The 111964-nt window shown below is 68.7% G+C and carries 112 protein-coding genes and 15 pseudogenes (2 of these 127 running past the window's edge); 63 read left to right on the top strand and 64 right to left on the bottom strand.

Features of this window, described 5'->3' with window-relative positions:
* On the bottom strand, positions 1–680 hold the beginning of the coding sequence (locus tag OG448_RS30390) for a M1 family metallopeptidase (protein WP_405558578.1). It extends 754 nt beyond the left edge of the window; 680 of the gene's 1434 nt are visible here — the first part of the coding sequence; its start codon is at positions 678–680; its stop codon lies off the left edge, out of view.
* A gap of 288 nt (positions 681–968) precedes the next feature.
* Between OG448_RS30390 and OG448_RS30385 the strand changes: the two are divergent.
* Positions 969–1337: pseudogene (locus OG448_RS30385) on the top strand (IS5/IS1182 family transposase); the annotation flags it as partial.
* Positions 1338–1546: 209 nt separating this feature from the next.
* Here the strand turns inward: OG448_RS30385 and OG448_RS30380 are convergent.
* The 4 genes and pseudogenes from OG448_RS30380 to OG448_RS30365 all read right to left on the bottom strand — a co-directional run bounded on the left by OG448_RS30380 (position 1547) and on the right by OG448_RS30365 (position 2975).
* Positions 1547–1945 (bottom strand): hypothetical protein, encoded by a 399-nt coding sequence (locus OG448_RS30380; protein WP_405559053.1) that lies wholly within the window; start codon positions 1943–1945, stop codon positions 1547–1549.
* A complete protein-coding gene (locus OG448_RS30375; RefSeq protein WP_405559074.1) occupies positions 1945–2121 on the bottom strand; it encodes a hypothetical protein in 177 nt (58 codons plus the stop codon). The genes OG448_RS30380 and OG448_RS30375 overlap by 1 nt, the downstream gene beginning before the upstream one ends.
* A 255-nt stretch (positions 2122–2376) precedes the next feature.
* Positions 2377–2469: pseudogene (locus OG448_RS30370) on the bottom strand (NIPSNAP family protein); the annotation flags it as partial.
* Between the two features lie 119 nt (positions 2470–2588).
* A complete protein-coding gene (locus tag OG448_RS30365) occupies positions 2589–2975 on the bottom strand; it encodes a VOC family protein (RefSeq protein ID WP_329019339.1) in 387 nt (128 codons plus the stop codon).
* Between the two features lie 333 nt (positions 2976–3308).
* On the opposite strand from OG448_RS30365, the gene OG448_RS30360 reads away from it, so the two are divergent.
* From OG448_RS30360 to OG448_RS30350, 3 genes are all read left to right on the top strand, one after another.
* Positions 3309–5810 (top strand): tetratricopeptide repeat protein, encoded by a 2502-nt coding sequence (locus OG448_RS30360; RefSeq protein ID WP_405558576.1) that lies wholly within the window; start codon positions 3309–3311, stop codon positions 5808–5810.
* Between the two features lie 384 nt (positions 5811–6194).
* Complete coding sequence (locus tag OG448_RS30355) at positions 6195–6485, top strand: DUF6510 family protein (protein ID WP_405558574.1); 291 nt, start codon at positions 6195–6197, stop codon at positions 6483–6485.
* A 286-nt stretch (positions 6486–6771) separates the two neighbouring features.
* The gene (locus OG448_RS30350) at positions 6772–7191 is read left to right on the top strand and encodes a hypothetical protein (RefSeq protein WP_405558572.1); all 420 of its coding nucleotides are present in this window, start codon (positions 6772–6774) and stop codon (positions 7189–7191) included.
* A gap of 76 nt (positions 7192–7267) precedes the next feature.
* Here OG448_RS30350 and OG448_RS30345 read toward each other — a convergent pair whose 3' ends face one another.
* Both OG448_RS30345 and nhaA read right to left on the bottom strand, forming a co-directional pair.
* On the bottom strand, positions 7268–7417 hold the full coding sequence (locus tag OG448_RS30345) for a hypothetical protein (protein WP_405558570.1): 150 nt from the start codon (positions 7415–7417) through the stop codon (positions 7268–7270).
* Positions 7418–7454: 37 nt separating this feature from the next.
* On the bottom strand, positions 7455–9335 hold the full coding sequence (gene nhaA, locus OG448_RS30340) for a Na+/H+ antiporter NhaA (protein ID WP_405558569.1): 1881 nt from the start codon (positions 9333–9335) through the stop codon (positions 7455–7457).
* A gap of 263 nt (positions 9336–9598) precedes the next feature.
* Here nhaA and OG448_RS30335 point away from each other — a divergent pair, with 263 nt between their 5' ends.
* The 3 genes from OG448_RS30335 (at position 9599) to OG448_RS30325 (ending at position 12586) form a co-directional block, all read left to right on the top strand.
* The gene (locus OG448_RS30335; RefSeq protein WP_405558567.1) at positions 9599–10018 is read left to right on the top strand and encodes a zinc-binding dehydrogenase; all 420 of its coding nucleotides are present in this window, start codon (positions 9599–9601) and stop codon (positions 10016–10018) included.
* Positions 10019–10148: 130 nt separating this feature from the next.
* Positions 10149–10541 carry an MmcQ/YjbR family DNA-binding protein gene (locus OG448_RS30330; protein ID WP_405558565.1) on the top strand — a complete coding sequence of 131 codons (393 nt, stop codon included), beginning with the start codon at positions 10149–10151 and terminating at the stop codon, positions 10539–10541.
* Between the two features lie 314 nt (positions 10542–10855).
* Positions 10856–12586 (top strand): SpoIIE family protein phosphatase, encoded by a 1731-nt coding sequence (locus OG448_RS30325; RefSeq protein WP_405558563.1) that lies wholly within the window; start codon positions 10856–10858, stop codon positions 12584–12586.
* A gap of 391 nt (positions 12587–12977) precedes the next feature.
* Here the strand turns inward: OG448_RS30325 and OG448_RS30320 are convergent, their stop codons facing one another.
* The gene (locus OG448_RS30320; RefSeq protein WP_405558562.1) at positions 12978–13415 is read right to left on the bottom strand and encodes a hypothetical protein; all 438 of its coding nucleotides are present in this window, start codon (positions 13413–13415) and stop codon (positions 12978–12980) included.
* 209 nt (positions 13416–13624) lie between these two features.
* On the opposite strand from OG448_RS30320, the pseudogene OG448_RS30315 reads away from it, so the two are divergent.
* Positions 13625–13813, top strand: a pseudogene (locus OG448_RS30315) (transposase family protein); the annotation flags it as partial.
* Between the two features lie 201 nt (positions 13814–14014).
* Here the strand turns inward: OG448_RS30315 and OG448_RS30310 are convergent.
* The 5 genes from OG448_RS30310 to OG448_RS30290 all read right to left on the bottom strand — a co-directional run bounded on the left by OG448_RS30310 (position 14015) and on the right by OG448_RS30290 (position 17010).
* Complete coding sequence (locus OG448_RS30310) at positions 14015–14416, bottom strand: hypothetical protein (RefSeq protein WP_405558561.1); 402 nt, start codon at positions 14414–14416, stop codon at positions 14015–14017.
* A 92-nt stretch (positions 14417–14508) separates the two neighbouring features.
* Positions 14509–14649, bottom strand: coding sequence for a hypothetical protein (locus tag OG448_RS30305; RefSeq protein ID WP_405558559.1), 141 nt, complete (start codon positions 14647–14649; stop codon positions 14509–14511).
* A 254-nt stretch (positions 14650–14903) separates the two neighbouring features.
* The gene (locus tag OG448_RS30300; protein ID WP_405559051.1) at positions 14904–15671 is read right to left on the bottom strand and encodes a transposase; all 768 of its coding nucleotides are present in this window, start codon (positions 15669–15671) and stop codon (positions 14904–14906) included.
* A gap of 54 nt (positions 15672–15725) precedes the next feature.
* Positions 15726–16337 carry a hypothetical protein gene (locus tag OG448_RS30295; protein WP_405558558.1) on the bottom strand — a complete coding sequence of 204 codons (612 nt, stop codon included), beginning with the start codon at positions 16335–16337 and terminating at the stop codon, positions 15726–15728.
* A 277-nt stretch (positions 16338–16614) separates the two neighbouring features.
* Positions 16615–17010, bottom strand: a complete 396-nt coding sequence (locus tag OG448_RS30290; RefSeq protein ID WP_405558556.1) for a hypothetical protein — start codon at positions 17008–17010, stop codon at positions 16615–16617.
* A 650-nt stretch (positions 17011–17660) separates the two neighbouring features.
* Here OG448_RS30290 and OG448_RS30285 point away from each other — a divergent pair.
* Positions 17661–18032 carry a hypothetical protein gene (locus OG448_RS30285; RefSeq protein WP_405558555.1) on the top strand — a complete coding sequence of 124 codons (372 nt, stop codon included), beginning with the start codon at positions 17661–17663 and terminating at the stop codon, positions 18030–18032.
* A 93-nt stretch (positions 18033–18125) separates the two neighbouring features.
* Positions 18126–18248: pseudogene (locus tag OG448_RS30280) on the top strand (IS5/IS1182 family transposase); the annotation flags it as partial.
* Between the two features lie 15 nt (positions 18249–18263).
* Here the strand turns inward: OG448_RS30280 and OG448_RS30275 are convergent.
* The gene (locus tag OG448_RS30275; RefSeq protein ID WP_405558554.1) at positions 18264–19127 is read right to left on the bottom strand and encodes a hypothetical protein; all 864 of its coding nucleotides are present in this window, start codon (positions 19125–19127) and stop codon (positions 18264–18266) included.
* Between the two features lie 215 nt (positions 19128–19342).
* On the opposite strand from OG448_RS30275, the gene OG448_RS30270 reads away from it, so the two are divergent.
* Positions 19343–19603, top strand: coding sequence for a hypothetical protein (locus OG448_RS30270; protein ID WP_405558552.1), 261 nt, complete (start codon positions 19343–19345; stop codon positions 19601–19603).
* A gap of 26 nt (positions 19604–19629) precedes the next feature.
* Here the strand turns inward: OG448_RS30270 and OG448_RS30265 are convergent.
* Positions 19630–19893: pseudogene (locus tag OG448_RS30265) on the bottom strand (IS630 family transposase); the annotation flags it as partial.
* A gap of 148 nt (positions 19894–20041) precedes the next feature.
* Complete coding sequence (locus OG448_RS30260; RefSeq protein ID WP_405558550.1) at positions 20042–20530, bottom strand: GNAT family N-acetyltransferase; 489 nt, start codon at positions 20528–20530, stop codon at positions 20042–20044.
* Positions 20531–20673: 143 nt separating this feature from the next.
* On the opposite strand from OG448_RS30260, the gene OG448_RS30255 reads away from it, so the two are divergent.
* Together OG448_RS30255 and OG448_RS30250 are read left to right on the top strand one after the other, a co-directional pair.
* Positions 20674–21198 carry a GNAT family N-acetyltransferase gene (locus OG448_RS30255; RefSeq protein WP_405558548.1) on the top strand — a complete coding sequence of 175 codons (525 nt, stop codon included), beginning with the start codon at positions 20674–20676 and terminating at the stop codon, positions 21196–21198.
* 87 nt (positions 21199–21285) lie between these two features.
* Positions 21286–22407: a GNAT family N-acetyltransferase gene (locus tag OG448_RS30250; RefSeq protein ID WP_405558546.1), complete on the top strand. Its 1122-nt coding sequence runs from the start codon at positions 21286–21288 to the stop codon at positions 22405–22407.
* A gap of 401 nt (positions 22408–22808) precedes the next feature.
* Here OG448_RS30250 and OG448_RS30245 read toward each other — a convergent pair whose 3' ends face one another.
* The gene (locus OG448_RS30245) at positions 22809–23009 is read right to left on the bottom strand and encodes a hypothetical protein (RefSeq protein ID WP_405558545.1); all 201 of its coding nucleotides are present in this window, start codon (positions 23007–23009) and stop codon (positions 22809–22811) included.
* 724 nt (positions 23010–23733) lie between these two features.
* Here OG448_RS30245 and OG448_RS30240 point away from each other — a divergent pair.
* From OG448_RS30240 to OG448_RS30215, 6 genes and pseudogenes are all read left to right on the top strand, one after another.
* Positions 23734–24363 carry an RNA polymerase sigma factor gene (locus OG448_RS30240; RefSeq protein WP_405558543.1) on the top strand — a complete coding sequence of 210 codons (630 nt, stop codon included), beginning with the start codon at positions 23734–23736 and terminating at the stop codon, positions 24361–24363.
* A complete protein-coding gene (locus tag OG448_RS30235) occupies positions 24360–25382 on the top strand; it encodes a CU044_5270 family protein (RefSeq protein ID WP_405558541.1) in 1023 nt (340 codons plus the stop codon). Before OG448_RS30240 ends, OG448_RS30235 begins: the two co-directional genes overlap by 4 nt.
* Positions 25383–25583: 201 nt before the next feature.
* Positions 25584–26069, top strand: a complete 486-nt coding sequence (locus OG448_RS30230; protein ID WP_405558539.1) for a TetR/AcrR family transcriptional regulator — start codon at positions 25584–25586, stop codon at positions 26067–26069.
* A gap of 1 nt (position 26070) precedes the next feature.
* Entirely contained in the window at positions 26071–26436 is a 366-nt protein-coding gene (locus OG448_RS30225) for a hypothetical protein (RefSeq protein ID WP_405558537.1), read from the top strand.
* Positions 26433–26953: pseudogene (locus OG448_RS30220) on the top strand (IS982 family transposase); the annotation flags it as partial. The gene OG448_RS30225 and the pseudogene OG448_RS30220, both read left to right, overlap by 4 nt.
* A gap of 654 nt (positions 26954–27607) precedes the next feature.
* Positions 27608–27874 carry a hypothetical protein gene (locus tag OG448_RS30215; RefSeq protein ID WP_405559072.1) on the top strand — a complete coding sequence of 89 codons (267 nt, stop codon included), beginning with the start codon at positions 27608–27610 and terminating at the stop codon, positions 27872–27874.
* Positions 27875–27980: 106 nt separating this feature from the next.
* On the opposite strand, the gene OG448_RS30210 is transcribed toward OG448_RS30215, so the two are convergent.
* A complete protein-coding gene (locus OG448_RS30210; protein ID WP_405558535.1) occupies positions 27981–28877 on the bottom strand; it encodes an SDR family oxidoreductase in 897 nt (298 codons plus the stop codon).
* A 46-nt stretch (positions 28878–28923) separates the two neighbouring features.
* Positions 28924–29664, bottom strand: a complete 741-nt coding sequence (locus OG448_RS30205; RefSeq protein ID WP_405558533.1) for an SDR family oxidoreductase — start codon at positions 29662–29664, stop codon at positions 28924–28926.
* A 207-nt stretch (positions 29665–29871) separates the two neighbouring features.
* On the opposite strand from OG448_RS30205, the pseudogene OG448_RS30200 reads away from it, so the two are divergent.
* From OG448_RS30200 to OG448_RS30190, 3 pseudogenes are all read left to right on the top strand, one after another.
* Positions 29872–30096 (top strand): annotated as a pseudogene (locus OG448_RS30200) (hypothetical protein); the annotation flags it as partial.
* Between the two features lie 82 nt (positions 30097–30178).
* A pseudogene (locus OG448_RS30195) lies at positions 30179–30316 on the top strand (hypothetical protein); the annotation flags it as partial.
* Positions 30313–30780, top strand: a pseudogene (locus tag OG448_RS30190) (hypothetical protein); the annotation flags it as partial. The pseudogenes OG448_RS30195 and OG448_RS30190, both read left to right, overlap by 4 nt.
* A gap of 65 nt (positions 30781–30845) precedes the next feature.
* Here the strand turns inward: OG448_RS30190 and OG448_RS30185 are convergent.
* The 4 genes and pseudogenes from OG448_RS30185 to OG448_RS30170 form a co-directional block, all read right to left on the bottom strand.
* Positions 30846–32183: an APC family permease gene (locus OG448_RS30185; protein ID WP_405559049.1), complete on the bottom strand. Its 1338-nt coding sequence runs from the start codon at positions 32181–32183 to the stop codon at positions 30846–30848.
* 465 nt (positions 32184–32648) lie between these two features.
* Positions 32649–32702 (bottom strand): annotated as a pseudogene (locus OG448_RS30180) (hypothetical protein); the annotation flags it as partial.
* Positions 32703–32887: 185 nt separating this feature from the next.
* Positions 32888–33817 (bottom strand): amidohydrolase family protein, encoded by a 930-nt coding sequence (locus OG448_RS30175; RefSeq protein ID WP_405558531.1) that lies wholly within the window; start codon positions 33815–33817, stop codon positions 32888–32890.
* 145 nt (positions 33818–33962) lie between these two features.
* Positions 33963–34403: an OsmC family protein gene (locus OG448_RS30170; protein ID WP_391292920.1), complete on the bottom strand. Its 441-nt coding sequence runs from the start codon at positions 34401–34403 to the stop codon at positions 33963–33965.
* Positions 34404–34557: 154 nt separating this feature from the next.
* Between OG448_RS30170 and OG448_RS30165 the strand changes: the two genes are divergently transcribed.
* On the top strand, positions 34558–35547 hold the full coding sequence (locus OG448_RS30165; protein WP_405558529.1) for a GlxA family transcriptional regulator: 990 nt from the start codon (positions 34558–34560) through the stop codon (positions 35545–35547).
* Between the two features lie 159 nt (positions 35548–35706).
* Positions 35707–36345, top strand: a complete 639-nt coding sequence (locus tag OG448_RS30160; RefSeq protein WP_405558527.1) for an HD domain-containing protein — start codon at positions 35707–35709, stop codon at positions 36343–36345.
* Positions 36346–36600: 255 nt separating this feature from the next.
* Here the strand turns inward: OG448_RS30160 and OG448_RS30155 are convergent, their stop codons facing one another.
* From OG448_RS30155 to OG448_RS30120, 8 genes are all read right to left on the bottom strand, one after another.
* Complete coding sequence (locus OG448_RS30155) at positions 36601–36990, bottom strand: tautomerase family protein (protein WP_405558525.1); 390 nt, start codon at positions 36988–36990, stop codon at positions 36601–36603.
* Positions 36987–37550 carry a TetR family transcriptional regulator C-terminal domain-containing protein gene (locus tag OG448_RS30150; protein WP_405558523.1) on the bottom strand — a complete coding sequence of 188 codons (564 nt, stop codon included), beginning with the start codon at positions 37548–37550 and terminating at the stop codon, positions 36987–36989. The genes OG448_RS30155 and OG448_RS30150 overlap by 4 nt, the downstream gene beginning before the upstream one ends.
* Positions 37551–37698: 148 nt before the next feature.
* Entirely contained in the window at positions 37699–38979 is a 1281-nt protein-coding gene (locus tag OG448_RS30145) for a helix-turn-helix domain-containing protein (RefSeq protein WP_405558522.1), read from the bottom strand.
* Positions 38980–39425: 446 nt separating this feature from the next.
* Positions 39426–39878 (bottom strand): hypothetical protein, encoded by a 453-nt coding sequence (locus OG448_RS30140; RefSeq protein WP_405558520.1) that lies wholly within the window; start codon positions 39876–39878, stop codon positions 39426–39428.
* Positions 39879–39895: 17 nt separating this feature from the next.
* Positions 39896–40978 (bottom strand): hypothetical protein, encoded by a 1083-nt coding sequence (locus tag OG448_RS30135; RefSeq protein WP_405558519.1) that lies wholly within the window; start codon positions 40976–40978, stop codon positions 39896–39898.
* Positions 40975–42963 carry a hypothetical protein gene (locus OG448_RS30130; RefSeq protein WP_405558517.1) on the bottom strand — a complete coding sequence of 663 codons (1989 nt, stop codon included), beginning with the start codon at positions 42961–42963 and terminating at the stop codon, positions 40975–40977. Before OG448_RS30130 ends, OG448_RS30135 begins: the two co-directional genes overlap by 4 nt.
* The gene (locus tag OG448_RS30125) at positions 42960–43715 is read right to left on the bottom strand and encodes a toll/interleukin-1 receptor domain-containing protein (protein WP_405558516.1); all 756 of its coding nucleotides are present in this window, start codon (positions 43713–43715) and stop codon (positions 42960–42962) included. Before OG448_RS30125 ends, OG448_RS30130 begins: the two co-directional genes overlap by 4 nt.
* Before the next feature lie 27 nt (positions 43716–43742).
* Positions 43743–45035, bottom strand: coding sequence for a helix-turn-helix domain-containing protein (locus tag OG448_RS30120; protein ID WP_405558514.1), 1293 nt, complete (start codon positions 45033–45035; stop codon positions 43743–43745).
* A gap of 231 nt (positions 45036–45266) precedes the next feature.
* Between OG448_RS30120 and OG448_RS30115 the strand changes: the two are divergent.
* The 3 genes and pseudogenes from OG448_RS30115 to OG448_RS30105 form a co-directional block, all read left to right on the top strand.
* Positions 45267–45353 (top strand): annotated as a pseudogene (locus OG448_RS30115) (IS5/IS1182 family transposase); the annotation flags it as partial.
* A gap of 503 nt (positions 45354–45856) precedes the next feature.
* Positions 45857–45937 (top strand): tryptorubin family RiPP precursor, encoded by an 81-nt coding sequence (locus tag OG448_RS30110; protein WP_405559047.1) that lies wholly within the window; start codon positions 45857–45859, stop codon positions 45935–45937.
* A gap of 134 nt (positions 45938–46071) precedes the next feature.
* A complete protein-coding gene (locus OG448_RS30105; protein ID WP_405558513.1) occupies positions 46072–47133 on the top strand; it encodes a cytochrome P450 in 1062 nt (353 codons plus the stop codon).
* 441 nt (positions 47134–47574) lie between these two features.
* Here OG448_RS30105 and OG448_RS30100 read toward each other — a convergent pair whose 3' ends face one another.
* Both OG448_RS30100 and OG448_RS30095 read right to left on the bottom strand, forming a co-directional pair.
* Positions 47575–48336, bottom strand: coding sequence for a maleylpyruvate isomerase family mycothiol-dependent enzyme (locus tag OG448_RS30100; protein ID WP_405558511.1), 762 nt, complete (start codon positions 48334–48336; stop codon positions 47575–47577).
* Between the two features lie 850 nt (positions 48337–49186).
* Positions 49187–49381: a hypothetical protein gene (locus tag OG448_RS30095; protein ID WP_405558509.1), complete on the bottom strand. Its 195-nt coding sequence runs from the start codon at positions 49379–49381 to the stop codon at positions 49187–49189.
* 188 nt (positions 49382–49569) lie between these two features.
* On the opposite strand from OG448_RS30095, the gene OG448_RS30090 reads away from it, so the two are divergent.
* Positions 49570–49872 carry a hypothetical protein gene (locus OG448_RS30090; protein ID WP_405558507.1) on the top strand — a complete coding sequence of 101 codons (303 nt, stop codon included), beginning with the start codon at positions 49570–49572 and terminating at the stop codon, positions 49870–49872.
* A 322-nt stretch (positions 49873–50194) separates the two neighbouring features.
* Here OG448_RS30090 and OG448_RS30085 read toward each other — a convergent pair whose 3' ends face one another.
* A complete protein-coding gene (locus tag OG448_RS30085; protein WP_405558505.1) occupies positions 50195–51430 on the bottom strand; it encodes a PP2C family protein-serine/threonine phosphatase in 1236 nt (411 codons plus the stop codon).
* A gap of 422 nt (positions 51431–51852) precedes the next feature.
* On the opposite strand from OG448_RS30085, the gene OG448_RS30080 reads away from it, so the two are divergent.
* Positions 51853–52053 carry a hypothetical protein gene (locus tag OG448_RS30080; RefSeq protein ID WP_405559070.1) on the top strand — a complete coding sequence of 67 codons (201 nt, stop codon included), beginning with the start codon at positions 51853–51855 and terminating at the stop codon, positions 52051–52053.
* On the opposite strand, the pseudogene OG448_RS30075 reads toward OG448_RS30080, so the two are convergent.
* Positions 52030–52257 (bottom strand): annotated as a pseudogene (locus OG448_RS30075) (transposase); the annotation flags it as partial. The gene OG448_RS30080 and the pseudogene OG448_RS30075 sit on opposite strands and share 24 nt — an antisense overlap.
* Positions 52258–52874: 617 nt before the next feature.
* Here OG448_RS30075 and OG448_RS30070 point away from each other — a divergent pair.
* From OG448_RS30070 to OG448_RS30045, 6 genes are all read left to right on the top strand, one after another.
* Positions 52875–54077, top strand: a complete 1203-nt coding sequence (locus tag OG448_RS30070) for an ATP-binding protein (protein WP_405558503.1) — start codon at positions 52875–52877, stop codon at positions 54075–54077.
* Positions 54074–54475, top strand: a complete 402-nt coding sequence (locus OG448_RS30065; RefSeq protein WP_384538709.1) for a roadblock/LC7 domain-containing protein — start codon at positions 54074–54076, stop codon at positions 54473–54475. Before OG448_RS30070 ends, OG448_RS30065 begins: the two co-directional genes overlap by 4 nt.
* Entirely contained in the window at positions 54472–54846 is a 375-nt protein-coding gene (locus OG448_RS30060; protein ID WP_405558501.1) for a DUF742 domain-containing protein, read from the top strand. The genes OG448_RS30065 and OG448_RS30060 overlap by 4 nt, the downstream gene beginning before the upstream one ends.
* On the top strand, positions 54821–55408 hold the full coding sequence (locus tag OG448_RS30055) for a GTP-binding protein (protein ID WP_405558499.1): 588 nt from the start codon (positions 54821–54823) through the stop codon (positions 55406–55408). The genes OG448_RS30060 and OG448_RS30055 overlap by 26 nt, the downstream gene beginning before the upstream one ends.
* Before the next feature lie 121 nt (positions 55409–55529).
* Positions 55530–56840, top strand: a complete 1311-nt coding sequence (locus tag OG448_RS30050; RefSeq protein WP_405559045.1) for a cytochrome P450 — start codon at positions 55530–55532, stop codon at positions 56838–56840.
* A gap of 488 nt (positions 56841–57328) precedes the next feature.
* Positions 57329–59140, top strand: a complete 1812-nt coding sequence (locus tag OG448_RS30045) for an acyl-CoA dehydrogenase (protein ID WP_405559043.1) — start codon at positions 57329–57331, stop codon at positions 59138–59140.
* Positions 59141–59195: 55 nt separating this feature from the next.
* On the opposite strand, the gene OG448_RS30040 is transcribed toward OG448_RS30045, so the two are convergent.
* The 4 genes from OG448_RS30040 to OG448_RS30025 all read right to left on the bottom strand — a co-directional run bounded on the left by OG448_RS30040 (position 59196) and on the right by OG448_RS30025 (position 62525).
* Positions 59196–59402 carry a DUF6193 family natural product biosynthesis protein gene (locus OG448_RS30040; protein ID WP_405558498.1) on the bottom strand — a complete coding sequence of 69 codons (207 nt, stop codon included), beginning with the start codon at positions 59400–59402 and terminating at the stop codon, positions 59196–59198.
* A 541-nt stretch (positions 59403–59943) separates the two neighbouring features.
* Positions 59944–60168: a hypothetical protein gene (locus tag OG448_RS30035; RefSeq protein WP_405558496.1), complete on the bottom strand. Its 225-nt coding sequence runs from the start codon at positions 60166–60168 to the stop codon at positions 59944–59946.
* A 447-nt stretch (positions 60169–60615) separates the two neighbouring features.
* Positions 60616–61548, bottom strand: coding sequence for a hypothetical protein (locus OG448_RS30030; protein WP_405558494.1), 933 nt, complete (start codon positions 61546–61548; stop codon positions 60616–60618).
* Between the two features lie 284 nt (positions 61549–61832).
* Positions 61833–62525, bottom strand: a complete 693-nt coding sequence (locus OG448_RS30025) for an SDR family oxidoreductase (RefSeq protein WP_405558492.1) — start codon at positions 62523–62525, stop codon at positions 61833–61835.
* Positions 62526–63326: 801 nt separating this feature from the next.
* Between OG448_RS30025 and OG448_RS30020 the strand changes: the two genes are divergently transcribed.
* The 3 genes from OG448_RS30020 (at position 63327) to OG448_RS30010 (ending at position 64961) form a co-directional block, all read left to right on the top strand.
* Positions 63327–63566: a hypothetical protein gene (locus tag OG448_RS30020; protein ID WP_405559068.1), complete on the top strand. Its 240-nt coding sequence runs from the start codon at positions 63327–63329 to the stop codon at positions 63564–63566.
* Between the two features lie 584 nt (positions 63567–64150).
* On the top strand, positions 64151–64420 hold the full coding sequence (locus OG448_RS30015; protein WP_135794726.1) for a GlsB/YeaQ/YmgE family stress response membrane protein: 270 nt from the start codon (positions 64151–64153) through the stop codon (positions 64418–64420).
* A 295-nt stretch (positions 64421–64715) separates the two neighbouring features.
* A complete protein-coding gene (locus OG448_RS30010; protein ID WP_405558491.1) occupies positions 64716–64961 on the top strand; it encodes a DUF5133 domain-containing protein in 246 nt (81 codons plus the stop codon).
* A 125-nt stretch (positions 64962–65086) separates the two neighbouring features.
* Here the strand turns inward: OG448_RS30010 and OG448_RS30005 are convergent, their stop codons facing one another.
* Both OG448_RS30005 and OG448_RS30000 read right to left on the bottom strand, forming a co-directional pair.
* On the bottom strand, positions 65087–66025 hold the full coding sequence (locus OG448_RS30005; RefSeq protein WP_405558489.1) for a MerR family transcriptional regulator: 939 nt from the start codon (positions 66023–66025) through the stop codon (positions 65087–65089).
* A gap of 23 nt (positions 66026–66048) precedes the next feature.
* Positions 66049–66258 carry a hypothetical protein gene (locus OG448_RS30000; protein WP_405558488.1) on the bottom strand — a complete coding sequence of 70 codons (210 nt, stop codon included), beginning with the start codon at positions 66256–66258 and terminating at the stop codon, positions 66049–66051.
* Positions 66259–66919: 661 nt separating this feature from the next.
* Here OG448_RS30000 and OG448_RS29995 point away from each other — a divergent pair.
* On the top strand, positions 66920–68245 hold the full coding sequence (locus tag OG448_RS29995) for an NAD(P)/FAD-dependent oxidoreductase (RefSeq protein ID WP_405558487.1): 1326 nt from the start codon (positions 66920–66922) through the stop codon (positions 68243–68245).
* A gap of 173 nt (positions 68246–68418) precedes the next feature.
* On the opposite strand, the gene OG448_RS29990 is transcribed toward OG448_RS29995, so the two are convergent.
* The 3 genes from OG448_RS29990 to OG448_RS29980 all read right to left on the bottom strand — a co-directional run bounded on the left by OG448_RS29990 (position 68419) and on the right by OG448_RS29980 (position 70870).
* Positions 68419–70179 (bottom strand): phosphatidylglycerol lysyltransferase domain-containing protein, encoded by a 1761-nt coding sequence (locus OG448_RS29990; protein ID WP_405558486.1) that lies wholly within the window; start codon positions 70177–70179, stop codon positions 68419–68421.
* Positions 70180–70283: 104 nt separating this feature from the next.
* Positions 70284–70586 (bottom strand): hypothetical protein, encoded by a 303-nt coding sequence (locus tag OG448_RS29985; protein ID WP_405558484.1) that lies wholly within the window; start codon positions 70584–70586, stop codon positions 70284–70286.
* Positions 70587–70627: 41 nt separating this feature from the next.
* Positions 70628–70870, bottom strand: a complete 243-nt coding sequence (locus OG448_RS29980; protein WP_405558483.1) for a hypothetical protein — start codon at positions 70868–70870, stop codon at positions 70628–70630.
* 414 nt (positions 70871–71284) lie between these two features.
* Here OG448_RS29980 and OG448_RS29975 point away from each other — a divergent pair, with 414 nt between their 5' ends.
* Entirely contained in the window at positions 71285–72223 is a 939-nt protein-coding gene (locus OG448_RS29975; protein ID WP_405558481.1) for a M56 family metallopeptidase, read from the top strand.
* Positions 72224–72429: 206 nt separating this feature from the next.
* The gene (locus tag OG448_RS29970) at positions 72430–72819 is read left to right on the top strand and encodes a hypothetical protein (protein ID WP_405558479.1); all 390 of its coding nucleotides are present in this window, start codon (positions 72430–72432) and stop codon (positions 72817–72819) included.
* A gap of 63 nt (positions 72820–72882) precedes the next feature.
* Here OG448_RS29970 and OG448_RS29965 read toward each other — a convergent pair whose 3' ends face one another.
* Together OG448_RS29965 and OG448_RS29960 are read right to left on the bottom strand one after the other, a co-directional pair.
* Positions 72883–74100, bottom strand: coding sequence for a cation:proton antiporter (locus OG448_RS29965; protein ID WP_405558478.1), 1218 nt, complete (start codon positions 74098–74100; stop codon positions 72883–72885).
* Between the two features lie 105 nt (positions 74101–74205).
* Positions 74206–74829 (bottom strand): TetR/AcrR family transcriptional regulator, encoded by a 624-nt coding sequence (locus tag OG448_RS29960; RefSeq protein ID WP_405558476.1) that lies wholly within the window; start codon positions 74827–74829, stop codon positions 74206–74208.
* A 123-nt stretch (positions 74830–74952) separates the two neighbouring features.
* On the opposite strand from OG448_RS29960, the gene OG448_RS29955 reads away from it, so the two are divergent.
* Positions 74953–75399 carry an ATP-binding protein gene (locus OG448_RS29955; protein ID WP_405558475.1) on the top strand — a complete coding sequence of 149 codons (447 nt, stop codon included), beginning with the start codon at positions 74953–74955 and terminating at the stop codon, positions 75397–75399.
* 72 nt (positions 75400–75471) lie between these two features.
* A pseudogene (locus OG448_RS29950) lies at positions 75472–75778 on the top strand (TetR/AcrR family transcriptional regulator); the annotation flags it as partial.
* Between the two features lie 721 nt (positions 75779–76499).
* Here OG448_RS29950 and OG448_RS29945 read toward each other — a convergent pair.
* Positions 76500–77531, bottom strand: coding sequence for a zinc-binding dehydrogenase (locus tag OG448_RS29945; protein ID WP_405559041.1), 1032 nt, complete (start codon positions 77529–77531; stop codon positions 76500–76502).
* A gap of 109 nt (positions 77532–77640) precedes the next feature.
* Here OG448_RS29945 and OG448_RS29940 point away from each other — a divergent pair, with 109 nt between their 5' ends.
* Both OG448_RS29940 and OG448_RS29935 read left to right on the top strand, forming a co-directional pair.
* A complete protein-coding gene (locus tag OG448_RS29940) occupies positions 77641–78198 on the top strand; it encodes a TetR/AcrR family transcriptional regulator (protein ID WP_405559039.1) in 558 nt (185 codons plus the stop codon).
* Positions 78199–78755: 557 nt separating this feature from the next.
* The gene (locus OG448_RS29935; protein WP_405558474.1) at positions 78756–79406 is read left to right on the top strand and encodes a hypothetical protein; all 651 of its coding nucleotides are present in this window, start codon (positions 78756–78758) and stop codon (positions 79404–79406) included.
* Between the two features lie 632 nt (positions 79407–80038).
* On the opposite strand, the gene OG448_RS29930 is transcribed toward OG448_RS29935, so the two are convergent.
* The gene (locus OG448_RS29930) at positions 80039–80680 is read right to left on the bottom strand and encodes a hypothetical protein (RefSeq protein WP_405558472.1); all 642 of its coding nucleotides are present in this window, start codon (positions 80678–80680) and stop codon (positions 80039–80041) included.
* A gap of 1003 nt (positions 80681–81683) precedes the next feature.
* Between OG448_RS29930 and OG448_RS29925 the strand changes: the two genes are divergently transcribed.
* Positions 81684–82235 carry a hypothetical protein gene (locus OG448_RS29925; protein WP_405558470.1) on the top strand — a complete coding sequence of 184 codons (552 nt, stop codon included), beginning with the start codon at positions 81684–81686 and terminating at the stop codon, positions 82233–82235.
* A 158-nt stretch (positions 82236–82393) separates the two neighbouring features.
* Here the strand turns inward: OG448_RS29925 and OG448_RS29920 are convergent, their stop codons facing one another.
* Positions 82394–82528: a hypothetical protein gene (locus OG448_RS29920; RefSeq protein ID WP_405558468.1), complete on the bottom strand. Its 135-nt coding sequence runs from the start codon at positions 82526–82528 to the stop codon at positions 82394–82396.
* Positions 82522–82767, bottom strand: coding sequence for an alpha/beta fold hydrolase (locus OG448_RS29915; protein ID WP_405558467.1), 246 nt, complete (start codon positions 82765–82767; stop codon positions 82522–82524). Before OG448_RS29915 ends, OG448_RS29920 begins: the two co-directional genes overlap by 7 nt.
* A gap of 55 nt (positions 82768–82822) precedes the next feature.
* Here OG448_RS29915 and OG448_RS29910 point away from each other — a divergent pair, with 55 nt between their 5' ends.
* A complete protein-coding gene (locus tag OG448_RS29910) occupies positions 82823–83527 on the top strand; it encodes a hypothetical protein (RefSeq protein WP_405558465.1) in 705 nt (234 codons plus the stop codon).
* 4 nt (positions 83528–83531) lie between these two features.
* Positions 83532–85034 (top strand): MFS transporter, encoded by a 1503-nt coding sequence (locus OG448_RS29905; RefSeq protein ID WP_405558463.1) that lies wholly within the window; start codon positions 83532–83534, stop codon positions 85032–85034.
* 210 nt (positions 85035–85244) lie between these two features.
* Here OG448_RS29905 and OG448_RS29900 read toward each other — a convergent pair whose 3' ends face one another.
* A complete protein-coding gene (locus OG448_RS29900; RefSeq protein ID WP_405558462.1) occupies positions 85245–85502 on the bottom strand; it encodes a hypothetical protein in 258 nt (85 codons plus the stop codon).
* Positions 85503–85684: 182 nt separating this feature from the next.
* On the opposite strand from OG448_RS29900, the gene OG448_RS29895 reads away from it, so the two are divergent.
* Complete coding sequence (locus OG448_RS29895) at positions 85685–86764, top strand: nitrous oxide reductase family maturation protein NosD (protein WP_405558460.1); 1080 nt, start codon at positions 85685–85687, stop codon at positions 86762–86764.
* Between the two features lie 134 nt (positions 86765–86898).
* Here OG448_RS29895 and OG448_RS29890 read toward each other — a convergent pair whose 3' ends face one another.
* Both OG448_RS29890 and OG448_RS29885 read right to left on the bottom strand, forming a co-directional pair.
* On the bottom strand, positions 86899–87927 hold the full coding sequence (locus OG448_RS29890) for an amidohydrolase family protein (protein ID WP_405558459.1): 1029 nt from the start codon (positions 87925–87927) through the stop codon (positions 86899–86901).
* Between the two features lie 50 nt (positions 87928–87977).
* Positions 87978–89666 (bottom strand): FAD-dependent oxidoreductase, encoded by a 1689-nt coding sequence (locus tag OG448_RS29885; protein ID WP_405559037.1) that lies wholly within the window; start codon positions 89664–89666, stop codon positions 87978–87980.
* 216 nt (positions 89667–89882) lie between these two features.
* Between OG448_RS29885 and OG448_RS29880 the strand changes: the two genes are divergently transcribed.
* Complete coding sequence (locus OG448_RS29880; protein WP_405558457.1) at positions 89883–91184, top strand: cytochrome P450; 1302 nt, start codon at positions 89883–89885, stop codon at positions 91182–91184.
* A 97-nt stretch (positions 91185–91281) separates the two neighbouring features.
* Here OG448_RS29880 and OG448_RS29875 read toward each other — a convergent pair whose 3' ends face one another.
* From OG448_RS29875 to OG448_RS29865, 3 genes and pseudogenes are all read right to left on the bottom strand, one after another.
* Positions 91282–91584: an ISAzo13-like element transposase-related protein gene (locus OG448_RS29875; RefSeq protein WP_405558455.1), complete on the bottom strand. Its 303-nt coding sequence runs from the start codon at positions 91582–91584 to the stop codon at positions 91282–91284.
* A pseudogene (locus OG448_RS29870) lies at positions 91478–91912 on the bottom strand (ISAzo13-like element transposase-related protein); the annotation flags it as partial. The pseudogene OG448_RS29870 and the gene OG448_RS29875, both read right to left, overlap by 107 nt.
* Positions 91913–92333: 421 nt before the next feature.
* The gene (locus tag OG448_RS29865) at positions 92334–93179 is read right to left on the bottom strand and encodes an alpha/beta hydrolase (protein ID WP_405558454.1); all 846 of its coding nucleotides are present in this window, start codon (positions 93177–93179) and stop codon (positions 92334–92336) included.
* Positions 93180–93290: 111 nt separating this feature from the next.
* Between OG448_RS29865 and OG448_RS29860 the strand changes: the two genes are divergently transcribed.
* Positions 93291–94223 (top strand): LysR family transcriptional regulator, encoded by a 933-nt coding sequence (locus OG448_RS29860; RefSeq protein WP_405558452.1) that lies wholly within the window; start codon positions 93291–93293, stop codon positions 94221–94223.
* Positions 94224–94385: 162 nt separating this feature from the next.
* On the opposite strand, the pseudogene OG448_RS29855 reads toward OG448_RS29860, so the two are convergent.
* Positions 94386–94539 (bottom strand): annotated as a pseudogene (locus OG448_RS29855) (IS5/IS1182 family transposase); the annotation flags it as partial.
* Positions 94540–95266: 727 nt separating this feature from the next.
* Here OG448_RS29855 and OG448_RS29850 point away from each other — a divergent pair.
* The 4 genes from OG448_RS29850 (at position 95267) to OG448_RS29835 (ending at position 98102) form a co-directional block, all read left to right on the top strand.
* Positions 95267–95470, top strand: coding sequence for a cold-shock protein (locus OG448_RS29850; RefSeq protein WP_030817331.1), 204 nt, complete (start codon positions 95267–95269; stop codon positions 95468–95470).
* Between the two features lie 334 nt (positions 95471–95804).
* The gene (locus OG448_RS29845; protein ID WP_405558450.1) at positions 95805–97301 is read left to right on the top strand and encodes a DEAD/DEAH box helicase; all 1497 of its coding nucleotides are present in this window, start codon (positions 95805–95807) and stop codon (positions 97299–97301) included.
* Positions 97302–97349: 48 nt separating this feature from the next.
* Positions 97350–97751 (top strand): CBS domain-containing protein, encoded by a 402-nt coding sequence (locus tag OG448_RS29840; protein ID WP_405558449.1) that lies wholly within the window; start codon positions 97350–97352, stop codon positions 97749–97751.
* A gap of 42 nt (positions 97752–97793) precedes the next feature.
* Positions 97794–98102, top strand: coding sequence for an SCO5918 family protein (locus tag OG448_RS29835; RefSeq protein ID WP_405558447.1), 309 nt, complete (start codon positions 97794–97796; stop codon positions 98100–98102).
* A 144-nt stretch (positions 98103–98246) separates the two neighbouring features.
* On the opposite strand, the gene OG448_RS29830 is transcribed toward OG448_RS29835, so the two are convergent.
* Positions 98247–99026, bottom strand: coding sequence for a hemolysin III family protein (locus OG448_RS29830; RefSeq protein WP_405558445.1), 780 nt, complete (start codon positions 99024–99026; stop codon positions 98247–98249).
* Positions 99027–99436: 410 nt separating this feature from the next.
* Positions 99437–99592, bottom strand: a complete 156-nt coding sequence (locus OG448_RS29825) for a hypothetical protein (RefSeq protein WP_171987478.1) — start codon at positions 99590–99592, stop codon at positions 99437–99439.
* A 373-nt stretch (positions 99593–99965) separates the two neighbouring features.
* Here OG448_RS29825 and OG448_RS29820 point away from each other — a divergent pair, with 373 nt between their 5' ends.
* The 5 genes from OG448_RS29820 (at position 99966) to OG448_RS29800 (ending at position 105092) form a co-directional block, all read left to right on the top strand.
* Positions 99966–100571 (top strand): ABC transporter ATP-binding protein, encoded by a 606-nt coding sequence (locus tag OG448_RS29820; RefSeq protein WP_405558443.1) that lies wholly within the window; start codon positions 99966–99968, stop codon positions 100569–100571.
* Complete coding sequence (locus OG448_RS29815) at positions 100568–101392, top strand: ABC transporter permease (protein ID WP_405558441.1); 825 nt, start codon at positions 100568–100570, stop codon at positions 101390–101392. The genes OG448_RS29820 and OG448_RS29815 overlap by 4 nt, the downstream gene beginning before the upstream one ends.
* A 141-nt stretch (positions 101393–101533) precedes the next feature.
* Positions 101534–103294, top strand: coding sequence for a polyprenyl diphosphate synthase (gene uppS, locus OG448_RS29810; protein ID WP_405558439.1), 1761 nt, complete (start codon positions 101534–101536; stop codon positions 103292–103294).
* 296 nt (positions 103295–103590) lie between these two features.
* The gene (locus OG448_RS29805) at positions 103591–104904 is read left to right on the top strand and encodes a cytochrome P450 (protein ID WP_405558437.1); all 1314 of its coding nucleotides are present in this window, start codon (positions 103591–103593) and stop codon (positions 104902–104904) included.
* Positions 104901–105092, top strand: coding sequence for a hypothetical protein (locus OG448_RS29800; RefSeq protein ID WP_405558436.1), 192 nt, complete (start codon positions 104901–104903; stop codon positions 105090–105092). Before OG448_RS29805 ends, OG448_RS29800 begins: the two co-directional genes overlap by 4 nt.
* 461 nt (positions 105093–105553) lie before the next feature.
* Here OG448_RS29800 and OG448_RS29795 read toward each other — a convergent pair whose 3' ends face one another.
* Positions 105554–105826: a hypothetical protein gene (locus OG448_RS29795; protein WP_405558434.1), complete on the bottom strand. Its 273-nt coding sequence runs from the start codon at positions 105824–105826 to the stop codon at positions 105554–105556.
* 605 nt (positions 105827–106431) lie between these two features.
* Between OG448_RS29795 and OG448_RS29790 the strand changes: the two genes are divergently transcribed.
* A complete protein-coding gene (locus OG448_RS29790) occupies positions 106432–106638 on the top strand; it encodes a hypothetical protein (RefSeq protein ID WP_405558432.1) in 207 nt (68 codons plus the stop codon).
* 125 nt (positions 106639–106763) lie between these two features.
* On the opposite strand, the gene OG448_RS29785 is transcribed toward OG448_RS29790, so the two are convergent.
* The 3 genes from OG448_RS29785 to OG448_RS29775 form a co-directional block, all read right to left on the bottom strand.
* Complete coding sequence (locus OG448_RS29785; protein ID WP_405558430.1) at positions 106764–107327, bottom strand: EF-hand domain-containing protein; 564 nt, start codon at positions 107325–107327, stop codon at positions 106764–106766.
* 838 nt (positions 107328–108165) lie between these two features.
* Entirely contained in the window at positions 108166–108507 is a 342-nt protein-coding gene (locus tag OG448_RS29780) for a hypothetical protein (RefSeq protein ID WP_405558428.1), read from the bottom strand.
* A gap of 370 nt (positions 108508–108877) precedes the next feature.
* Positions 108878–109471, bottom strand: a complete 594-nt coding sequence (locus OG448_RS29775; protein WP_405558426.1) for an isochorismatase family protein — start codon at positions 109469–109471, stop codon at positions 108878–108880.
* A 757-nt stretch (positions 109472–110228) separates the two neighbouring features.
* On the opposite strand from OG448_RS29775, the gene OG448_RS29770 reads away from it, so the two are divergent.
* Together OG448_RS29770 and OG448_RS29765 are read left to right on the top strand one after the other, a co-directional pair.
* Positions 110229–110729 carry a hypothetical protein gene (locus OG448_RS29770; RefSeq protein ID WP_405558424.1) on the top strand — a complete coding sequence of 167 codons (501 nt, stop codon included), beginning with the start codon at positions 110229–110231 and terminating at the stop codon, positions 110727–110729.
* 93 nt (positions 110730–110822) lie between these two features.
* Positions 110823–111272, top strand: coding sequence for a spore-associated protein (locus tag OG448_RS29765; RefSeq protein ID WP_399569277.1), 450 nt, complete (start codon positions 110823–110825; stop codon positions 111270–111272).
* A gap of 86 nt (positions 111273–111358) precedes the next feature.
* Here the strand turns inward: OG448_RS29765 and OG448_RS29760 are convergent, their stop codons facing one another.
* Positions 111359–111964 carry the 3' portion of a sugar phosphate isomerase/epimerase family protein gene (locus OG448_RS29760; RefSeq protein WP_405558423.1) on the bottom strand. 432 nt of this gene lie beyond the right edge of the window, so the window shows 606 of its 1038 coding nt (coding positions 433–1038); its start codon lies off the right edge, out of view; its stop codon occupies positions 111359–111361.

Below are 111964 nucleotides of genomic sequence, written 5' to 3'. Positions count from 1 at the left end.
GTCGCCGGGACCTTGAGGGCGGACGGGTGGTCGAGGCGCACCCGGAAGTCGCTCGCCAGGGTGTAGAAGCTCTCGCCGTAGGACACATACGGATCGAGGTGCCACCCCCTCGCGTCGTGCACGGCGAGGACCGGCAGCGCGTTGCCCAGGAAGCGGAACGCGCCTTCGCGGCCGAAGCGGTTGTTGCGTGCGGGCACGGTGAGGGCCACGTCGAAGGAGACGGCCGTCCGCTCACCGCGTGCGAGCGGCCTCGGCAGAGCGATGGGCAGCGCCGTGCACTTCACGCCGGGGCGGCCCGGAGTGCCGCCGCGCACGTGGGAGACGCGGACGGGGGACGGTCTTCCGGATGTCCCGCAGCCGTCTTCGCCATTGCCCCACAGGCGTATGTACACCTCGCGCAGGGGCCGGCTGGAGGCGTTGCGGAAGGACACCGTCTGCCGGCCCGCCCAGTGGGAGCCGTCGGCGTCGGCGCGCAGGTTCACGTCGTAGCTGGGGCGGTCGGGCGTCGCGGGTTCGGCCGCGCTCACCGCGGAGCCGGGCGCCGGGCCGGACGGCGTGCCGGCCTCGGCCACGGTGGTGCCTGCTGTCGCGAGCAGCGCGAGCAGGGCGACCAGCAGACGGCGACCGGTTCTTGAGGGGCCCGTGGGCGACGAAGGTAACGAAGGCGCGGCAGACGACATGACAGGTAACATGCCAGCGGATCTTGTCACAGGGTTCCCACGGCCGACACAGGCCCGCGCGAAGAGGGGAGGTCGGCTCCGCTTGGGCGGCGAAAATGCCAGGGTACGCAGGGGATGTTCTCTGTACGTTGGCGCACAGTGAGGTCTTCTCAGCAACGTGACGGTTGCGCTACGCGACGAGCCGTCAGTGTCCCCGGCGGAGACTGACCTGACATCAGAAACACGAGAAGCCCCTGGTAGGAACAGGTCTGCGAAGATCACGTTCCCGGCAAGAGGCTTCACGCGTTGATGAGTATCACCTACACCGCCGTGCTCGACGTCAGCAGGGCCCCCGCCGAGCACCTCGCGAAGCTGCTCGCCTAACACCGCGAGCGACTCGGCACCCGCAAGGGCACCCGGGCGCTGGGCCCGTTCAAACAGGCAGTGCTGGTGCTGCGCTGGTTCGTCGACGGCAGCCGTCTGGTCCAACTCGCCCGGGACAACGGCATCGCGACCCCGACCGCGTACCGCTACCTGCACGAAGGGCTGACCGGGCTCGCCGACCACGCGCCCGACCTGTCCACCGCTCTGGAGCGGGCGGCAGCGGCGGGCTACACCCGCCTCAACCTGGACGGCACCGTCATCCGCACCGACCGCGTGGCCGCCGCCGGCCCCAACATCGATCGGCGCTCTCCGATTCGCCAACCAGACGAACATCGCCGCTGGACTCCGCCACCACACCCGCGACGCCAACCGTCCCACTGATCACTCTCGGCATCATGTGATCAACCAGGACACATCACCTGAACGACGCGGCCCTGCACCCAGTCCGCCACGTCATGCGTCGAGAGGGAAGGCTGGATAGCTCTCCGCGAGTCCGGCGTATGTCACCGATCGGGGTGGACTGCTTGGACGCCGGTGCCCGCGTACACCTCGGGGGTCAGGGTCAGCAGGAAGCGGCCGGAGGGGAAGGCAGCGGATGGGCGGGCCGCGTGGATGGCGTGGACGGCCGCCCAGGAGCGCCCGGCGTGGAGCAGTTCCGTGGCGGTCAGCGCGGCCTCGGTGTCGAAGGGTTCGATCTGGATGAACCGCAGTCCGTTGATGTAGGCGAGCAGGCCGGCCCGTTCGGTGTTGCCGACGGTGAGTGAGAGCACCGGGGCGTAGAGGGTGCCCAGGCCGCCAGAGGCCTGCACGTAGAACGCAGCGACGGCCTCGTTGAACGGGTCCTTGGGGTCGTGGAGGGCAGTGGCGGTCGTGTGATCCAAGACGACCGCGATGGCCCCCACTACGCGGCCGCCGAGTCCTGGCTGGCGCCGAGGCGCTCCAGGAGGCCACGGGCCTTTGCCTCGGCCTCCGCGCTGGGTGCGGCTCCGAGGACCGAGGCGAGTTCCGCGCGGGCCTGCGCGGCGCGCTCTTCGTACTCTGCGCGGGTGGGCTGGCCCTCGGCGAGCTCCTCTGGCATCTCCCGCCATGACCCCGCTCTCCGTGCACCCGTGCCATGCAGCCAGAGCGGAGACAGGGATGACGATCAAAGGTCCGCCCATCGACTCCACCCAGACAGCAGAGGTGTGGGACGCGTCGGCCGCTGTGGACGAAGAGGCGCTCATGCCGTCAGTGTGCCCTCGCCGCCCACTGACAACGCCCGCCGCCGCTCAGAAGCGCCCGGCATAGGGAAACAGCACAGCGCCTGCCGCAATCAGCGGTTACGGGACAGCCTTTAGGACGATTCGGGGAGGAGCGGGCGCATGAAGGTCCGCTCGTAACGCAGTACACAGCCGCTTTCATCCCTGATGCGGTCCGCGTCGATGAATATGTCGACCACAAGCAGAACCGATCACCTCACATGATCGGCCCGCTTGGGCTCGCAGGCGTTCGGTAGTACGACTGCGCCGCGCCGACCCCACCCGACGATCAGCGGCACGGTCACACTCAGACCAGGGTGGATACGCAGAATGGGTGGCCTGCGGGATCCAGCAGGACCCGCCACCGGTCGGGGTCCGGCTGGAAGTCGGGCTTTACGGCTCCCAGAGCGAGGAGGCGAGCCTCAGCGGCGTCCAAGTCGTCGACGCCGATTTCCATGTGGGCCTGCTTCTCCTGGGAGGGGTCCGGCCAGGTGGGGCGGCGGTAGTCGGCGAGCCGGTTGAATCCCAGTCCGGCAGCTCCCTCTTGGCCGAGCAGGATGAAATCCTCGGTGGAGAAGACCACAGGCAGACCGAGGGCCTTTCCGTAGAAGTGGGCCAGCTCGGCGGGGTCAGGGCAGTCGAAGGTCACAGCCGAGTAGCGGAACGTGGGTGCTGACATGTCTTCATGGCTCATGCATGGGACGGTATTCGGGATCTAGGACAGGCTGGGTCCTATTTGCGACGCGGTCGCCACGTTCGTTTACATGCTGTGGCTGTCGCCTCGTCAGCAGTGATGTCGCGTCTCGATGGGTTTGCGAGGCGTCCCGTTCCATGGGCACGTGGTGCTGATGAGTCTGGGGCACCAGACCACCTCTCGGAGCACTTGGAAGCTAGTGAACCCAACCAGGCGCTACGGGGACTGTGTCGGAGCACTAGTTGATCTGAGGAGGTCCTGAGTAACAAAAGGTGGGGGTGGCCCCTGACCTGCATCGTCACGGTCCCGATACTCCCGTCGGCGCTGATGCCGATGTCGCAGACCGCGGTACCGAACCTGCGTTCGGCGCCGGACTCAACGGCTCGGCCGACCAGGCGGCGGACGAGATGCCGTCCATGCGCCCATGCCTCGTCGGGGTTCTATGTCGCGCCGCCGAGAACAATTGCTACGTCGCCGCCGCGTTTCCTGATCACCAGCCGGCTCGGCGACGGATGGGGCGCCCACGTCGCGCTGGTCCGACTCGATGTCCTGGACCCCGACGAGTCCCTTGACCTGCTCACCTCGTCCATCAGCCGCAAAGGCCCCCGCGACCTCGAGAGCGCCGCAGAACTCTGCGAGGAACTCGGGCACCTGCCCCTCGCTGTTGAGCAGGCCGCCGCCTACATCGCCCAGACCCCGTTCACCACGCCCCGCACCTACCTCCAACTCCTCGCCGAACACCCCGAAGAGATGTACAAGCAGGCAGGCGCCCTGACCGACGCGGAACGAACCGTCGCCCGCGTCTGGAACATCACCCTCGACCACATCACCACCCGCCAACCCTCAGCCGTCGACCTGCTGCGCACCCTGGCCTGGTACGCCCCCGACGCCATCCCCGCCGCTCTGGCCATCCTCCCCGACGGCCAAAGCATCCAGACGAATCAGGCACTCGGCCTGCTCACCGCCTACAGCATGATCACCCCCGACCCCGCCACCAACACGCTCGCCGTCCACCGCCTCGTCCAGGCCCTCGCCCGCACCCCCGACCCCACCAACCCCCACCGCGCCCCCGACCTCGTCAACCAAGCCCGCGACCGCGCCACTACCCGCCTGCGGGGGTGTCTCCCCGAGAGCAGCCAGGACCCTCAGACCTGGGACACCTGGCGCCAGCTCCTCCCCCACATCGACACCCTCACTCACCACGCCGGCGAAGACACCGACACCCCCACCACCGCCTACGTCCACAGCCAGACCGGGCTGTTCCTCCGGCAGCAGGGCCTCACTTACCGCGCCATCCGCTACCTCCAACGCGCGCAAACCCAATCCGAACGGACACTAGGCAACGATCATCCGCACACCCTCGCCACCCGCGGCAGCCTCGCCCTCGCCTTTCACGACGCGAGCGACCACACACGCGCCATCGCACTCCTCCAACAGACCCTCGACGACTGCACCCGCACCCTCGGCCCCGACCACCCGAGCACCCTGAGCACCCGCAACAACCTCGGCACCACCTACCGAGCCGCCGGCGACCACACGCGCGCCATCGCACTCCTGCAACAGACCCTCGAAGACTTCACCCGCGTTTCCGGCCCCGACCACCCGCACACCCTCAGCACCCGCGGCAACCTCGCCGCCGCCTACCAGGAAGCAGGTGACCCTGTCCGCGCCATCCCTCTCCACCAGCAGACCCTCGACGACCGCACCCGCGTCCTCAGACCCGACCACCCCGACACCCTCACAGCCCGCAACAACCTCGCCACCGCTTATCGGGAAGCAGGTGACCCTCTCCGGGCCATCATGCTCCACGAGCAGAACCTTGATGACCGCACCCGCATCCTCGGCCCCGACCACCCCGACACCTTCGCCACCCGGGGCAACCTCGCCCGCGCATACCAAGACTCCGGCGACCACATCCGCGCCATCACTCTCCACGAGCAGACCGTCAACGACTGCAATCGGATCCTCGGCCCCGACCACCCTCACACCCTCACCACTCGCGGCAACCTCGCCCGCGCATACCAAGACTCCGGCGACCACATCCGCGCCATCACACATCACCAACAGGCCCTCGACGACTTCACCCGAATCCTCGGCCCCGACCACCCGAACACCGTCGCCACCCGCGGCTACCTCGCCCTGGCGTACCAGGCTGCCGGCGACCACACACACGCCATCGCACTCCTCCAGCAGACCCTCGACGGCTTCACCCGTGTTTCCGGCCCCGACCACCCGAACACGCTCACCAGCCGCAACAACCTCGCCGTCGCCAACCAGGCCGTCGGCGACCACACACGCGCCATCGCACTCATGCAACAGACCCTCGACGGCTTCACCCGTGTTTCCGGCCCCGAACACCCGAACACGCTCACTGCCCGCGGCAACCTCGCCGTCGCCTACCAGGAAGCAGGTGACCCTGTCCGCGCCATCCCCCTTCACCAGCAGACCCTCGACGGCCGCACCCGCGTCCTCGGCCCCGGCCACCCCGACACCGTCGCCACCCGCAACAACCTTGCTCTCGCATACAAGGCCGTCGGTGACCACACACGAGCCCTCCCTCTTCTCCTACAGACTCTCGACGACCACACCCGGATCCTCGGCCCCGGCCACCCGAACACCGTCGCCACCCGCAACAACCTCGCCCACACCTACCGCGTGACGGGCAATCTGGATAAGGCCATCGTCCTGTTCCGGGAGAGCCGTGATCTATGCGTGGAGCGGTTCGACGCCGTTCACCTGCTGGCCAGGCGGACTCAGCGGGCCTACACGTTGGCGTGGCAAAAGCGGGCTGTGACCGGTTCGAAGCTCAAGTTCGGGCCGGCATCACGGGACTGAAGCCGTTCGCACCGAGGGAGCACCGCTCTTCGCCTTCCTTGACCCCTTCGGCCTTGGCGTCAGCTTCGAAGCACTGACCGAACTCGTCTTCGGAAGCCGCACCCGACAGGGGACAAGCGGCCGACCCGCCACCGAGGTCCTCCTCAACTTCAACGCCAATGCCGTCCGCCGCATCGGTGGTCTCCTGGCAAGCACGAGGCACACCCCGGGAAACCGGCGACCCTCAGCGCCATGGACGCCGCTTGCGGCGGGGACTGGTGGCGCCAGGAGTTCCTCGACTCCGCCGACAACGCCGAGGCCGTAGACCGGACATCGACGTCCTGGCCGCCTACCGCCCCACCGGAAAAGGCCGCGTCGAGCGAAAAGTCCGATAGGAGGCCCGCAGTGAACGCAGAGGAAGACCTCCTCTCCGTGCCCCCGGAGGACGGATGTGTGGATGGCAACGCCGTCGCCGGGGCGATGTCCCTGGCTCTGGGCCGGGACGCAACCATGATCGTCCTGGAGTGTGCCGAGTGCGGGGATCGGCACCGCGTCGTCGAGACCAGGGTCTATCTACGCTGCCCCGGAATGGTGGTGCGCTGTCCGGCGTGCTCGGCGTGCGAGGTGCAGCTCGTCGACCGGCCACGCCGGCTCCAGCTCACCCTCATGTCGATCCGGATGCTGGAGCTGCCGTGACCATCGCCTCGCCGAGCGGCGACGGAGAGGCGGCGGCCGAGCGGCGTGCTCGGGCGGCCCGGTCGCTGGCGTGTGCGGACATCGTGGACGCCCTGGGACGGATCCATCGACACGGCGCGCACATTCACGACCTCGTCACTCCGACACCGGGCCGGGTCCTGTTCGGCCCGGCGGTCACGATCTCCTTCTTCCCCTCCTGTTCGGTGATGATGGACCCCGAGACGCATACGTTCGGCGCTCTGCTACGGCAGGCGGTGGGCGTCGAACCCGACGGTGGCCGGGGAAGGTGCTGGTGCTGGCCAGCAACGGCCACCGCGAGGTCTCCATCGGCGGCGGCACCAAGCTTTCCCTGCTGGCGCGCTACGGCCTGGCCGGTGTGCTCACTGACGCACGGCTGCGAGACTTCGCCCAGCTGCAGTTCTACCCCTTCGCGGCCTACTGTTCCGCGGAAGCCGTGCGATGGGGCGGCGATGTGATCACGCCGTACCAGGCGAACGTGCCGATCGTGGTCGCGGGGGTGGGTGTACACCCGGGGCAGTACGTCTTCGTCGACGACTCCGGCGCGGTGGTGATCCCCGAACCCGACATCGACGCCGTGCTCGACGGAGCCGTGACGGTGGGCAAGGAGGAGGCCGCGTTCCGTGCCCAGGTCGAGCAGGAGCGCACGACCGGCGGAGCCGGCACCGAAGGACAGCAGGAACGCTGACACACCAGGGCAACGAGGGACGTCACTCCGGACGAGGCGGGCTCTGCGGGTCAAGCTCGCTCGGGGCACCATGACCTCACGTCGCCGACATGGTCGGATCGCGCGGTTCCCTGCGTTCCTGCCCGACCCGGGGAATGTGGCAGTCGGAGGTCTGCAGATGGTCGATGGCTGCCTGCAATGCGTCTTTCAGCGGAGTGATGTCCCGAGCGACCTGGGCGAGGAGCATGCCGCCCTGGAAGGCAGCAAGGAACAGACTGGCCCCGTCACGTGGCAACGGCGGCACGGTCGCGAGCCGCGCGGACGGCGGCGGTGAGGCTGGCGAGGTCATAGGCGCCGTGGTGTCTGCGGCCGTTGATGAAGAAGGTGGGGGTGCCGGCCACGCTGCTGAGGTCGGCTGACTCGACGTGCTCGGCGATGCGCGCTGCGCCGGCATGAGCGTGCATGTCTCGTTCGAAGCGCTCGGTGTCCAGCCCGATAGCGGCCGCGTGGGCGTGCAGGTCTTCGATGCGCAGGGCTCGTTGATGGCTGAGCAGCAGGTCGTGCATCTCCCAGAAGCGGCCCTGGCGTGCTGCTGCTTCGGCGGCTTCGGCGGCGAGTTGGGCGTGGATGTGCACGTCGGTGAGGGGGAGGTGGCGCCATACGTAGCGCAGGTCTCCGAAGTCGGCGAGGAGTTCACGGACGACGGGCTCGGCCTGCCCGCAGTAGGGGCATTCGTAGTCGCCGTACTCCACGACGGTGACAACGGCGTGGTGTGGCCCTCGGATGTGATCGTGGTCGGGGTCCACGGGCACGGCCAGGTCGATGATCGTCTCCGCCTTCCCCAGCAGAGCCCTAAGGCGCAGCGCAGGCGGCAGAAGGCCGATCGCTGCGGTGACCAGCCGTGCTGTCAGGAAGGAGCAGATCAGTGTGGCGAGGATGCCGAGCTTGGCCTCGTCGAGGCGTGCACCGTGGAAGGCGAGGGTCGCGATGAGCAGGGAAACGGTGAACCCGACCCCGCACAGCGCGCCGCCGGTGGTTGCCGCGCCCCAGCCGACCGGGAGGCGCAGCCGCCCGCGGGAGGCGAGCGTGGTGAGCGCACAGGCCCCGACGATGCCCAGCGGCTTGCCCAGGACGTAGGCGATGAGGATGCCCAGGGTGACGGGCGAGGTGAAGGCTCGTGCCAGTTGCTCGCCGCTGATCTCGATGCCGGCGTTGGCGAGGGCGAACAGCGGGACCACCGCGTAGCTGGTCCAGGGGTGGTAGATGCGTTGCAGGCGGTCGTTGGGGGAGATCGCCGAGGCGATTCCGGTGCGGACGGACCGCTCCAGTTCCGGGGTGGGCTGCTCGCGGAACAGCCGGAACAGGCCACTGGCGTGTTCTAGGTGGGCGCGCGAGGCAGGGTAGGCGTAGGTGAGCAGCCCCAGGGCGAGACCGATCACGACCGGGTCCACACCCGACTTGAGCAGGGCGATCCACGCGACGACGCCCAGCAGCGCGTACACGCCGCCGTGGCGTACGCCGAGTCGCCGGGTGAGCAGGACGAGTGCGAGGGTTGCGATGGCCACGACGAGTGCGGGCACGGTGATGCGGTCGCTGTAGGCGAAGGCGATGACGCCGAGGGAGAGGAAGTCATCGACCACGCTCAGCAGGAGAATGAAGACCCGCAGTCCGGGCGGCATGCCGCGGCCGGCGACGGCCAGGACGCCCAGGGCGAACGCGGTGTCGGTGGACATCGCCGCGCCCCAGCCCTGCTCGCTGCCGTGGCCGGCGTTGATGGCGAGGTAGAGGGCGATGGGCACGATCATGCCGCTGAGTCCCGCAACGAGCGGCAGGGTGAGCCGCTTGCGCTCGCGCAGTTCTCCCATGTCGAACTCGCGGCGTGCCTCCAGACCGACGACGAAGAAGAAGAGCGTCATCAGTCCGCTGTTGACCCACTCCCGCAGGGCGAGCGAGATCCCGTACGTGCCGAAGCGGACGGCCAGACGGGTGTCCCAGAACGACGTGTAGGCCGAGGGTGTCGCGTTGGCCCAGACGAGTGCGGCGAGCGCGGCGGCGACCAGGACGGCGGCGCCGCCGGTCTCGGTACGCAAGAAGGCACGCAGCGGAGAACCCAATCCGCTGCCGCACAGCGTCTGACCGGTGTAAGTCTCTGGTTCACGGGACATGGGTCAGATTCTCGTTCGAGGCGTGGCTGACCGGCGTGCTGGCGGAACGCCGGTGCGTCGACAGTGGGTCGTTTCGCAGGCTGGCGGGCTCGCGGGCGTGGCAGCGGCAACGGCCAGGTTCACGGGGGCCTCGTCAGCTGGGTCCAGGCGCTGGAGCACGCGGCCTCGCATGCTGTTCCAGCACGGCCGCCTCCAGGCCGGCCAGACTGTCCTCGCCCACGGCGCAGCCGGGGCAGTCGGCACGATGGTCACCCAGCTGGCACGTGAAGTCGGCGCCTACGTCATCGGCACCGGACGGGTCGCCGACCGCGAGAAGGCACTCGACTTCGGCGCGCACGAGTTCGTCGACCTCGAGAACCGACACGCTCAGAGACATCGGCGGCGTCGACCTGGTCTTCGACGTCATCGGCGGCGACGTTCAACAGCAGTCCGCTGCCCTGATCAAGCCGGGAGGAACCCTGGTGTCCGTCGTCGGCCCGGTCGAAGCACGGCCCGCTGACGGCCTGGCCATCGACTTCGTCGTCGAAACCGACCGCGCCCAGCTCAGTGAGATCGTGCAGCGGGTGCGCGACGGACGGCTGCGGACCAACATCGGTGACGTTGCCAGCCTCGACGACGCTGTCAGCGCCCTCAACCCGACCACGCGACGCCGCGGCAAAACGATCATCCGCGTCCTGCCGTAGACGGCCGAGTCGGGATCAGGACCATGACCTGCCCGTGGGTCGGTGGCCGTCCAGTGCCGGCCACCGACCGGCGCCAAGGACCCGAAACGACACACGCCAGGCACTCGAACCGACCCAGGAGTTGATCACCTTGGACGGGCAGGAACTGCAGAAGACCGCGCGCGACCACACCGCGGAACTGCCCGGCACCGACCAGGAGCATCGTTTCGACCCCGACTGGGAGCTCCACAAGGTGGGCGGCAAGGTCTTCATGCTCATGACCGACATGCCGGGACGCCTCGTCGTGATCCTCAAAGCCGACCCGGACGACGCCACAGCCCTGCGCAAGCAGTACTGCCCGAGGCCCCGTTTGAGGCGGGTTTCGTGTTCACGCCCGTGTCGACCGCTACTGCCAGATCGCAGAGTGGCCGCGATGATGTCCATGGTCAGCACGGAGGTGTCCAGCAACGCGCGGCGCAGCGGCCCACGCTGGTACAGGGTGCGCCGTGGAGCTGGCGGCAGCTTGCTCATCCGCGCATCGTAGTGCGGGTGTTGACCGGCGGGCGTGGGATTTTTCCGGTCTGCGCGCTCACCGCCCTCCCCCGGGGCCTGGGCCCTACCGCTGCAAAGCTGACCTGGGCGGCCAGGTCGCGCACGCCGAGCCCGTCACGGACCCGGGAGGCGAGGGCGACGGCCTCCTCGGCCTCGACGGTGACTGTCAGGCCCGGCGCGCGCCGGGGGCAAGGGCGGCATGCCTGCACCAGGGGGTGAGCGGGAAAAGAACGCAGGACAGGACGGAACGCAGCGTCCGGGTGCGCAGCGGGCGGCACGACCGGCGATCATGAAGGAGGCACACGCGTGGCGGAGCCAGAGCACACCGAGAGCACGGATCAGCACTCCCGTGGGGCGGCTGACACCCCTGTGGGCGGGGCGCTGGCCGCCATCGGCGCGGGGGCGTACGTGGTGGACGAGAAGGGGTGCATCATCGCGGTCAACGCCCGAGCCGAGCAGCTGCTGGCGCGGCCCGCGGAGGACCTCGTCGGTCATGACGCGCACGATCTGCTGCATCGTGATGCCCGCGGCCAGCCGATGCCGGCCAGCCGATGCAGCATGCGGGAGGCCTTCCACGCCGGAAGCACCGCCCAGGCCGAAGGAGAGTGGTTCGCCTGCGGTGACGGCTCCCTGCTGCCCGTCAACTGGGTGATGACGCCCTACGACACCGGTGGCCGGGAGGCCGCCACGCTCGTTGTCTTCCACTGCGCCCAGCAACCGCAGGAAGGGGGCCGGCGGCCGGAGCCGGTGGCTGAGGCGCTGACGGAGCTCGAGCGGCTGGCGCTGCTGGCGCAGACCACGACCCAGCTGAACTCCACCCTGGATACCAACGAGGCGCTGCGCCGGCTCGTGGCGCTGCTCGTGCCCCGGCTGGCGGACTGGGTGGTCATTGACTTGATCATGGAGCGGGACGAGGTGTGGCGCGCCGCCGTGGTCCATGCCGAAGACGGCGGGCTGGTGGACCACGAAGAGTTGCAAGGTCCGATGCCCCCGGTGCCGGAAGAATCCCCGATGCCGCTGTCCAGAGCGCTGCGCGGGGTTGCTTCCACCCTTGCCGGTCCGAAGACCTACCAGCAGCCGCCCGATTCCGGCATCGCGGTCGAACAGCGCCGCCTGTTCGAGGCCACCGGCATCCGCTCCGCGGCCATCGTCCCCATCCGCAGCACCCGGGAGGTCCTGGGGGCCTTGACCCTGGGCCGCGCCGCGAAGGCGGGGGACTTCACCACCGCCGACCTGCCGCTGATCGAGGACATCGCGCGCCGAGCCGCGATCGCTCTGGACAACGCCCGCCTCTACCAGCGTCAGCGCAAGGTCGCCGAGACCATGCAGAACCATCTGCTGCCCCAGTTGCCGCGCGTTCCCGGCCTGGAGATGATCGCCCGCTATCTGCCGGCACCCCACGCCTCACAGGTCGGCGGTGACTGGTACGACGCCTTCTGCCTGCCCGACGGCGCCACCGCTCTGGCCGTCGGGGACGTCGTCGGCCACGACCTGGAGGCAGCGGCCGGCATGGCGCAGGTGCGCAACGTGCTCCGTGCCTACGCATGGTCCCAGCAGGAACCCCCCAGCCAGATCGTCGAGCGGCTCGACGAGGCGATCACGCACATCACCAACGTGCCCATGGCCACTATGATCTTCGCCCGCCTCGATCAGGCGGACCACGGCCACTGGGAACTGTCCTGGACCAACGCCGGCCACCCGCCACCCCTGCTGGTCAGTCGGGACGGCCTCACTCGCTACCTCACCGACGGCCACGGCATCCTCCTGGGCACCTGGACCCGCACGCTCCGCCCCGACGCCACCGCCGTACTGCCCCCCGGATCCACCCTCCTCCTCTATACCGACGGTCTCATCGAAGCAGCCGGACACTCCCTGGACGAGGGCCTGGGCCGGCTGCGCCAGCACGCGGCCGCCCTCGCCCACCGCCCCCTCACTTCTTTCACCGACCAGCTCCTGCGCCGGGTCCGCCCCGCCGACAACGACGACGACGTCGCTCTCCTCGCTCTGCGGACCCCCGTGGAAACACGCGCGAGATAGGCGCAGCCGGCCAGCGCGGCGCACGCGGCGGCGACCGCGCCGCAGGAATCGCGGCCCAGGACCAGCACCAGCGGGCAATCCAGAATGTTCCGCCCCCGTACTCGATGCTGCCGCGCACCCCGGTCCCCACAGATCTCAGTAGTCAGCCGAGACCCTATGGCTCGTCACGGCTGGGCTCCCTGGTTCGGCACCCTCACCGGTTCCTCGAAGCATCCTCCATGCGGGCACTATTCCCGTCCGCGTACCCGGTGAGCCCCTCCAGGTCATAGGCGGCAAGCGTCTCGCCTCTGCCGGAGCCAATCAGGTTTATGCGCTTGATGAGTCGCACTTCAGCGGTCAGGATCAGGGCCCAGATGAGAACTTCCGTCCCTCTGCTGATCGCGGAAAAGTCCTAGCGGCGCACCGACATCGGCACAGCCACGACGGTGCTGAGCAGCGCCTGCACTACGCCGGGCTGCTGCCCGGGATCCGCGCTCAGCCGCAGATGTTCCCAGTCGGCTATGTCATCGATGTGCCCCACGATGTACAGCAGCAGCAGCAGCCACCGGATGATCTTGAACGGCCCTGCCAGAGGCCGGGCACGCCACCACCGCACGACATACCCAGGGGCCAACCCATGGCCGCCGATACGATCTTCTATGCGCGGCGGCACCAGCAGCATCTGCGTCAGAAGCGGAGCAGCTCGACGTACCCCCGAGTCGGCACGCCATCGCTCGAAGCGCTCCAAGGACGCCGATCCCCAGCGCTGAACTGTCCCAGGAAAGAGGAACAGAGCCATTGCGACCAAGACCGACCACGGAGTGACCGCGAAGAGGAGACCGTTCAGCACCTTGACAGTCTCACGCATCCCACCGCCAACAACCCGGGGAGCGTGAGGAATCGACGACGGCGCATCGGCGGACGTGCAACGCCTCGCATTAGTGAGCCTTTTCAGCGTGGCCACCGATCGGGTGATTACCTCGGTGTCCGCAACGGACAGGGCTCCCGTGCCGTTGGGTGAGGTGTTCGAAGTCTCAACCTGCCGGTCCAGGAGCCCTGTTGGTTCCCTGTCCTGCCGTCCTCGACCTGCCTCATACGGTGGTCGACTGGGTCACGATGCTTATCGTCACCCGTGAGGGTGACCGCCGCTGCAAGCTCCCGCCGCACAAGCGCGCCCTCGTCGCTCTCGCCTACCTGCGCCAGCACGACACTCTCGCGCAGATCGCCGCCGGGTTCGGCATATCAGTGGTGGCGGGCGGCGGGATCGATGATCTTGACGACGCAGTCGGGGTGGTGGGTCCTTCGCTGGAGGGGACGGCCGCCGGGCGGGGCAGATGGACAAGGTGACGGTCGGCTGACGGTCGCGCTGACGCCGCGAGATACGTGAGAGGGGAGGGAGCCGGGTACCGGGCTCCCTCCCCTCTCACGTTGTACGGTGTCGCGGCCTGATCATCCGCCGAACCGGATCCCGAGCCAGATCCCCAGGCAGGTCATGAGCGGCAGAGTAACGACGATCCTGATCTTCAATGACACAGGAAGAGACGGCAGATCGTCGTTCGGCACACCCGCCTCCCGAGCGACGACCCGCGGGACCAGGCTCTTGTGCTGACCGGCGATAGCCAGCGGCAGACCGATCATCGCCCCTGTGAACGCCCCCAGGTACGCCGGGGCGTCGCGGCAGTCCCTGGCGTAGAAGACCGCCACCAGCACACCGATCATCAAAGGCCCCACCAGGACCGACCGTGTCGTCTTCTGCGTCGGCATCAACCGCGGGTACACGGCCAGATAGACGATCGCCGCCACCGCGGCGGCAGCCCCCCACACCACCACCGGCAGCACATCTGAATCCACAGCGAGCACTCCTTGGACGAACCGTCTGGCTGCGCGGCACGACCGGATCCGCGCAGCCAGACACTCTCACACCCGCAGGGCAACCGGACTCGTCAGTCCTCGAACCACTCGACGATCGGCGTGACCAGCTTGGTGCCGACGGCGGACGCGATCACCTGACGCCGGGTAAGCATGGCCGCGAAGGACCGCACAGGCCGGGTGAGCGCATCGAGTTCGGGGCAGTGCGTCCCCACATTCTTGCGCTGTATAGCTGCTCGGAACCGGTGAGGGTGTCCGGGTGCCGGAGGATCCATCCGGCGACGGCTCGGGGTGAGGGCGGCCGTGCTGTCACCGGCCGCAGCGAGGTGCGCTTCTTGTGCAGGTAGGCGCGGGAGCCGACGCCTCCATTATTTTTGCCACGTTGATCATCTTTTGCCGACTAAGGGCTGTCCCGTAAGTGCTCTCTAAGCGGGTGAGGACGCGGCTGTTTGCTGTACGACCCGCTCGCCTATCCGGCGAGGGCGAGGTTGTGCAGGCGCGCGATGCCGAGCATGGCGTGGTGGACGCCGTCACCCTTGAGTCGGCAGTCGCGGAGGATCTTCCAGGTCTTCATACGGGCGAAGACGTGCTCGACGCGGGCCCGGACCTGCTTGTGGGATGTGTTGTGTGCCTCCTTCCAGTCGGGAAGTTGTTCGCCCTTGCGGCGGCGGTGGGGCATGACGAGTCCGGTGCCGGGATAGCCGCCATCAGCGATCGTGGTGGTCTTGCCGACGGCAGCTTTGGCACCAGATTCCTCCCACGCCTTGCAGTCGTTGCGGTTTCCGGGCAAGGGCCGGCCGACCAACACCACGAGCTGGGTGTCGGCGTCGATGACGACCTGGTGGTTCGTGGAGTACCTGTAGTTCTTCGACTGCGCAGCGATGGCGTGGTCGCGGGTTGGCGCCAAGGTGCCGTCCACGATGAGCACGGTGTCCTTGGCGAACCGTTTGCGGGGCTGGAGCGCGAGCATCGGCCCGAGGTCATCGATGATCCGGTGGGCTGCAGACTTCGAAACGCCGAACAGCGGAGCGATCTGTCGCATCGTCAAGTTCGTCCGCCAGTACGCCGCGACCAGCAGCGCCCGGTCCTCCAGCGGAAGGCTCCACGGCCGGCCCTTGCAGACAACGTCCGCACCCTTGCGTCGCAGCACGGTCACCAGCTTGCTGAACTGGCGCGGGCTCAGTCCAGTGAACGGGGCTATCCAGGAAGGCTCCGCCACCGCAATCACACCAGCCATATCAAGATCGTCCATTGGGTGACCAGCGGCTTTGACCAGTCCTTCAGCTGCCGCTCAGAGGCGATCCCAGGTGGGATCGTGTCGCGATCTTCTCGTCAGGTGGGTAAGCAGATGCTCCGCCGTACTGGAGACGGTGTCTTGCGGCGCTCCAGCCGAAGTCAGGGCGGCGCCGAGCCTTGCCGGCGCTACCTCTGGCACGTCCGGGTCGGTAAGGAGGGGAAGGACCAGCAGGAGGCGGGCGGCCGTGTCCTCGATACCTTCGGCCGCGGGGGACGGGCTGTCGGCGATGCGGACCAGTTCATGCCACGCCAGCCCAGTCCCCGAAAGGTCTCCTTCCCAGTTGGCGATCTGCTGGGCGTGGCTCTGGCCTGGATGGGTGAGGAGGTAGTCGATGCCGTAGTCGCCGACCAGGTTGCGGTAGATCATCACAACTCCGGGACCTTCTTCAGCCGGTACCCGGAACACCGGCCAGTGTTCGGGATCGAAGAGGACCTCGGACAAGGCATCGGTATCGGCGCCGTCATCGCCGAACCACTCCGGAACAGGACGCGCAGCACTTGACCCGTTGCCGCACATCGCCATGAGGTAGTTCGACCAGAAGCCCGGGCGGGCCAGCAGTGACTCGCCCGCAACCAGCGGGCCGTCGTCGTATCCCTTGATCAGCACCCCGGGATCCTGTCACCAGCCACTGACACGCCCCGATCCGGGATCGGTGTGGAGGCTGCGCCCAGTTACGGGACAGCCCTTAGGGGGAAGGCCAGGCGGGGGTCTACGTCGGCTGATGTCAGCGGTGTATTCGGCGCCGAGGCCTCCGCGTTCGCGGTCCCAGTTGTCCGCGGTGCTCTGGTGGAAGCCGAGCAGGCGGGAGCGGTGCCGTCCCGCCTGAGAGCCGGGGACCATCCCCGCGGGCGCGGGGGCGGCTGGTGAGGGCCCGGGCGGGTCGTCACGCGGGGCCGGACTCGCTCCTGTGTCTCAGGGCGGCGGCCACGGTGCTGGTCGCGGCGAGGCTGCCCAGCAGGACCAGCGTCACGCCGACCCCGAACAGCCCGGTGGAATCGTCCGACCAGTCGTAGAAGGCGGCGACGGTCAGGCCCGCCGAGGTGCCAGCCACCACGCTCCGGGCGTCGCACCGCAGCGCGCCCAAGCACACCGGCACGAGCAGGGTGAGTACCAGTCCGATCACCTGCCACGGCTGGTACGGGCCGGTCGTGGAACCGTCGGGGTGCACGTCACGGTGCTGGTCCCAGCCGAGCCAGGCGGCCCAAAGCGCGGCGGAGGCGACGGCGGGGAGCAGGAAGGACAGGGGCCGGGCGGCAGACTTCTTCAGGTGCGGGCTCATGGCCCCAGCGTTCCCGGCCGCCCGTCTGCCAGGTAGAGCGTGTGTGCTCAGCTTCGGCTGAGTACCTGAGTGCCCGCCGGCATGAGTACGTGATCACCGGTCCATGGGGTCCGGCCGATGCTGCGAGGGAGGAGAATGTCGCGGCGGCGCGCGCCTACGCACGTACGCCAGTGGGCAGGGCGGCCGAGGCGGGGCCGGTGCCGAGCTGGCGGCGCGTGGTACTCATCCCCGGATCATGCCGCCCGGCAGAGCGCCGCAACGGCTGGGGGCTCGCCGGGGCAGGCCGCATCCCGCGAAGCCCGACGGGACTGATCGTTTTCAGGCTGGAGGGTTCATACACAGGTGCTTATGAGGGTGGCCGTGTGTTTCCCCGGCCGCCACCGGCAGCCTCAGCCCTACCGGCAGCGGCCGGATCTCATGCGAGCGCGAGGCGCTTGCGCACAGCATATCCCCGAAAGGGGCAAATTATCCCTATCACGGCAGGTCAGCCGCCTGTGGTTCGCGGGTGTGCCGAAGCACGTTAGTTGTCATCGGTGGAGCCAAATAGGCTGGCCAGGAGAGCCGGGCCGAGGCAGCCTGGTTGTCACCTGGGAGGCAGGCCACTTGTCACAGACACTCAATCAGCAGCCGTCCTGTCACCAGGTCGAGGCGTGACGCGCGATGAGCTCGCCGAGATGCTCGGTGAGCAGACAACGGCATGTGGACCTGCGCGTGACGCGTTGATCGCCGACGGGACCTTCGTCGTCTGGGACGGCCTGGTTCCTGCCGACCGCCTGGCACATACCTACCGGACGCGGCTCCGCATCACCCAAAAGCGCGGCCAGCCGACGCTGGCCCTCGCCGCCACCGTCGACATCCTTTCCCATGCAGCAGAAGAGCCTCTCCGCCTCGGGCGCATCGACGCAACCGACACGTCCTGGACGTTCATGCTCTTCCTCAACGCCACCGCCACCGCAGTACTGGCCTGCACCGGCGTCGCGAGAAGCGAGCCCCCGGCAGAGCCAGCCACTCACGCGAAGTGACAACGTGCCTGCCTTGGTGACAACTATCGTGCCCACCACCAGAACTTGGCAGCGATGTAGTCGATACCGGTCAGCTCCATGTCCAGGCGCTGGCGCAACGTCCGCGACTACGAACGCCTGCCCCAGCACTCCGAAGCCCACCTGACCTGGGCACTCATCACCCTCATGACCCGCAGGCTCACCCGCAAAGGACCTCACACCGACTGGTCGAAGAAGTCCTAACCCAACAGATCACCCGCGGTTCGACTCGCCCGGCTCGCCGCGAGTCTGATGGGGTGCTCGTGCTCGCGTCGCGGAGGCGTTCACCTGAGCCGACAGTCGGTCGATCGTCGGGCGCAGCAGTTGATGGCTGTCTCCTGGCGCCCATACTTCGATGGCGACGGGCAGGTCCAGCTCGCGCAGGACCTGGTCGGCCAACACGGGGAGGTCTCCTTCGTCGCGGGCGCAGGTGATCCAGATCAGGGCGTCGCAGCCGGAATGGCGCAGTCGGCGCAGGAACTGGTCGCTCAATGCCTGGGGAACGTCGACGGTGTCGGTGGTGACGAACATCGCGAAGATCCCGATCCGGGCGTCCCCGGACCGGGATACCCAATCGATCAGTGGTTCTCCGACATCTGCCGCCGGGTGACTCTCAATCCGCTCTCCCTGCTCTGCAGAGGCGATGACCGCGTCCTTCACCCGTCCTTCGAAGAGCAGCGATTCGATCAGCGTCAGGAAGGGATCGGCGGTGGAACCGGGATGGACCTCGTTGATGATCTCCAGCAGCCGTCGGCTCTCCTCGGTCGGGAGACGGGCGGCGGTTTGCAGGGCCGATTGCCGGCGACGCCAGGCCAGGCGCACCTCGAACTCCTGGAAACGCGCGCCCAGCAGGGGCATGCCGCTGACAGCGACAAGCAGGAAGACGGCCCCGGCGAGCAGCAGGATGCCGCTGCCGGCCTGGTTCTTGCTGATGAAGACTGCGACACCCCCGGCACCCGCGAGTAAGGCACCGATCGCCACGGCGGCAGCACGCTGGCGCACAGTCAGCGGTTCGGGATCCCACATGCGGAGGTCCGACGCACCATCACCGGGTGGGCTGGAATCAGGCTCTGGCATGAACCTGACTTTAGCCAACCGGTCAGCCTAAGGGCAGCAGTTGACTGCTTCCATGCCCTCCTCGCCGACCCGGTTTTCAAACACTCACTGACACTCCCCTTTTGTGGAACGCACGGTCGACGGTGCGCGGTATGCCCTGGTCACGGTCGACCCAGGGCTGAGCGCGCTCGCCCTACGGCGTGATGACGGCTCGCTGTGGTGTCTGCCGGAGGGCGGTGTTCCTCAACTCCAGCGTTGAGGCGTTCGTTGCCTTCAACCGCGCTTATGAGGAAGCCGCTGGTGAGGCCGCTGCATACGAGGGGCCCGGTGACGGTCAGAGCGAAGACGAGACCGTGGACCTGGCCGAGCAGGCCGCCGACGCGCTCGCTGAAGCGCTGCTGGAACAATTTGGGGTGCCTGACGCCAAGGCCGTTGCCGACGAGAACTCCTGCTGGCACATCGGGGCTGAGGAGCTTGGCTACGGCATGAGTGTGTGACCCCGCAGATCATCGGGGCAGCCTGCTCAAGCTGCGATTACAAGGGGGCGTCCGCCCCAGCGGATGCCCTTTTCGCTGCGGATGCGGGCGCGTTCCTTGCGTTCGGCGGCTAGGACGTCGCGGGGGCGGGCGTTGGCGTTGCGCCAGCGGAGGCAGGCGTGCAGGGCCCGGGTCTGGACCGCGTGGTTGTAGTGGTGGGAGTTGGCGATGGTGAACTGCCGCAGTGGTCCGAAGTGTGCCTCGATCGGGTTCGCCCACGAGGCGTAGGTCGGGGTGAAGCACAGCTCGAGCGGGATGCCGTATGCGAAGCTCTCGGACACCTGCGGCCTCTCGGGGATCTCCAAAGCACCCCAGTAGCCTCTCTGCCTATCGGTTCCGTCGGAAGCCCGGTTCTGTACCCGGAGGTGGTGGCATGGCTCGCCCCGAAAAGACGACGTCTTACGACAGATCCTTGCGCATCATGGTGCACATCGTCTCGTGGCGGCGCAGTGTTCCGTCGGGAGCCTGTTCGTCCCATGCGTCCGGTTGGCGGTCATAGGCACGGTAGCCCAACCTCTCGTAGAGGGCACGGGCACGTGGGTTGCCGTCCTCCACACCCAGCTCCGCCTGACGCAGCCCTCGGTTCTTGATCCGCTGTTCCGCAGCCTCGATGAGAACAGTGCCCACGCCGCAGGACTGCAGTGCGGGGTGCACGGCGAGTTGCCACAGCGTTCCCACGCCGCTCTTGGCCCGGTAGTCGACACCGCCCTTGGCGATCGGGATGTCCGCGCGGGCGCAGACAGCCAGATAGTCGACATCACCGCGCCCTCTACGGTCCAACTGCTCGGCAACGCAGTCGAGGTGGCGGGCGGAGCCTGCCCAGCCGCACGACGCCAGATCTGCGTGCACCAGATCCCGCACAGTCAGTCCCAACACAACACTGATCACTTGGAGCACCTCCGACAGGGCAGCATCCTCCCCCGCCCAAAATCGGTGCAACACAAATTTCCTCGCTCCGCACCGTCTCCTCGCCGCACCGCCCTCGTGCTGGAAGGATGGAGGGACATGCGTACGAAAGGGGTCGGCATTCCGTGAAGGACACCCCAGAGGGCGGCATCGTGGGCGAGGTAACCTCGCTCATCCCCGCCACGGAGGAGCACCTGTCGTTGCTTGCCAAGTGGTTCGCCGACCCCGAGTTCGTCCGCAACTGGGGCGGACGGCCTCTCACCCGCGAGGAAGTGGCCGCCAAGTACACGGGAAGGCGGCGTCCCGCGGTGGTCTCGTTGCTGGTCCTCAAGGGCGCCGAGCCCTTGGGTTACGCTCAGTACGTCACTGCCGGCCCTCACGAAGGCGGCATCGACATGGTGCTGTTGCCTCACGCACAGGGCCAGGGGTACGGCCCGGACGCCGCCCGCGCCCTCGTCCGGCACCTTCATACCGTCGCGGGATGGGACCGGGTGACCGTCGATCCTGAAGCGTCCAACCGCTGGGCCATCAGGGCGTGGAGCAAGGCGGGCTTTCGCCCCGTCGGCCCGTGGGGGAGCCAGTTGCTGATGGAGTGCAGGTCTGCACACAACGGTCCACCACGAGCGGCCCCGACGCACGCCTCCCTCTGAAGACGGACGAACCTACCGGCTGCCGAGATTCCGTGAGAACGACATATTCGATTGCATGACGAGCGTCGAAGCGCGGAAAGTCGTGGCGTGTGTGATCTGACGTTGGCCGACGGCAATCTCTTCCTGTCGTCGCTGAGCCCGGCTGATGTCCGGGCCCACTTGGCGGGCGAGGACGACCTCTTGGTGCGCTGGTTGAACGGCGGACCGGGTACTCAGGCCGGCACCGTGAGGTACGTCCACCACTGCATGGAGCAGTGGGCCATCGATGGACCACTGCGCACCTTCGGAATCCGTGTCGGCGCAGAGCAGGCACTCGCGGGAACGATCGACCTCCGGTTCGAGATGCCCGGCCTCACCGCTGGGCAGGTGAACGTCGCTTGCGGGCTCTACCCCGCCTGGCGTGGTCGGGGCCTGGCGACACGCGCAGTTCTCCTGGTATGCCGCTATGCGGCAGCCGAAGGAGCGGATCAGGCCGTGATCCAGGTGGCTCCGGACAACACGGGCTCGGCAGCGGTCGCCCACAGGGCGGGCTTCACCTACGTCGGGCAAGCCCTGGGCACGGACGGTGACCGGTTCGACCGGTACATCCGCGACCTGCCCGCCCCGGACTGCGCGGGCGACCTCCATCCGAAGCCTCACGCGCCGGCTGGCGTCGGGCCGACCCGAGTGCGGGCGGGACTCGTGGTCCTCGTCGGCCCGCCGGCTTCGGGAAAAAGCAGCTTCGTCCGAGCCCTGATCGCGCGCGGGCACATCGACGAGGACGCCGTGGTGTCCAGCGACGAGATCCGCGCGGAGCTCTTTGGCACCTCACCTGCTGAAGCGAATACCGACGCGGCGGACGCTCGGATCTTCATGGAACGTGACCGACGGATCGCCGCCCGGCTCGCCGGCGGACAAACGGCAGTCGCTGAGTCCACGAACGTAACTCCTCAGGCGCGCACTCGCCTCATCACCATCGCCAGGCGCTTCAACACTCCAGTGATCATGCTGCGATTCACCCCGGACCTCGGCACGCTCCTCGAACAGCACGCGAGGCGATGCCGCGCCGACATCACCACCGCCGACGTCCACGCCTTCGCCGCGGTGATGGCCCGGCATGCTGGGGCTGGCCAACTGCGCTCCGAAGGCGCACACGCCGTTCACGACGTCCCCGGGCGCCGGCAAGGAGCCACTCCTGCCGAAGCCGCGGCGCGCTTCTCGTTCACCTGACAGACCGACCCGTCGCGTCCATACTCGCCTTCCGCAAGCCCCCCGGGAACTTGCGCGGAGCAGCACCAGGTAAGTGGGGACCATCCTTGCGGGCGCGGCGGCGTCGCACCGAGGCAGGCCTGCATCTGGGGCCAGCCCCCGCTGTCGGCGGGTCAGCCGAAGTCGGGCGACTCTGTGGCCACATGCAGATCCGCGGTGGCTATGTATGCGAGTAGACGTCGTTTCGACACGAGATTGGGAGTCGCACGCGCACGCGGTCGGCTGATGCACGTGACTTTGGGAGTCACGCACTGCTTCCAGCGGTTGCCACCTTGTGCGCCTGCTGGTCAGTGGCCAGCGACGGGCTCGGAGGTCGCGAAGTCCCCGAGCCCTCCTCGCTTTGAGACCCTCTGCAGGGCCCTCTACTCGTAACAGCTGCCGGAGCACAGCACGATGGCTGTGCCGCTGCCGCTGGCCGCTGCGGAGGGGACGTGGTGAGTGGTGGCCGTGGGAGCCTTGCTGGTTTCCCAGGGCATGGGGGCGGCCATGGCCTGGGCAGCGAGGGCGGTGAAGACCGCGGTGCTCATGAACACGGCGGCGATCGCGCGCTGGCGCAGACGCATCTTGTCTCCTTGAACGATGACGGGCCATTGAGGTTCGGCGGCCGGCACACTGCTGCGGGCAGGCCGTCCGGCTGGCTGCCAGTCTCACGGTGCGGGCAGCCCCGAACCAGGCTCGCCGGAGGAGTCCGGTGCTTCTCTGCACAATCGCCACGAGTGGCGGACCACACTCCGGGCAGACCGACAACGGGTGCGGTGACTCCCCCAACTCATCGACATTGATCATGCAGCCTCGTCACGAAGTGACTCCCGAAGTCGCCGACAAACGCCTCCGTTCCCGCGTCCACAGCCACCGCGATCTCCTCCGGACCATCCCGCGTGCGCGGGGGCGACGTGGGTTCCGGCGCCGGGCCCGGCTTCTCCGCCGGAGCATCCCCGCGTGCGGGGGCAACGTCTCCCGCGTCCATACCGGGCCCGGTTCGGGCGGACCATCCCCGCGTGCGCGGGGCCGACCGGCGTCCGCCGCCGCGTGGCCACTGGCGGCCGCCGGGAGGTGGATCTGTGGGAGGGTCTCCACGAGCAGTGCGGAGACGGCCCCGCTCAGGGAACCTGCTGGTCCGGGGTGCTCGCGGACCTGCCGCCGCATCTCCAGTGCCTCGGTGAGGGTACCGACGACGTTCTGGATGACCTCGCGCTGTTCCATGGCGCGCAGCGTATGTGCTCCGCACGGTACGCCATGTGACTCAGCACTCAGGAACTCGGAGCGGCGGAGCGGAGCGTTACCGGTGTGAGGGAAACAGAAACGGCTGAACCTGAGCGGGCACGGATACGGGCCGGGGACCGGGCGGCCTTCGGCGAGCTGTACGACCGGTACGCGCGGGCGGTCTACAACCACGCCCTACGGCTGACCGGCAACTGGGCGGAGGCCGAGGAGGCGATGTCCGAGACCTTTCTCGCCGCCTGGCGGACCAGGGAGACCGTGCAGATGGACGGCGGCTCGCTCAAGCCCTGGCTGCTCGGCATCGCCACGCACAAGGCGTACAACGCCAACCGGGGCCTGCGGCGCAGGCTCGCGTTCCTGGCGCGCAGTCCGGAGCCGCGCCCGGTCGAGGACTTCGCCGAGGAGACCGCAGGCCGGATCGACGATGCGCGGCGGCTCGCGCTGGTGCACCGCGCCCTGGGCCGGCTCAAGAGGCAGGACCGCGAGGTGTTCGCGCTGTGCGTGTCGGCCGGCCTCGACTACCAGCAGGCCGCCGAGGCCTTGGGCGTGCCCGTCGGGACCGTGCGGTCCCGGCTGTCGCGGGCGCGCGCCCGGCTCGCCCGGCTGAGTGCGGAGGCGGAACCGCCCCCGGCCCACGGAGAGATGGAGAGTGAGGCCGCGCTCGCGGCCCTGTTCCTGCGAGAGGAGACCCGATGAGCGAGGCCGAGGAACTGCTGACGACCCCGGCGGAATGGGACCTCCCGCCGGAGCGCCACCGTCACTTCAAGGACGTACTGATGCAGCAGATCAATCAGGACCAGAGTCAGGACCTTTCCGTACGGACCCCGGTACGGCCCGCTGCGCGGCGCCGGTTCGCCCGCCCGGCCGTCCTGGCGCCCCTGGCCTCCGCGGCCCTGGCGGGCGCCCTGCTCGTGGCCGTCTCCGTAGACGGCCGTGCCCCGGCGGCCGGGACGACCCCGTCCGCGACCGCCAGCGCCTCCGTCACCCTGAACCGGATCGCCACGGCCGCCATGGCGAGCGACACGATCCGGGTGCGGGACGACCAGTTCGTGTACGTCAGGACACTGGAGCGTTCCAACACGGGCGACTTCAGCGGCCCCGTGCGGCTCGGCGCCCTGCACACCGAGGAGCGGTGGACTGCGCAGGACCCCGGCCCGCTCCATGTCACCGGCTGGATCCGGGCCAGCGGCAAGGACGCGATCATGCCGGACCAGATGCTCCCCGTCGAGTCCCCCGACGCCGTCCCGGCGGGCCTTCACCACCCCACCTACCGGTGGCTGACCTCGCTGCCCACCGACACCGACGCCCTGCTGCGCCGGCTCCACAAGGAGGCCAGGCCGGTCGAGGGCGAGTCCCGGGACCAGGCGGTCTTCTCCCTGATCGGGGACCTGATCAGCGGCGCTGTCATGCCGCCCGCCAACGCAGCCGCCTTCTACCGGGCGGCCGCGAGACTGCCCGGGGTGCGGGAGATCCCGGACGCCGTCGACGCGGCCGGCCGGCACGGCATCGCCATCACCCTCGACGACACCGGCTTCGCGACCCGCGACGAGTGGATCTTCGACAAGGAGACCCTGGCCCTGCTCGGCTCCCGTTACTACCTCACCGATCCCGACCGGGGCATCACGAAGGAGACCCTGTTCGGCAGCAGCGCCGTGATGGAGACCGCCGTCGTCGACGCCAAGGGCGAGGTGCCCGCCCGGGCCGCGTCCCGCTGACGTCCCGTTGATGCCGCTTGGCGCACAACGCCAGGCGGCATCAACGGGAGAGGGCTCGGACGGCTTCGAGTGGTTCGCGTGCTGCGTCCCGTCGAGGGCACCGCCAGGGGCGTCCCCAGCGAAGAGTCAGCTTCCCTGCACCTCCCGTAAAAGAACGTTCGTTCTTGACTGGTCGTTCTTTAATCGCATACGGTCATGGGCATGGGACGACCACGCGCCTTCGACACCGATCAGGCCGTCAGTACCGCAGCCGCCCTCTTCGCCGCCCACGGCTACGAGGGCACCTCGGTGGACGACCTGGTCACAGCCACCGGCATCCACCGAGGCAGTCTCTACAAAGTCTTCGGCTCCAAACGGGGCCTGCATCTAACCGCCCTGCGCAACCACCTCGACCACGAGATCCACCCGACCAGCGCCGCCATCGCCACCCTCACCGACCCCGCGCGGGCACTGACAGCAGCCATTGCCTCGTACGACAACGGTCCGGCCGCCGGACTTCTCCTCCTTGCCGCCGCCGAACGCGCCCCCCACGACCCAGAGGTTGCCGCGCTGGTCGCGGAAGGCATCACCGCGCTGGAGGAGGCCCTGCGCCCCTCTCACGGTGACGCCGCCCCTCAACTCGCCTCCACTGTCCTCGGTACCCGCCTGCGCCTGCGCGCCCAGCCGACCGCCCCCAAGGAGCACTGACATGGCCCTGATCTCCATCGACCGCGAACGCGGCCTACTGACCGCCGAATTCCAGGGCCTCGACAAGCTCTGGACTTTCAAGAGCCGCCTGGAAATCCCCCTCACCCACGTGCGTGGCGCCACCCACGACCCCGGCATCGCCCGCGAACCGAAGGGCATCCGCGTCGGTGGCACCCACTTCCCTGGTGTGATCACCGCCGGCCGCTTCCGCCGCGACGGTGAACGCCTCTTCTGGGACGTGAAGAACCCCGACAAGGCGGTCGTCATCGAACTCGCCGACGCCGAAGGCTACGACCGCCTTGTCATCGAGGTCGACGATCCCCGCGCCACGGTGGCCCTCATCGAACAGTCAATCGCCCGCGGCTGAACCGTGACTTCCGGCTGGGACGCCTTCTGGCGGCCCTGAATGTGTTCATCGACGACCATGTGCCGCCTCGTCGCCGGACAGGGCGACCGCCGAAGCTGTCGGACGCGGAACTGCTGTGCCTGGTCGTGGCGCAAGTGCTGTTGGGCTTCCCCCCTCGGCCCGGCACTGGCTCCCATTCGCCCACGCCCGGCTGCGGCACCTGTTCCCCTACCTGCCGCAGCAGTCGGGCCACACCAAGCGCCTGAACGCGGCCGGGCCACTGATCTCCTACGTGATCGAGGCCTTGGCCAGGCAGGTGCCCAGCTGGCACGACGACCTGCGGCTGATCGACTCCGCCCCGCTGCCGTGCGCGGCCTCCCGCGAGACGGTCAAACGCTCCGAGCTGGCCGGACACACCGGCTACGGCTACTGCCGCAGCCACTCGCGGTTCTTCTGGGGCTTCCGGCTGTACCTGCTGACTACCGCCGAGGGCATGCCGGTCACCTGGTGCCTGGCCAGCCCCAAGCTCGGCGAGCGTCGGTGCGCGGTCCTCGGACCGGGCGGGTCGCATGTCCTGCCCCGGGCGGAGCCTGCCGGGACGGGAAGCAAGACCGTGCGCGGTGTGGGGAGCCGCGCGGCTCACATGTCCTGTCCCGGCAGGCCGGGTCGGGCGATCGCGCCCCTCGCGGGGCCATCGCCTCTGGGCACCGCGGGGCGGCGCATCAGCGGGGAACGGCTGCTGCTGCCTGCCCCGGACGAACCGGAGCAGGGAGCAGCGCAGGAAGACACTCGCATCGCTCCGGTCCCCGGGGCCATGACGGGCCGGCGCCGGCGCACCGCCGGAATGGCGGGGGTTCCGGGCCTGGCGGCCTGTCAGAGGGTGTCCCGGCCGGGACGGCAGAGCGGGCCGTCCGATGGCCGTTCCCAGGGCCGTACGGCCCCGCCCGGGTGGGGCCGGGAAGGCCGTACGAGCCGTGAGCTTGCGGGGCGTGATCCCGCTCCTCCCCCACACGGGGGTGCTCCGGCGTTCAAGCAGCTGGCGCAGAACCTGGTGGAGTCCTCCCCGCCGACGCAGGGGTGCTTTCGAAGCCCGCGGCGCACTTCCCCGTCAAGACCTGATCCTCCCCGCCGACGCGGGGGTGCCGCGTTCTACGTCCAAGCCTCCGGCGGACTTGGCAGCCTGTACGCGCCGGTGCTGTCCCTGACGGCCGGTGACGCCGAGCGGCCCGGCCTGCTCGGCTACATCAAGGGGCTGCGGTTCATCCGGATCGAGGCGTTCGACACCGACGCCGCGGTCACCGCCACCGAACTCCTGCGCTTCGGGCACTCCCGGGCCGCCGTCCACGCCATCCACGCTTCCAGGCCCTCGGCCGCCCCTCCAAGCGGACAGTTTCTGCTCACGCTGACACCCAAGGCCTACGCGGGCACCGGCGTCCAGGCTGTTCACCCCGGCCAGTAATCCTCGAGAGCGCCCAAGCGCTGCTCGAAGCCACGCCAGCCCGGCGACTCGGCCGCCGCGGACACGCTGCTGTCATTGGTCGGTGGCCACCCCGCGGGCGAGCGGGTCAGCTATCCGTGGCCGGGTGGAGCAGGTCGCTCAGGCCGATCCGCTCGTAGAACTCCTCGCGGATGCGGTCACCGATCTTGTTGACTTCTTCGGCGCCGTCGTTGGCGGGGTCGATGTGGACGCGGAAGGGGCGCTCGCCCTTTGGCAGATCGACGACCCGAACGATCTGCCGGGCGACTTCCTGGGGGTCGGCGTCCGGCGGAGCGAGATCGGCCAGCCGGGCCGCGACCTGGTCCAGGAGTCCGGCATAGCGTTCCTCGTAGGCGGCGGCGATGTCGGTGTCGGCGGGGTGGCCGGCGTGAGCGAAGTGGTTCGTGCCGGTGGTGAAGGAGCCGGGAACGATGATGGTGGTCTCGATGCCGAAGCGGGTCAGCTCGGCCGCGTAGCTGACGGCGAGGGAGTCCTCGGCCGCTTTGGCCGCGAAGTAGGGCGCGAGGTAGGGCGGTGTCCCGCCGCGAGTGCTGCTGGAGCCGACCCAGATCAGCAGGCCGTCCCGTCGTTGCCGGAAGTGTGGAAGAACAGCACGGTTGACTCGCTGAGTGGACAGCACGTTGACGTCGTAGGCCTCGGCGAGCTGTTCGGGGGTGAACGCTTCCGCGGGGCCCAGCACCATGTGGCCGGCATTGTGGATCACCACGTCGAGGTGTCCGGCTTCGGAGTAGATCCGATTGATGCCTTCACCGACGGAGTGCTGGTTAGAGACGTCGAGCTCGACCGGGCGCAGTTCGACGTTGCGCTGCTTGGCGTAGTCGAGGGTGCGTTGGACGGCGTCGGCGTTGTGCCCCTGGGTGCCGCGCATGCCCGCGTAGACGAGGTGGCCGGCGTCGGCCAGGGCGGTGGCCGTCATGGCACCGAATCCGCTCGATGCTCCGGTGACGACAATGTTCTTCGGCATGATGTGATCACTCCGTTGCGGGTGAGCGAGCAGGGTTGGACCGGGTTCATATGACGCCGCCGTTGACGTAGATGACCTGTCCGTTGATCCAGCGGGCCGGGCCGGCGAGGAAGGAGACGGCTTCGGCGATGTCTGCCGGACCTCCCAGTCGCTCCAGCGGGGCCATGTGCGCCAGGTGGTCGACGGTTTCCTGGTCCTTGCCGTTGAGGAAGAGCGGTGTCGCGGTGGGCCCGGGAGCCACGGCGTTGACGGTGATGTCCCGGCCGCGCAGTTCCCTGGCGAGGATCAGGGTGATGGCATCGACGGCGCCCTTGCTGGCTGCGTAGGCGGTGTAGGTGGGCAGTGCGATCTTCACCACGGAGGAGGAGAAGTTGATGATCGCGCCGCCGGTCCGGACGCGCAGGGCGGCCTGCTGGTCGACGACGAAGGTTCCGCGGATGTTGATCCGGTGCATACGGTCGAGGTCGTCCAGGTCCAGCTCCGTCAGCGGGGACAACAGCATGATGCCGGCGGCATTGACCACCACGTCGACACCGCCGTGACGCTGCTCCGCCTCGTCGAAGAGCGCCGCGACCTGCTCCTCGTCGGCCACGTCGGCCTGGAAGCTGCTCGCCGTGCCGCCGGCTTGCGTGATCGCGTCCACGACCTCCTTGGCGTGGCCTGGGCTGCCGGAGAAGCCGACGAGCACGCTCATACCGTCGGCGGCGAGCCGTTCGGCAACGGAGCGGCCGATGCCGCCGGACGCTCCGGTGATCACAGCGACGCGGGCAGTGGTAGCAGTGGACATAAGAGGTCTCCCCTCTGCGATGCGATGGAGCCGACGAAAGGACGACACCGGCAAACCAGGCGTGCATGACGACGAAATCGCGAGTTCAGGCCCTACGCGTAGGCATCGGTCAGTGGGCGACTGTCGCTATGCGTGCCTGGGCGTATCAACGGTTCAAGTCTTGCTCGCCGACCGCCCACGCGCCCCTGCAATCCGGACCTAGTTCCCATGTCGACGGACAGGCCCGGTGGGAGAAGGTACCTACGTCGAAAGCCCGCACTGCGCGCAGTCGGTGCGCGCCATGCCTACGAGGTCCTCCCGAAGCCGTCCAACGGGCTGGGGCCCTCGTTCTTCACCAAGTTCCTGTACTTCGCCGGACAGGCAGTCCCTCCCCGGCAGGGGCTGCGGCCGCTCATCCTCGATCAGGTCCTGGCCCAGCGGATGCGTACGCCGGCGGCCCAGGTCGGCCGCGACACCGGCCACGACCCCGACGGATCGGTCGCGGCCCGGGTAGGCGGGAGGGGGCTGGTCACCCCACCGCTACAAGGTGTACCTGTCCTTCATGCAGGCGGCAGCCGAGCCGTTGAAGACCGTCACCGGCTGGCCGACAGACGCGGCCGCCGATCTCCTGGAGCGCGCCCTGTTCACCACCCGCTGGAACACCTCCGGGTGACGACGGCGGCCGGAAGGGCCGGCGACCAGTGTGCGGCACCACCACCCCTCTGGAGACGTGCGCTGAGGGGCGTCGATGGGGTACACGGCCGTGCACGCGCGGTGGGGCCGACTGGACGCATCGCTGGACGATCTCGGCTGTGGCCGGTCCTGGGCGGACGTCCACCGTGTCGCGGGGTGGAGCTGGCGTGTCCGGAGTGCGGGGGCCGGGTTTTCGCGCGGGTCTCCTCCTACCGGGCCCGACACTTCTACCACCAGGTGCGGCCCGAGACGTGCGCGCCGGCGAACGAGTCGCCGGAGCATCACCTGCTCATGCTGGAGCTGGCCACCGCTGCCCGGGCGGCGGGCTTCAGGGCGGAGCTGGAGGTCAGCAGCGCGACCCGGAACTGGCGGGCGGACGTGCTGGTCTTCGACCAACAGGACCGGCCGTTCATGGCTCTGGAGGCGCAGCTGTCACCCCTGACGGCACAGGATGCGGCCATGCGGACCGAGCGGTACACGGCGGACGCAGTGGCGGTGTGCTGGAGCCGTCACGCCGTCGGCGCGGCCTTGCGCCGGGCCGCACGGTGGCTGATCGCGCCGAGCACGGCGCCCACGGCGAGCACCACGAGCCCCCGCCACCAGACCTCGGCCTCGACCTGGGTGGCGAGCACCACGCAGGAGACCGCTCCCAGCACGGGCAGCACGGTGGGCGTGCGGAAGTGGTCCGCCGTACCGGTGTCTCGGCGCAGGACCAGGACCGCGACGTTGACCATGAAGAAGACGACGAGCAGCAGCAGGACCAGTGTGGAGGCCAGCGTGGCCACGCTCCCGGTCACCGCGAGGACCATCGCCAGGATCGTGGTGGCCGCGATCGCGACCCAGGGCGTACGGCGGGCGGGCAGCACGCTCGTCAGCACCGAGGGCAGCAGCCCGTCGCGGGCCATGCCGAAGGCCAGCCGCGAGGACATGATTCCCGTGAGCAGCGCGCCGTTGGCGACGGCCACCAGTGCGATCGCGCTGAACAGCCGCGGAGGTACCCCGCCCGCCGCGTGGACCACCTCGAGCAGGGGCCCGCTGGACGCGGCGAGGCGGCTGGTGGGCACGGCGGCCGACGCGGCGATGCCGACCAGGACGTACACGGCACCGGCGGTGGCCAGCGCGCCGAACAGCGCGCGCGGGTAGGAGCGCCGCGGGTTGCGGGTCTCCTCGGCGACGTTCACGGACGTCTCGAAGCCGACGAAGGAGTAGTAGGCGAGGACGGACCCGCTGAGCACGGCACTCGCCGCGTTCTCGCCGGGTGTGCCGAGCTGGGTGAGCCGCCCGACGTCGCCGTCGCCCCGCAGCAGCAGCCAACCGCCGAGGGCGACGATGATCAGCAGCCCGCCGACCTCGATCACGGTGGCCACGACGTTCGCCCGCGTCGACTCCTGGATGCCCCGCGCGTTCAGGGCGGCGAGCAGGGCGAGGAAGACCACGGCGACGGCGGCCACGGGCAGGTCGACGAACGCCGACAGGTAGTCACCGCCGAACCCCCGGGCGAGCGCGGCCACGGAGACGACGCCCGCCGCGAGCATGCAGAAACCGGCGATGAAGCCGGCGAACGGCCCGAACGCCTTGGTCGCGTAGTGGGAGGCGCCCCCCGCCTTGGGGTACTTCGTGGCCAGCTCCGCGTAGGACGAGGCGGTGAGCAGGGCGAGCAGGAGGGCGACGAGCAGCGGCACCCACACGGCCCCACCGGCGTCCGCGGCGACCTGCCCCACCAGGACGTAGACCCCGGCGCCCAGGACGTCGCCGAGGATGAAGAAGTACAGCAGCGGGGTGGTGAGGGCTCTCTTGAGGCCGGTGCCGGAGGCGGTGTCCGGCTGTGCGTTCTGGACCGAGGACATATGACGCGTGTCCCCCACGACCGGGAAAACACGCACTCCCCATCCGTCACCTGGGTCACTCCGGCACTCGTCCGCGCTGAGACAGCGCGTGGAACTGAGGACCGTAGGTGCTCCGCCTGCCGGGGATGGGGTGTCCATCAGGTGCAGGGCGGGTTCTTCCAGGCCGCGCATGGCGTGGACGGCCGCGCCCAGGGCGCGGAGGCCGCCGCCCGCCCAGGCGGCGTCGAGGGAGGTCGGCACGGTGGTGTAGGTGGTGTCGAACCGGTGAAGGAGCCGCCCTACCGGCGCCGGCGGGCGGGACCAGCCGCAGGCCGGGACCCGCGCCATGGGGCGGGTGTCGGGGAAGGGGACGCGCGCCCCGGTGAAGGTCCAGCCCCGGTCGGTCACGCGCAGCTGCCGGCCGTGGTGGATCTCGCTGAACGCGTAGTAGTGGGCGGGGTGAGCGTCGGCGAAGGAGTCGGCCGGTGAACTGACCGCGCCCTCGCCCTGCTCCCTGACGACGTCGATGGCACGCTCCACGTCGAGGAGCGTCCTGACCGGCCGCAGGTCGTCCGAGCCGATGCGCGTCTCCAGTCGTCGGGCCGGACGGTCGCTCTCCACAAGGTCCCCCTAGTGAGCGGCACCGGCGGTACGGGGCCTGCGCACTCGTCGTCCCGGTCATGCTACGCCGGGTGTCCCTCCCCCTCCTGCGCCCCGCCGACGCCTCAGACGCCGAACAGCCGTGCCCCGTTGTCGTGGCACACCGCGCGGAGCCAGGTGTCTCCCAGGTCCAGGCGTTCCAGTGCCTCGAGCTGGTGGAGGTAGGGGTAGGGGATGTTGGGGAAGTCCGTGCCGAGCAGGACGCGGTCGGCGAGGTCCGTGAGCCGGGGCAGGGCGCGGTGGGGGAACGGGGCCATCCGCTCGGCGAAGTCGGTGAACGCCATCGTCGTGTCCAGCCGCACCTGCTCGTACCGCTCGGCGAGGCCGAGGAAGTCCTCGTACTCGGGCATCCCCATGTGCGCCACGATCAGGCGCAGCCGCGGGTGGCGGGCCAGGACGCGGGCGATCGGCTCGGGGCCGGTGTGCTTGCCGGGGGCCGGTCCGGAGCCGCAGTGGATCACCACCGGGATCCCGGCCTCGGCCAGCAGGCCCCAGGCGCCGTCGAGGAGGTCGTCGGCCGGGTCGTACGCGCCCACCTGCACGTGGGCCTTGAACACCCGGGCGCCCGCCTCCACGGCCTCGCCGACGTACGCCCGCACGTCCGGCTCGGGGAACAGGGTTGAGGTGTGCAGGCAGCCGGGGGTGCGGTGGGCGAAGTCGACGGCCCACTCGTTCAGCCAGCGGGCCATGCCGGGCTTGTGCGGGTAGAGCATCGCCGTGAAGGCGCGGACGCCGAAGTCCCGCAGCAGCGCCGTCCGTTGCTCCTCCTCCGCCCGGTAGGTGATCGGCCACTCGATGCCGCCGGTGAGCGGGCCGAGCGCGTCGAAGTAGTCCCAGACCTTGCGCAGGACGCGTTCGGGCATGAAGTGCGTGTGCACGTCGACCAGGCCGGGCAGTCCGAGCCGGCTCCAGAAGCGGCGCATCTCGGCGGCTTCGGGGGTGCCGGGCCCAGGGGGACCGGCCTGGTCGGCGGGGGCGCTGCGGTGATCGCTCATGGCGTCCACGATCGGCCGGGGGGAGGTGGCGGGTCCAGTCCCCGGCCGTGCGGGGCGGGTGAGGGATCCGTCACCCGCCCGCGGCGACCGGGGTGAGGGTCTCAGGGGGGTCAGGCCGCACGGCCGGTGTCCGGGTCGCAGGGGCTCAGGCCTCCTCGATCTCCGAGGCGACCGGGGTGCCCGTCTCCACCGTGCGGCTGACCGTGCAGAGCCGGTCGTGGGAGCTCTTCACCGCCCTCGGCAGGATCGCCCGCGCCCGCTCGGCGCCCTCGCCGTCCGGGAAGGAGACCTGGAAGGAGACCCGCAGGTCGGTGAGCCGGTTGCCCAGCTCGTCGGTGATCTTGTGGCCGGTCACCGTCACGCGGAACGCGTCCGGCTCGGCGTGCCGGCTGGTGGCGACATCCACGTCGACCGCCGTGCAGCCCCCGAGCGCGGCGAGCAGCAGTTCGACCGGGGTGAACTCGGTGTCCGCGTCCGGACCGGAGGCGGTGCCGAAGGCGATCGTACCGCCACGGGCGTTCGTCGCGACGAAGTGGCCGGTGCTGGTGCGCTCGACCGTGACGGAGCGCAGGGAGGTGTCGGTCATGCCGAGACAGTAGCGGTCACCGGGCTGTCACCGCCGCCGGCGATCACCGCTCCGGGCCATCCTCACCCCGGCGCTCCCCGCCCGTCGGCGGGCGTCGCTGACAGGGAGGAAGATGTGAGGTGAGGCGGCGCGCGGACGACAGCGGGGTGAGCACATGACGGCCAGGACACACAGCGTCGGCGTACTGGCGTTCGACGGCATGAAGATGCTGGACCTCACCGGGCCCGCGGAGGTCTTCAGCGAGGCCAACCGGTACGGCGCCGACTACCGTCTGACGGTCGTCTCGCTCGGCGGGAAGCCCGTGTCCTCGTCGATCGGCATGCGCGTCCCGGTCGACGCCGACGTGGCCGACGCGCCCGCCTTCGACACCCTCCTGGTGGTGGGAGGCGACCGGCTGCCCGAGGAGTCCATCGAGCCCGACCTCACCGCGGCCACCGCCGCACTCGCCTCCCGGGCCGGCCGGGTCGCGGCCATCTGTACCGGCGCCTTCCTGCTGGGGGCCGCGGGCCTGCTCGACGGCAGGCGCGCCACGACGCACTGGCAGCACACGGCGCTGCTGGCCCGCCGCCACCCCCGGGCCCGCGTCGAACCGGACGCGATCTTCGTCAGGGACGGCGCCACCTACACCTCCGCCGGCGTCACCGCGGGCATCGACCTCGCCCTGGCCCTCCTGGAGGAGGACCACGGGCCGGACCTCACCCGCCGCGTCGCCCGATCGCTGGTGGTCTACATGCAACGCCCCGGCGGTCAGTCCCAGTTCTCGCCCTCGTTGCAGGGACCGGCCCCGCGCACGCCCGTCCTGCGGCTCGTCCAGGACGCCGTGCAGGCGGACCCGACGGGGGAGCACAGCCTGGACACCCTCGCCGCGGCCGTCCGGGTCAGCCCGCGGCACCTTACCCGCATGTTCCGCACGGAGCTCGGCACCACCCCCATGAAGTACGTCGAACTGCTCCGCTTCGACATCGCCAAGGTCCTGCTGGACTCCGGCCACAACGCCACCGAGGCCGCCGCCCGGGCGGGCTTCCCCAGCTACGAGAGCCTGCGCCGGGCCTTCGCCCGCCACCTGGGCATCTCCCCGACCAAGTACCAGCACCGCTTCGCGACGACCGGCACGGGCTCCCGCACACCCGCTCCACCGCCGTGACCGGCGTGTCGCGGACCGAGGCCGACGGTCGCGCACCGGCCGGCGGCCATGGCCGTTTCGGTGGGCTTCCTGGCCGTCGCGGCGCGGCCCCGGGGCGGGCGGTGAGAGGAGGGTGGAGGCACCGAAGACAGCCGTTCAGCACCCCCTGAGGAGAGCGTCATGAGCGAAAAGATCGCCGGTGTGGCCGTTCCGGACAGCGCGCTGGCGCAGGCCGCGACCGAACTCGTCCGGGAGACGACCCCGCCCCTGATCTTCCACCACTCCCGCCGCGTGTACCTGTTCGGCAGCCTCCAGGCGCAGGCGCTGGGCCTCGCACCGGACCCCGAACTGCTCTACGTGGCCGCGCTGTTCCACGACACCGGTCTGGTGCCCCCGTACCGCAGCGACGACCAGCGCTTCGAGATGGACGGCGCCGACCAGGCCCGCGCGTTCCTGCTGGGCCACGGGTACTCCGAGGGCGACGCCGACACCGTGTGGAAGGCCGTCGCCCTGCACACCACGCCGGAGGTGCCCTACAAGCTGGCCCCCGAGATCGCCGCCACCACGGCGGGCGTGGAGACCGACGTGCTCGGCCTGCACCTGGGCAGGATCACGCGGGCCCAGATCGACGAGGTCACCGCGGCCCACCCCCGTCCCGACTTCAAGCGGCAGATCCTCCAGGCGTTCACCGACGGGTTCAAGCACCGCCCGGACACCACCTTCGGCACAGTGAACGCCGACGTCCTGGAGCACTTCGTCCCGGGCTTCCGCCGCACCGACTTCGTCGACGTCATCCAGAACTCCGCCTGGCCCGAGTGAGCTGTCCCGCTCAGGGCGACGTGGTCCAGCGGGGCGCCGTCATCAGCGACGAGCCGCGCCTGAAGCGGGGACCATCCCCGCGCGGGCGGGGAGCAGACTCGCTGACCTGCAACTCTAGCCCCGTCGAGGCCCCGTTCCTACGACTTTCACCGACTCCGACATTTCACGCAAAACCCCCAGGTGGCGTGGGTCACGGGGCCCTTTCTCGGGATGACTATGTGTCAGGAGGGTCGGGGTGGGGCTGCCGCAGGACAGCTACAGATACTGCGCTTGGCCATTGCCGAGCGACCAGTCGGCCTCACGGTTCTCGTGGACGACGATGAACACGTTGTGGGGTGCCACTCGCGTCTGTTCCGTGAGGCGCTGGCACACCTGTGCGTACATCTGCCGCTTTTGTTCGGCGGTCCTGCCGCGCCGCATTGTGATGTCGATGTAGACGATGCCGTCGTCGCGCGGGATCTCAAGGTAGGTGCCGTGCCGGAGCGTTCCGGCCGTGCCGTCGTGGTTGGTCAGGACCTGGAACCGGTCGTCGAGCGGGATTCCGATGGATTCGGTGAGGGCCTGCTGTACAGCGTTTCCGACTGCTTCTAGTTCGGCCGACGGCATGCGCAGTACGTCGATACGGACGAACGGCAAAACGATCACCTCTCCTGGAGGGTCAGGAGAGCAGTGATCCCGTCGATGGAAGCCGTCATGGCTCGGGGGTCCTGCTGGGCACGGGCGAGCACGTACCCCCCTTGGATGGTCGCGACCAGAGCAGCCGACACATCATCGGGTACAAGGTGCGGCGCGATCTGGCCCGATCGCTGTGCCTCGTCCAGCAGCCGGTGCAGACGATCGGTGAGCCAGGAGAAGAACTCTTCTACCGGGCGCCGCAGCGCGTCATCGGTGACCACATCCGGGTCGAGTGCCATCCGCCCAACGGCGCAGCCTCGCAAGGCATCCCGCTCAAGGCGCAGGTAGGCGATGACCCGATCCAACGCCGGCGCGGAACTGTCGAGGGTCGCCTCCGCTCGCCGCCGCATGTCCTGCGTTGTCTCAGTGAGTGCTTCGATCGCAAGCCCTCGCTTGCCCTCAAAGTGGTGGTACATGCTGCCCTGCCCCGCATTTGCGTGCTGCTGGATCGCTGCGGGACTGGTTCCGACGTAGCCCCGGTCCCAGAGCAGGACTCTTGCGCTTCCGAGAAGTCGATCACGGTTGGTCATGGCAAGACTGTACACACTACTAGGTACAGAACCTCGCTCTGTCAACAACGTGCTGTCCCGCACCATTTAGTCCAGAGCCCCGTTCGCGGGCCTGAAGCTGGTGTGCCTGTGGTCCCGCACCAGTACAACTGGTGCGGGACCACAGGCATCAAACCCTAAGCGTCGGAAGCTCAGGGTGCAGGTACCGCCAGTCGAGCGCGATGTTTCGCAGCGTCTCGGCAACGGCAGCGGCAAGGTCTCCGCGGCTCACGAGATCTTCGGGCAAGTACTCACCGGCGGGGCGCAGCGTGCCGGCACCAGTGCGGGAGCCGAGAGCGTCGGTGTTCAGGTAGTTCCTCAGCCCGAATTGCAAATCCGCAGGGCTGCTGATGTGGAGTTCGGTGGGGGGCGGGGGAACCGGTGCGGAGCCGAGCAGGCTTTCGGTGAGCGCTGGCAACGCGTTCGACAGGAGTGCGTGCACCGCCTCGTAGCACGCCTGTACCCAGAGGTCGCCCGCGACTTTCTGACCGGCCGTCCAGGTGGCGATGTCGAAGAACACGTCCAGACTGCTGCCGCTGTTGGCCAGAGTGACGGTACACGTCAGCTCCATCCGAGCCTGCCCAGCCAGAGAGCGGTCGTGCCCAGCCGAGATGCGGACGAAGCGGCCGTGCCCGTGGGAGGGATCGATCCACCACGGCTGCACATAGGGATGCTTCCCTACCTGCTGGAGCAGCGTGTGAAGCGGCTCGGAAAGTTCGCCGGACCCGGTGTAGCTGGGTGCAGAAAGCGCCTGAATGAGTGCATCGACTGTGGTGCCGTGGAGCCTGAGGCGTCCAGCATCGGGGCGCAAGAACATAGAGGTTGCCGCACGGATGAACACGGCCGGCTCCTCAACGCCTTGGTAGGGGGTCGCCGTGTGGGCAGGCGAGAATCGCGGATCGCTGCTGTAGGAAGGGGCCGGGACGGCGCCTTGCTGGAACAGGGCATGGATCATGCGGAGATCGGCGTACTGGTTGCTGCCATCCAGACGGATCTTAATCTGGTGCTTGTTGACCAGCGGTCGAGGTGCGCTGTGGTGGTCGACTCGGACCACGAGAAGATGCTTGCCGTCGACGGTCACGGGGATAACGTCGGGCGTCCAGCCGGGCGGCTCGTACTGGTTGGCCATCTTGCTCACCAGCCGGTCCTTTTCGCTCGGCGCGACTCCGACCAACTTGCCGCCCAAGTTGGTGTTCTTGGGATCGGGATCGACACCGACGAGGATTATGCCGCCGTAGCTGTTCGCCATCGCAGCGGCCGTCTCCGCTACGGGATCAATGTTGCGCTTGTAGTCCAGGGTGAAGCTCTCCTCCAGGCCAAGCTCGAGGAAACCGCGGACCATCTCGGAGTCGACCGCGTCGACTGGAGCACTGAAAATGGGGTGTGCAAGGTTCGGCATGGCGATCAGCATGACGCTCCTACCGCCTGCTGCGAAGTCCTTTGATCACTGGCTCCGGCTTCACAAGGTAGTGGCCCGACGACGGCGCCGTGAGCGCCGTCGTCCTCAACGCAACTCGCGAGGTCGTGCGGGCCTGCCACATCGTTCCGCCCGGGTCTCGATGTGCGCCTTCACAAAATTTCCACGACACCCTTGGCGCGGCGCATCGCCAAGAACTGCAGGACCAGCACGGGAAGTGACACCCCGCCCGCTCGCATCCAGCTCCGCCAAGCCAAGCGGATTGGCGCCGGCAACGTGGGCTTCCGGGACTACGGGTGGCGGGCATTCGGTCCCTGGGGGTGACGGTCAGCGGTTTTGGGGTGCCGGTGTTCCGGTCACGGGCAGTCAGCCGATGTGCCGTGCCATTCCTGGGCATCGTGAACGTGGTGAAGCATCGCGGTCCCTGCCGATGCCTCAGTTCACTTCTGTGTTGGAGCGGGGGCATGGTGGACGTGAAAGGTGAGTCCGGCAATCCGGCCCGATTGGATGACGGGGCCATGCTGGACTCCGCCGCTGATGTCGTTATGGACGGTGCTCGGTTGTAGATCTGGGTTGGTCGCGAGCGGCTGCAAGGAGGTGAGCAGGTCGCGCAGGTCGTCGCCAGTGGTGGAGCCTGCTTGCAGAAGGCGTTGCAGCAGGTAGGTGTGCCACTGTTCGGTGAGGTCACGGATGTTTTGCGTGTTCTCTGTCGCCTCGGCTGCGAGCAGCTGGGACCGAGCGGTGTCCAGGTCGGTGATCGCGGTGACGTCTGCGCCGCTGCGCGAGAAGAATTCTCGAACGAGGTCCCGGGCGTGTGTCCAGGAGTCGGTGACCAGGAGCGAGACCAGGGTGGTTGCTCCGGATGCGGCGAGGGCGGCCAGCTCGCTGTCCATTGTTGTCCTCCTCCAAGTCAACTTGCGGGCTTCTCATTGTTCGTGTCGCCTGCGGAAGCTGGCGGCTCATCGTCATCCGGTGTGAACCTCGCCGGCTGGTCGAACCTGCGCAGTAGGTCGTCAGCTGTCTCGTGCTGGTCCTGTGTCCTGATGATGTCGGCGATCTGTTTGGCCAGGATCGTTCGCCGAACGTCTCCGTCCGTGAATCCCATGCTGCTGAGGAAGGTCTCGAAGTGGTCCGCGGCTGTCGGTTGTAGTTCCACCGGCGCAGGCCCTCCCTGTAGGAGACCTGCACCAGGTGCCTCACCGTGCGGGCGGGGTATGAAATCGCGCAGCCGTACGGGCACGTCGGTGTCGTTGGCGGCGGACGTGAGCTGAGCCAGCAGACCGAGGTCCGCTACGGCCTTGTCCACTTGGTCGTCGTTCCTGGCGAGCCACCAGACGACCGCACTTCCGGTGTCCTTGAGCACGTCCTCGCTCAGGTATGCGCGCTTGCTCTGCTCGTACTTGCGCTGGTGCTCCCAGACCGCCTTGTCTTTGCGTACTTCGGCGAGTCTTTCCAGCCGCTCCTGGTCGTGCTCGCGAAGGACAAGTGTGATGTCCTCCGCCATGACCTGAAGGTGTCCGGTGGGCTCTGGGCACATTCTGCTGAGTGCACCACTCAGTTCGTGCTGGGCGAGCGAGGGGCGGCCGGGTTCCCGTTGTTCAGTGATCGCGCGGGCACGGTTCAGGACTGCTTCGACAGCGAGGCCGGCTGGATTGAGAACGGGATCGTTGCCGGGCGCCTCGAGGGGATACCACCGGACAGTGGCCGAGAACATGAAGTCGTAGTCGGCCCACTGGCTGGGCAACGCCACACGGCTGACGTGGTGTACCCAGCGTTCGACGGGCGGCGCAGTGCGTTGTTCCTCAAGGTCGACGGGCATGGAGCCACGGCGCACCGCAGCGATCTTGAAGATCGCTGCGGGAACTACGACGAGGAGGACGGCCAGGGCGGGCCAGGCATACGCGGGCCACTCCTGTGCCAGACCGAGGATGCTGAACAGCAGGCCGCAAAGGATGGTGAGGAAGACGGTCGTCGTCCTGGAGCCGGTCGTCATGGTGTGCTCCCCCCAGTTGATGTCATTGGCGCTGGCACAGTGAGCCGACCGAGGCCCTGAGCCGTGGAAATTTTCTGCAGCAGTCGGTCCGTGGTCAGTGCGGCGCGGGCGGTCCCGTGGGGAGCTGTGCGCTCTGCGGCACGGGCGCTCGCATACAGTGCGGCGAAGGCCATTCCGCGTTGATCGTCACACTGGTCGGCAGCAGCGACGAGGAGGTCGAGCAGCAGGTCACCGCAGTGTCCGGTGTCGGTCGCCGTGTGCAGCCAGCGTTCCGCATACGGGTGCCACGTCGCACCGGGCAGCCCTTTGAGCACCGCTCGCCAGCCGCTGGTCAAGGACTCGCGTGCGCCGTTCTCGTCGATCAAGGCGCGTCCGTTGTCGTACGGAGCAGTCAGTGGCTCAGGGTCGCAGACCGGCAGGAAGATACGGAGTTCTGCCGGCGAGAGGGAGGAGCGTTCGAGGCGGTCGAGCAGGCGTCGGCGCAGCCGACTGCTCGTTGCCACCAGGTCGACCAGCGCTTGCAGGGCACGGGTCGTGTCCCGCTCGCGGCGGGCCAGGTGGTAGAGGCGGAACAGAGCCTGGTCGGGGTGGCTGGCGGCGATGACATCCGCGCAGACCTGGACGAGGACCTGAGCGAACTCCCCTTTGAGCTGCCGCTGAGCACACCATTGGTAGATCCATTGGCGAAAGTTCCTGCCCTGTGCAGGATCGTTGAGGCCGCAGGTGAGCGCGTGCACTGCGGCCTCCAGTCGGGACCGGCTCGCGGGCGTGGTGCTCCAGTTCTCGGCCAGGAAGGCCAGGCCTTCTCCGCGTCCGGTCCGCAGATACTGCTCGGCCAGCCGTGCCACCAGGCCGTTTCGGAGTTCCCGGGAGACGTACGGGCCCGTCGACTCCACGCTGCGCGCGACCCAAGTGCCCAGAGGCTGTCGTAGGTCGGGCATGTGGTCCCAGAAATGGGCGCGGACCGCGGCGTCGTAGTCCAGCTCCGTGAAGTGGACGTGGCCGTCCGGCCCGATGCTGGCGGATGTCTCCGACAGTCGCTCCGCGAGGTCTTTGCGCTCGAGCAAGGGCTGATCTTCGGGCGGGGACTTGAGCGTATGCAGCAGGAGTTGGGTTGCCCGGTGGACAACGTCGGCGTGAGCTCCATGCAGCATGGCCACGGTAAGAAGCAGGGCCCGCTGCGGGCCCTCACGTAGTTTGGCAGCAAGCGTGGTGATCTCCGCGCGGCGGTCGTCCCGTGCTCTGCGGGCGGCTGCGCACCACTGCGCGAAACCCTCATCGGTGCCGGCGACCTCGCGGGACCGTCGCACGAGGTCGGCGAAGTCGGCGATCTCCCTCATTGACCGGGCCTCGGCCAGAAATGCGGTGACGGTCGGGACGGGCTCGTAGGGCACCCCGTGCACGCGGAGATGTCGCTGGAGGACCTGCAAGCCGTCCGGGGGGTCGATCTTGATGCGGTAGTGCTGCAGGTCGGGGTCGAGGGAATGCCCGTGGGGCATGACGACGACCAGGTGCGCGTACTGTTCGTGGACGGCCTTGCGGAGGGCGGAGAGATCCGCCCGGGCTGCGGCCCACTGGATGGCGGTAGCTGCCGACAGGTCCAGCAGCAGTCGGTCGCCGTTCCCTACCAGAGCCGGGTTACTGAGGGACAGCTCGTCTTCGTCGTCCGGCAGTAGTTCGTGGAAGACGCCGGTTCCCAGGTCGTACTCCCGAAGGAGTACCCGGGCCACCGAGGTGCGACCGCTGCCCGGAGGACCGTCCAGGATCACGGTGCCGGTGTCGGTCAGCTTGTGGCGGGCCGCTCCCATGCCGGCCGGGGCGACCAGCACTTGTCTGAGCCAGGCGAGGTGGTCGTCGGCGAGGCGGCGGAAGGTGGGTCTGTCCGGGTCTTGCAGCTGAGTGCCGATGGTGACGTAGAGGTCGCCGCTGCCGGTGTGCATAGGGGCGTGCGGACTTTCGACCCGCGTGCGGATGTGCTCGCTCACCGGTCCTCGTCCTCGCGTCGGTCCGGCTCGCCGAACCTGTGCTGGATGTCGCCGTGATGGTCGCCCTCGAAGTAGGTTATCCCGTTGCCGGAGAAGTGACGGTCGCCCGACACGTGACGCGAGTGTTGGTAGATGTTGCCCTGTCCCGTGTGCACAGGGCCGTGTGAGTCCTTGATGACAGTGGTACCGACGTCTCCGGTGAAGTCCCGGCTCTGTACAGCTGTCCCGCTCACGTCTCCGATCGAGTTCCTCACGGCGGCAGGGGCGGGTAGCGAGGCAGCTTCCCGGTCACGGTCATGCAGGCCAGGGACTAGCTCGGCCACCAGGTCGCCGAGGCGTTTCAGGCCCGTCTCGGTGTCGTGCGTGTCAAACGGTATGGACTGGAGGTCGGCCAGCCGCGCTAGCTCGCCCGGCAGGTCCGCCTTGTTCAGCCGGTCCGTCTTCCGGCCATCCAGCACGGGAACGATCGCTATGCCGCAGGCGAACGCCTCCAGGATCTCCTTGCGTACCCAGTCCTCCGGGTCACGCAGCCGAGTCTGGAAGCTCGTCCAGCCGGGTCCGATGACAGCCAGCAACACTGAGCTGCGCCGCACACCAGTCAGCAGGGCGTCGGGGTAGGCGTGGCCCGGGGGGATGGACTTCGAAGCGCGGAAGATGCGCTTTTGGCCGAAGCGGCCCGACAGTTCCTGGTCGATCAGGGCGGCGGTCTTGTCGCCGTCCCCCGTGCGGTAGTTGATGAACACGTCGGTCATGACTGACCAGGCCTTTCTTCTTCATCTTCAGGAGGTCGGAAAACGCGCTAACGTGCCGAGCCGCGGGGCAAGTTGGCGTACGGCGGCGTGATCGGAGTGGCGGGCCAGGACGCGGGCGAGTCGCCGGAGGTCGATCGCGACGGTCGCGGACCGGACCGCCGCCGCTCCGTCGAGGAGGGGCGCGGTCAGCGCACAGGCCTGGTCGATCTGGCCATCCGACGCATGAGCGAGCGCGCGGCGGACGCCGTAGCGCACCTGCGTACGTACCGCCTCGGGTGAGACTCGTGCCAGTTGCCGGTCAAGTTCCTCCGCCGCTTCCCGCGGCCGGCCGAGGTCGAGCATGCACCAGCCGGTGACCATGCCGACCGAGTCGGGCAGGTGCATGCTGCCGATCACCGGTTCGTCGGCATCGCCGTCCTGGCGGGCCAGCAATGCCCGGGCCCGGTCCAGGGCACGCAGGCATGCATCGCGGTCACCTGCGAGTGCGTGCCCCTGTGCCTCACGCTGCGCGGCCAGCCCGCGGATCCGCGGCGGGAGCCGGCCGCTCTGCGCGCGGTGTGCAAGGGCGACGGTCTGTCCCGCGTCGTCCTGGTACAGCGTGACCAGCGCCCGGCGGACCAGCGCGTACCCGGCCAGTGCGCGGTCACCGCCGGCAGCCGCGAGATCCACTGCGCGCTGCGTCCACCACAGCGCGGCTTGTTCGTCTCCGGTCTCCTGCACCAGCCAGCCGATGTACTCGGCGTAGCGGGAGCCGAGCGCCAGCAGCTCCTGACATGTGCGGGAATCGGTGTGCGCGGACAGCTCCCGCAGCGTGTGCGTCTGCGCGATCAGACCCGACAGCAGGAAGCCGGGCTCGACGCTCTGGCCGAGCCGCCTGTAATGCGTGAACAGAGAGCGGGACGCTTCCAGCATGCCTTCCCCGGCAGCCGGGGAGACGGCTCCCTGACCACCCTTGTTCCACCTCAACAGCGATGCGGCGCCGGCGCTTACGACCTGCCGCCGGCCCACAGGCTGGAACCAGTTCGGACCGCCTGGTGACAGCTGCATCATCCACTCCTCCTCGTCGATCCCGCCCAGCACCGGCCCGTCAGGCGCGTCAGCGGCGGGCGGAGTGACCAGAGCGATGAGTGCTCCGCCGGCTCTAAGGACGGCGTCGCACAGTCGGGCAAGATCGCGACTGGGCGCCTTGAGGCCCCGTTCGACCTTGCTCAGCTGCGCTTTGCTGTAGTGCACGGCGGCAGACAATGCGGTGAGACTGAGACCGGCGTCCAACCGCCGTCTTCTCAGCTCCTCGCCGAACGCGGCGGACGGCTGTGGCACGGAAACCTCCATAACCATCCATCCAGGTGAACGGGGTTACCGCACGAAAGACTGCGGCAACCCCACCCGGACGGACAAGACGAACAGTGCTGTTTCCCGTTTCCTCCCCACGGATGGAACGCCGTATGGGACTGATCTTGGAACATCATTGACGCACCGACCCGGGCGCCGACAAGACGATCTCCTACACCTACGACAGTCAGTCCCGCATGAGCTACGCCCAAAGAATGGGGCGACCTCACGGGTCCGAGCCCCGTGGACCGGGGCAAGCCGGGTTCCAAGATGCACGTCCCGTCCGACGCGGACGAACTGCCTCTCCGCGGCCAACGCACACGACCGCCAAGCCCTGAAGCCGATGCCCCTGCACGCGCGTCGCGTGTCCGGGTGGCGGTCTCAGGATTTTCAGGAGTCGTACTGACCGCGTTGCGGTGACGGCCACTCGCGTGACGCGATTCCGGTGGGCGCCGTCGGCGGACGGGAGACCAAAGCTCCATCGAACGACAAGCCACTCATAAAGGGTTGACGCCATATCCGGCCAACCTGGCGGTCACGAACATGCCGGCGCGGGGCGCGAGTTCATCTCACGCGCCGCCGGGGCGGGATGTCGTCGCGCGCCCCTTGCGCCCTCTCTTCCCGTGACGGCAGGGGAACCTGGCCGGACTTCCTGCTTCTACCCAGGGGTGCGATCTCCGAGGCGTGCGAAGCCGCCGCGAGATGCCTGAAAATCGCCGTAGGAGAAGTTTTGGGGAGCGGTGGCGCATATCCGATGATCGGACCAGGGAAGTCTCCCGGCGTTCCCCATTCCACACGGAGGTGTGTCGATGAAGCTTCTCTTCGCCATTCGCAACAAGGTCGCTGCCGGTAAGAGTCTGAAGGCCAGCGCTTGGTACATCTGGTACTGATCCAGCGGCGGTCCGACATCGTTGTCCGGTGCTCCCCCAAGCGGGCCACCGGACGACGACGCCCGCCGCCGTGTCTCCCCTCCCCGCCCGTCGAGCACCCGACCGGCCCCGTCGCCGACCGCACCGGAGAACGCATGCCGTCGTCATCCGCCACGCGTACACGCACCACCGTGTTCGCCCCGCGGCTGGCCGCACTCATCAGCGGTCACCTCGGCCAGGACGTCTTCCGTCTGGAACCGGACACGATCGGGGTCGCCGGACCGGAGATCATCGACCGTGTGCTCGCTGCGCGCCGGGCCACGGAATCGGAACGGCCGACGTTCAAGCCGCTGCACGGCCGCTCCATCACACGCACCGAGGCGTCCTCGGTGACCCGCACCATCGGCAACGACGTACGCCGGGCCCTGACCGGTCCACTGCCCGAGACCGTCGACCTGTCGGGCTCCTGGCCGCTGACCGGGCACCTCTTCCTGCGGGACATCATCCTGAGCGGTGACCCCTACCGGCTGCGCATGCTCATGAGCCGCTATCTGGAACTGACGCCCAAGCTCACCTGGACGGTCATCGCCATGGGCGCCGCGCTGCCCGGCTGGCCCCGACCCGGCGACGAGGGCCTCACCGGACTGGCCGCCCGGACGGCCGAGGCCGCCGGCTACCAGGAGCGCCGGTACGCCATGGGCATGTACCGCAGGGCCGCCGCACCGGTGTGCTTCACCATCTCCACGCTCGTCGCCAACGCCCTGTGGCTGGGAGCCCCGTTCGACGATGCGATGCCGAACCGGAACATCATCCTGGAGTCGCTGCGCCTGCTGCCACCCTCCTGGAACATCCTGCGCAACGCCTCGCCCGAGTACCCCGCCATCGACGAACGGATAGGCGCCGGCGACGACGTGCTCGTGCTGCCACTGCTGTCCCACCGCGACCCGGGCCTCTGGGACGACCCCGAGAGCTTCCGCCCCGAACGTTGGGACGACCTGGACCCCGACAACACCCCCGGATACCTCCCCTTCGGCCACTCCTCCGAGCGCTGCTGGGGTCGGCACATGGTCATGCCGCTCGCTGAACTGCTCCTGGACCACGTGCGCCAGTCGGGGCTCATGGTCGACCCCGAGCAGAGCACAGGCAAGGTGCCGCTCCTCGGCCTCCTGGGTGTCGAGGACGTGCGCATGGTCCGGGCCACCCGAGCGCGAGGGTGACGCCACTGGCCGGCGGCGTCTCGAGCGACATCGACACCGACTTCCTCCACCAACTCGGGTTCCACCAGCGTGACATCCAGCGTCATGGGCCAGCACGGCACGTTCTACGACGGGCCGGGCTACACGTCTCGGGCATGCCCCGACGCCTAGGGCGGCCGCCTACGTGTCTGCGCCGCCTGGCGCTGACCGGTCCTTCCGAGGGCAGGTCTGCGGGGCACCGCCTTGACCTACTCTCGGCTGCGCGCCAGCAACTAAGAGCACCTAACAGAAAGCCTGGTCGTAGCCATATCCCCTTCCTCGTTGAATCGGCAGTGCTGCGGGAGGCGCTTGGGCCCGAGCTGTACGAGGTTGTACTGGCCGTCCGCCGCGCGGAGGCGGAGTTGTTCGCGATGTTCGCCGGCGCGGACGTCATCGGGGTTGTCCACTAGCGGTATTGGCTGGCTACTCCTCGGGCTCCCAGGCGATCAGCTGCTCGAACACCTGCGGGTCTCCCTCGATCTTCAGGTCGCTCAGCATGAGGCGACCCCACATGAAGAGGAGCAGCTGCTCGGCCGTGCCCGTGGCCGAAACGGAGGGAGGGGCGGCGTCGTTCGTGAGGGGTGCGGGCCAGGCGCCGGTGCCGTCCAGCGCGAGGAGCCAGGAGCGGCCCTGGGTGGCGTGGTAGTGGATGGTGGCGGCCTCGTGCGGCCACGCAGCCGGGGTGGAGTTGCAGGTGTCGAGAAACTCGGCCACGCCGTCGATGGCGACGTCCGCCGGCATCGGCTGCACGTCTCCTGCGGCGAGCTGGGCGTCGTAGGTGTGCACCAGCACCTCGTGCACCCGGCGCCGGGCAACGCCCCAGGCATTCGCCGGGGACACGCCGGCGCTCCACCATGTCCAGCACTCGCGCTCCGGCCCAGCCTCGCGCAGCGCACTCAGCAGCAGCTCGTTCGACTCGGCGTACCAGGCCAGCAGCGCATCGAGATCGCGCGGCACCTCCGCGGCATCCTTGGCCGGCGGAGCCGCGGCCGGGCCCGCGGCGACGATCGCGGCCCACCAGCGCTGGCCCCTACCCAGGTGCTGCACCAGCTCGAACAACGTCCACTCGGGGCAGGACGGCACCGGCGCGTCAAGGCCGGGCGCGGCGGCAACCGCACTCCGGAACGCAGCTGACCCCTCGTCGATCAGTTGCAACAGGGCGGAAAACTCAAGACTCTCTGTCACATCGTCTGCCTACCACCCCAGCTCAGCCGACCGCACCCCTATTTCCCGGGCCGTCAGCTGCGGGAGTCAGAGCACCTGATAGAAGGCCTGGTCGTAGCCATATCCCCTTCCTCGCTGGCTCGTTGAACGAGTCGTGGGGAAGGGCAACGGTCCTTCGTGGATGGTGTCGGATGACCTGTGGGGGCGGGTCGAGCCGTTGCCGCCGGTCAGGCAGCAGCGTCGGCGCCATTCCTGCCGACTGCCACGGGATGCCTGCAGGGCATCGTGCCTTCTAGTGAGACCTGGTAGGGGCGGGCGGGAAAAAGTGCCAGGCATCGGCTCCAGAAAGTGGTAGGCCCTGGCGCACCGGGCGAGGACGCGTTGCCGGTGGTCGTTTGCGCCGGCGTTCCCGGCAGCAGCCTTTCCCGCAGGATCCCTATGCGGAAACGGTCGCAGATCCTGTGAAACGCCCCTGGAAGGCCGCACGCCGCGACGGGGTAGACACCCCCTCCCACCAGCCCCTTTGGGCTAGGTGGCGAGCCGCAGCGGACGTGCGATGGTGCTTTCGGACGCACTACCGCGTCCCTAACGAAGGGGGAGACATGAGTATCGTCATCGCGGCCGTAATCACCGCCCTGGGAGGCATCATCGTGGCGCTTATCAACGCGCGGCGCGGCGGCTCCGGGGGATGATTCGCGGCGAGGTGACCTGACGCGAGTCCCCCGCTATGGGCGCGTCACGTCACCTCACGCAGTCAGGGCTGGTCAGCGCAGCTCGGCGAGGGCGCGTTCGAGCGCGTCGAGCGTGGAGCGGCCGGGCTCGGCGGCCGCGGCCGGCACCCTGGGCCAGCACCGCTGTTGGTGCTGCGACCTCAGCGGTAGCGCGCGGCATCCTCGGACATGAGGACCGGGCCGGCGGGCGCGCACAGGAACGCGGCAAGGGCGGCGACCGTGTCCCGGTCGGTGACGGCCCTGGGCACGCCGTAGGGCACGGTGTCCAGGGGGCGCCGGCCGGGAATTCCGGCAGCCCAAGCGGCGGCGTGCACTGCTCCCGCGTGCTCCCGCATGTCGGCGGCGTGCTGGGTGATGCGGGGCTGGTCACACCCAGGTGTAGTTCCTCCGTGACGGCGTCCAGGGCGGCGTTGCCGACGAGGGCGCGGGGGTTGTCCAGGGCTGCGAGGGCGGGTCCGATGGGCGGGAAGATGGGCAGGTCGGCGGTCTTGCGGAAGTTGATCCACTCGATGGCGCCGACCTCGTGGCTTCCGTCTGGCTGTTCGTCCAGCTCCTGCTCGGCGAGGGTGGCGCGGACGTCGGGGGTGATGTGGAGGCGGTAGACCAGGTGGAGCTTGCGGGGCGGCGGGGTGGGGCCGGGGCGGATGACCCGCTGGTCGATGACCCACACGAGGTCGCCGCCCTCGGCATCGGCCACGACGTCATCACCGCCATGGGCGGCGTGGACTCCGCCCGTACCACCACCACGCTCACCGAGCTACGCGGGCACCTCGCCGACTACCGCCACGTCCCCGCCGTGGCCGACTTCCTCGACTGCGCCGCCTGACCGCCCCCCGCCCTCCGGCTCCGAGACGGGCGCCCGCCGGATGGAGGTGCGCAACATGCCACGGCCTGGTGGAAGACCCCAGGCATGACGTGGACGCTGGCGGAGCCGATGCTGAGCATCCCCGTACCCGACCCTGGCCTGCGGCCGGGCTGGGCGGGCGAGCCAAAGTGGGGCGGTTCTCCAGACACCTCGTGATGTCTCGGTCGACAGGTCGTCGGAGCCGCCGACAGCCCCTAGCAATCTGAGAACTCAGGCTCGCGCACGAAGGCGCGAGGCGCGAGCCACGCACTGGCCGTGTGGGACCGTCCAGGCAGCGTCCTGGTCACGGCTGCTTCGTGCGGCTGGCTGAAGCCTGCTGAGTGTCCGCGCCGGAGCTGACGTGCCGCAGGGTCTCCTGGGGGCCGTGCCAGTCCAGGCACATCACCGTGGCGTCGTCTGCGAGCCGGCCCCCGGCTGCGTCCCGTACCGCGGACGTCAGCGTCAGCGCCGCCTCCCGTGGGTGCAGATCCCGGGTGCGCCTGAGCAGAGCGAGCAGGTCGACCGTCTCCCCATGACGTTCGAGCATGCCGTCGGTCATCATGAGCAGACGGTCACCGGAGCGTAGATCGAGGTCCTGAACACGGTAGGGGTGGGGCATGGAAACGGGCAGCCCGAAGGGATGGTCCGCCTCGCAGGTGATCGCTTCGGCAGTCCCGTCGCGCACGCGTAGTGGCCAGGGGTGGCCGGCGTTGACGAGCTGAGCGCGACCGGTGTGGAGGTTTATGCGCAGCAGTTGCCCGGTGGCGTGACCGTGGCCGTGGTCGGCCAGGGCCTGGTCGGCCAGATGGGCCTGCTCGGCCAGGCCGGCTCCTGCGCGGCGGGCGCCGCGCAGGGCGCCCACCAGTACGGTGGCGGCCAGGGCGGAATCGATGTCGTGGCCCATGGGGTCGGTCACCGACACGTGCAGGATGTCGCGGTCCAGCGCGTAGTCGAAGGTGTCGCCGCTGAGGTCTTCCGAGGGCTCCAAACTCCCGCACAAGGTGAACTGCGCGGCCTCGCACGACAGTGACGGGGGAAGGAGCTGGTACTGGATTTCAGCTGCCAGTGTGGGGGGCCTGGAACGTTTACCCCAGGTGTAGAGGTCGGTGAAGCGTCCGTTGGCGATCACGATGTAGGCCAGGATGTGGGCGGCTTCCCCGACCTCGTCAAGGACGTCGTCGCCGATGTCGGCGGGCAGGAGCAGTTCCAGCAGCCCGATGGCGTCCCCCCGGTTGGTGACCGGCACGATCACCCGCTGTCCCTGGCCGGTCGCCTCCTGGAACAGCCGCTGGGTACGGATCACCTGCTCGTAGACGCTGCCGAGCATGGGGATCCGCTCCGCTTCCCGCCCACCCTCCGCACCGGCGGCAGTGGTCAGGCGCGCCACCGCCTTTCCCGTCAGGTCCACGATGAGAAATGACACCATCGTGGCTCCGAACCGCCGCCGCAGGTCCTCAGCGACCACCGCGACGGCGTCCACCGGCGCCGCCGTCTCCGCTGCGGTCAGCAGCCGGGGAAGTCCACTCTGCCCACCGCTCATGACCACGGCCCCTTCTAACCGGCCCCGTCTCCAGCATGGGAACCGCCACAGCTGGCGTCAATCTGCACAAGGTCACGCACCGTGGTCAAGCTTTACGTACACGGAGACAAATCGGGCTCGCGCGTACCCCGGCGTCCACCTCGAGGCACCGCTGTCTGGTCGCGTGACTCGACAGGCTATGCCGCATCCGACCCGAACGGTCGTTTCAACAGGCCCATGTCTCATGAGACACGACAAAGTCTGGAGAAGGACGGCTACCGTGCCCAGCTCGCGCCGGCGAGCTGGTCGTGTGGGAGCACAGCCGTCTCGCGTTCGATCAGCAGCGCCTCGCCCGGCGCGGCCGCGCTGTCGGCGAGATCGCGGCGGGAGCTGGCCCACGTCCACTACGTTTTCGATCACAACCGCTGACACCGGAGGACCGCATGGGGGAAGACACCACCAAGGGCCCCGCGAGCTTCATCTCCGAGATGGGCGTGCTCAAGCGCGTCGCACGGGCCACGGACTCCGGGGATTTGTTGCCGGTGGACCACCGGCCGGTCGACCCGGGCCGGGTCGACGCCCTCCATCATGGCGAGCACCGAGCCGATCACCCCGACACGGAAGGAATGCTCCGCCCGGGATGAGTAGGCCCGGTCTGCAAGGACGACATCGGGTCGCGTTCGTGGCCTGCCCAGGCCGGTGCGTGGGACCCTGATGAGGGCCATGACCGTCTCGAAGGCAGGCGCGTCGCCAGCCTGGCCCGCGGTGACATGCAGGGCCAAGGGCCGCGCATGACCGTCAGCGGCGAGGTGAACCTTCGTGCTCAGGCCGCCCCGTGAGCGTCCGAGTGCGTGATCGACGGGTTCAGTTTCGTCGAGTGCCCCCCCCCTTTCCTGGCCTTGGCCGCGTGCGGGTGAGCCCGGCAGACAGTGGAGTCCACCGACACGGCCCATCCCACATCGTCAACAGCGTCCGCCTGGGCGAGGAGGGCGGCGAAGGCCCGTGCGTGCGCACAAACCAAGCCGTGCGCGCCCATCAACGAGGCGATCTACCGCACCTCACCGGCACTCTCCCTCGACATAGCTGTGCCCCGAGGTCGGGACCGCCACAGCAGGAAGGCCGACGACGTTGTCCGTGAAGGCAGGGGCACGGGCATGGCATCGGGCAGCAGCGGGCTGCCAGTTCTCCAGCCGGCTCATGTCTACACGTCCACGAGACCTTCACCTAATGCGGTGTCAACTCATCGCGACCACTGGGGTATTGCTCTAAGCCCGCTGTTAAGATCATCTGGCTTTCAGTAGGTTGACGCTGCGTCATGCACGTGTCACGGGGGATGGTTTCTGCCCACCGCGAAGGAGTAGCCGTTGGTCCGCGTGTGAGCCCGCAGCGCGGCGTCGGGTCCGCGACTTCGGCCACCGCCGCGCGGTCCTGCATATACCCCCGCGATGCGACTGAAGAGAGTCTGATGACCTCATTGATGAAGGATCCACTACTGTGGATCTTGCTAGGAGTACTGACTGCTGCGGTACTCGCAGTGATGCTCGCCCGGAGAACGAATCTGGCGCTCCGGAAGCAGACCGCCGATCTGCACGCAAGCCAGGGCCGTCTCGAAGCGGAGCGCCAACGGCTTGCCAACGAGTGCGCCACTCTGCGTTCCGAGCACGATCGCGATCTGGCGCAGGTCCGCAGCGACGCCGAAGAGGAAACCAAGGCCGCTCTCCGTACTTGGATGCGTAGCCTGCAGGTCCTGGCTGATGAGCAGCAGGGTGTCATCAGCGATCTGGCCCGAGTGAAGTACGGCAACGACAGCGAGATCCTCGCGGATTTCATGACGATCGACCACACCAACAGCCAGTTCGGCCGGCGGGCTCAGGGCATCGCGGCTCTGTGCGGTGGCTGGCTCGGCCGACGTGACCGCGCGGCCCCTGTCCTTGACGTGGCGCGCAGCGCTCAGGGCCGCATCAAGCTCTTTGACCGGGTGAGGATTCACAGCCAGGTCAACGTCGCAGTTGCCAGCACCGCCGTGGAACCGGTGGCGGTCGTCTTGGCCGAGCTCCTGGACAATGCCACGAACTACTCGGCGCCCGGCACGCCCGTCGAGATCAACATCCAGGCCGTTCCGACTGGTGTGTGCCTGATCGTCGACGATGCCGGTCTGGGTATCAACGCAGAGGAGAGGGAGCGCGCTTCCGCCTTGCTGAACACGCAGGGCCCTGTGTCGATCACCAGCTTGGGCAGCCCGCCGCGCGTCGGCTTCGCTGTCGCAGGTGTGCTCGCTGCCCGGTACGGGTTCAAGGTTTCCGTCGATTCCGTCTCGCCGTACGGCGGCGTCCGCGCGGTCATCCTCCTACCGGAGACTCTCTTGACCCACGATGTCCCCGCACCTGAAGTCGAGACCGGCTCCACCACTGCGAGTGAAGGGTTGCCGCGCAGCGGGCCCGTCACGGCACCGGTGGCCATTGTGGGGACGACGGCAGGCGGTTTGCCCAAGCGTCGCCGTGCGGTCGCAGTGGTACCGCCTGCACCATCGCTGGCAGCCGAGCCGGACCCGGTGCCGGTGCCGGAGCACAGTGACGTGACCGCCACCGCGACACGCCTCACCGCCTTCGCACGCGGAACCGTCCGCGGGCGGAACACGATCATCACGGAAGGATCTGAAGACCAGTGAAGCCCGACCTGTCCTGGGTGCTGGACGACGTAATCAGCGTCCGTGGTGCCCGGCATGCGATCCTCGTCTCCGCTGACGGCCTGCTCCTGGAGCGCTCCAGCGAGATCCCCCGAGACGAGGCCGAGACCAACGCCGCGGCGATGAGCTCGATGCAGTCCCTCAGCCGGGCCGTCGCCGGGTTCGTGGCAGGCGGTAAGGGCGTCTGGAAGCAGACCCTGCTCGAGTACGACGGCGGCTGGATCTTCCTGATCGCGGCAGGCAGCGGCGCCTACATGGCAGTCTCCGCGGCCTTGGACGTCGACATGGAGGTCATGTCGATGCGCATGCAGCAGCAGGTAGCCGCGCTGGGCCGCGCACTGAGCACCCAACCGCGTCAGAGCGCTGGTGCTGAGGCATGAGCGTTCCCGGCGAGGAAGCTCCGGTCTCCAGCGAACTCGTCCGCTCCTACGTCATCACAGGCGGCCGGCGCCTGCCCTCCGCAGACGACCTCTCCCTGCACATGCTCGTCACCTTGGCGCCCGACCGGGAACTGCCGCTGGGTGCCAGCCCAGAGGTACGCGCCATCTGGGAGCTGTGCGCGGGGGGATACCTGGCCGTGGCAGAAGTGGCCGCGCACCTGGGCCTACCGGTCGGCGTTGCCCGGCTGCTGCTGACGGATTTAGCAGAACAAGGCCATCTGCTGCGCCGCTCTGCGCCGCCACCCGCCAAGTCTGAATCGAGACTCGTCATCGAGAAGGTGCTGCATGGACTCCAAAGCCTCTATGCCTGAACCGAGCTACGTCTCGGGCTCGGTGACGACAGTCGCAAAGATCCTCGTGGTGGGGCACTTCGCCGTAGGCAAGACCACCTACATCGGCTCGCTCTCCGAGATTCCCCCGCTGCGCACGGAGGAGCGGATGACCCAGGCTTCCGCTCACGTGGACGACCTGGCGGGTGCACCGGACAAGGTGACGACCACGGTCGCCCTGGACTTCGGCCGGCTGACCCTGGGCGACGAAGTCGTGCTGTATCTCTTCGGGACGCCCGGTCAGCAGCGGTTCGTCCAGCTTTGGGAGGACATGGCCCGCGGGGCGCTGGGAGCGCTGATCCTGGTCGATCCCGCACGGCTGGCCGACTCCTTCCCGGTGATCGAGCTGGTCGAGAAGTACGGCCTGGAGTACTCCATCGCGGTCAACTCCTTCACCGATGTCCTATATGACGAAGCTGAGATCCGTGAGGCCCTCGACCTGCTGCCCGACACCCCAGTCTCGTACTGCGATGCCCGCGACCGCGCGTCGTCAGCAAGGTCGCTGATCACGCTCGTGAAGCATCTCCTGGTGCGCACGGCCTGATCCGCCGCTCGCCCCCTGCTCCTCCACTCGCCCGGACCGCAAAAGACGCCGGGCCCACAAAGGATCCGATCCCATGGACAGTCAGCAACCAACGGCGCCGGGCGCCCCCGCACGATGCCCGATGCACACGGCGGAGTTTGCCGCCGATCCGCATGCCGCCTACGACAAGATGCGCGCCGAGGGGCCTGCGGCTCCGGTCGAACTAGCCCCCGGGGTGGATGCCACTCTCGTCGTCGATTACCAGACGGCGCGGAGCGTGCTGCAGAACACGACCGATTTCAGCAAGGACGCCCGGCACTGGAAGGCCCTCATGGAGGGCCGCATAGCGCTGGACAGTCCGGTGGTGCCGATGATGGCATTCCGCCCCAACGCCATGTTCACCGACGGGACGGTCCACCACCGGCTGCGTAAGGCCGTCACGGATAGCCTCGACCGCCTCAACATCGGCCGGATCCGCCGGGACGCCGAGCCCATCGCTGCCTTCCTGATTGATCAGTTCAGTGAACGCGGCCGCGCCGATCTTCTGAACGACTACGCGAAGTTGCTGCCGCTGCTGCTCTTCAACAAGCTCTTCGGCTGCCCGGCCGGTATCGGTGATCGCCTCACCACCTCCATGTCGGCGATGTTCGACGGCAGGGACGCCCTGAAGGCCAGCGAGGACATCACCGCCTGCCTCATGGAGCTGATCGCTCTCAAGCGGCGCCAGCCCGGCGACGATGTCACCTCCTGGCTCATCCAGCACCCCGCCGGCCTGAACGACGAGGAGTTGAAGGACCAGCTCGTCATGATGATGGGCGCTGGCGTGGAGCCTGAGCGGAACCTGATCGGCAACGCCCTGCTCCTGCTGTTGTCCGGCTCCTCGAGCCGAGGCGCCGGCATGCTGCCCGAAGAGGCCATCGACCACGTCCTGTGGAACAACTCGCCCATCGCCAACTACGCCACGCACTACCCCCTGCGTGACGTCGACCTCGGTGGCGTCCGAGTGGAGGCCGGCACACCTCTCATGATCAGCTTCGGGGGCGCCAACTCCGACCCCGCACTTGGCGCTGCCCGTGAGTCCCTCAGCAAGGGCGCTCACCTCGCTTGGGGCGCCGGGCCGCACGCCTGCCCGGCGAAGTCGCCGGCGACAGTGATCTCCCTGACCGCGATCGAGGCCGTCCTCAACGCGCTGCCCGACCTGGCGCTCGATGTCTCGGTTGAGGAGCTGCAGTGGCGGCCCGGCCCCTTCCACCGGGCCCTGGTGACGCTGCCGGTCCGCTTCACGCCGACCCCCGGCACCCGAATGGCCGCGCTTCATACCCCCGCACAAACCGCCCCGCGGCGGCGCACGATCGCCCCGTCCCACATCCCCGTGGCGCCCTCACCACACTCTGACCTCAAAAAGGCGAGAAAGGGATTCTGGAGCACCTTCCTCGACATTTTCCGCGTGTAGAGGTCGGCGGCGACGGGAATCGTTCCCTTTGGCATAGCGCCAGAGGAACGGAGGATGGGCGGTAGCGGTGCTGTTCGGTTCCGCGGAGGAGCTCTACGCGACCACAGCGGTTGGTGTAGATGGTGCGGCATCATCCCAAGCTCCGCCGCATCAGTTCCACCGCAGGCCGAACCACCCGCTCTAGGAGGCGCTACGGCACTCCGGCGTCACGGGTGACGTCGTCCCCGCCCCCTGGGGCGGGTGCTTCGTACCGGCTTGGATGCCTGCAGCCAGGTCCTGCGCGGCGGGACCTGGCTCGTGCCCGAGACCAACTTGACGAGGTCGACGACCGGTGCCGGGCCGCCTTCAAGGATCACTCGACGTCTCCAACCACGTTGATCACAACGCGGTGACTTTGGGTATCTTCCACACTCTCGAACAGCCCAATCGTGTTGATCATCACGCCGTGCGGAGTAATCAACTCCTCTGCTTTCAAGTACTTTCAAGCCGTGAATGCCACTCCACTCCCCCGGACCCGGGATATATCGGCGGACCTCGCCCGGATCCTCTTCGGGCCTCATGCAGAGCAGATCCACCAGCCCTGGAAGTCCCTGTTCAGCGACCCGCGGTTCAGCTTCCAGGAGGGCCTGAGCCCGCATGAACGGACGGCGCTGTCCTACGAGCGACTGCGCCTGGTCAACGAATTTGTGGCTGACCCGATCGGACTCGCCTCCGACATCGAATCCCTCACCGCGATGCACGAGTGGGCCGGCGTCGTGGACGCTGGCATGGCCACCATCGCGAGCATCCACTGGAACCTCCACATCGGCAGCCTGGTGGACCATGACACGGATGGATGGGACCTGTCCGCGTACGCCCGCATGGACCGCATCGGCACCTTCCTGTGCACCGAACTGGACCACGGCAACGACGCCGCGTCGCTGGAGACGACGGCGACGTTCGATCGTGAGACGAACCGTTTCATCCTTCACACCCCGACTCCCGGCGCCTGCAAGTGGATGCCGAACACTTCGTCAACCGGTGGCGCCAAGAACGCCGTCGTGGCAGCACGCCTGGTCGTCGACGATCTCGACCACGGCGTCTTCCTCTTCCTCACTCCCCTGACCGACAGTGCCGGCCACCACTACCCGGGCGTGGAAGTACGGCCCCTCCCGCAGACGGCGAGTGCGCCTGTCGACCACTGCGCCACGTACTTCCATCAGGTGCGGTTGCCGTTCGAAGCGCTGTTGCAGGGCGAGCACGGCCGCCTGTCTCGTGACGGCACGTTCACCAGCTCCCTGGGCAACCCACGCAAGAGGTTCCTCCAGTCTGTACGCCGCGTCCATACAGGCAAGCTGTGCATGACCGCCTACAGCCTCGGTGTAACCCGGCACGCCCTGGCCGTCGCGATGCGGCACTCCCATCTGCGGCTCACCTCGGGGATGACGACGGGTCGCAAAGTCTCGCTGATCGAGCACCGCAGTCACCACGCACCCCTCCTCGAAGCTGTTGCCACCACCTACGCCGCGACCCTGCTGCACCGCGACGTCGTAAGGCAGTGGACAGGCGAGGCGGAGGCCGAGCAGGAGGAGACCGAGCGCCTGGCGGCCGTGACCAAGGCCTGGATCACCTGGCAGGCCCGTTCGGTGATGACGGAGTGCCGGGAGCGGTGCGGCGCACAGGGCCTGCTCCTCTCGAACGGCATCGCCTTCCAGCTGGCCGCGAACGAGGGGACGATCACGGCGGAGGGCGACAACCGCGTGATCTGGGTCAAGGCCGCGGGCGAGATGCTTCTCGGCGGATTCACCCCGGCACCACCCTCCGACGTGCCGCCCGCCGGCCGCGCCCTCGACGACCCCAGCTATCTCCAGGACCTCCTGGCCGATGTCGAACGGATCTGGCACAGCCGGGCCCGCAGCCGACTGCGCGGCGGCCGCCGCGGAGATCCCCTCGCGCGCTGGAACGGCACCGTCACGCCCGCGCTGAACCTGGTCGAAGCACACGTGCACCGCCGCGCGGCACAAGCCCTCCTCGTCGCCGCCGGACGGCCGTCCGACCCGCAGGCACGGGCGGTTCTCGGACGCCTGCACGCCCTGTTCGCACTACGCCAGGTGAAGGCACACAGCGGAGACCTGCTTGCCGCCGGTCGCCTCACACCCGACCACGTGCAGCAACTGCCGGACGTGGAGGAATCGACGATCGAGGCACTCGTGCCGTACAGCCTGCAGTTGACCGAAGGCTTCGCTGTCCTGGACGGATTCATGGGCGAGCATCCAATGCTGCGTGCCCCGGCGCCTGCGGCCGAGCTGGCCCCCGCCTAGGGCCCGTCTTCAAAGTCGTTCAAGGGGCTGCTTCCGCGGAGTCGGCTGGCCGTTTCTACCTGCTGTCCTGCGCCCTCTCGTAGACGGCCAGTTCCTCTGAACTGCCGATGAAGGCCGGGCCGCAGTGCGGTGGCAAGCGATCGGTGACCATCGCTACTGCAGCTTGGACGCTGTCCATCTCGGCGATCCGCAGGCTGGTTCGGCTCGGCCCTTCGACGTAGCACCGGCCGTCTGCCAGCGTGCCGATGTAGGGGATGTCCAAGGGGGACGTTCACCGCCTACCGATACCTTGTTGCCCCTTGTCGGCGACTCCGCTTCCGCGAATGGGCCGCCCACCGGGATCGAAGAAGCCTGCCGTGGAGTGGCAGCGACAGGGTGGGTTGTGCTGACCGAGTCGGCTGCCTACCTCGAACTGGACCAATAAGGGGGTGAGTTATTGGTCGTCAGTGGCTGGTTCTGGGTCGTAGGGCTCGAATTCGATGTAGTCGAGGGGGTCCTCGTCGCGGCGTCCGAGCGGGGGTAGGCCCTCGGTCACGAACCGACCGCGCAACCACTCCAGCGGGGTTCACCCGCTCGGCGGAAACCACCCCTGACCACCCGGGAATTCCGTTCCTTGGGCAGTTATGGCCGTACGGCCTGGACCCGGACGGCACGCCGACACCTCCATGGCAGTGATCAACGCGCTGCCCGGACAGCGGCGCGGTACTTCCGCGTCGGCGAACGCCGGGGACTTGTCGGCCTGCGGCTGCCGTCCCGGTGATCGCACTATCGCCCCCTACGGCCGAGGATTCCCGGGCGGGTCGTCACGCGGCGCCGGACTCGCTCCTGTGTCTCAGGGCGGCGGCCACGGTGCCGGTCGCAGCGAGGCAGCCCAGCAGGACCAGCGTCACGCCGACCATGAACAGACCGGTGGAATCGTCCGACCAGTCGTAGAAGGCTGCGACGGCGAGGCCCGCCGAAGTGCCGAGCCGAGCGTTTGATGAGCAGCCTGGTTCGAGGAGCCTCGACATCTGGCGCTGCGGAGACACCCAGCTGGTTGTAGGTGGTGCTGACCTTGTCGGCGAGGCACTCAAGGGGGAAGGTGGGATGATCCGAACTCCTCGCCATCCTCGTACTGCGGCTCCATGCCGCCGCCGCCCATGCGGGGATGCTCCTCTGGCTCGTGATCGCGTAGGCGGGCAGGGTGGGTCGGCCTGCGCATGCCCGGGGATCGATGTCGTCTGCCGCGACCGCGCCCCGTGCTTCGCCGAGTGGGGTTGTGCCGTTGTGCGCTGAGTGGGGCCGGGCTCGTTGTGGATTTCCCCGGCGCGTAACGGCTCGGTCGGCGTTTGTGCTGGTCAACGCTGTCTCACGTGTTCGGTGGGGGGTGTTGGCTGACCGTGGGGCCCTGGCACCCGGCTGCGGCTCGTGCATCTATCCTGGCTAACGGTGCCAAGATCCACCCTGCTCATCGCGCACGGTGCCAGAGCGTGCTGTCACACCTCGCCACGGCCTCCTGGTTCTCGTCGCTCGTGGGAGGGTCCGGCTGCCACCGTGTCCTTGATCTGGGTGCGGGCACGGGTGTCGCCGAGCTCGAACAGGGTGATCGTCACGGCGGCCCAGGCTGCGGCACTGCGGCCGGGTGCAGCGGCCCAATCCCGCACAACGACGAGGGCGTCCTTCGCATCCAGTGTGCGAAGGAAGCGGACCAGTTCGGCGAGCCGGTAGGACTCGAGGCGGTCGAGACATGCAGCAAGCGCGGCCCCGAATGCGGAGCCGGCGTGGCGGGCGCACCGCTTGAAGAGGCGATGGTGCAGCTCCGCGTCCTGTGCGGAGACGGTCATCGTGGCCAGGGCGAGTGCCCAGCCGGCCCACCGCTCGCCGTCTGTTGCGGGGACTGCGGCTTGCAAGCAGGCGGCCGGAACGAAGCCGGCCGCGGCAAGCTCCGGTACATCGGTCCGTTCTGTGCCCCAGCCCCTGACATCGTGCGCGCCGCAGGCGGGGGCCGTGGCCAGGACGTGCAGGGCGGCTTGACACAATTTCGTGCGCGCCGGGCTGCCTTGGCGCGGGCAGGACGGTGCTGCGGCGACCGCGTTGAGGTGGAAGGGTTGTTCGGCGGGCCGGCCGTCGCTGGTGTGGTGGAGGTGGCCCAGGACGGTGTGCCATGCAGAGCGGATCTGATCTGGAGCAGCCGTGTGCACCGCCTGAAGTGCAGCCGCGAGCTGTTCCGCGTCGAAAGTGTTGGCATGCCGTTGTTGTTGTTCCCGCGCATGCCTGCGCAGCTCCCATGGGGAGGGCGGGCCGTCCCACCAGACGGTGGCGTCCCGCAGCTCCTCATCGGCCTGCCAGGCCTTCTCAATGGCCTCGCGTAGTCGTGCGTCCTGCGGTCGCGGTCTGTGGCTGAGGAGCGGCTGCGCCGTATGGCGCACTTCTTGCGGGAGGTGGAGCCAGCGCTCGGCCGAGTACAGCAGGTCCTCGTCCGGAAACAGACCCGTCTCCGGGGTGGCGGAGGTGAATTCCAGGATGTGCTCCCGGGTGCTGTGGCGCAGGACGTGACCGGCGAGATGGTGGCGCAGAGCGGGCTCGGAGGCCAGGCAGTCATGCAGTATTCCAGCGGAGTGCGCGCGTCGCTGGTGTAGGACAGCTCGGTGTGGGCCGCTAGCGCGACGAGTGCCCGGCCGGCCTGCTCCTTGCCGGGCTCCGCGTTCGACGGTCAGTGCCCGACGAACTGCTGGCCGCCGTCGATGTCATAGGTGGCGCCGGTGAGGGCGCCGTTGGCCATGATGTGCAGAGCCAGGGCCGCCACATCGGCCGGGCCGACCACCCGTCCGATGGGCAGCGTTTTTCTCAACTGTTCCCGACGCGCTTCGAGTTGGTCACCCAGCAGAGAAGCCGAGAGCGGTGTGTCCACGAACCCGGCCGCGATGAGGTTGACCCGGACCGGGGCCAGCTCCAGTGCCAGGTTCGCCGTCAGCGCCGGGAGCGCTGCCGTGAGCGCGCCCGTCACTGCCATCCCGACCGCGGGCCGCCGCCCGCCTGTACCGCCGATGAACAGCAACGTTCCTCCTGGCCGGACCTTTGCCCGGCTCGCCCGCCCGGCCGCCAGCATCATCGCGATACGCCCACCGAAGTCACGTCCGGCGTCGGTCAGGTCGAGTCCGTCGAGGGGCGTGTACGACGGGCTGCCCGCCGTGACCAGCACATGGTCGACGGGATCCGGCAGTCCGTGCAGGAAGTGTTCCAGACGGTCGGTGTCCAGGGCGTCGAACGCGGCCGTGCTCAGGGGGCGCACGTCGTCCGCCGCCTGCTCGAGCCGGTCGGCGTCGCGTGCCGCGAGCACCACATCGCCGCCTGCCGCACGCACCTGCCGCGCGGTCTCCAGACCGATCCCTGAACTTCCTCCCACGACTACGACCGTTCGCCCGGCCAGCCATCCATCTGCTGAACGGGCCCCTCCGTCCTTCGCACTCACAGCAACTCCCCGTAGCACGAACGCGACTGGCAGACGTCTCTCCCCACGCCCCACACGCGTCTCCGTCTCTCCCGAGACCCAGTACGAGACGGCCTTCGGAACGGAGAGGAGGGGAAAGTGGGCGGTCATGGTCGACGGCCACAGACGGCCGAACCAGTGGGTCTCAGTCTGGCACTCGTCTGGCCTGGTCGCATCCGGGGTCTGGCGCCTCGACGGAAGGGCCACGAGCGGCGTCGCCCGGCTCAAACGTGGGTGGTGAAGCAGGCGGGGTCTCCGCCGAGCCGGACGCGTTCGACTGCGTCGAGGCGGGCGGAGCGCGAGGCGTCTTCGACTCCCTCGGGCTCTGCGGACCCGGGGTCAGTGGGTCCGGGATGACGGTCAGCGGTGCGAGGGCCTGGAGGTTATGGCCGGCACCCGGGCCCCTGGGACCGGCCAGGAAGGCGCTGGTGAGGTCCGCTCCGGCCAGGTCGGCGCGGGTGCGTCCCGTCCGCTCGCGCGCCCGCTGTACCTCGGCGTCGACGTCGCTCGCCGTGCGCGCTCTTCGCGCGAGTGCTGCTCGGCCGCCTCCTGCGCTTGAGCGAGCTGCTCTAAGCGGGCGCGAGGCCGCTCTGCGGATTCGTCCTTGGTTTGCGCTGAGGCCCGCGTCGGGGGTGCCGTGCTGGTACCCGGTTTCTCGGCCGACGGTGCGGTGCTGAGGTGGAAATCCGATGTCTGGCTGGTGAGTACCCGACGGACATGGTCGCATCCGCGAGCTTCAAGCCGCTCGTGGCGCTCCAGGGCCTGCGCAGCCACGATGAGCGTCTGGTCGAGCAGCTCGCCTCCCTTGCACTCACCAGCGGCAAGCGCAAGGTCCACGTCCAGGAGGAGGGCACGTACGTCCGCAGGACGGTGCGCACGAGTTGTTCGCCGCGGGTGGTGCGGGTGGTGATGGCCTTGAAGTGGGTGCGGCTCATGGCGGCGAAGTGGGTCGGGTAGGTGGCCACCGCGCTGCTTACCCCGCTTTCCTGCCGGCTCTCGAGCGCACCTTCACCTTCCAGCACCGCGACGGGCACAGCCAGCAGCACACCGTGCTGCTCACCGACGGCGGCGTTTACGACAACCTCGGCCTGTCCGTCCTGGAACCCGGACGGACGCGGTCCCACCGATCCGGGGCAGCGGGGGCGGCCTCGCAGCAGATCGCGGCGCCTGTCCGCCTACCGGGGCTACGACTTCGACAAGTACCGCCGCCACCTGTGAAACGTGGCATCAAAACGACGCGGCCACCGGGTATGACGCACCGCCAACTGCCCGGTCCTGACCTCTCCGCGACTGCGCCCAGTGCCGACGGCGGCTTCGGCCGCTTTCTGTCAGCGGCGGCCCGCTCCGGAGAGCTCCTGCGGTGCGCCGGTCACTCGGTCATGCGTCCAGCTCGCGGCCGCCTTCAGGGTTCGGCTGTCCACCACTGACCCGCGCGTCGCCAAGACGGTGGAAGTTTTGGCCGCCCGCAAGGTTTGACAGTCGCCTCGACGTACATACGTCGCGTTGACGAAACCTTTATCGGAGTAGCTAGGAGACATGTCATGGGCATCATCGCGTGGATTCTCATCGGCCTGATCGCCGGGTTCATCGCCAAGGCGATCATGCCGGGGAAGGACCCGGGCGGGGTCATCATCACGATCCTGATCGGTATAGCGGGCGGCCTGCTGGGCGGCTTCCTCGGCAAGGTCATCTTCGGTGTCGACTCCATCGATGGTTTCTTCGACCTCTCCACCTGGATCGCGGCCGTCATCGGCTCGGTCATCCTGCTGATCCTCTACCGCGTCATCACGGGCAACCGGCGACGCGCCTGACCGCTCCGTACACCGCAACGCGTTGAACGGCTCCTCCCTCACCTGGGGACGGAGCCGTTCGCCGTGCGTGGGCTTTCCCTCCGTCGCGCGAGCACGCAGGCAAGCTCCGTCGCGCTCGAAGGCGCGACGCCGCCTGCACCCGCTGGCCTGACGAACCCCGGTCGTATTGCTCCCCTCTGGTCCGGGAATCCCCCGACCGAAAGGTGTGGGCCCGACCCGACGGGGCAGTTGGGAGCAGACGTGATTGCCGATGCCATCGGCGCGTCGTGCCGTTTTATCTGTGGAGGAAACTGCCATGTTGCTGCCGGCCGAGAAGAACCTGCGTGCAGTCCTGGCGCGCTTCGCCGCCGCACGCATCGACCATGACGCGCTACCCACCCCCGACACCAGCCGGATGCTGCAGGACTCCTCCTACACGCTTTGCGTCATGACCGGCACCCACACCATCAAGGACGCCCTGCGCGCCGCCGACGCGATGCTGGAGCAGTACCGGGCCGACCGCAGCGGCATCACCCAGGCCGATGAGGCCCTCGCCGCATAGCCGAACCAGGACCATTCTGGCGATCATCGCGCGCAGGCAGCGGCTGCCGCGGGACCGTGCGGGTGTCTACCAGCAGGCGATCCCCTGGACTCATTCAGGGATCCAGGGTGTGCCCACTGCGGTGACTACGCGTCACGGTCATATCGCAGGGCCTGGATGAGCCAGGGGTACACCGGGATCAGGTTCGGTACTACCTGCCAGCCGTTGACGATCCACACCAGCCGCCAGTACCGGTCTACCCGGGGATCGTGCGCCTCTTCGAACTGCTGGGCCATCCACTCTCGGAATTCCATGTCAGGGGTGCGCGCGAGCACCTCGGCGAAGCGGTGCACGAGTTCGTCGATGACGGGTGCGCCCCTGTCGCCGAGCGGGTCGATGCCCGACTGCATGGCCTCGGTCACCTTCCGCCGGGTGAATTCCATCAGTTCCTCGCCGGCATCGCATTCGATGTCGAGCGGGCGCCCGGCGGCCTGACGTACGGCCGTCCGGCGCATCCGGGCACGGAAATCCTCGTCCCTGACCAGCTCGGCGAGCTCCACCCACGCGGCGACCTGCTCGCTCGTCGGATCATCGGGGAGGTCGGGAGTGGCAGCGCGAACCATGGCCACCGCGGACGGGTCGGCATCCACTGTGCCGAAGGTGCCATCCATGAAATCGTCGATCAAACGTCGGCGTTCCTCGCCGGACAACTGTGTGAGCCTGTGCATGAGTGTGGTCTCCTCGGGACTGGCCCCGCTTCTGGCTACGACTCGCAGAACACTCCGACGCAGTTGCAGCACCCGGATCTGGACGTCTATGGCGTCGGCGTGCGCCGCGGCGACTTCTGCGACCGAGAGCTCGCGGCTCAGTACCCGTTGAATCGTGGCCAGGTCCATGCCCAGCTGGCGCAGTGTGCAGAGGAGTTCCAGACGAAGCAGTGCGTCGGGGTCGTAGAGCCGATAGCCGGCGGGGCTACGGGTGGTCGGCGCTACCACCCCCGAGTCGGAGTAGAACCGGATGGTCCTCACAGACAAGCCGGTCCGCCGGGAAAGCTCCCCGATCGAGTAGAGGGTCGTAACGTCCATGTCCCCCACTCTGCTGTCTCCAGTCACTGGAGACTCAAGGCCATTCCCAAGCAGGGCCCCGACCACGAGACCTCCTGCGAGTTGCTGAAGCATGCGTCGTCGATGTGGGGGGTGGCTGACATGCCCGCGCCGCGCAGCACGGTGAAGGCGTAGCGGCGGGCGTCGGGGCTGGCGAGGGCCTGGTTCCAGGACAGCCAGAGCTGGTCGTAGGTTTCCCGACGGCGGTGTCGCAACAGGGGCCGAGGAGGAAGACGCCGGCGTAGAGGCGGTAGTCGTTCTCGGTGAGGTCGCGGAAGGCGATGAGGTCCAGGGGCGGGGTGGAGCGGGTGGCGCTCATCGTCCCGTGGGCGCGGGCGGCGGAGGTGTCCACCCAGGTGCGGGCCTTGTTCTCGGTCTCCAGGGCGGCCTGGCGCCATAGCCGGTACAGCGGCCAGTAAAACCGCCGAAGGGAAGGCTGCCTCAACTCGGCGGGCAAGCGAGATCGTCCCCTTGGTGCCGACAGAGCGGCTTGACATACACCCAATGTCCCCAAGGCGAGCCGGAGGAGTCGGCATCCGGCTCGCGCTCGGACAGCGGTCAGTGCGATCTCGCGGACAGGCGGTCGCCACACAGATCTACGCCTCACCGCCCACCCCGAGCGAATTGACAGTGCTTCACCAGCTTCGTACAGTCGAACTCAATTCGAGTTCGGATTCAGTGGTGGTCATGTCACGGGCCTGACGACGTGAGGGGCCCGTTCACAGCGGCGCGCGTCGTCAGGTTCTTCGCCCGGCATTCCGCCCCGTTGCTCATGACCGCCACAGAGAACCCGGGTGAAGACGGAGGAACCCTGGCTGGGTGCTCCGACCTCCGCCTAGGGCACAACCATCGGCGGAAGCGCCGAGAAAGCGTGACATGAGCAACTCAGAAATCACCTACACGTCGTCCACCCCCTGGATCGACCCGCCCGACGACATGGCCCAGGCATTGCGTGGTGACATCGGGTGCGATGTCGTTGTAGTCGGCGGCGGCCTGATGGGACTGTCGACTGCTCTGCGACTGGCCGAACGTGGTGTGGACACCGTGCTGCTGGAGGCGGGATTCTGCGGCTCGGGGGCGAGCTCGCGCAATGCCGGTCAGCTCTCCGGAGCGCCAGCGGGTGACGTCGAACTCCTCAGCTATCTGCACCCGCGTCGCTTCCCAGGGATCGTGCGTTTCGCGGACCACTCCGCCCACTTCGCAGAGGATCTGGTGAAGCGGCTCGACGTCGATTGCGACTACGAGCCCACGGGCAACGTCATGGCCGCCGTCACGAAGGGCCAGTTCCGCAGCGCCAGGAAGAAGGCGCAGATCCTGAAGAAGGCGGGCGGAGAGGCGCATTTCGGCGATCACCTCGACCTCGGCGTGCCGGACACGTTCTTCGGTGGACTCCTCGAACCAGCCGGTGGGCTGATGAACCCCGGCAAGTTCACCCTCGGACTCCGTGACGCCGTGTCCCGGGCGGGCGTAAGGGTCTTCGAACGGACCTCCGTGACGTCCGTCGTGCCGGACGGTGCGAAGGTCCTGGTGAGCGCGGAGCACGGGCGGGTGCGCGCCGAGCGGGTCGTGCTCGCCACCAACGCCTACTCGCGTGACCTGGCGATTGCCCCGAAGCGGCTCGCCGCGCCCATCTGGGTCACCGAGGTCGAGACTGAGCCAATCGAGCCGGGGCGGCTGGAGGCGGCCGGCTGGACGAGCCGCGCCGGCATCGCCACCCAGCACAACCTCATGCAGAACTACCGCCCCACCGCCCGCGGAACCCTCGTGTTCGGCGTCCGCCGGATCCAGGTGGGAGGCAAATCCGTGAACGACCGGCGGCGGCCGGACCCTTCGGTGGTGGCGGACCTCGTACGCGGCTTCCGCGCGCAGTTCCCCTCCCTGCGTGACGTCGCCCCGAAGACCGCCTGGGGCGGCTGGATCGCACTGACCCCCTCCTGGCTGCCCGTCGCCGGAGAGGCCACGAAGAACGTCTTCTACGCCACCGCCTGCAACGGCCACGGCCTGGCCCAGGCGCCCTACCTCGGCACACTCCTCGCCGACCGCATCGTCGGCGACCCGCTGCACGAGGATCTCGGCGCGGTGTGGCGACAGCACCCTCGCTTTATGACCTCTCCCGTGACCAACTCCCCCGTCCTGCGCACCGCATGGGCGGTTGACCGGCTCTCCGAACGACTCGGTAGCACCCGGCTGGGACGAGGCTGAACCCCGGGGGCGGCGCGCGGACGGAGGGACGACGGCTCGGCGGGGACGTCCCGCGACTGTTTGTCATCGCGGACTTCACCCGCTCCCGATGCGGTGTACAGCACCGTTCGCCGCCCCCGATGGGTTGCGGAACATCGCTGACAACGGCGCTCCACCAAGAACCCATTCAAAAGTCAGCGGTCACCTCGCGCCCGCTCCAACTGCCCCCGGTTCAGCCACTTCGGCAGTCCCGGCGCCGTGAGAAAGCCCTCCGCACGGGCAGCGGCCAGTCCGATACGCGCTACGTCCGTGCTCTTCTCGAACAGCAGGTAGCGCGGCTCCCAGATGGGCCGGTACTTCGCGTTGGCGCGGTAGAGCGACTCGATCTGCCACCAGCGGGAGAAGAAGGCGAGCAGGGAGCGCCACAGCCGCAGCACCGGGCCGGCGCCGAGCCGGGCGCCACGTTCGAAGACGGAGCGGAACATGGCGAAGTTGAGGGACAGCCGGGTGATCCGGGCCTCGTCCGCCCGTTGGATCAGGTCGAGCACCATGAACTCGATCAGGCCGTTGTCGGACTCCCGGTCCCGCCGCATGAGGTCCAGCGACAGCCCCTTCTCGCCCCAGGGAACGAAGCTGAGCAGCGCCCGCAACTGCTCTGCGGAGTCGACACATTCGAGCAATAGGCAGTCACCGTCGGCGGGGTCGCCGAGCCGTCCGAGAGCCATCGAGAAGCCCCGCTCGGTGTCCCCGTCACGCCAGTCGTCGGCCAGCCGCACCATCCGGGCCATCTCCTCGGCGGGGATGTCCGCGTGGCGCCGTATGCGCACGGTGTACCCGGCCCTGCCGACCCGGTGGTACGCCTGCCGGACGCCGCGCATGGCACGGCCCTCAAGAGCGAAGTCCGCGACCTCGACAATCGCTTCGTCACCCAACTCCAGTGCGTCCAGGCCGTGTCGGGCGTACACCATGCCGCCAAGTTCACTCGCGCCCATCACCGCGGGCGTCCAGCCGTGTTCGCGGGCCTCGGTCAGCCAGCGCTCGATCGCGCCCGGCCATGCCTCGGGGTCGCCCAGTGGATCGGCCGAGGCCAGTGAGACACCGCCGACCACCCGGTAGGTCACCGCGGCCTTGCCGGTGGGCGAGAAGACGACGCTCTTGTCCCGGCGCAGCGCGAAGTAGCCGAGCGAGTCCGCGTGCCCGTGCCGGGCGAGCAGTTCGCGCAGGCGCTCCTCGTCGGCCGCGGTGATCGGGTCCGTGGCGCGCACCGAGCGGAACGCCGCCCACAGCACGGCGACGAACACCGACGTGCTCGCCATGTTGATCAGTGCGTCGGCCCAGGCAGGGGTGGAGATGCCCGGGAACTCATCCCGCGCCGGGGCCATGGAAACGGCCCTTAGCAGCCCGTACGCCCAGCGGTCGACGAGGGTCGAGGACCGTGCGGGCGCCTCGTCGGCGACCGTGACCAGGAGGGCGGCCAGGAGCGAGGTGACCAGGAGGCCCCCGGCCGCCACCAGCAGGGCACGCCTGGGATTCGACCGATCGCCCTTGGCATAGAACTCCCGGCGCCCGGCAAGCAGGGCGCACCCGAACAGCGCGGTCAGCGCCAGCGATATCCAGTTCTGCGGGTGGGACCGGTATTCGGGCGCGAACGCCATGGCCGCCACGAACACGGCCGCGAGGAACCCCGACAGTGCGAGGTTCAGAATCCACGCCGCCCGCTTACGCCGGCGCAGGGTCACCGCCAGGAAGATCACGAAGGCCCCGGAGGCGTAGCCGGGCGTGACCAGATACGGCGTGAAGAGGTCCGCGGTGTCGTGCCGCCGGATGTCGTCCCCGAAGGACACCCACACCGCCCCGAGCACGTCGACCACCGCGACCACCCTCAGGTAGTGAATGGCGTAGGCGGCACCGTGCCGTCCCCACTCGGCTGGGGGCCGGTTTTCGTCCGATCTCAAGCGAAGTCTCCAGGTCTTCCATGACAACCAACGTACAACTGAACCAGAATACGATTCGTATTCGTATCGAAGCCAAGCGGCCTGGGCAGCGTCGCAGCTCGCTGTCATGACCAGAAGTGCGCGGGCTCGTGACCAACGGAGATGCCTCGGGGCGCCACGGAAGGCGGCTCAACCAGCACGGTGAGTTGGTCGTGGCGCGTAGCCATCGAGCGTTGCACCAACGTGTTACCGACGATCACCACATGCAACATCACCGGCACCGCGTTAGTGGTACTGGCGGTGGAGGGCACCGCCAAGCGGCGGTTCGCATCAGCGGTGAGCGAGTTCGTCCGCACCGACCCTGCCGCCGGCACCGACCTGGCAGACACTGGCATGCGCAGCATGAGGGAAACGACCGCGCTGATCACGGCACGGTGGGACCGGGAGGCGGCCGAACAAGCGGACTCGATCAGTCAGTTTCGGGGGCGTAGGTCCGGAAGGACGCGGTCAGCATGCGGCGCTCCTCGTCGATCGTGATGTCATCACCGTCCGGCGAGCGCCGGAACGCCATGTCGAAGAAACGACTGCCGACCTCGAAGGCCACTTGCGGAACGTGGCGCGGGGTGTCGGCCACGATGAGCCTCCGCTCGATCAAGTGACGCCAGAGCCGTTCCGCCTGGGCCTCGTCGAAACTGCGGACGAGCACGTCCACCGTTCCGTTGCGCCCCGCGAGCCACGACTCGGCGCAGCTTCGGTGGCCCCGAAAACTCTGCCGTAACGGTTGACAGCCCTGGAACACACTGTACTCTCGAATCCGAATCGTATTCGATTCGTGGCTCATGGAGGCCGGACGGAAGAAGGTCAGGACCTGGCCGACCTGAGGCGCCGTCGCGACCGAGGCGCTCGGCCGTCGCCTCGTCGACAAGGCATCTCACCGAGCACCTCGGCATTGCGCGGCTGATGGGGGGGACGGCGCTCCGCCACGCTGGACAGCACACCGCTCCGCGCGCGCAGGGACCGGCAGATCGGCGCAGACGAGGAACATGGACGCAACACACGTGCAGTACTTGGAAGCGGCGGCTTGGACCGGCCGCGCGCCCCGCCGGCCGGCCTCCGGAGTCACGGCATGACCGGCTGCCTGCTCCTGCTCACCGTTCTCGGTCTGACGGCCGCCGTACCGGTCGCGCGAGCGCTGGACCGGGCAGTCTGGCCTGAACGGGAGCCCGTGCTCGGCCTGTGGGTGTGGCAGTGCCTGGTCGTCACCGTCCTGCTGAGCTGCCTGACCGCTCTGGCGCTGGGCATGGCCGCGATCTTCCGGACCGTCCGCGACGATCTCTTCGGCTCCGCGCCCCCCGCCGTGGTCGCTGCCTACAGCCTGTCGTCCGTCCCCGCATGGGCCGTCGCCCTTACCATGCTGCTTGCGGCGGGCGCCGCCTGGACAGTGGCTGTGCTGGCAGGACGATTCAGGGCGGTCCGCCGGGCCCAGGGTGCGGCGCGTGACCGGCTGCGAGAACGGGCGCCCGAGCTACCCGCCGGCCTCCCCGCACAGGGCGGCCCGCTGCTGGTCCTGGAGGACGAGTACCCGGATGCCTGGTGGGCAACTGGCAACCCAGCGCGACTCGTCGTCACCACAGGCGCGCTGCACCGGCTGACAGACCGCCAGCTCGACGCCGTGCTCACGCACGAGCGCGGTCACGCCCGCGCCCGCCACGACTGGCTGCTGCACCTGTCCGCCGGTCTCGCCGAGGGGTTTCCCCGGATGCCACTGTTCAGCCTCTTCTGCGAGCGAACCCACCGGCTGGTGGAACTGGCCGCCGACGACACCGCCGCCCGACGCTGCGGGCACGTCACCACCGCGCTGGCCCTCATCGAACTCAACCAGCACCGTGGAGTCTTCTCCTGTGCATCCAGCCGTCGCCTGCTCGCGGACCGAGTGGACCGCCTCCTCACTCCCCCACCACGACTCAAGACCCGAACGCGTGCCCTCACCGCCGCCATGGCGGCATGCGCTCCGCTCCTGCCCCTGCTCATCACCTTCGCGCCCGGGATCGACGCGCTCGGCTGACGCGCCGTGAAGCACTGCCACGCCTTCGATCACGATTCGATTTTCAGAGGTACGCGCTGGAGGGCGGCATGCAGGGGCACGGCTTACACCGAGGAGACCTACGACGGGGTCACCGTGCTCGTGGCGTCCCGTCAGGGTGCCCTGACGGGACGGCCTGGTGCCTGGGCTTCACGGACAGCTCCGTCTTCGATCTCGGCGGCCGAAAGGTGACCGCGCTCCACCTGCGCGGTCACACAACGGGCCACAGCGGCTTCCTGATCGAACCGGACGGCTTCCTGTTCGTCGCGGACGTTGATTTGACATCGTTCGGTCCGTTCTACAGTGATGTCGGCAGCGATCTGGCGGCCTTCGAAGCGTCGATGCGCCGATGCGCCGGAGTCGACGCCCGCTGGTACGGCACCGGCCACCAGAAGGGGGCGATCGCAGGCTCCGCGCGTTCGCCGGCGTGGTGGAACAGCGTGACGCGGCTCTGCTGGCTTTCCTGGCCGAGCCGAGGACGGTACCGGAGATCGTCGGGCACCGGCTCGTGCACCGCCGGCACGTCGAAGGTCCTCACGTGGCGCCGGTGGAGCGCCGGACCGCAAAACGGCACCTGAACCGACTGGCGGACCGGGTGCTCGTTACGGAGACCGAGCCGGGCCGCTTCCGGGCCACCTGACCTACGGCCGCTCCGTCTCGGCCGCCGCCACAGGCTGGGGACGACGTTCGAACCAGCGGGCGACCGGCTCGACCGTGATGCCGTGCAGGAAGATGCTCATCAGTACGGTCACGCCCATCACCTTGATCACGAACGCGGCGTCGGGACCGGACAACTGGGTGTACGCGAGCACCGCGAAGACGATCGAGGTGACGCCCCGGGAGCCGAGCCAGCCGATGGCCCAGCGTTCGGGCCAGGTGAATTTGGTGCCCTTGAGCGACGCCACCACAGGCACCATCCGGGCAACGGTGAGGGCGAGCAGGGCGTAGCCGATGGTGGCGAGGTCGACGCCGTTCTCGAACACGTCGGCGATGAGCTTGCCGAAGGTGAACCACACGGCGAGGGTCATCAGGTAGGTCGCGTCGTGCACCAGGTCGAGATGGTGCTTACCGAGGGTGTGCGCGGTGCGCGCGTACCACAAGCCGGTGACGAACGCGGCGACGAAGCCGTTGCCGCCGATCACCACGGAGGCCGCGTAGGCGACGAAGGGGAGGGCCAGGCCGGCCAGGCGCAGATCGGCCGCCTTGGCCCACCCCGCCGAGAAGGCCCGGCGCACCAGCCAGATGGCGGGGAGAGCCACGACCGTACCCGCGAGCACCGCGTAGCCCGCGCCCTTGAAGGCATCCAGGACGAGGTCACCGAAGGAATGGCCCTGTGCGGTGACGAGGTTGGCCACGCAAAAGACGAACAGGGGTGAGATCAGACCGTCGTTGAAGCCGCCCTCGATGTTCAGGGCGGCCCGTATCCGCAGCGGCACACGCTCGTCCCGCAGGAACATCATGATCGGCGCGAGGTCCATGGGCATGACCACCAAGGCGGCCACGGCCAGCAGCCACCAGTTGGTACCGGGGAACAGCAGGGCGCCGGCCAGAGTGGCGAGTGCGAGGGAGACGGGAAGGGCCAGAGTCAGCAGCCGGACCTCGCCGACCGAGCCCTCCAGCCGCTCGTAGTCCCGTGCCTCGGTGGCGTCGGTGAACAGCATCACCGCCAGCACGAGTTCGACACCCCGCTGGAAGGTGTGCGTCTCCATGTCGAGCGTGAGGACCGGATGGTCGCCGCCGGTCAGCAGGATGCCTGCCACCGCGAAGGCGATGGGCGCGGTGACACTCCACCGGGCCAGCCGGTCCGAGACCGTCCCCCACAGGAACAGCAGCGACAGCAGGACGAGGAGTGCGATCACAGGATCTCACCATAGTCGGTCGGGTGACTGAAACTATGCGACACCTTCCACCCAGAGGGGTCAATACGGCAAATCGCCCCGCATCCGGACAGGCGACCCGTCCAGTCAGCCCGCGACCGCGTCGGCGTCGCGGCGTACCCCGGAGAGTCCGACGAGCATCTCCGTGACGGCTTCGAGGTCCTGTCGAGAGCGGGCCGGGTGCGGGTCGCACACGTACTGCATGATCAGCCCGTCGAGCCCGGCGACGACGAGCCGGCCGAGCTGGGCGAAGGGAACCGCGCAGATCTCCCCGGCCCGCTGGGCGGCCTGCTGGCACCAGTCCGCGACGACGGCGGCGTACCGCTCGTACTGCCAGCGGGCGAGGCTCTCCATGCCGACGGTGCGCAGGGCGTGATTGGTCAGCTCGTACTGCATGACCTGCAGGTCGGAGCGGCCGTCGACGAGGCGGACCCAGAAATCCTCGACACCGCGCCGGATGGCGTGCTCCAGCCCGCCGTCGAGATCGGCGGCGGCCCGGAACACCTCAGCGGTCTCCTCGATCACGTCCTCGATCACCGCGCGCAGGAGCAGTTCCTTGGAGGGGAAGACGTACTGCATCGTCCCCAGCGGGACACCGGCCTCGGTGGCGACCGCCCGCAACGAGGTCCGGCCCACTCCGTCCCGGGCCAGCACGGTGCGGGCCGCGGCCACGAACTGCCGATGGCGGACCGACGCTTCGATGTAAGGCATAGCCCTCCTTTCCCAGTCGTGTGACCGAAATGATTCCAGCGGTCTTTACTACGGGCAACCGCACCCGTAGATTGGAGAGAAGTCAGTCACTTGACCGACTCTCCTCGACACCCCTCGAGCATCATGATCCCTTCTTCTCTCACGGTCCTCCCGGCGCCGGTCCCGCAGAGCGGCGAAGAAGACGAGCACATCCTTCCGCTGCCAGGCTGCCCGCGCCGACTCGCCGGAATCCGCCACCACGCTCGCATCACCCTGGCCCACTGGGCCCTCCCCCAAGAGGTAGCGGACGACGCCCTGCTGGTGGTTTCGGAACTGATCAGCGACGCCGTCCTGCACGCGCTCCCGCCGGCCTTCCTGAGACTCATCCGGCGCCGTACCGAGACCGGCGGCACCCTCGGCATCGAGGTAACCGACGGCGGACCCATGACGGGCCAATCTGCCGACCACCCGGTTGCGCCTGATGAGCACGGCCGGGGACTGACGATCGTGCGCGCCCTGTCGACCGACCACGGCACCTGCGGTGGACCGGACGGCAGTGCCACCTGGTGGGCGGAGCTCAGCACCCCCTGACGGCGCGATCGGCAGCGGATCCGACCGACTCGATACACCGACTTGTTCGGCAGACCAAGTCAATACAATCCGATGGCTCCCGTTCCCGCGGCTCGGCGCCGCCCGCAGCTCATCAAGACCGCCATCGCCCTCATGACGAGGGAGGGCGTCGCCGTCGGCAGTACCCGTGCCATCGCGGCCGAGCTGGGTGTCGCGCAGGCCACGGTCCGCTACACCTTCGGCACGAAGGAGGACCTGTACCGCGCGGTCATGGACCAGCTCATCGCGGACATGATCGCTCAAGTCGAAGGCGCCGCCCCGCAGGAGGCCGATTTCGGGGAGACGATCGCCGCGCTGGCCAACCCTGTGGCGCAACGCGCGCGAGGAGTCGACCAGTTACGTACGGCAACAGGTCCGGCGTGCGTTCACTGCTGGCCGGGCACAGCGCTCGGCATTCTCGACTGAAAAAGCGGCAGTCCCGGCCAGCATGCCGGCCGGGACTGCCGCAAAAGGTTGTGATCGTGAAGGGCGGTCGCCTACGCGGCGAAAGGCTCTGCAGGGCTTCAGCCGAACGATCGTCCCTGCAGGCTATAGATGAGGCCCGGGGACACTGTCCCCTTCACCATCACGGCCTGTTCAACCACACCGGCCCGGCGGGCATTCCCGGTGCGGCAGAAGATTCCCCGCGGCCCAGCACGACTCGTGCGCGCCGCCTCCCGTCACGGGGCAGTCTTCTTATAGCGAGGCCGGCTGCGAGCCTTCGGCGGCTCCTCCGCCGCCGCGATCTCCTGGCCTTTGGCCTTGGCCTTGACCAGCTCGCGGACCTTCTTCCTGGTAGGTGTCGTGGTAGGGGGAGGGATCCCAGTCGGAGCTGAGCGCGTCGACCAGCTGCCAGCGCCACGTCCAGCTGACTGCCGCACCCGACCCGGCCCGAGGACACTCATCACCTGGGCCACGATCACCCTGATGACCAGGCGCATCACCCGCCCAAGCTCCCTCAGGAGCGGACAGCCGGCCTCCCCCCGGAGGCGAGCGGGACTGATCATCTCGACCATTCCGATCGGCAGGGTCACCAAGGCCCCCTCCCCCAGCACCGTCGATACGGTACGGCTCCGGATGCGCTATGGGTGTAGGACGATCTTTCCCACGTGCGCCCTGCGGGCGAGTTCGTCCTGCGCCTGAGCAGCCTGATCCAGTGGGAACCTCGCGGCGACAACGGGCTGGATCTCCCCCTGACGCGCAAGGTCCATGAGGAGGTCGAAGTGCGTGGGCGTGTGCATCGCGGAGCCGATGACCTGCGCATTGTGCAGGTAGAGACGGCGCACATCAAAGGTCACGGTGTATCCACCGAGTGCGCCCGCGATGACCCACCGGCCACCTTCGCGCAGCAGTGGCAGCCCCTCGCTCAGCAGATCCCCGGCGACGACGTCGAGTGCGACATCGATGCCGTCCGGGGCGGCAGCGCGGATCTGCTCGGCAACGTCTCGTGCGCGGTCGACGACTTCGTGCGCGCCGGCCTCGCGTACCGCATCGATCTTGGATTCGCTGCTGATGGCGAGCACCCGCGCACCGCGCGCACGGGCGATCTGCACCAGCGCGATGCCGACACCGCCGGAGGCTCCTGAGACCAGGATGGTCTCTCCCTCCTGCAGCCGGCCCCGCTCGATCATGCCCAGCGCCGTGCCGTAGGCGGTCGGCAACGTCGCGAGCTGGTCGTCCGTGAGCGGGGATGTTGTCACGTCGTGTACACGCTCCGCCGATGCGGTCACGTACTCCGCGTAACCGCCATCGTGTTCGCTCCCCATCAGGCCCACCGGGTTCGCATCCGGTCCTTCGGCGTCGTAGATGGCAGGGTCGACGACCACTCGGCGACCGACGAGGCACTGGTCCACGTCGCCGCCGACCGCCACCACCCGGCCGACCACGTCGGCGCCCTGGATGCGCGGGAAGTCGACGGGGCCTCGCCAGCCCGACAGTGCCTCCGGGTCTCCCGGGCGGCCGTAGGCGCCCTCCCGAGTCCACAGGTCGGTGTTGTTCAGCGCCACCGCGCTGACCTGGACCAGTACCTCTCCGGCCTGCGGAATGGGCACGGCCACTTCCGTCACCTCAAGAACCTCCGGACCTCCGTGCTCTGCGATCCGCACCGCGCGCATGGTCTCGGGCACGCCCCTCACATGAATCTCCTCCCAGGTATACTGATCTGTGAACATGGCCTACGCTACACCGATCAGTGAAGGGCGTCCGGTGCAGGAAACGCGGACCATGACACCGGCCGGCCGCCGCATCGTCGCGGCGGCCGAGGAGCTGTTCTACAACCGCGGCATCACAGCGGTCGGCGTGGATCTGATCGCAGAGCAGTCAGGCGTGACCAAGCGAACCCTGTACAACCAGTTCGGTTCGAAGGACCACCTCGTGGCGACCTACCTGGCGGAACGTGACCAGCGCTGGCGGTCACTGGTCCGCGCCACCGTCGACACGTGCGAGCGCCGCGTCGAGGCCGTCACCGCACCCTTCGACGCGCTGCGGACCTGGAGCAAGACCAATGCCCGCGGGTGTGCGTTCATCAACGCATTGGCCGAACTCCCCGACCCCTCGCATCCCGCGCACCGCATCGCCGCGAACCAGAAGCTCTGGCTGCTGAACCTGTTCAAGGAGCTCGCCATCGCAGCCGACTGCTCGGACCCCGCCGCCCTCGCCACCCAACTCTTCGTGCTGCACGAAGGCGCTCTCGCCACCCAGCCGCTCCCGATCGACACTCTTTCGGAAACCGCTGACCTGGCACGAGCCCTGGTGCGAGCCAGTGAACGCCCCCGCCAGTAACACGGCGTCCCAGGAGGGACGCAGGAGTTCAGCAGGTCCGCGCAGGATGTCCTTCTCCGCCACGACGTGCAGCGCATGCTCCTGGCCCTCGGTGCGGCGCCCCGGACCATCCCCGCGTGCGCTGGGCGACTTGTCCTTGCGGCCTGCGCACGATCCAGAGCTCGCAGCATCCTGCGGGCGCGGGGCCGAACTGCCCGAGCTTTGTGAGGAGGGAGACCCCGTCGTCGATCTGCGCCTCCAGCCGGTGGTGTCGAGCAGCAGGCCGTCCGGCGGCCCGCCGACCAATTCGGCGTAGCGCCGGTCGGCGACCCCGCAAGTGGATCGAGCGCACCACGGTGTTCCGGAGCATCCCCGCAGGCGCGGGAACGACTCGTTGACGGTGGGGTAGCTCCGTCCGATGTCCGGAGGACCCCCGCGGGCGCGGCGGCGAGGCAACGAGGCCGGCCTGCGTCTGCTTCGAGGGGCCGCCAGCTTTCGTCGGGTCAGCTGAAGTCGAGCGCCTCCTGTCCGATGAACGGACCGCGTAGGATCCCCACTCGAGGGGTGGTGGCGTGTTCATGAGGAACGACCGATGGTTCGTGGCGATCGCTGCGGCGCTGCTGCTGGCTGGCTGTGGCGGTGGCGGTGACACCCAGATCGACACCGAGAACGGCAAGGCGGTGGCCCTCACAAAGGAACAAACACGAAAGACGTTGCCGGATGGTGGGGCCATGACGGGTTGGAAGGCTTCTGCCCGGCCCACGACCGTAAAGATGAACAAGCTCTACCGTTCAGCGATCTGCCCCATCAAAGACAAGGCGAGCTGCGAGAACTCCCGCTTCTACGGCACCTCGACCTTCCGACGCGACGACAGCGCCGCCACCGCCACCTTCCTGATCGTCGCCTACGACAGCGAACAGGCCGCCCGCGAGGCGTACGACGTGCTCTGGAACTACTACGGCAAGAGGACGGGACAGCGGGCCAGGACATTCAGCCTCGGCCCGATCGGTGAGAAACGCGACGCCCGGATCGGCCCCTCCGGCTTCCACGGCGAGCCCAGCACCATCACCCAGGCCCGAGTCGGCACGACCCTGCTGTGGACGATGACGGATTCAATGGACAAGGACAAAAACGCCGTCACCGAGGACAGTGCCCGGGACCTGGCCACGGTGCTCGCCAAACGGGCCCGCCAAGCCCAGAACGGTGACACGCCTTCCGCCACACTCTGACCGCCACACAGGGGCGACTTCACCTCAGCATCCCGAACAACCTGCCGCGCCGCCCCATCCCCGCGGGCGCGAGGGCCACCTCCTGAGCGAGGACACCGAACGGCCCGTGCACGGACCATCCTCGCGGGCGCGTGGCCGACCCGAACTGGAGGTCGCCGGACTCCTCGTCGTCCGGGCCATCCCTGCGGGCGCGGGGGCGACAACACCTTGCCGGTCGTCGCGGCGCGACGACGGAGCATCCCCGCCTGCGCGGGGGCGACTCTGTGGCCACATGCAGATCCGCGGTGGCTATGTACGCGAGTAGACGTCGTTTCGACACGGGGAGTCGCACGCGCACGCGGTTGGCTGATGCACGTGACTTTGGGAGTCACGCACTGCTTCCAGCGGTTGCCACCTTGCGCGCCTGCTGGTCAGTGGCCAGCGACGGGCAAGGAGAACGCGAAGCCCCCGAGCCCTCCTCGCTTTGAGACCCCCTGCAGGGCCGGGCCCTCTACTCGTAACAGCTGCTGGAGCACGCTGGCAGCCCAGCGCCGCGAGCGCGCTCCCGTCCGCAGTGAGAAGGGCATCCGTTGGGGCCGACGTCCCCTCGCCAGTGCCGCTTGACCAGCCCGGCGACCTTGCCCCGCCGGGTCCTAGCAGTAGCCGTCCACCCTGGCGCCGGCTGGAGCGAGGTTGGGCCAGTGATGTCCCGCTCTGTCGGAGGCAGCGGACCGTAGGAGGTCAAGAATCGTGCACCCCGGGTAGCCCCGAAAGCTCGCGTAGGTGCCCCGGTAGTAGCAGCTCCAGTAGCTCACGACCCGCCGTTGAGTGCGCGCGAAGAAGGCAGGGTTGTCCACGAGGAAGTGCCCGTAAACGAGGTGGCCGCAGGTGCCGGGCGTGGCGAGATCACGGAGCTCATCGCAGATGACGACCAGGATCTCCAAGACGTACTCGCCAACCAACTGCACGACGAAGGGGACGACCCATGGGTCCGTGGAACCAACGACCTTCTCCAGGTGGCGCTGCCTGACCAGGCCGTCGCAATGCCTTGAGTACAGGCAGTGCAGAAGCTGTTGTTGGCGCGACGAAAGCGACGCCACCCTGTCAGTTGGCGGCTCGTCGTTGTAGAGGCGCCCGGGGATCAAAACCTGCTGACCCTCGACAGCAACCGGGAACGAGGCATGCGGCCGGAGCCGAGAATCAGGCATCACCGCCAGGACTGCCTCGGCATCGCTTGCAAGCTCGGCTGGGAACGCCGTGATCAACGGATTGCTGCGGTCGGAAAGCGGCTGCACGAGCCGAGCATAGGCGGATGCCTCGGCCAGGTAGCTGGCATTAATGGCCCCGCACCCCCCAACCCGGCGAAGGTATGCGGTCAGAGCACTGGCAGCCTCCCATGAGCAGGAAGCCGAGGTGGAGTGAGGTGGGACAGATCCTTCTGCCAGCTTCGCTCTTATCGAGCGCCTTTCGGGCCGGCCAGGTACTGCTGGACACGGCGGCGGGCCGTCTGCACTGGGTACCCGCCGTCCTCGCCGCGCAAGATCCACGTCCGGGAGAGGTAGTAGTCAGGATGGCGGACAGCGGCATAGCGTCCAGCGTCATACCCGGATTGGACAAGTTGGACACGAACTCGGCCTTCAGCCGAGCATGAACTGCAGCCACCTCGGTAGCACTTCGCCGTTTACCCATGACGGCGGATCCTGACAGCCCCCACTGACAACGGCCTCCCACTGGCCACGCTTGTGCCGCCGGTAGAACTGAGTGAGGTGGGTGTCGCCGTGAGCGCTTCATTCCTCTTTCGACCCACCCTGTGGTCCTTTTGGGCTGCGGTCTTACCCGGGAGGCAGGCCCGGAAGCACCGTCCCGGTGTACGCGGCGAGCACGCTTCCCAGGGCTCTGCTGACCCCAGGAGAGTTGAGGATGCCGACGATGGATCCGCGCCAGCGCTGGAGCCTGCTGGTGCCGGGCGACGTCGTACGCCCGGCCGCGCGTGGGGACGGTGGAGCGCAGCTTCTCGCAGACCGCAGCTCCGGCAAGGACGGCCCGTTCGTACTGCAACGGCACGCGCGGTATCTCCCACTCCCCCGGTTCCAGGTCCTGAGGCCGGGATGCGGCGGGGGCGCTCGGGTCGGCTGGTGGCTGCCGGTCGGGGGCGGTGATAGGTGGGCGGCGGCGGTCGGAGGTGAGGGCGGCCAGTGACCAGCGGGCGGTGTAGACACCTCATGCGCCTAACTCGTCAAGCGGCGGTCCTCAGCCCGCTGTGTAGCCTCTCGTTCTGTTCGATCGGGATGGTGGGGCATGGAGACGCTGGTGGAAGGGACCGTCACGGAGGCGCTTCGTGACGGGGGTGACGAGGCGATCCGACTGTATGCCGCCGCCTGCGCCGAACGTATGGCGCCACTGTTCGTGGGCCTGCGGGCGGGCGCGCCGGGGCGGGAAGCCGACCTGGACTTCTATGCGGAGTCCGTACGCGATCTCTGGCATGCCGACCGGCCGCTCGCCAACGCCGCCCAGAGCGTGCGCCAGCTGGAACGGTTCCCAGAGCTTCAGCCGAACGAGGAGGGGATCACCGATGTCGCCGACACCTACGCCTTCTTCGCTGCCCTCTGCCTGCGGTATGCCCTCCTGGCCCACGGCTCGGGAAACGCTGACGACGCGGTGTCCTGCGGCCACGCGGCGCTCACCGCGGTGGGGATGCTCGACCAGAACATGGCAGATGCTGGCTTCCTCGCCGAGGAACAACGGCTCCAGTCCCTCTCGCTGCGCGGTGACGCCTCAGGCCTGTGGAACGCGAGCGTCATGGCAGGGCAGGAGAGGTTTCGTGCTGTGTTGGGCCGCCTGCCCCGCTAGGCATGCTCCTGACCGCTTCCGACGAGATGCGGCCTCTGGTTGGGCGGCCGCTGTGCGCCCCCGAAGTCACCTCCAATTGATGCCCTCGCTGACGAGTTGCGCGGGGCAGGGTGTCGGGGGCCGGGCTGGCAACGGCCCTACACGCCTGTGTACGCCCGTCACCGCTGCCGCCAGCGGCGGGTGACGAGGTTCAGTTCGTCCAGGAGGGCCGCGTCGCGGAGGAGAGGCTGCAACCAGCCGATGTCGGTGGGACGCAGGCGTTGCAGTCCCTCGACGGTGAGTGTCTTCAGCAACGTCTCGGCGTGTTGGGCCAGCCAGTCATCGGCACCGAGGTCGCGGGCGAGGCGGAGCAGGCCGACCGCGACCTGGGGCGGTCTGGGATGGGGGAGGCGCTCCAGCAGCGCAGCCGCCGGGCGACCCCGGGATGGTCGAGCACGGCACGAAGCGCGAGGAATCCGCCCATGGAATGTCCGACGAGCACCCCGTCGCGTACGTCGAAGTGTTCGAGGACCGCCAGGTAGTCCTGCGCCATGGGTCCGGAACCGCTGCCATGCGAGCCCCGTTGTCACGAGAAGGACGAGGCCGAAGTGGTCCATTCTCCCGGGCAGCCCCACGAGGGCGACCCCAACCCCGGCGGGGTGTTCCGCACCGCTCCCGTCACAGGGGAGACGACGTCGTCGCTCATCTGCCGTATCGCGGGCCGCTACGGGATGGAGGGGAAGGTGTTGCGGTCGTGCTGGCAGTGGCGCAACTACCCGCCGGGGCACGACGGCGGGGGCGCGCGGGCCGACGCCGAGGTGCTGCTGAACGCGGCCGGACGGCAGCTCCTGGCAGGCCTGTGCGGCGTCGAGGAAGACGTGCTGGCGCGGGCGTTGCCGTCCTGGGGACAGGAGGACTCCAAGCTGTCGGCCGGAAAGCACGGGGTGCCTGCGGCGGCGTGGCGGATCGGCGACGCGGTCGCCTTCGGCTGCCGCCTGTGCGCGGCTCGGCGCACAGGGACAGCCGTGCGGGTGGTGCGGTGTGCGCCGCGATGGGAGCGGGCGTGTGTCCAGCACGGGCGGTGGCTGCTGGACGCGGACGCCAACCAGCCCCTCGAGCACCTCGACCTACGCGGCGTGCCGAAGGTGGCCGCGGCGCAGCGGCAGTGGGCCAAGGTGGTGCTGCCGGCGGTACGAGGGCGCCGCCCCGGCGCCCCCACGAAACCGTGCCGGGCGCGGAGGCCGGGCTCGACCACCCCGCATCCCGGCTCCCTTTTCCCGGCTGGTGCGACCGGCCGGGGCTGCATAGCGTGATCACATGACCACAGAAATGGCCCGGCCTGCTCTCGACGACCGGCGGTGGAAAGCGCTCGGGGTGTGTCTGACCGCGGGGTTCATCTCGCTGCTCGACGTCTCGATCGTGAACGTGGCGCTGCCTTCCATGGAGCGCGGGCTCGGTGCGTCCGAAGCCACCCAGTCCTGGGTGGTGTCCGGGTACGCCCTCGCCTTCGGGCTCGCGCTGGCACCGGCGGGACGACTGGGTGACCTGCGGGGGCGCCGCCAGGCGTTGTTGTTCGGCCTCGCCGTGTTCACGGCCGCGTCGGTGGCGTGCGGCCTCGCCGCCGGCCCCACCTGGCTGGTGGTGTGCCGGCTGATCCAGGGTGCGGCCGCCGGTGTGGTCGCACCGCAGACCTCGGGGCTGATCCAGCAGATGTTCCAGGGTGCCGAGCGAGCCCGGGCCTTCGGCTTCCACGGCAGCGTCGTCGCCGTGTCCACCGCGGTGGGCCCGCTGGCGGGCGGACTGCTGATCCACGCGTTCGGCACGGCCGACGGATGGCGCTGGGTGTTCTTCGTCAACGTGCCGATCGGGGTGGCGGCCCTCGTCGCGGGGAACCGGCTGCTGCCCCGTCTCCCGGTGCCGGGCAACAGACGGGAGAAGTTCGACCCGTTCGGCGTACTGCTGCTCGGTGCGGGCGTACTCGCGCTGCTGCTGCCCCTGGTGCAGGAGCAGCAGTGGCAGGGCCGGGCGAAGTGGCTGCTGATTCCGTTGGCCGCACTGCTGCTCGGGGGCTTCTGGGTGTGGGAGAGGACCCAGGGACGCCTGGGGAAGGCACCGCTGGTCGACCTCGGGCTGTTCTCCCTGCGCTCCTTCACGCTCGGCGCTCTGATCAGCCTCATGTTCTTCGCCGGGCTGACCACCATCTTCTTCGTCCTGTCACTGTTCCTGCAGAACACCGCGGGATACAGCGCGCTCGCCGCGGGTGTGACGATCCTGCCCTTCGCGGCCGCCTCGGCGGTCGGCGCGGCCATCGGGGGACGGCTGGTGATGCGCTACGGCCGCAGCCTGGTCGTCATCGGTCTGAGCGGGGTGGCTCTCGGGCTGCTCGGTGTCGTCGTCGCCGTTCGGCTGGTGCCCGGGGACGGCGTGGGCTGGGCCATGGCGCTGCCGCTGATCATCGGGGGAATCGGGTCCGGACTCACGGTCTCGCCCAACACGACCCTCACGCTCACGCTCGTGCCGGTACGACGTGCCGGTGCGGCGGGCGGGGTGCTGCAGACCGGGCAGCGCATCGGATCGGCCGCCGGTATCGCCGTGGTCGGCTCCGTCTATTTCGCGCACGTCGCCAACCACGGCCGTTCCACGACAGCCCTTCAGCTGGGGTTGCTCACCGCCACGGCGATCATCCTCGTCGCCCTGGTCCTGGCGGTGGCCGACCTGCGCGAGCGCCGGGCGCATCCGGGACGCGACGGCCTCGCGGCGGCCGTGCCGCGGGGCCTCGGGGAGAGCGGAGCCGGCGAGAAGGCGGGTCGCGGGGCCTGAGGCCGGGCGGGGACAGAAGAAGTGCGCCGCCCAGCCGCCCCGGGGAGAGGTGCCCCGGCCCCGAAGAGGTGCGCCCCGGCCCAGGAGAATGCTCCAGTGCAGGAGAATTGCCCGTCGAAGAAGCGCCCGTCGAAGAAGTAACCTGCCCCCCGAGTCGTCAGCCCCGTGCAAGCACCGTCCGGTTCCCGGAACCGAGAGGGGCGCCGCGCGTCAACTCTTCGACGTGCAAGGCCGCCGACGCGTTTCGAACAGAACCATCGAAATCTTCACCGCGGTCGAAATGGTCAAGGCCTGCATGAAGGGCATACCCATGAGCCACAGTGTCACCATCATGGCGGTGAGGACCAGGAACACCGGCAGCAGCATGGTTTCCTTCACGGCGAAACGCAGTGCACTTGCGAGCGTTCGGGGTTGATCCGCCGTATCGATCGCGCTGACGCGGATCTCTTCTTCGTCCAGCTGAGGCATTCTGTGTCCTTCCCGCGGCGTCGTTTCCGTTAGCGAGCCTAGGTACGGCCGGATCGGGCTGCCACCGCTGATACTCCGACACCGCCGGTGCACGGCCGGTGATGTGAACCTGTACGCCCGACCGGAGGTATGCGGGCGAGTTGTCGCGCGGGCAGCCGGGTATCCGGTCCTATTTTCCGGACATGAAAAGGAATCATGTTCGGTACGCCGCGTTCGTCGCCGTACTCCTCGGTGTGGGCCCCGGTGTCCTCCCGGCCGCCGCGTCACCGCGAACCCTGACGGTGCACCCGGGGGAGTCGATCCAGAAGGCGGTGAACGCGGCCCGTGCCGGTGACACGGTCTTGGTGCAGGCCGGCACGTACCGCGAGAGCGTCACCGTCAAGACCTCCGGCGTGACGCTGCGCGGCGTCGGTCCCCGCACGGTGATCGTGCCTCCCCAGAAGAAGGCCGCCCCGAGCCGCAAGGGAGCGATCGGCTGCGTGGAGGGCGGCAAGGGCATCTGCGTGGTCGGGCTCAGGAACAAGCCCGTCGCGAACGTGACCGTCTCCGACCTGAAAGTGACGGGCTTCTCCAGCGTCGGTCTGTGGTCCCTGGCCACCGACCGCCTGACCGTGCAACGGGTCAGGGCCGAGAGGAACGGCAAGTGGGGCATCTCGCAGGAGCACTCCACGCGTGGCGTGTTCAGGGACAACGTCGCCCGCGGCAACGGGGACGCCGGCCTGTACCTCGCCAACACGACGATGTCGGAGAAGGGAGCCACGGACAGCCGGGGCCTGGTCGTGGAGGGCAACGCCCTGCAGGACAACCGGAACGGCCTGACGATCCTCCGCCTGCGCAACCTGACGGTCCAGCGGAACCACATGACCGGGAACTGCGCCGGCCTGCTCGTGATCGGTGACGAGAACAAGCCCCGTGCCGGCGCGCTCACCATCAGCGGCAACCAGGTGCTCCACAACAACAAGTACTGCGCCAAGACGGCCCGGCTGCCGTTCGTGCAGGGCTCGGGCATCGTGCTGGCCGGCGCGGAGAACGCGCTGCTGACGCACAACGTGGTCGCGGGCAACAGCGGCCGGTCCCCGCTGTCGGGCGGAATCGTGCTGTTCAAGAGCTTCGTCGGCGCGGTCAACGAGAAGAACCACGTCGACGAGAACTGGATCACCGCCAACGCCCCCGCCGACCTGGTCAACCAGAACGCCACGAAGGGGAGCAACCTCTTCCGCGGCAACTTCTGCCGGGTCTCGATCCCGGCGGGACTGTGCTGAGGTGAACCCGCGCGTCGGCCGTGCGGCTCGTGAGACGAGCCGCACGGCCGACGTCCGTCCGAGCGCCGGGCGAGCCGGGCAGCGCCTCTCCGCGGCACTCGCGCAAGCGGTACAGGGACGGCCCCCGGGCGTGCTCAGGCCGGCGCGAGGGCGGGCAGGAGACGCAGGGCGTTCCCGCGGTTGATGTGACCGCGCTCCTGGTCGCCGAGGGCGGGATCCCTGTCCAGAGCGGGCGTCGTCACATCGGCGACCACGCGGGTGGGGGTCGGCGGCCAGTCGCTTCCGTAGAGGATGCGGGAGGAACCCGCGGCGGCCAGAAGTGTGGGGGTGGCCGACGGGGACATGGGCGCGGCCGTGTCGTAGTAGAAGCGGTGCAGGTAGTCGCGGACGCGGCCGGGGTCGACGGCGGGGACAAGCTGGCGCCCGAAGACCTCGATCCGGCTCGCGATGTAGGGGAGGTACCCGCCGCCGTGCGGGAGGATGAACGTGAGCCGCGGGAAACGGTCCAGAGTGCCGTTCATGATCAGGCTCAGCGCGGCGCGGGTCGTGTCCATGAGGAAGTCGCACACGAACGGCGGTACACCCTTGGGGCCGCCAGAGGTGTTCACCTGCATGGGGTGCGTGCTGATCACGGCGGCGCGTTCGTCGAGCTCCGCCATGATCGGGTTGAGCCCGGGGTCGCCCAGAAACGTGTTGCCCGTGCTGGTGCGCGCGCTGACGCCCACCGCGCCGAGCTGGTCCATCCCGTGGGTGACGGACCAGCGGGAGAGTTCGGCGTCGTCGAGGAAGACGGGTGTGAAGAAGGCGAAGCGGCCGGAGTGCCGGACGGTCAGGTCGCCGGCGGCCTCGAGGGCGACCCGCGTGCTCTCCTTGCGTGTCGCGGCGTCCTGGAAGCGTCCCAGCATGGCGACGGTGAGGATGCTGGTGCGCGTGCCGGTCCGGTCCATCAGGTCCAGGGCGGCGGCCTCGTCCCATCGGGTCCACGGCGGCAGGCTGTCACGGTGCGCGATCCCGTTCTCCTCGGCCCACCGCACCCATTCGGGAGCGGTGTAGTGGTGGTGGACGTCTATTCGCTCGTGCCGGGCGTCGTCGGCGCTCAGCGCGGTGCGCAGGCCTATGTCGCCCGGAGCTTGCAGGTCGGTGGTCTCGGCGGCTTGAGGCATGGAAGGGCTCCCTGTGGTGGCACGGTCGGAGGAGGGCGTCGGAGACGGGATCAGCGGCTGAGAAGGCCTTGCAGAACGCGCGTCAGCTCGTCCTCGGGGTTCGCGGGGAGGTCGCCGGAGCGCCAGGCGACCATTCCGTCGGGGCGCACGAGCACCGCGCCCTGTGGGGTGACGCCGTGCGTGGCGGCCCAGTCCTCGGCACCGGCGTCCAGGGTGGGCGAGGTGTCGAGGTCGAAGTCCGGGCCGGCGCCGGCCCGGTAGGACACCAGGGGGACGCCGAGCTTGGCCGCCGCGGCGTGGGCGGCCGACGGCCAAGGCCCGTCCGCGAGGCCGCAGAGCAGGACGAAGGACCGCTCGTACAAGTCGATGGTCGACTTGGTGTCCCCGTTGTGCACGACGGTCATGTGCGGGGCCCGGGTGCCGGGGTCCGCCTGCAGGCGGAGCGTCTGCGGGATGGTCGGCGCGTCGGTGTCGGCGCCGGACACGGCCGTGGAGACGTAGCGGTAGCCGAGGGACACGGTCATCAGGTCCGTGCTCTGGCCCGTGCCCTGCGCGGCGGTGTAGCCGGGGTGCTGCTCGCGTGCGGCCTGCTCGATGGCCCGGGCACTCGTGGCCAGCGCGACCGGACGCCGTTCGTTCTCGTAGGTGTCCAGCAGGCCCTCTCCCGCCCAGCCGCCCAGTACGGCCGTGATCTTCCAGGCGAGGTTGTGCGCGTCCTGGATGCCCGTGTTGGACCCGAACGCACCGGTGGGGGGCATCTCGTGGGCCGAGTCACCGATGAGGAAGACGCGGCCCTGCCGGTAGCGGTCGGCGACCCGGTCCGCCGCGTGCCACGGGGCGCGACCCGTGACCTCGACGTCCAGGTCCCGTACGCCGGCGGCGGCCCTGATGTGGTCCGCGATGCGCGTGTCGGTGAAGGACTCGAGCGTCTGGCCGCGCTCGGGGAACCACGGGACGTGGAAGACCCACTTCTCCTCGTTGTCGACGGGCAGCAGGACCCCTTCGCCCTCGGTCCCGTTCAGGTAGCACACGAGGAACCGCTGGTCCCCGACCACCTGGCGGAGGAGCTTGCTGCGGAAGGTGACGCTGACGTTGTGGAACAGGTCGCCCCCGCCGCTCTGTCCGATGCCCAGCCGTTCGCGCACGGGGCTGCGAGGCCCGTCGGCCGCCAGGAGGTAGGCCGTGCGCATCGAGTACGTCCGGCCGCTCTCCCGCTCGCGCAGTTCGCACGTCACGCCGTCCCGGTCCTCGGTGAAGGAGATCAGCTCCGTACCGAAGCGCACGTCCCCGCCCAGTTGACGGGCGTGTGCCAGCAGGACGGGCTCCAGGTCGTTCTGACTGCACGCGCACCGCCGGGTGGAGCACACGTTCGTCTCGGGAGCTCCGCCGGTGAGACGGGCCGAGAGCCATCTGCTCTCGCCGCCCGACAGCTTGTCCGTCTGCATGATGCCGTGATTGCCGGACAGGACGGCCGCGGCCTTTCTGATGTCCGGTTCCAGTCCGGCGGTACGGAACAACTCCATCGTCCGCATGTTGTTCCCCCGGCCCCGGGGGTGTTCGGAAGTGGCGGCCCGGCGTTCGGCGACCGTATGGCTGACGCCCAGTCTTCCCAGAAACACCGACGCGGACAGTCCGACAAGCGAACCGCCCACGATCAGTACCGGCACCATTTCTTTGTCGCGTGTGTCCACGGCCCGTCCTCCTCCAGTGACCCAGCGGTAGTTCGGGCAGCGATTCATATTCACGGCGGCCCTGGGTCCGAACCTGTCACAGCCCCCCGGGGTCGGCAATCGAGCCTTCCCCCGGACGGCGCACTCTGCCTTTCCACTTCCGTACCGTGCCGACGACATGGGTCCGCGTCAGGGTGAATCGCGTTTTCCGGTTCCGAGTGGCGTCAATGCATTTCAGCGTTGCAGCCGTCCCGTGCCACCGTGGGAAGAGAAGAAGGGCCGTCGATGACTCAGATGCAGGAGCAGGAGACCGCGGACGAGACAGCCCGGGCGGTGGACGCGGCATCCCGTGGTTGCCCGGAGTACCGGGCCAACCCCCACCCCCTCTACCAGCACCTGCGGGAGAACGCTCCCGTCTGCCGCATCACCCCGCCGCACGGTGTGGACTCGTACCTGATCACGCGGTTCGAGGACGCGAAGGCCGCCCTGGCCGACCCGAGGATCAGCAAGGACATGTACGCGGCCATCGACGCCTACCGGTCCATCTTCGGCGACTCCTCCATCGCCCTGGACGACAACATGCTGTTCGCCGACCCGCCGAAGCACACGCGGCTGCGCCGGCTCGTCAACCGTGCCTTCGTGCCCCGCCGTATCGAGGCGCTGCGCCCACGGATCCAGGAGCTCACCGACACGCTGCTCGACAACTGCTCCACCCTGCAGCCCGTCGACCTGCTGTCGGCCTTCGCCTTCCCGCTGCCCCTGCAGGTGATCTGCGAGCTCATCGGCGTCCCCGAGGAGGAGCGGCAGGAGGTCCAGAAGTGGTGCAGCGTCGTCGCGCGGACCGGTTTCAGCAAGAAGGACAAGGATCGCCTGGCCGAGGCGGAGAACACTCTCCGGGAGTACTTCGAGGTCCTGATCGCCCGTAAGCGCAAGGCCCCTGAGGACGATCTGCTCAGCGTCCTCATCCAGACGCAGGACGAGCAGGAGTCGCTGACGGACGGTGAGTTGCTGTCCACGCTGTGGGTGCTGCTGTTCGCGGGCCACAAGACGACCGCCTACCTCATCGGCAACGCCGTCTACACCCTGCTCACCCATCCCGAGCAGCTCAGGCAGGTGATCGACTCACCCGACCTCCTCCCGAACGCGATCGAGGAGATCATCCGCTTCGAGGGCTCGGTCGAGAACGCGACCTTCCGCCACGCCCTCGAGGACATCACCATCGCGGGGACGCTCATTCCCAAGGGTTCGCTGGTGCAGATCGCGGTCACCTCGGCCAACCGGGACGCCGCTGCCTTCGAGAGCCCCGACACCTTCGACGTCGCCCGGCCGGGTGTGCAGAGCAACCACCTGGGCTTCGGTACGGGGCCGCACTACTGCCTCGGCGCGCCGCTGGCGAGGATGGAGATGCAGATCGCCCTGGCCTCGCTCTTCCGCCGCTTCCCGAAACTCACCCTGGCCCTGCCGGCGGACGAGGCCCGGTGGCTCACCGTCCCCTTCCCCGCGTTCCGGGGCCTGACGGAGCTGCCCGTCGTCCTGGACCCCTCCCAGATGCTGGACCACGGGGCCGGGATGGCCGACATCGCGTGACATCACGGGCGTAGCCCGCGACCCCGGCGAAGCGCGCTGCTGGTACGGCCGGCGCGACGCCGGGGTCGCGGCGCGTTCGAGACGTCGTTCGTCCACATCAGGCAGGGCTGGCGATGTCGCGGAGCCGGGGCGTCGCGTCGCGGGGATCGGGTCCGACCCGCCGACCCTCTGAGGCGGCGCGGCTCAGGCAGCCAGGGCCTGGCCGGCCCTGGTCGCGGTGTGCCGGTCCGCTCGGAACCGTAAGCTGCCCGGCCCTGGCCACACCACCAGCGGCGGTGGATTCCACTGCGAACGCGGCGGTGTCGTGATCGGTGCCCACGTTGACCCAGTCGGTGTTCGCCGCGACATCGTAGATCCCCGGCGGGGGCTGCCTTGCCCGGCTGCGGGTCGGCGAAGTCATGGACGTTCACCGGCACCGGATCAGCCGCAGGCCGCCACTGGCAGCCGCTGTTCTTGAACTCGCCGACGAGCTCCTTCTTCTTGGTGTCCACGCTGATCACCGGCTGGCCGGCGTCCCGGTGATCGCGGGCCTGCTCGTTGAGACAGCGGAACTGGGCATCCCGGTCCGGATGCTCGCTTCCCTCGATGGTCTTGGCGTTGGCCTGCAGGCTGCAGTCTTCCTCCCGCAGCAGGTCGGCGACGGTGTCCGCACTGACCTCGTGCCCGGCCCGAGCCAGCTCCCGCGCGAGGTTGCGGGTCGACTTGACCGTCCACCGAAGTGGCGACATCGGATCATCGCGCTCGTCCGGCTCGACCAGCGCCAGCAGTGCCGGCCGCAGCCCCGGATCGAGATCTGCGACCCTCTTGCGGCCTCCGCCTCACCCGCCCCAGAGGCTCCTCACCGGTCTCCAGTTCGAACACGCCCTTGCGGACCGTCGTCTCGCTCACCGAGGCCGCCCGCGCAACGGCCCGAGCACCGCCGTGTCCCAGGACACGGGCCTCCGCGGCCATCAGCAGCCTCGCTGCCGCCCGGCTCGTCGGCACCCAGGTCGGCCCGGATCGCCGGGGCGGCGATCTGCGCGACGGCGACGTTGAGCAACTGCACGAATGTCGCGCTCAGCACGACCGGCAGGATGAGCCGCCCGTCGCCACCGGCCGAGAGCCGTCCCCCGCTCAAGGACGGGGAACCTTTCATGGGCCGATGCCGGCTCACGGCGCGAGGACCGCGGCGAGCTCGGCCGGCCGGGCGGCGAACGGGCTATGGCTGCCGGGCAGGGTACGCACGGTGAACGGGTTGCCGGGGAAGGCCCGGTCGGCTTCCGCGATCATCAGGTCCTGCGCGGCCGGTGCCAGTGCCCGATCCTCGGCGCAGCGCAGGAAAGTTCGGGGAATTCGTCCCCATCGTGCCGCGGTCAAGGTGACCGGAGCCGTCGGGATCGCCAGGGGCAGATCGGGGCTCAGCGCGGACCGCCACCGGTCGAACCGGTCCAGGGGGGTGTCGTGGTAGTGGGTTTCCCGCAGTTCGTCGAGGTAGGCAGGGTCCGGCGAGAGCGGATTGATCCGTACGGCGCCCAGGGCCTCGGGGTCGCCGAGGGTCAGGTTCTGGCCCAGCGCGGAGGCGTTCTCGGGTGATCCCAGATAGTCGAAGAACCGTGGCCGCCCGCCCGGGACGAAAGCGGACAGGTAGACGATCTGGTCCACCAATTCGGGCGCCCGCTCCGCGGCCAGGGACGCGGGACCCCCGCCCGCGCTGTGCGCGACGAGCACGACAGTGCGGTGGTGACGCACCTGGTGCAGGACGCCCAGTACTGCCTCGGCGCAGTCGTCCATCGTCAAGGTGGCGAGCTGGGACTTCTCGGTCAGCAGGCCCGGCTGGCCGGGCAGCAGGTACCCGGTGGGCAGGGGTGCGTCGAAGCCGTGCCCCGGCATGTCGACGGCCACGCTTGCGGCGCCGAGTCCGGCCAGGGCGCGCTGCGTCGCCGCCCACTGTCCGGAGCTGTGCCAGGCGCCGTGCACGAAGACGAAGACGGTGTCGGTCGGAGGGACGTTCTTCATGGCTCCATTCCAGACAGAAACCACGGCGCCATCCATTCATAGATCTGATAAGTGGCATGGCGATATCTTTGAGGTATCGCCACCGGCGGCCGGTGGGACGGAGGGCGGGTTATGGAAGCGCGACACCTGCGGTACGCGATTGCTCTCGCCGCGCACGAACACTTCGGCCGGGCGGCCGCCGAGCTGGGTATCGCGCAGCCGCCGCTGTCCAAGCAGATCGCCGACCTGGAGCGCGAGGTCGGGGCCCGGCTCTTCGACCGCACACGTCAGGGGGTGTTCCCGACCGCCGCCGGCGAGGCGTTCCTCGCGCGGGCGCGCCGGGCGCTCGACGAGATCGCGGCGGCCACGGTCGACGCGGGCCGGGCCGCGCGCGGCGAGACGGGACGTCTGCGCCTCGGCTTCATCGCCTCAGCACTGCTCGACCCGCTGCCGGGCGTCCTGAGCCGGTTCGGCCGTGAACGGCCCGATGTGAGACTGGAACTGCACGAGATGGCAACCAGCCGCAGCGGCCCAGCTCTCGTCGCCGGGGAGCTGGACGTGGCCCTCACCCTCGGCGCTCCACGGGGTGCCGGAGCCGAGCATCTCGTGTCCGTTCCCGTCGGACACGACCACGTGATCGCCGTGGTGAGTACGGTGCACCCGTTCGCGGGTCAACAAGCGGTAAGCGCCGATCAGTTGCGTCGACAGCCGCTGATCGTTTCGGCCGGCGAGGACGAGCCCGCTGTGGTCGCCGGGCTGCGCACCCTGCTGGGCGCGGACTCATCGGCTCTCGGCGGCGCGACCGTCGCGAGGGACGTCCACACGATCATCGGCCTCGCCGCCTCAGGCGTGGGCGTCGGCCTGGGGCCGTCCCGCATGAGGGCGGTCCCGCGCCCGGGAGTGCGGTTCTGTGACGTGACCCCGCGCTCACCCCTGCCCGATCTCGTCCTGTCCTTCGCGGCCCGCAATCACTCCCCGGTGCTGCGCGCCTTCCTCGACACCATCCGGAAGAACTGCCCCGACGTCGGTGCCGCGCTCGACGACCGTCTCCGGCCCCACACCTGATTCGGGCCGATCTTCCCTTTGCATGCGGGTGTCCGGCCTTCCGGCAGGGGTCGGCCTCGGCGTGAGGCGCACGGCGTACACGAGCGAGTCTCAGAACAATGCGTCGGCCCGCAGCCCGCCACCGTCACCGCTTGCCGCAGTCACCGAAGAGGCTGAGCGCAGACCTGACGCGGCTTCCAGGCTTCGGGGCTTGCGCCGGGGCGTCCGCGAAGTCCCCGGATGGGCGTGTCCGCGTCCAGCAGTGGCAGGAGTTGGGTGCTGTCGTGGCGGCAGCTGAGGTGAGCGTGACGGCGAGCGGTGTTCCGTGGCGGTCGACGGCGTAGTTCGCCCAGCATGCGAACACCGGTCCCCAGCACGCGGCCCTTACTGCTCATGTCTGAGTGAAGTTCATAGGCGGCGGAGGCATATGAGGCTGCAGGCCAGTTCGAGCAGGCATCCCGCCGGGCGGGCCAACATCCTGCTCGGCTGCCGCTCACGATGCTGGGGGCCGGCCGCCCCCGCAGTGGAAGGTCTTGGGTTTGGCGGCGGTGGGGTCATGCGGAACTGGTAGGCGACTGCGTCTTCTCCTGGCCCCAGTGGGACTCGTGGGCGAGGGGTCAGCTCAGCAACGCGGCCGGGGAGTTCACCGGCGAGTATCGGCGGCGCGGTGGCGAAGGTGGTGAGCCCAACTCCAGCTCGAGTCCGACAGCTGGCCTTCGAGGCGTGGCGTGGGACCAGATCGCGCAAGCGCGGCACGCAAAATATGACGTCGCGCGGGTGGGTAAATATCTGTGCCCGCGGGCTGAGATTTAAAAGGGGCGTGCGGATAGATTCTCTGCCGCAATAAAACAGGTGGCGTTCTTCACCGCACACTGGCTTCTGCGGCGTGCTACTGTCGTCCTCAGTTGCAGTTGTGGTTCCCGAAACTTCAAGTGCTCCGGTCGGTTCTGTGCCGCTGGGAGCGCTTTTGTATTTCCGGTATTTTTCCGGGCGGGGTGATCATCGCGGCGACACGGAGTCCGCACGGTGCGGGCTCCGATGCACTGCCCCAAAGGAGAAATAACATGGCTGCTGGTACCGTGAAGTGGTTCAACGCGGAAAAGGGCTTCGGCTTCATCGAGCAGGACGGTGGCGGCGCCGACGTGTTCGCCCACTACTCGAACATCGCCGCCCAGGGCTTCCGCGAGCTGCTCGAGGGCCAGAAGGTGAACTTCGACATCGCGCAGGGTCAGAAGGGCCCGACGGCCGAGAACATCGTTCTCGCCTGACGCTGACTGTCGCATACTTGTAGCTGGGGCCCGCATCCCTCGGGGTGCGGGCCCCAGCTACATGCATTTCCCACAGTTTTGTGGACGACACCCAGGAATCCGTAGGCTCACCGGACGGATCTTCCTGCAGGGGTGCAGACGCACCCTCTCCCAGCGCAGTGGGCGCTTCGCATACTGAGCCCACACCGCGCCACTTATTTCAGCGCTTGCGAATCTGGCGACGGATAATCCGTGCGAGTGCAAGCTGCCACCCCACGGCCAATTCTTGCAATTCCCCGTGCCGCTCATTGCTGCGGGAATTCCTTGAGATGTGCCGCATCGAGGAAGGTTCCGCATGAACCGCACACGCACGAACGACCGCTACGCCCGCACCCGTAACGGCAGTGACGACTCCGGAAAGGGTGGCAGCCGCTTCGGCTCGTCGGCCCCGCGCCGGTCGGCCGGCCCGATCCGCTCCGGCGGTTACGGCCGCCGGCCCGCCGCGCTTCAGGGGGAGTTCGCTCTCCCCGCGACGACGACTCCTGCGCTTCCCGCCGTGGAGAGCTTCGCTGATCTGGACATGCCACGGGAGTTGCTGGCCGCGCTCGGCTCGCAGGGCGTGACCGTGCCGTTCCCGATCCAGGCCGCGACCCTGCCGAACTCCCTCGCGGGCCGGGACGTGTTGGGCCGTGGCCGCACCGGTTCCGGCAAGACCCTCGCCTTCGGGCTCGCGCTGCTGGCCCGGACCGCCGGGCGGCGCGCCGAGGCCCGGCAGCCGCTGGGGCTGGTCCTCGTACCGACGCGTGAGCTGGCGCAGCAGGTCACCGACGCGCTCGCCCCGTACGCCCGTTCCGTGAAGCTGCGGCTGGCCACGGTCGTGGGCGGCATGTCGATCGGCCGGCAGGCGAGCGCGCTGCGCGGTGGCGCCGAGGTGGTCGTCGCCACGCCGGGGCGTCTCAAGGACCTCATCGACCGGGGCGAATGCCGGCTGGACCAGGTCTGTGTCACCGTCCTCGACGAGGCCGACCAGATGGCCGACATGGGGTTCATGCCCCAGGTCACGGCCCTCCTCGACCAGGTACGCCCGGACGGTCAGCGCATGCTGTTCTCCGCGACGCTCGACCGCAACGTCGACCTGCTGGTGCGCCGCTACCTCAGCGATCCCGTGGTGCACTCCGTCGACCCCTCGGCCGGAGCGGTCACGACGATGGAGCACCACGTGCTGCACGTCCACGGCGCCGACAAGCACGCGGCCACCACCGAGATCGCCGCCCGCGACGGCCGCGTGATCATGTTCCTCGACACCAAGCACGCCGTCGACCGCCTCACCGAGCACCTGCTGAGCAGCGGGGTACGGGCCGCGGCCCTGCACGGTGGGAAGTCGCAGCCGCAGCGCACCCGCACCCTGGCGCAGTTCAAGACCGGGCACGTCAACGTGCTGGTGGCGACCAATGTCGCGGCACGCGGCATCCACGTCGACAACCTCGACCTCGTCGTCAACGTCGATCCTCCGACCGACCACAAGGACTACCTCCACCGCGGCGGCCGCACCGCCCGCGCGGGCGAGTCCGGCAGCGTCGTCACCCTCGTCACCCCGAGCCAGCGCCGCGGCATGACCCGCCTCATGTCGGACGCCGGAATCCGGCCGCAGACCACCCAGGTCCGCTCCGGCGACGAGACCCTCAGCCGGATCACCGGAGCCCAAGCCCCGACCGGCATCCCGGTCGTCATCACCGCACCGGTCGCCGAACGCCCCAAGAAGCGCGGTGCCACCTCCCGGGGCCGACGCCGCCCCTCCTCGGCTCCCCGCCGCGCCCCCGCACTCCAGTCCACCGCCGGTGCGGCCGCATAGAAACGTCTTGGTCAGAAATCCGTCCGTCTGCGCAGGAGGCACCCTTTGATGCTGGGAACGTTGGACACTCGCTCCGTGAGCGCTCGCCCCGTGCGAGGCACGGTGGTCGACGTCGTGAACGCGGCCGGGCCGCAGGTCTGGTACGACATGACCGTCGAGGTGGCGCTGTCCGTCATGGCCGCCGCACGTACGCAGTATCTGCTCGTCTGCGACGAGGACGGCCAGTGTGTCGGCCTGGTCACCCAGTCCCAGCTCACCGCCGTTCGGGACAGCATCGGATACACCGACCGGGTCCGCCTCGGCGACATCACCCACAGCAGCGAGCCCTCCGTCTCACCGTGGGCCGCGGGGGAAAGAGCCGAGAACGGGGTGCCTTTCGGGCGGCTCGGGCCCGTGCCCGTGGTCGACGAACGCGGCAACGCCCTGGGCGTCCTCGCTCGCTCCCGCTGAACCACCGGCCCGTCCCGTCTCCTCTCCTGCCTGTGAGGCATCATGCGCTGTGTCATCGCCCGCTTCCCGTTCGACCTGACCAAGAGCGGCGTGCTGGAATCGATGAATGGCATCAAACCCGAACCCGTCACCGGCGAGTCCGTGATCATCGGACGACGCCACTACCCCGCCAAGCAGGTCGGCCAGGTCATCACCCGCCAGGACCGCCGCGACTTCAGCACCGGCGAAGTCCTGAGGGCCATGGCCCGACTCGGCTTCACCTGCCGCACCCGGCCCGAGGCCGTCCCGACCCGCATCGAAAGCCCCTTGCAGCGGGCCTCCGCGATGCTCGGGACACCCCTGGCCGCCTGACCGACGCGGACAGGCCCGCCCAAGCAGCGGTGAGGGCCCGGCCAGCGCGCGCTGGCCGGGCCCTCACCGCATGTCGCACTCCCCCGATCGGTGCGCGAGTAGGGCGAGAGCACCGTGACGCAGGGGCGATTCCCGCTGCGGGGGTCAGTAGACGGCGAGGGAGATGGCGATGTAGTGCGCGGTGAAGGCTGCCACGGTCAGAGCGTGGAACACCTCGTGGAAACCGAACCAGCAGGGCGAGGGGTTGGGGCGTCGGACGGCGTACACCACCGCTCCCGCGCTGTAGAGGAGACCGCCGACCACTATCAGGGTGACTACGGCCGCTCCGCCGGTGTGCAGGAAGTCGGGCAGGTAACGCACCGGTGCCCACCCCAGAGCCAGGTAGCAGGGGGTGTACAGCCAGCGGGGAGCACTGACCCACAGGACACGAAAGGCGATGCCGGCCAGCGCACCCGCCCACACGATCCACAGCAGCAGAGCCTGCCGGTCAGAGGGAAGGAGCACGGCCAAAGGGGTGCAGGTTCCGGCGATGATCAGGAAGATGTTGGCGTGGTCGAGGCGACGCAGAACGGCCTCGCCCAGCGGCCCCCAGGTGCCCAGGTGGTAGACCGCGCTCGTCCCGAACAACAGCAACGCGGTCACGGCGTACACGGTGCACGCCACAACCGCCTGCTCGGTCCGCGCCAGACAGATCAGAACGATGCCGGCACTCAACGAGGCAGGGACCATCACGGCGTGCAACCAGCCACGCAGCTTCGGCTTGACCGGCTCGACCAGGTCCGCCGCCCACCCGGCCAGATCGGCAACAGGACGAGAACTCTCCCCGCCATCGCCACGGTGTGATCCGCCGGAGAGACCGCCTACGGCGTCCCCCGCCGCAACTCCCCGTACCGTCTCGGCCCCATGGATATCATCGAAAACCATCCGATCATGCTAGAGGCCTGCCGGAAAAGCCGCCTTGCCGAAGGTCGAGCTCCCACCGCCAGACCAGGAGCGCCAGGCGGGGTCAGCACTGCCATCAGAATGCGCCGGCCCCGGGGGCCTACCACCCTGGGGCCCGTCAAAGCCGTGTAAGCCGACTGGCCGACGAGGTCTCCTCGGCCGCCTTCCGCGAACCCGTTCTTCACCACCTGCTCTCCACCCGGCAACGCGCACCGGCCATGGGGCGGACGACGCGACAGTTCTCGTGGCAGCCAGCAGGCGCACCAGGCGGCGGGACGCGGCGCCGACGTCTCACCCTGAGTGGCCTCGACCTCGTCGCAGAGACCGCTACCGCGCCTCCTCCCCAGGCGATGACGCGTGAGGACGATACGGGACACCTGCGCTCATGTGGGTCAACCTTCCGGCATCTCGGCCCACACCCGGGCGGCCATTGCCTCGGCCTCGTCCTGCGGTGTCCCCGCACGCACCAAGATGATCCCTCGAGACTGGTCCGGGAACGTGACCTCCCGCATTGCCGTACCCAACGGGCCCGTCGGATCGTCCGACATGGCGCCTCCCTTCGGCGGCTGCCGCCCACGTTAGAGAGGTGCGGCCCAAAAGACGAGGACCCTCATCCAGACGGGCGACAGCCCTGGGTCGCAGACAGCATGGGATCACCTGCCATCTGACGGAGCACCCTGCAATACGTTTCCGGGAAGGACGGTCCCGCCAGCCTTCTTTCCCCCATGGAACTCACCATGGCCAACGCTTCCGGGCTGCGGGACGATCTCTGGTGAACCTTCGCGCTCCTCTTGGGCATTGCCGGCCAATTCCGGTGGGGACGCTCACCCGCTGGGACCACCGTGTGGCTGCGTGCCCGTGGCCGGTCGCGTTCGTTAGAGCCTGCGGTCGTCTAGGCAAGCAGCGTAGGAGTGTCGCGGCGTGGAAGTCGTGGATGTACACCATCACTATGGCAAGAGGCTGGTGCTGCGGGGTGTCGACTTCACCCTGCCTGCCGGATCGTTGACCGGGGTGGTGGGGGAGAACGGTGCGGGCAAGTCCACCCTGCTGAAGATTCTCGCTGGGGAGTTGCGCCCCTCACGGGGCAGTGTTCGTCACGGTGGCCGGTTCGGCTACTGCCCGCAGCAGGTAGTGGTGAACGATGCACTGACGGTGCGGCAGCATTTGACGTTCTTCCAGGCGGCATTCCGTCTCGACAGCCTTGGCTATGCGAGGGAGGTCATGGATGTGCTCGGTTTCGCCGAATACCTGGACGAGCGGGCCGGCGTGCTCAGCGGAGGGACGCGGCAGAAGCTGAACGTGACGTTGGCGTTGATGCACGACCCGCAGGTGCTGCTGTTGGATGAGCCCTATCAGGGCTTCGACTGGGACACCTACCTGCGGTTCTGGGAGCTCGCATCCCGGTTGCGCGAGCGGGGGCGTTCAGTTCTGGTGGTCTCTCATCTCGCCTACGACACCGAGCGCTTGGACGAATTGTGGCGCCTGAACGGCGGTCGTCTCCAGGCGCAGGGGAGGGAAGCGGCATGAGAGCGCAGATGATGCTGCTCGGCACGGCCACGCGGTACGCGGTGGCCGAGCACGCCCGTAACCGATTCGCCGCGGTGCTCATCGCGGTCTTCCTTCCCGTGTGGACGCTTCTGGCGTACGTGTCGATGCCGGACAGGCCGGTGCGGGTGCGACTGCAGACCACGGGAGAGCTCCTGGCGCCTCATGGCAACGAGCTCACCGCGGTCAGCGGTGCGCTGAACGCGGTCACCTTGATCACCGGGTTCTTGATGTTCGCCGCGACGTTCAACGGCAGCTTGTTCGATCGGCGCCTTGTGATGGCCGGCTATCCACGACCTCATCTGGTCGCGGCGAAGTTGGCCGGCCTCGCTCTCGCGTCCGCTCTGGTGGCCGCCTACGCGACAGCGGTCATGTACCTGGCCTGGGCTCCGCGTCAGCCGGCCCTGCTCGCCGCAGCCCTCTTCAGCGCCGGGCTGACCTACGGCGTACTCGGAGTCGGCTTCGGCGCGTTGCTGCGCAAGGAAGTGGAAGGCATGTTCGCCATCGTGATGACCAGTGTCGTCGACATCGCGCTACAGAACCCCATCTCCAGTTCCAGCGCAGACAGCGCTATCACGCACTACCTGCCTTCCTACGGCGCCATGCAGGCAGCCACCGCAGCAGCCTTCTCCAGCACATCCGCCCCCGGGCACCTGCTCATCGAGCTGACCTGGTTCGCTGCGGCAGCGCTGTTGGGCCTGCTGACCTTCCAGTGGCGCACCCGCAGCGCCCTGTCTTCCACTCCGGTGTTCGACGCGCCAGAGCCGGGCCCTGCCGCGCGGCGGACGCTGCCAGGCAGCTGACGCACCCGTCCAGCCCTGGGATCACCGGCACAACCTCGCTGCTCTGCTCTCGTTGTGATCAGTATGCGCTCCACCACTTCAGGCAGGCAGCGACCTGCCCCCCTGCGAACTGGTCACCGCTCGACGAGGTCGTTAGCGGGGGTGGCCGGTGACGACCCGGCGCTACAGGCGGCGTACCGGCTCTGCCAGACCCTGACCAAGCAACAGGACCCGGCGGAATACGCGCTGATCCAACTGGTGCCTGCGGTGCTCCGCCCGGCCTGCTGGGCGCTGTGGACGGCGGCCAACGCCCTCGACGACCTTGCTGACGACCGCACGGCCGAATCCGGGGAACGAGCGGCACGGGTCGGGGCATGGATCAGTGCCCTGGACCGTGACCTGGCAACCGGGACAAGCACAGACCCTGTCCGCCTGGCCCTGGTGGACACCGCCTGGCGCTGGCGCCTGGACCTCTCAGGGCTGCACAACGCCATGACGCTGGTCCAGCACGACGCCCACGGCAGGCGGTTCACCGACTGGAGCAGCTGGCGCGCCTGGGGCCGCGGCACCCTGCTGCCCTGGTTCGAACAGGTCCGCGACCTCTTCGACAGGGCCGGCGTGGCGGTGGCACTCCGCCTGGACAGGCAGGACGTCTACGAGCAGTTCCTCGACGGAGTCCGGCTCACCGACATTCTCACCGACCTGTCCGCCGACCTCGCCCAGGGGGACCTTCTCCTGCCCGGTCAGATCCTCGATCAGTTCCCGGGATCAGCCGACGACCTGGCGCAGCGGCGCTGGAGTCCCTCCACCGCCGACCTGATCACCGACCTGACCCGGCTTGCCCGCCGATGGGTGACCCAGCCTGCCCTCGCCCGAGGAATGCACCCCGGCCTCGCAACCGTCCTCGACACCATGGCCGACCTGCTGCGCGCACAGCTCGACGCCGTGAGCGCCGCCGGTCCCGCCCTCTTTCATGCCCCGCCCAGGCCCGCCTTCGTCACCATCGCACGCCTCCTCGCCCCGGCTCGGGCGCGCGCCGCTCTCGCCTGGAGCCTGACCGAGGTGACCGTGCCACCGCCACGCCGTCCCCGGCACGACACTGTGGTCACACAGCGTCCGCGCGCGCAGCGCCCGGCCTTTCGCAGCCCGCCACCACACCCCAGCGGTGAGCGAGCACCAAAGATTCCAGTCGACCAGATGCCCACCCACGTCGCCGTGATCATGGACGGCAACGGCCGGTGGGCACAGCAACGCGGCCTGCCCCGGCACGAAGGCCACCGGATCGGCCGCTCCGCCGCCTACGAGATGGTCTACGGTGCTCTGGAGATCGGCCTGCGGCACCTGACCCTCTACACCTTCTCCACCGAGAACTGGAAGCGCGACGGCGAAGAGATCGGCACCATCCTCGCCGTTCTGCGCCAAGAGCTGCGCGAGTACCCTCTCGAGGATCTTGATGTCCGAGTGCGCTGGCACGGCCGCCCGGACAGGCTGCCTCAGGACGTGATCGACCTCATGAGGATGCGTGAGAGCAGCACACATGACCGCACCGGCCTGACACTGACCACGTGCATCGATTACGGCGGCCGGGACGAGATCACCCGTACCGCTGCCGCCCTCGCCCGCCGGGTACGAAGCGGTCAGCTTGATCCCGACCTGATCAGTGAAACGGACGTCGCGCGGCACCTTCCCCTGCCAGACATGCCGGATGTCGATCTGGTGTGGCGCACTGGCAATGAGCAGCGCATCTCCAACTTCCTGCCCTGGCATACCGCCTACGCCGAGCTGTACTTCACCGCCGACTACTGGCCCGAGACTGACCGGCGCCACCTGTGGCAGGCCATCTCCGAGTACACCCGCCGACAGCGCCGCCACGGTGCCCCCTCCCTCCCGGCAGTGGTGTCTCATGAGCCACAACAACCCTGATCGCGGTGCCCCAGGCGGTCGTGTCGCTCCAGGCCCTGGTATGCGCTCATCCAGCTGACGCCGCCGCGTCTACCGCCCGAGCCCAGCGTGCGCCTCACCGCCATGCTCACATCCCTGGCAACCCCCCAGTTCAGCCACGCGCTCGTGGCCTGACATCGCCGGCGGGGACCTGTGATGGGACTCGGCATCTCCGGTCGGCCAACGCGCAGCTTCGGCTCTGTACTCAAGTCCGGCGGCACCGCGCCAGGAAGCTACGGACTCATCCCACATCTCCGATCGATCCGGGACACTTCTGAATGACTGAGAAGTTGCCACTCAAGCCACTGTCCGCCCCCGCCGTCATGCCGATCATGGCGGGTCGTTTCCTCTGGGGCCCCCGCTACATGGAGCGCCACTTCGCCCGACACGGCGCGATCGTCCCCGACTGGTTGCCGGGTGTCAGAGCTGTATGGCTGCGTGATCCACGTCTGATCGAACAAGTGCTGCGCAGCTCCGGAGTGGAGCACCACACGACTGGCCGTCTTTTGGGGCGCGTGATGGGTTCCACGGCGATGCTGAACCAGCTGAGCGGCGCACAGCACCATGCGGTAAGCCGGCTGATGATCCCCACCCTGCGCGGTGACGCCCTGTCCGGCAACCGGGCTGCCATCGCCGTCGCAGCACAGCGGATGGCGAATGCCTGCCCTGTGGGGACGCCCTTCCGACTGCTCCCCTTGCTGGACACAGCTGTCGCCGAGGCCAACGTCAGAGCGTGCCTCAGTGTCGACGATCCTCGCCTTCTGCACACCTGGGTCAAGGCCATCGCTCGGCTCCGCCAGAGCACCGTCCGTCCTGCTGTGATGGCCTACGCGGTGGGCGTGCTGCCCTGGTGGCCTACGGGGCACAGGGCTTGGAATGCCTGCCTTCATCTGGTGCGCGAGGAAGTTGCCCGGCGACGTCGCACTGGCACGATTCACAACGATGTCCTGGGCATATTGCTGGCATCTGACAGCGAGGAACTGAGCGACGAGGTGCTGTGCGACCAGATCGTCTTCTACCTGTTGGCTGCCCAGGCTCCCGCCCTTGCGGCAGCCTGGGTCATCGAGCGCGCCACGCGCACACCGCACGTGTGGCAACGGCTGGTCGATGAAGCATCCGGACAGGATGACAGCGCTCCCTACACAGACGCGGTCATCCGCGAAGCACTGCGTCTGCGACCGCCGGTCACAGCCATCCCCTGGCTGCTGCGCGAGCCATGCGACATCGGCGGATACCACGTGCCGGCCGGGACGTTCGCCGTAGCGAGCCTATGGGATCTGCATCGAAACCCCGATCTGTATCCCGAGCCGGAGGAGTTCCGTCCCGAACGGTTCCTCGGGAACCGGCCCCCTCGCGGCGCCTGGCTGCCCTTCGGGTCTGGCCCGCACGCTTGCATCGGCGGTCAACTGGCCTTCATCCAAGTCACCGTGCTGGTGCACACACTCATCCGCCGTGGGCAGCTCCTGCCGGTGACGCGACAAGATGAGGGAATCGGCCACCGCGCCAGCACGGAGCCCTACCCCGCCCAGGGCTGCCGGGTCACCCTGCACCCTGTTCGAAGACGTCATCCGCAGGGCACGGCCCGCAGGTGACCGGGTTCCTCACGACCTCGATCACCCACTTCATCGAGCAGATCCTCACCCAGGAACACGAGCCCGTCGGAGCCGTCTTGCACCACCTGCATGACGTCGCCTTGGCCCAGGCCCTCGATCTTCGACAAGGAGCGGTACACCTGGGCACCGTCACCGTCGCAGCAACCATCGCCTGGCTCCGGACATGATCGGTGGGACAGGACCTAACCCTGGCCGCGCCGCACGAGGGCGGCCGCCGCCCCGCCGTCCTGACCGAGAACGAGGACCCGGAGTGGTCGCGGCGGGTCCGCACCTTCCTGTGCGGCCGGGCATGGAGCGTCGTACTAGGCGTGTGCGGGCCAGGGGGCCAGGCCCGGGGGTCGGGCCCGCACACCGGCGCCCTACACGGTGCCCGAGGCCGCGATCGTGGCCACCTGTGAGGGCTTGCCGGCCTGCGAGCCCAGGCCCTCGCTGTGTGGACAGCACGAGCTTGTCGTCCACCTCGCGCCGGAGCAGCGGCTTGACGCCCGCCTTCGGCCGATCCTCGCGGACACCACGGCACCTACGGCAACGCCCTGAGCGCCCGCGCTCTCACCGGCCCCGAGAGCCGGGAGCCGCGCCCAGGGGCGGCCGGCTGGACCGCTCAACGGGCCGCGCATCTTCACACCGTTCACGCCCTGCGCGGCAGCCCGGGGCGCCCACCCAGTTCGCCCCCGTAGGCGCCTGCGTCGTCGCCGGACTGATCGTCCTCGCCGACCGGCTGTCCTCCCGGATCGACTGGGTCCGCGCACGCCAATGGCAACGATGCGACCCGCGCATCAAGGGTTTCCAGGAGTTTCACCCGCTCCTCTTTCACCACCACGCGCTCGTCACTTTCGGTAATCAGAGTGATACCTTTCGTGACGATCAGGGTTCGGGAGAGACGGAAGTGGCAGGTGGACAACGAATGCATGGGACACAACGCGCGACGCGGGTGCTCGGAGCGTGCGCGGCGGCGCTGGCGCTGGCGCTGACGGCGCCGGGTACGGCACAGGCAGCCTCTGGCGTGCTGTTCATCGACAGGGCGCCCCACCACGACCCGTCGGGTTGCTACCCGCTGGGGGATTTCGCGCCCTCCGAGATTGCCAACTTCACCGACGGGGTGGCCTCTGTATGGTCAGGGCCCCTCTGCAACGGGCGGGTGACGCAGGAGGTTTCGCCGGGGGAGGTGGCGTTGGGGCGCGGCAGGAGCGTGTACATCGCCTGACGGCCCGGTGCTGGCCCCCCATCGCTGCACGGCGGTCGGGGCCCAGCACCGCGACAGCCCGACAGACTCCAACCGGCCGCCGCGGGCTCCTGCCCGGGCCCACTGGATGGCTCTCGGTTCATGAGCAGGCCCCGGGGTGACTGACACCTGTTCTCGTGCACACCGCCTGTTCGCGCGAGCGTGCGGCCCCCAAGCTCACGTCGAAACGACGTCGCAACTCGCGTACATGGCCAGACCCGCTCGCCTCGAGAGCGTTGAAGAACAAACCGGGGCGTGCCCGACAACGAATCTAAGGAAAGCCGATGAAGCGCAAGGCCATCACGCAGATCAGAGCAGCCGCTATGGTCGCCGTACCGTCTCTGGTCTTCTTGGCTGCCGTGAGCACTACTGGCACGGCACAGGCAGCGCCCCTTGACCCGCACCCGGGGGGCAAGCCGATCAGCCACAGCGGCGTGAGAGTCAATTTCTGGCAGGGAATCTCGCTCACTGACGAGTCAGGTGACTTCTGATTCGTCAGAGCTGTTTCTGAATCGGTCGGGCCGAACGGGCTGGGTGGTGGTATCCGTACGGCCGGTCGGAGAGGACAAACAGCCGTCTCGATCTGAATAGTCCGTCCGGGCGACAGGCTTGCTTCCTAAGCGGGGTCCAGTGGTCCAAGCAGCCACACGCCGGTGGAGGTGGGCTCCTCGTTGAAGTAGAACTCACGGATTGCCTCGAGCATGTCGTCCCGGCTGATCAGCCCGTCGGCGTCCCGGTCGAGGCGGCCGAAGACCTCGCGAGCGTCCGCTTCCGGCAGCCCCATCAGGGCGCCGGACCAGCGAACCTGCTCATCCCGGGTCAGTTTCCCGTCGCCGTCCTCGTCCGCGATGTCCATCAGCGCATCGAGGAACGGCATGTACCCGGCGTCGAAGGAAGCGGGCGTGACCAGCAATCCGGCGGCGAACGCCGCCTGGTACTCGGCGAGGCTGATGCGTCCATCGACGTCGGTGTCCGCGGCCCGTGACAAGTGCTGCCACAGGCCGTCGCTCAGCTCCCGCATGTGCTTGAGCGCGGGGGCTTCGGGCGCAAGCCTGAATGCGGCGGCGAGGCGGTCGCAGGCCGACTCGAAGTCGGCACGGTCGATAGAGCCGTCACCGTTGGTGTCGAAGGTGGCGAAGCGGCGCGCGAGCTTGCGCTGCAGGAACGGCGAGATGTCCATGCCCGACACCCTGCCAGATGGAACACGCGGCTACGGCAGGTAAGGGGCGCCTCCGTCAGATGACGTACGCAGTCACGGAACCCGAGTAGAGCCTGCCGGCCGACCCCTGGTGTCACGAGCGCGCGGGCCAGGGGACCTACCAGCTGATCAGCATCACGCCGCCGCTGGCGCCACTGGCCATGCCGAACAGGACCACCTGTGTGCCCGGGCGTATCGGGAAGGAAGCGAGAACAACGCCGGGGTGCCGCCGACGCTGCGTCGTCCCCGCAGCCCGGTCGAGGTATCCCTTGCCACTCTTACGTCACTCCCGAGGATTGGCAGACGGCTCGCGCCGCCTGGTGCGCCACCACGCAGTGAGCAACGACCAGGAACAAGCGCAGTTGTGGCCCCACCCTCGGAATTGCCTGCAAGCCCTCCCCCGCCGGACGGCTCACGCCTTGGGGCCCGCGGCGGTACACCACGCGGGCGCCGGCCACCAACCGTTGCCGGCGGGCCGTCCGCGCGTACGACCCGATCCGGGCCGTCTGCGAGGCTGCAGCTACTCGCTCGGGTGAAGACGGTGGGATCGGAGAGTCTCCCTGGACTGCCCCACCAGGCGAGTCGAACCGCGGTCCGGCGGATCGGTCACCGGTTGCCGCTGGTCGTCGCGGATGTCCGCTCCAGGGGCAGGGGCCATGCGGCGGGGGAGGTGGCCGAGGGCGAGCAGGGTGAAGACGTCGGCGAGAGCGGGGACGGTGAAACGGAACGGGCGGGGTCCGATCGAGGTGGGGCCAACAGGACGGCGACCCGAGCGACACCTGCGCGGACATCCCTGCGGACGTGTGCGCCCACAGCTCCTTCAACGCCCGCGCATACGCGGCCTCTTCGCCGACGGCGGCCCACCGCCGCCGGCAAGGACCTCGCGCAGCGGAGCAGTGAACTCCTCCACCTCACCGGGAACCAGCCCCAGACCACGACGATCGACCAGGTCGTCCACACAGCAGACGAACACCGCCCACCGGGCCGTCAGCGCCACGTTCTGGCTGCCGGCCCGCGGCAGAGCCCCTTCGGCGAGCACGTCGAGCCTCATTGCGGCAAGCCGCCGCTCCTCACCCTCGTCTGCCACCAGCCCCATCGCCCGCGCCCACTGCAGCACCGCCCCGGGCCCGGCAGCCACCGAGAGCGGCTGCGCATCGTCCATACCCTCACGGTGACCCCGCCGAGCCCTCCGGGGGAGGGCCACAGACCGAATTAACCCGTTCGGATGAGCGTTCGTCTGCCCCTCCCGGCGCGGCGACAGGCCAGGCCCTCTGATAGTGGCCGGACCCGGCTCTCTTGCCGACACGCCGGACTCGGCCCGGGTGACCCACCCCGAGACCAGCCGGTACCGCGTCACCCGCCGCGACACCGACCTGGGCATCCAGGACATCACCGCTCTGATCCTCGTGGCCGCCCTGCCCACGCCCCCAGCGGCTCGAGTCAGCTCATCGGACGGGCTCCCGCGGTTCCTTCAAGGAGCCGCGGGAGCCCGTCCGGTCCTGCGCCCGTTCCCTCGGCGGAAACCCAGCCCGCTACTGCGGCACCGGTGTCTCACCGGAGACGGCGACGCCTGCCCGGCGGAAGTCCTCCAGGGTCGATGCTGTGGTGTCCGGGGCGACGCCGACCGAGTAGTCCAGGAGCACGCGGGCGCGGAACCCGGCCTTGACGGCATCCAACGCGGTCGCGCGGACGCAGTGGTCGGTGGCGATGCCCACCACATCCACGTCTTCCACCCCCCGCGAGCGCAGCCACTCCGCCAGGGAGGTGCCGTGTTCGTCGGAGCCTTCGAAGCCGCTCTTGGAGGCGCTGTGGGCCCCCTTGAAGAAGACGGCGTCCACCTTGCCGCCCGTGGCCGTGGAAGCGAAGTTCGGATGGAACTCGCCGCCCTCGCCTCCGGCCACGCAGTGGACGGGGAAGCTGTCCTTGAAGTCCGGGTTCTCGGAGAAGTGGCTGCCCGGGTCGATGTGGTGGTCCCGGGTGGCCACGACGTACTGATAGTCAGCCCCCGCACCGCGCTCGACCAGATCGGCAACAGCGGTCGCGATGCGCGTCCCGCCCCTGACCGGGACACTGCCTCCCTCACAGAAATCGTTCTGCACATCCACGACGATCAAGCCACGGCTCATGGCGCACACCCTTCGCAACGACGAAACGACCCTGGTGTTCTACGGGCTTCTCACCTCCGCCGGAAGGCATGGCGGGTCCACCTCACCCGCCCGGCTCACGACATTCACCGCAGGAACGATTCACGATGTTTGCCCGGCACCGCCGGCGCCGGGCAAGTCCCTGGGGGTGGCAGCCGCTCCGGGCTGCCGCCTGGTCACCGACTCCGCAAGCTCCCCCACGAACCCCTCATCCCCTCCTCAAACCCCACTCCCCTGCCATCCCGAATCATCCAAACGCACACCACCAGAAGCGACAACAGCAGCAGAAACAGGAGCCGCCAGCGAAGAACCGACCCCCGACGAAAGAAACGCAACACACCCAACCGGCGACGAGACACCGGCCTCAGGGAAGGCGACACCCTCCCCCGGCGAGGACAAGTCCGACGACGAGACACCCGACACCGACGAGGAGGCGCCGGCCACGGCGGCCGAAGCCGCCACCACACCCGCCCCCGCCACCACACCCGCCACGACCACCCGCACAACCGACCAACCCACCAACGACATCCCCACGACCCCCCTCCCACCCAGCCACCCGAACACCCCCCACCCTCCCCCGCCCCAACCCACCTATAGAAGACCACAACACCAGGCCAAACCGGCCCTGACCTACACAGGCCGAACAACCAGGCAGCAGGGACGAAGAGTCGGCAGCCCTGAGTAGGGTGGCGTCATGTACACACGGGGGCGCAGGCTCAGGTTCGTAGTGGTGTCCGGGGTGGTCGTGCTTGCCTTGACCGGGTTTTCGTCGAGTCGTGGGCACGGGAGCAGGAGCCATCACAGCAGCGGTGGTGGGTGCAGCAACTCCAGCCAGGATCACGACAGTTCGTCCGCTTCGGGCAGTGGTGGCTCGTACGGCACCGGCACGCCCGGCAGGAACAGCGACCGCGGTACGTACCGTTCGCGGCCCACCAGCCGCTCCTCCCCCACGGCGTCCGCCCGGCCCCTCAAGGACGGCACCGCCGTGCTCAAGCACTGCGCGAGCGCCGAAGACCCCTACACGAATGTCGAGGTCAGGAATCCGAACGCGCGTGACGGGCTCTTCACCGTGAAGGTGAGCTTCCAGGACGAGAGCGGGTTCACGATGGCCGACACCACCGACCAGGTGTCGGTCCCGGCGAAGGGCACGGCAAGCCTCCGCGTGTTCGGTGGCCGCGCAGGAGACGTGTCCCGGATCGGCCACTGTGAAGTGCAGCGGCGGGCCAGCGCCGACGAGTGACGGTTTTCTTCGGAGACCGGTACAACCATCCGTATGCGTCGCCAGTCAGACCAGTCAGGAGCAACAAGCTCCTACAGCCACAAAGGGGGAAATATGCGATTCAACCGTACTGCCCTCACTGTCGGTGCTCTGGCCGCGCTCGCGCTCGGGGCCAGCACCGCGATGGCCGCGCCGGCGTCCGCCGCGCCCAACACCACTCCGCAGAAGGTCTGCGGGAGCAGCTACCGCACCGTCAACTCCGCGGCCGTCGGCTCGCTCGGGACCGTCTACCTGACCTACAACGCGTCCAACGGCAAGAACTGTGTGACCACCATCCGCAACAGCCCCGGCACCGCCGTCGACATGTCGGCCTGGCTCTACGTCGCCGACACCGACCAGGGCGACGACGACTACGGCAGCTTCACCTCGTACGCCGGTCCGACCTACGTCTACGGCAAGGGGCACTGCGTCGACTGGGGCGGGCAGATCAAGAACGTGTACGTCCAGATCTCCGGCTCCAACTGCGCGTCCCTGAAGGAGAAGCGGGTCACCTACACCCGCTGATCCCCGGCAACGCACGATGACGGCTCGCTCTGACGGAAGCTCAAAAATCCGCCAGAGCGAGTCTTCATGTGAGCGGTGGCTCCAAGTCAGCACTTCACGCGCAAGGAGTGCAGGTACGCGCTCGAGCGGCGGGCGAAGCTCAGCGAGTCCGGCGGGCTGTCGTGCTCCGTCTGCCAGTGGTGGGCCAGGCGCTGGCCGCGCAGGTGGCTCACGGTGGAGATGAAGCGCTGGTAGTCGATGTCACCGTCGCCGACGTCCGTCATGCGGTAGCCGAACTCGTTCGTGGGGTCGCTCACGCCGTCCTTGACGTGGAAGAGCGGGTAGCGGTGGGGGTGCGCGAGGACGTAGTCCAGCGGGTCGAAGGGGGCGGGCGTGCCGTCGGGGCGCTTGGAGAAGCGGAACTGACCCGCGTAGGCCCAGTAGATGTCCATCTCCAGATGGACGAGGTCGGGGTCGGTCTCCGCCAGCAGGACGTCGTAGAGGCGGACCTTGGGGTCGTCGGCGGCGAAGGCGAACTCGTCGGAGTGGTTGTGCTGGTAGAACTTCATGCCGCGTGCCCTGGCCGCCGCGCCGTAGGTGTTGAACTCCTCGGCGGCGCGCTTCCAGGCGTCGACGGTCGAGCCGTAGCGGAACGGGCCGGATGCGGTGCCTATGTGCTTGAGGCCGAGGGCCTGGGCGTCGTCCAGGACCTT

The organism is Streptomyces sp. NBC_01171 (assembly GCF_045039805.1).
Lineage (GTDB): Bacteria > Actinomycetota > Actinomycetes > Streptomycetales > Streptomycetaceae > Streptomyces.
The sequence above is the reverse complement of the archived record's forward strand: the minus strand, read 5'-3'. Positions and strand labels throughout refer to the sequence as shown.

Bases quoted from the DNA above. Each gene is read 5' to 3' on its own strand.
- OG448_RS30375 (WP_405559074.1), bottom strand. From the start codon at position 2,121: ATGCCAGAGGAGCTCGCCGAGGGCCAGCCCACCCGCGCAGAGTACGAA.
- OG448_RS30365 (WP_329019339.1), bottom strand. From the start codon at position 2,975: ATGAGCCATGAAGACATGTCAGCACCCACGTTCCGCTACTCGGCTGTG.
- OG448_RS30360 (WP_405558576.1), top strand. From the start codon at position 3,309: ATGTCGCAGACCGCGGTACCGAACCTGCGTTCGGCGCCGGACTCAACG.
- OG448_RS30345 (WP_405558570.1), bottom strand. From the start codon at position 7,417: ATGCTCCTCGCCCAGGTCGCTCGGGACATCACTCCGCTGAAAGACGCA.
- nhaA (WP_405558569.1), bottom strand. From the start codon at position 9,335: ATGTCCCGTGAACCAGAGACTTACACCGGTCAGACGCTGTGCGGCAGC.
- OG448_RS30300 (WP_405559051.1), bottom strand. From the start codon at position 15,671: ATGGCTGGTGTGATTGCGGTGGCGGAGCCTTCCTGGATAGCCCCGTTC.
- OG448_RS30290 (WP_405558556.1), bottom strand. From the start codon at position 17,010: ATGAGCCCGCACCTGAAGAAGTCTGCCGCCCGGCCCCTGTCCTTCCTG.
- OG448_RS30275 (WP_405558554.1), bottom strand. From the start codon at position 19,127: ATGCCAGAGCCTGATTCCAGCCCACCCGGTGATGGTGCGTCGGACCTC.
- OG448_RS30245 (WP_405558545.1), bottom strand. From the start codon at position 23,009: ATGCGTCTGCGCCAGCGCGCGATCGCCGCCGTGTTCATGAGCACCGCG.
- OG448_RS30235 (WP_405558541.1), top strand. From the start codon at position 24,360: ATGAGCGAGGCCGAGGAACTGCTGACGACCCCGGCGGAATGGGACCTC.
- OG448_RS30230 (WP_405558539.1), top strand. From the start codon at position 25,584: ATGGGACGACCACGCGCCTTCGACACCGATCAGGCCGTCAGTACCGCA.
- OG448_RS30225 (WP_405558537.1), top strand. From the start codon at position 26,071: ATGGCCCTGATCTCCATCGACCGCGAACGCGGCCTACTGACCGCCGAA.
- OG448_RS30210 (WP_405558535.1), bottom strand. From the start codon at position 28,877: ATGCCGAAGAACATTGTCGTCACCGGAGCATCGAGCGGATTCGGTGCC.
- OG448_RS30205 (WP_405558533.1), bottom strand. From the start codon at position 29,664: ATGTCCACTGCTACCACTGCCCGCGTCGCTGTGATCACCGGAGCGTCC.
- OG448_RS30185 (WP_405559049.1), bottom strand. From the start codon at position 32,183: ATGTCCTCGGTCCAGAACGCACAGCCGGACACCGCCTCCGGCACCGGC.
- OG448_RS30175 (WP_405558531.1), bottom strand. From the start codon at position 33,817: ATGAGCGATCACCGCAGCGCCCCCGCCGACCAGGCCGGTCCCCCTGGG.
- OG448_RS30170 (WP_391292920.1), bottom strand. From the start codon at position 34,403: ATGACCGACACCTCCCTGCGCTCCGTCACGGTCGAGCGCACCAGCACC.
- OG448_RS30165 (WP_405558529.1), top strand. From the start codon at position 34,558: ATGACGGCCAGGACACACAGCGTCGGCGTACTGGCGTTCGACGGCATG.
- OG448_RS30160 (WP_405558527.1), top strand. From the start codon at position 35,707: ATGAGCGAAAAGATCGCCGGTGTGGCCGTTCCGGACAGCGCGCTGGCG.
- OG448_RS30150 (WP_405558523.1), bottom strand. From the start codon at position 37,550: ATGACCAACCGTGATCGACTTCTCGGAAGCGCAAGAGTCCTGCTCTGG.
- OG448_RS30145 (WP_405558522.1), bottom strand. From the start codon at position 38,979: ATGCTGATCGCCATGCCGAACCTTGCACACCCCATTTTCAGTGCTCCA.
- OG448_RS30140 (WP_405558520.1), bottom strand. From the start codon at position 39,878: ATGGACAGCGAGCTGGCCGCCCTCGCCGCATCCGGAGCAACCACCCTG.
- OG448_RS30135 (WP_405558519.1), bottom strand. From the start codon at position 40,978: ATGACGACCGGCTCCAGGACGACGACCGTCTTCCTCACCATCCTTTGC.
- OG448_RS30125 (WP_405558516.1), bottom strand. From the start codon at position 43,715: ATGACCGACGTGTTCATCAACTACCGCACGGGGGACGGCGACAAGACC.
- OG448_RS30110 (WP_405559047.1), top strand. From the start codon at position 45,857: ATGAAGCTTCTCTTCGCCATTCGCAACAAGGTCGCTGCCGGTAAGAGT.
- OG448_RS30105 (WP_405558513.1), top strand. From the start codon at position 46,072: ATGCCGTCGTCATCCGCCACGCGTACACGCACCACCGTGTTCGCCCCG.
- OG448_RS30095 (WP_405558509.1), bottom strand. From the start codon at position 49,381: ATGCGGGAGCACGCGGGAGCAGTGCACGCCGCCGCTTGGGCTGCCGGA.
- OG448_RS30085 (WP_405558505.1), bottom strand. From the start codon at position 51,430: ATGAGCGGTGGGCAGAGTGGACTTCCCCGGCTGCTGACCGCAGCGGAG.
- OG448_RS30080 (WP_405559070.1), top strand. From the start codon at position 51,853: ATGGGGGAAGACACCACCAAGGGCCCCGCGAGCTTCATCTCCGAGATG.
- OG448_RS30070 (WP_405558503.1), top strand. From the start codon at position 52,875: ATGACCTCATTGATGAAGGATCCACTACTGTGGATCTTGCTAGGAGTA.
- OG448_RS30060 (WP_405558501.1), top strand. From the start codon at position 54,472: ATGAGCGTTCCCGGCGAGGAAGCTCCGGTCTCCAGCGAACTCGTCCGC.
- OG448_RS30055 (WP_405558499.1), top strand. From the start codon at position 54,821: ATGGACTCCAAAGCCTCTATGCCTGAACCGAGCTACGTCTCGGGCTCG.
- OG448_RS30050 (WP_405559045.1), top strand. From the start codon at position 55,530: ATGCACACGGCGGAGTTTGCCGCCGATCCGCATGCCGCCTACGACAAG.
- OG448_RS30020 (WP_405559068.1), top strand. From the start codon at position 63,327: ATGGTCGCATCCGCGAGCTTCAAGCCGCTCGTGGCGCTCCAGGGCCTG.
- OG448_RS30015 (WP_135794726.1), top strand. From the start codon at position 64,151: ATGGGCATCATCGCGTGGATTCTCATCGGCCTGATCGCCGGGTTCATC.
- OG448_RS30010 (WP_405558491.1), top strand. From the start codon at position 64,716: ATGTTGCTGCCGGCCGAGAAGAACCTGCGTGCAGTCCTGGCGCGCTTC.
- OG448_RS30005 (WP_405558489.1), bottom strand. From the start codon at position 66,025: ATGGACGTTACGACCCTCTACTCGATCGGGGAGCTTTCCCGGCGGACC.
- OG448_RS29995 (WP_405558487.1), top strand. From the start codon at position 66,920: ATGAGCAACTCAGAAATCACCTACACGTCGTCCACCCCCTGGATCGAC.
- OG448_RS29975 (WP_405558481.1), top strand. From the start codon at position 71,285: ATGACCGGCTGCCTGCTCCTGCTCACCGTTCTCGGTCTGACGGCCGCC.
- OG448_RS29960 (WP_405558476.1), bottom strand. From the start codon at position 74,829: ATGCCTTACATCGAAGCGTCGGTCCGCCATCGGCAGTTCGTGGCCGCG.
- OG448_RS29955 (WP_405558475.1), top strand. From the start codon at position 74,953: ATGATCCCTTCTTCTCTCACGGTCCTCCCGGCGCCGGTCCCGCAGAGC.
- OG448_RS29945 (WP_405559041.1), bottom strand. From the start codon at position 77,531: ATGCGCGCGGTGCGGATCGCAGAGCACGGAGGTCCGGAGGTTCTTGAG.
- OG448_RS29940 (WP_405559039.1), top strand. From the start codon at position 77,641: ATGACACCGGCCGGCCGCCGCATCGTCGCGGCGGCCGAGGAGCTGTTC.
- OG448_RS29935 (WP_405558474.1), top strand. From the start codon at position 78,756: ATGAGGAACGACCGATGGTTCGTGGCGATCGCTGCGGCGCTGCTGCTG.
- OG448_RS29925 (WP_405558470.1), top strand. From the start codon at position 81,684: ATGGAGACGCTGGTGGAAGGGACCGTCACGGAGGCGCTTCGTGACGGG.
- OG448_RS29915 (WP_405558467.1), bottom strand. From the start codon at position 82,767: ATGGCGCAGGACTACCTGGCGGTCCTCGAACACTTCGACGTACGCGAC.
- OG448_RS29905 (WP_405558463.1), top strand. From the start codon at position 83,532: ATGACCACAGAAATGGCCCGGCCTGCTCTCGACGACCGGCGGTGGAAA.
- OG448_RS29900 (WP_405558462.1), bottom strand. From the start codon at position 85,502: ATGCCTCAGCTGGACGAAGAAGAGATCCGCGTCAGCGCGATCGATACG.
- OG448_RS29895 (WP_405558460.1), top strand. From the start codon at position 85,685: ATGAAAAGGAATCATGTTCGGTACGCCGCGTTCGTCGCCGTACTCCTC.
- OG448_RS29890 (WP_405558459.1), bottom strand. From the start codon at position 87,927: ATGCCTCAAGCCGCCGAGACCACCGACCTGCAAGCTCCGGGCGACATA.
- OG448_RS29885 (WP_405559037.1), bottom strand. From the start codon at position 89,666: ATGAATCGCTGCCCGAACTACCGCTGGGTCACTGGAGGAGGACGGGCC.
- OG448_RS29880 (WP_405558457.1), top strand. From the start codon at position 89,883: ATGACTCAGATGCAGGAGCAGGAGACCGCGGACGAGACAGCCCGGGCG.
- OG448_RS29875 (WP_405558455.1), bottom strand. From the start codon at position 91,584: ATGACTTCGCCGACCCGCAGCCGGGCAAGGCAGCCCCCGCCGGGGATC.
- OG448_RS29865 (WP_405558454.1), bottom strand. From the start codon at position 93,179: ATGAAGAACGTCCCTCCGACCGACACCGTCTTCGTCTTCGTGCACGGC.
- OG448_RS29860 (WP_405558452.1), top strand. From the start codon at position 93,291: ATGGAAGCGCGACACCTGCGGTACGCGATTGCTCTCGCCGCGCACGAA.
- OG448_RS29850 (WP_030817331.1), top strand. From the start codon at position 95,267: ATGGCTGCTGGTACCGTGAAGTGGTTCAACGCGGAAAAGGGCTTCGGC.
- OG448_RS29845 (WP_405558450.1), top strand. From the start codon at position 95,805: ATGAACCGCACACGCACGAACGACCGCTACGCCCGCACCCGTAACGGC.
- OG448_RS29840 (WP_405558449.1), top strand. From the start codon at position 97,350: ATGCTGGGAACGTTGGACACTCGCTCCGTGAGCGCTCGCCCCGTGCGA.
- OG448_RS29835 (WP_405558447.1), top strand. From the start codon at position 97,794: ATGCGCTGTGTCATCGCCCGCTTCCCGTTCGACCTGACCAAGAGCGGC.
- OG448_RS29830 (WP_405558445.1), bottom strand. From the start codon at position 99,026: ATGGTTTTCGATGATATCCATGGGGCCGAGACGGTACGGGGAGTTGCG.
- OG448_RS29825 (WP_171987478.1), bottom strand. From the start codon at position 99,592: ATGTCGGACGATCCGACGGGCCCGTTGGGTACGGCAATGCGGGAGGTC.
- OG448_RS29815 (WP_405558441.1), top strand. From the start codon at position 100,568: ATGAGAGCGCAGATGATGCTGCTCGGCACGGCCACGCGGTACGCGGTG.
- OG448_RS29805 (WP_405558437.1), top strand. From the start codon at position 103,591: ATGACTGAGAAGTTGCCACTCAAGCCACTGTCCGCCCCCGCCGTCATG.
- OG448_RS29790 (WP_405558432.1), top strand. From the start codon at position 106,432: ATGAAGCGCAAGGCCATCACGCAGATCAGAGCAGCCGCTATGGTCGCC.
- OG448_RS29785 (WP_405558430.1), bottom strand. From the start codon at position 107,327: ATGGACATCTCGCCGTTCCTGCAGCGCAAGCTCGCGCGCCGCTTCGCC.
- OG448_RS29780 (WP_405558428.1), bottom strand. From the start codon at position 108,507: ATGGACGATGCGCAGCCGCTCTCGGTGGCTGCCGGGCCCGGGGCGGTG.
- OG448_RS29775 (WP_405558426.1), bottom strand. From the start codon at position 109,471: ATGAGCCGTGGCTTGATCGTCGTGGATGTGCAGAACGATTTCTGTGAG.
- OG448_RS29765 (WP_399569277.1), top strand. From the start codon at position 110,823: ATGCGATTCAACCGTACTGCCCTCACTGTCGGTGCTCTGGCCGCGCTC.